This is a genomic window from Goodfellowiella coeruleoviolacea (assembly GCF_024171785.1).
GTDB lineage: Bacteria > Actinomycetota > Actinomycetes > Mycobacteriales > Pseudonocardiaceae > Goodfellowiella > Goodfellowiella coeruleoviolacea.
Map to the genome: position 1 here is coordinate 115,344 of NZ_JAMTCK010000007.1, position 115,343 is coordinate 230,686.

Annotated in this window: 101 protein-coding genes and 1 pseudogene (1 of these 102 only partly in view); 56 read left to right on the plus strand and 46 right to left on the minus strand. The window is 71.3% G+C overall.

Annotated features, from left to right (window positions below; translation table 11 throughout):
- The first annotated feature begins 244 nt into the window (after positions 1–244).
- Positions 245–1,267 carry an LCP family protein gene (locus LX83_RS16505; protein ID WP_253772250.1) on the plus strand — a complete coding sequence of 341 codons (1,023 nt, stop codon included), beginning with the start codon at positions 245–247 and terminating at the stop codon, positions 1,265–1,267.
- A gap of 128 nt (positions 1,268–1,395) precedes the next feature.
- Here the strand turns inward: LX83_RS16505 and LX83_RS16510 are convergent, their stop codons facing one another.
- The gene (locus LX83_RS16510) at positions 1,396–1,536 is read right to left on the minus strand and encodes a hypothetical protein (RefSeq protein ID WP_253772252.1); all 141 of its coding nucleotides are present in this window, start codon (positions 1,534–1,536) and stop codon (positions 1,396–1,398) included.
- Positions 1,537–1,926: 390 nt separating this feature from the next.
- Between LX83_RS16510 and LX83_RS16515 the strand changes: the two genes are divergently transcribed.
- Positions 1,927–2,622 carry a DUF6319 family protein gene (locus tag LX83_RS16515; RefSeq protein WP_253772254.1) on the plus strand — a complete coding sequence of 232 codons (696 nt, stop codon included), beginning with the start codon at positions 1,927–1,929 and terminating at the stop codon, positions 2,620–2,622.
- Between the two features lie 493 nt (positions 2,623–3,115).
- On the opposite strand, the gene LX83_RS16520 is transcribed toward LX83_RS16515, so the two are convergent.
- The gene (locus LX83_RS16520) at positions 3,116–4,753 is read right to left on the minus strand and encodes an alpha/beta fold hydrolase (RefSeq protein ID WP_253772256.1); all 1,638 of its coding nucleotides are present in this window, start codon (positions 4,751–4,753) and stop codon (positions 3,116–3,118) included.
- A 195-nt stretch (positions 4,754–4,948) separates the two neighbouring features.
- Between LX83_RS16520 and LX83_RS16525 the strand changes: the two genes are divergently transcribed.
- Positions 4,949–5,578, plus strand: coding sequence for a helix-turn-helix domain-containing protein (locus tag LX83_RS16525; RefSeq protein ID WP_253772259.1), 630 nt, complete (start codon positions 4,949–4,951; stop codon positions 5,576–5,578).
- Between the two features lie 140 nt (positions 5,579–5,718).
- Positions 5,719–6,624, plus strand: coding sequence for an EamA family transporter (locus LX83_RS16530; protein ID WP_407649593.1), 906 nt, complete (start codon positions 5,719–5,721; stop codon positions 6,622–6,624).
- Between the two features lie 13 nt (positions 6,625–6,637).
- Here the strand turns inward: LX83_RS16530 and LX83_RS16535 are convergent, their stop codons facing one another.
- From LX83_RS16535 to LX83_RS16570, 8 genes are all read right to left on the minus strand, one after another.
- Positions 6,638–7,744: an ATP-dependent DNA ligase gene (locus tag LX83_RS16535; protein ID WP_253772261.1), complete on the minus strand. Its 1,107-nt coding sequence runs from the start codon at positions 7,742–7,744 to the stop codon at positions 6,638–6,640.
- A 74-nt stretch (positions 7,745–7,818) separates the two neighbouring features.
- Entirely contained in the window at positions 7,819–8,427 is a 609-nt protein-coding gene (locus LX83_RS16540) for an alkaline shock response membrane anchor protein AmaP (RefSeq protein ID WP_253772263.1), read from the minus strand.
- Entirely contained in the window at positions 8,424–8,960 is a 537-nt protein-coding gene (locus tag LX83_RS16545; RefSeq protein ID WP_253772265.1) for a DUF6286 domain-containing protein, read from the minus strand. Before LX83_RS16545 ends, LX83_RS16540 begins: the two co-directional genes overlap by 4 nt.
- A gap of 4 nt (positions 8,961–8,964) precedes the next feature.
- A complete protein-coding gene (locus LX83_RS38415; protein WP_253772267.1) occupies positions 8,965–9,567 on the minus strand; it encodes an Asp23/Gls24 family envelope stress response protein in 603 nt (200 codons plus the stop codon).
- Positions 9,564–9,740 carry a hypothetical protein gene (locus LX83_RS16555; RefSeq protein ID WP_253772269.1) on the minus strand — a complete coding sequence of 59 codons (177 nt, stop codon included), beginning with the start codon at positions 9,738–9,740 and terminating at the stop codon, positions 9,564–9,566. Before LX83_RS16555 ends, LX83_RS38415 begins: the two co-directional genes overlap by 4 nt.
- 21 nt (positions 9,741–9,761) lie before the next feature.
- Entirely contained in the window at positions 9,762–10,076 is a 315-nt protein-coding gene (locus LX83_RS16560) for a hypothetical protein (RefSeq protein ID WP_253772271.1), read from the minus strand.
- A gap of 11 nt (positions 10,077–10,087) precedes the next feature.
- Complete coding sequence (locus tag LX83_RS16565) at positions 10,088–10,564, minus strand: Asp23/Gls24 family envelope stress response protein (protein ID WP_407649602.1); 477 nt, start codon at positions 10,562–10,564, stop codon at positions 10,088–10,090.
- A gap of 329 nt (positions 10,565–10,893) precedes the next feature.
- Positions 10,894–11,739 (minus strand): pyrimidine reductase family protein, encoded by an 846-nt coding sequence (locus LX83_RS16570; RefSeq protein ID WP_407649594.1) that lies wholly within the window; start codon positions 11,737–11,739, stop codon positions 10,894–10,896.
- 52 nt (positions 11,740–11,791) lie between these two features.
- Between LX83_RS16570 and zapE the strand changes: the two genes are divergently transcribed.
- The 3 genes from zapE (at position 11,792) to LX83_RS16590 (ending at position 16,569) form a co-directional block, all read left to right on the plus strand.
- A complete protein-coding gene (zapE, locus tag LX83_RS16575; protein WP_253772275.1) occupies positions 11,792–12,847 on the plus strand; it encodes a cell division protein ZapE in 1,056 nt (351 codons plus the stop codon).
- A gap of 101 nt (positions 12,848–12,948) precedes the next feature.
- Positions 12,949–13,770: an SAM-dependent methyltransferase gene (locus tag LX83_RS16580; protein WP_253772277.1), complete on the plus strand. Its 822-nt coding sequence runs from the start codon at positions 12,949–12,951 to the stop codon at positions 13,768–13,770.
- Between the two features lie 675 nt (positions 13,771–14,445).
- Positions 14,446–16,569, plus strand: a complete 2,124-nt coding sequence (locus tag LX83_RS16590; protein ID WP_253772279.1) for a S9 family peptidase — start codon at positions 14,446–14,448, stop codon at positions 16,567–16,569.
- Between the two features lie 421 nt (positions 16,570–16,990).
- Here LX83_RS16590 and LX83_RS16595 read toward each other — a convergent pair whose 3' ends face one another.
- Both LX83_RS16595 and LX83_RS16600 read right to left on the minus strand, forming a co-directional pair.
- Positions 16,991–17,347 carry a histone-like nucleoid-structuring protein Lsr2 gene (locus LX83_RS16595; RefSeq protein WP_253772281.1) on the minus strand — a complete coding sequence of 119 codons (357 nt, stop codon included), beginning with the start codon at positions 17,345–17,347 and terminating at the stop codon, positions 16,991–16,993.
- Positions 17,348–17,653: 306 nt separating this feature from the next.
- Entirely contained in the window at positions 17,654–18,544 is an 891-nt protein-coding gene (locus tag LX83_RS16600) for an alpha/beta fold hydrolase (protein ID WP_253772283.1), read from the minus strand.
- A 112-nt stretch (positions 18,545–18,656) separates the two neighbouring features.
- Here LX83_RS16600 and LX83_RS16605 point away from each other — a divergent pair, with 112 nt between their 5' ends.
- Complete coding sequence (locus tag LX83_RS16605; protein WP_253772285.1) at positions 18,657–18,938, plus strand: metal-sensitive transcriptional regulator; 282 nt, start codon at positions 18,657–18,659, stop codon at positions 18,936–18,938.
- 339 nt (positions 18,939–19,277) lie between these two features.
- A complete protein-coding gene (locus tag LX83_RS16610; protein WP_253772287.1) occupies positions 19,278–20,087 on the plus strand; it encodes a hypothetical protein in 810 nt (269 codons plus the stop codon).
- Positions 20,088–20,111: 24 nt separating this feature from the next.
- On the opposite strand, the gene LX83_RS16615 is transcribed toward LX83_RS16610, so the two are convergent.
- From LX83_RS16615 to LX83_RS16625, 3 genes are all read right to left on the minus strand, one after another.
- Positions 20,112–20,918, minus strand: coding sequence for an SDR family NAD(P)-dependent oxidoreductase (locus LX83_RS16615; RefSeq protein WP_253772289.1), 807 nt, complete (start codon positions 20,916–20,918; stop codon positions 20,112–20,114).
- Between the two features lie 88 nt (positions 20,919–21,006).
- Complete coding sequence (locus tag LX83_RS16620) at positions 21,007–22,470, minus strand: alpha-amylase (protein WP_253772291.1); 1,464 nt, start codon at positions 22,468–22,470, stop codon at positions 21,007–21,009.
- Positions 22,471–22,698: 228 nt separating this feature from the next.
- Positions 22,699–23,484 (minus strand): amidohydrolase family protein, encoded by a 786-nt coding sequence (locus LX83_RS16625; RefSeq protein ID WP_253772293.1) that lies wholly within the window; start codon positions 23,482–23,484, stop codon positions 22,699–22,701.
- Positions 23,485–23,589: 105 nt separating this feature from the next.
- Between LX83_RS16625 and LX83_RS16630 the strand changes: the two genes are divergently transcribed.
- Genes LX83_RS16630 through LX83_RS16640 form a run of 3 tightly spaced genes read left to right on the plus strand, consistent with a single transcriptional unit; the run spans position 23,590 to position 24,623 of the window.
- Positions 23,590–23,991: a MerR family transcriptional regulator gene (locus LX83_RS16630; RefSeq protein ID WP_253772295.1), complete on the plus strand. Its 402-nt coding sequence runs from the start codon at positions 23,590–23,592 to the stop codon at positions 23,989–23,991.
- A 9-nt stretch (positions 23,992–24,000) separates the two neighbouring features.
- Positions 24,001–24,426 (plus strand): phytase, encoded by a 426-nt coding sequence (locus LX83_RS16635; RefSeq protein WP_253772297.1) that lies wholly within the window; start codon positions 24,001–24,003, stop codon positions 24,424–24,426.
- On the plus strand, positions 24,423–24,623 hold the full coding sequence (locus tag LX83_RS16640) for a helix-hairpin-helix domain-containing protein (RefSeq protein ID WP_253772299.1): 201 nt from the start codon (positions 24,423–24,425) through the stop codon (positions 24,621–24,623). The genes LX83_RS16635 and LX83_RS16640 overlap by 4 nt, the downstream gene beginning before the upstream one ends.
- A gap of 13 nt (positions 24,624–24,636) precedes the next feature.
- Here the strand turns inward: LX83_RS16640 and LX83_RS16645 are convergent, their stop codons facing one another.
- Complete coding sequence (locus LX83_RS16645; RefSeq protein ID WP_253772301.1) at positions 24,637–27,666, minus strand: alpha-mannosidase; 3,030 nt, start codon at positions 27,664–27,666, stop codon at positions 24,637–24,639.
- Positions 27,667–27,948: 282 nt separating this feature from the next.
- Here LX83_RS16645 and LX83_RS16650 point away from each other — a divergent pair, with 282 nt between their 5' ends.
- Together LX83_RS16650 and LX83_RS16655 are read left to right on the plus strand one after the other, a co-directional pair.
- Entirely contained in the window at positions 27,949–28,794 is an 846-nt protein-coding gene (locus LX83_RS16650) for a DUF4184 family protein (RefSeq protein ID WP_253772303.1), read from the plus strand.
- 243 nt (positions 28,795–29,037) lie between these two features.
- The gene (locus LX83_RS16655; protein WP_253772305.1) at positions 29,038–29,247 is read left to right on the plus strand and encodes a hypothetical protein; all 210 of its coding nucleotides are present in this window, start codon (positions 29,038–29,040) and stop codon (positions 29,245–29,247) included.
- Between the two features lie 493 nt (positions 29,248–29,740).
- Here LX83_RS16655 and LX83_RS16660 read toward each other — a convergent pair whose 3' ends face one another.
- From LX83_RS16660 to LX83_RS16680, 5 genes are all read right to left on the minus strand, one after another.
- Positions 29,741–30,364 (minus strand): hypothetical protein, encoded by a 624-nt coding sequence (locus LX83_RS16660; protein ID WP_253772307.1) that lies wholly within the window; start codon positions 30,362–30,364, stop codon positions 29,741–29,743.
- Between the two features lie 1,128 nt (positions 30,365–31,492).
- A complete protein-coding gene (locus LX83_RS16665; protein WP_407649595.1) occupies positions 31,493–31,960 on the minus strand; it encodes a carboxymuconolactone decarboxylase family protein in 468 nt (155 codons plus the stop codon).
- Positions 31,961–32,025: 65 nt separating this feature from the next.
- Positions 32,026–32,937 (minus strand): RNA polymerase sigma factor SigJ, encoded by a 912-nt coding sequence (gene sigJ / locus LX83_RS16670; protein WP_253772310.1) that lies wholly within the window; start codon positions 32,935–32,937, stop codon positions 32,026–32,028.
- A 94-nt stretch (positions 32,938–33,031) separates the two neighbouring features.
- A complete protein-coding gene (locus LX83_RS16675; RefSeq protein ID WP_253772312.1) occupies positions 33,032–34,384 on the minus strand; it encodes an MFS transporter in 1,353 nt (450 codons plus the stop codon).
- A gap of 180 nt (positions 34,385–34,564) precedes the next feature.
- Complete coding sequence (locus tag LX83_RS16680) at positions 34,565–35,740, minus strand: alpha/beta hydrolase family protein (protein ID WP_253772314.1); 1,176 nt, start codon at positions 35,738–35,740, stop codon at positions 34,565–34,567.
- A gap of 197 nt (positions 35,741–35,937) precedes the next feature.
- Here LX83_RS16680 and LX83_RS16685 point away from each other — a divergent pair, with 197 nt between their 5' ends.
- The 6 genes from LX83_RS16685 to LX83_RS16710 all read left to right on the plus strand — a co-directional run bounded on the left by LX83_RS16685 (position 35,938) and on the right by LX83_RS16710 (position 42,738).
- On the plus strand, positions 35,938–36,861 hold the full coding sequence (locus tag LX83_RS16685; RefSeq protein ID WP_253772316.1) for a carbohydrate ABC transporter permease: 924 nt from the start codon (positions 35,938–35,940) through the stop codon (positions 36,859–36,861).
- Positions 36,858–37,772, plus strand: coding sequence for a carbohydrate ABC transporter permease (locus LX83_RS16690; protein ID WP_253772318.1), 915 nt, complete (start codon positions 36,858–36,860; stop codon positions 37,770–37,772). Before LX83_RS16685 ends, LX83_RS16690 begins: the two co-directional genes overlap by 4 nt.
- A gap of 27 nt (positions 37,773–37,799) precedes the next feature.
- Entirely contained in the window at positions 37,800–39,011 is a 1,212-nt protein-coding gene (locus tag LX83_RS16695; protein ID WP_253772320.1) for a Gfo/Idh/MocA family protein, read from the plus strand.
- Complete coding sequence (locus LX83_RS16700) at positions 39,008–40,006, plus strand: DUF6807 domain-containing protein (RefSeq protein ID WP_253772322.1); 999 nt, start codon at positions 39,008–39,010, stop codon at positions 40,004–40,006. The genes LX83_RS16695 and LX83_RS16700 overlap by 4 nt, the downstream gene beginning before the upstream one ends.
- Before the next feature lie 214 nt (positions 40,007–40,220).
- On the plus strand, positions 40,221–41,306 hold the full coding sequence (locus LX83_RS16705; RefSeq protein ID WP_253772324.1) for a pectinesterase family protein: 1,086 nt from the start codon (positions 40,221–40,223) through the stop codon (positions 41,304–41,306).
- 76 nt (positions 41,307–41,382) lie between these two features.
- Positions 41,383–42,738 (plus strand): ABC transporter substrate-binding protein, encoded by a 1,356-nt coding sequence (locus tag LX83_RS16710; protein WP_253772326.1) that lies wholly within the window; start codon positions 41,383–41,385, stop codon positions 42,736–42,738.
- A gap of 27 nt (positions 42,739–42,765) precedes the next feature.
- On the opposite strand, the gene LX83_RS38420 is transcribed toward LX83_RS16710, so the two are convergent.
- Positions 42,766–42,918, minus strand: coding sequence for a hypothetical protein (locus LX83_RS38420; RefSeq protein WP_308203990.1), 153 nt, complete (start codon positions 42,916–42,918; stop codon positions 42,766–42,768).
- Positions 42,919–43,025: 107 nt separating this feature from the next.
- Positions 43,026–43,772, minus strand: a complete 747-nt coding sequence (locus LX83_RS16720) for an SGNH/GDSL hydrolase family protein (RefSeq protein ID WP_253772786.1) — start codon at positions 43,770–43,772, stop codon at positions 43,026–43,028.
- Here LX83_RS16720 and LX83_RS16725 point away from each other — a divergent pair.
- Together LX83_RS16725 and LX83_RS16730 are read left to right on the plus strand one after the other, a co-directional pair.
- Complete coding sequence (locus LX83_RS16725) at positions 43,771–44,085, plus strand: hypothetical protein (protein WP_253772327.1); 315 nt, start codon at positions 43,771–43,773, stop codon at positions 44,083–44,085. The genes LX83_RS16720 and LX83_RS16725 overlap by 2 nt on opposite strands.
- Complete coding sequence (locus LX83_RS16730; protein WP_253772328.1) at positions 44,064–44,483, plus strand: hypothetical protein; 420 nt, start codon at positions 44,064–44,066, stop codon at positions 44,481–44,483. The genes LX83_RS16725 and LX83_RS16730 overlap by 22 nt, the downstream gene beginning before the upstream one ends.
- Positions 44,484–44,696: 213 nt before the next feature.
- On the opposite strand, the gene LX83_RS16735 is transcribed toward LX83_RS16730, so the two are convergent.
- Positions 44,697–45,356, minus strand: a complete 660-nt coding sequence (locus LX83_RS16735; protein ID WP_253772329.1) for a hypothetical protein — start codon at positions 45,354–45,356, stop codon at positions 44,697–44,699.
- Positions 45,357–46,267: 911 nt separating this feature from the next.
- Between LX83_RS16735 and LX83_RS16740 the strand changes: the two genes are divergently transcribed.
- The 8 genes from LX83_RS16740 to LX83_RS16765 all read left to right on the plus strand — a co-directional run bounded on the left by LX83_RS16740 (position 46,268) and on the right by LX83_RS16765 (position 61,122).
- On the plus strand, positions 46,268–49,666 hold the full coding sequence (locus LX83_RS16740) for a LamG-like jellyroll fold domain-containing protein (RefSeq protein WP_253772330.1): 3,399 nt from the start codon (positions 46,268–46,270) through the stop codon (positions 49,664–49,666).
- Between the two features lie 93 nt (positions 49,667–49,759).
- Complete coding sequence (locus LX83_RS16745) at positions 49,760–56,614, plus strand: RHS repeat-associated core domain-containing protein (RefSeq protein WP_253772331.1); 6,855 nt, start codon at positions 49,760–49,762, stop codon at positions 56,612–56,614.
- Positions 56,615–56,974: 360 nt separating this feature from the next.
- Positions 56,975–57,217: a TreTu family toxin gene (locus tag LX83_RS38890; RefSeq protein WP_456356011.1), complete on the plus strand. Its 243-nt coding sequence runs from the start codon at positions 56,975–56,977 to the stop codon at positions 57,215–57,217.
- A 592-nt stretch (positions 57,218–57,809) separates the two neighbouring features.
- The gene (locus LX83_RS38695; protein ID WP_407649603.1) at positions 57,810–58,232 is read left to right on the plus strand and encodes a polymorphic toxin type 24 domain-containing protein; all 423 of its coding nucleotides are present in this window, start codon (positions 57,810–57,812) and stop codon (positions 58,230–58,232) included.
- Between the two features lie 9 nt (positions 58,233–58,241).
- The gene (locus LX83_RS16750) at positions 58,242–58,787 is read left to right on the plus strand and encodes a hypothetical protein (RefSeq protein WP_253772332.1); all 546 of its coding nucleotides are present in this window, start codon (positions 58,242–58,244) and stop codon (positions 58,785–58,787) included.
- Positions 58,788–59,041: 254 nt separating this feature from the next.
- Complete coding sequence (locus tag LX83_RS16755) at positions 59,042–59,752, plus strand: polymorphic toxin-type HINT domain-containing protein (RefSeq protein WP_253772334.1); 711 nt, start codon at positions 59,042–59,044, stop codon at positions 59,750–59,752.
- Between the two features lie 9 nt (positions 59,753–59,761).
- A complete protein-coding gene (locus LX83_RS16760; protein ID WP_253772336.1) occupies positions 59,762–60,103 on the plus strand; it encodes a hypothetical protein in 342 nt (113 codons plus the stop codon).
- 170 nt (positions 60,104–60,273) lie between these two features.
- Positions 60,274–61,122 carry a Hint domain-containing protein gene (locus LX83_RS16765; protein WP_253772338.1) on the plus strand — a complete coding sequence of 283 codons (849 nt, stop codon included), beginning with the start codon at positions 60,274–60,276 and terminating at the stop codon, positions 61,120–61,122.
- Between the two features lie 155 nt (positions 61,123–61,277).
- On the opposite strand, the gene LX83_RS16770 is transcribed toward LX83_RS16765, so the two are convergent.
- Both LX83_RS16770 and LX83_RS16775 read right to left on the minus strand, forming a co-directional pair.
- On the minus strand, positions 61,278–62,102 hold the full coding sequence (locus LX83_RS16770) for an NAD(P)H-binding protein (RefSeq protein ID WP_253772340.1): 825 nt from the start codon (positions 62,100–62,102) through the stop codon (positions 61,278–61,280).
- 14 nt (positions 62,103–62,116) lie between these two features.
- The gene (locus LX83_RS16775) at positions 62,117–62,509 is read right to left on the minus strand and encodes a cupin domain-containing protein (protein ID WP_253772342.1); all 393 of its coding nucleotides are present in this window, start codon (positions 62,507–62,509) and stop codon (positions 62,117–62,119) included.
- 116 nt (positions 62,510–62,625) lie between these two features.
- On the opposite strand from LX83_RS16775, the gene LX83_RS16780 reads away from it, so the two are divergent.
- A complete protein-coding gene (locus tag LX83_RS16780; RefSeq protein ID WP_253772344.1) occupies positions 62,626–63,288 on the plus strand; it encodes a TetR/AcrR family transcriptional regulator in 663 nt (220 codons plus the stop codon).
- Positions 63,289–63,300: 12 nt separating this feature from the next.
- On the opposite strand, the gene LX83_RS16785 is transcribed toward LX83_RS16780, so the two are convergent.
- Together LX83_RS16785 and LX83_RS16790 are read right to left on the minus strand one after the other, a co-directional pair.
- Entirely contained in the window at positions 63,301–64,389 is a 1,089-nt protein-coding gene (locus tag LX83_RS16785) for an NAD(P)-binding domain-containing protein (RefSeq protein ID WP_253772346.1), read from the minus strand.
- Between the two features lie 57 nt (positions 64,390–64,446).
- Positions 64,447–65,541, minus strand: a complete 1,095-nt coding sequence (locus LX83_RS16790) for an alpha/beta fold hydrolase (protein ID WP_253772348.1) — start codon at positions 65,539–65,541, stop codon at positions 64,447–64,449.
- 113 nt (positions 65,542–65,654) lie between these two features.
- Here LX83_RS16790 and LX83_RS16795 point away from each other — a divergent pair, with 113 nt between their 5' ends.
- Entirely contained in the window at positions 65,655–66,380 is a 726-nt protein-coding gene (locus tag LX83_RS16795; protein WP_253772350.1) for a TetR/AcrR family transcriptional regulator, read from the plus strand.
- 115 nt (positions 66,381–66,495) lie between these two features.
- Positions 66,496–67,983, plus strand: coding sequence for a nitrosuccinate lyase (locus LX83_RS16800; RefSeq protein WP_253772352.1), 1,488 nt, complete (start codon positions 66,496–66,498; stop codon positions 67,981–67,983).
- 43 nt (positions 67,984–68,026) lie between these two features.
- Here LX83_RS16800 and LX83_RS16805 read toward each other — a convergent pair whose 3' ends face one another.
- On the minus strand, positions 68,027–69,055 hold the full coding sequence (locus tag LX83_RS16805) for an iron-siderophore ABC transporter substrate-binding protein (protein WP_253772354.1): 1,029 nt from the start codon (positions 69,053–69,055) through the stop codon (positions 68,027–68,029).
- 144 nt (positions 69,056–69,199) lie between these two features.
- Between LX83_RS16805 and recD2 the strand changes: the two genes are divergently transcribed.
- Together recD2 and LX83_RS16815 are read left to right on the plus strand one after the other, a co-directional pair.
- On the plus strand, positions 69,200–71,434 hold the full coding sequence (gene recD2 / locus LX83_RS16810) for an SF1B family DNA helicase RecD2 (protein ID WP_253772356.1): 2,235 nt from the start codon (positions 69,200–69,202) through the stop codon (positions 71,432–71,434).
- A 74-nt stretch (positions 71,435–71,508) separates the two neighbouring features.
- Positions 71,509–72,282, plus strand: a complete 774-nt coding sequence (locus tag LX83_RS16815) for a thioesterase II family protein (RefSeq protein ID WP_253772358.1) — start codon at positions 71,509–71,511, stop codon at positions 72,280–72,282.
- A 173-nt stretch (positions 72,283–72,455) separates the two neighbouring features.
- On the opposite strand, the gene LX83_RS16820 is transcribed toward LX83_RS16815, so the two are convergent.
- The 3 genes from LX83_RS16820 to LX83_RS16830 all read right to left on the minus strand — a co-directional run bounded on the left by LX83_RS16820 (position 72,456) and on the right by LX83_RS16830 (position 74,907).
- On the minus strand, positions 72,456–73,022 hold the full coding sequence (locus LX83_RS16820; RefSeq protein ID WP_253772360.1) for a hemerythrin domain-containing protein: 567 nt from the start codon (positions 73,020–73,022) through the stop codon (positions 72,456–72,458).
- 144 nt (positions 73,023–73,166) lie between these two features.
- Positions 73,167–73,571, minus strand: coding sequence for a ChaB family protein (locus LX83_RS16825; RefSeq protein WP_253772362.1), 405 nt, complete (start codon positions 73,569–73,571; stop codon positions 73,167–73,169).
- Between the two features lie 148 nt (positions 73,572–73,719).
- Positions 73,720–74,907, minus strand: a complete 1,188-nt coding sequence (locus LX83_RS16830; protein WP_253772364.1) for a zinc-dependent alcohol dehydrogenase — start codon at positions 74,905–74,907, stop codon at positions 73,720–73,722.
- 158 nt (positions 74,908–75,065) lie between these two features.
- Between LX83_RS16830 and LX83_RS16835 the strand changes: the two genes are divergently transcribed.
- Complete coding sequence (locus LX83_RS16835; RefSeq protein WP_253772366.1) at positions 75,066–75,260, plus strand: DUF2795 domain-containing protein; 195 nt, start codon at positions 75,066–75,068, stop codon at positions 75,258–75,260.
- Positions 75,261–75,342: 82 nt separating this feature from the next.
- On the opposite strand, the gene LX83_RS16840 is transcribed toward LX83_RS16835, so the two are convergent.
- On the minus strand, positions 75,343–75,723 hold the full coding sequence (locus tag LX83_RS16840) for a hypothetical protein (protein ID WP_253772368.1): 381 nt from the start codon (positions 75,721–75,723) through the stop codon (positions 75,343–75,345).
- A 158-nt stretch (positions 75,724–75,881) separates the two neighbouring features.
- Here LX83_RS16840 and LX83_RS16845 point away from each other — a divergent pair, with 158 nt between their 5' ends.
- On the plus strand, positions 75,882–76,898 hold the full coding sequence (locus tag LX83_RS16845) for a DNA topoisomerase IB (protein ID WP_253772370.1): 1,017 nt from the start codon (positions 75,882–75,884) through the stop codon (positions 76,896–76,898).
- A gap of 74 nt (positions 76,899–76,972) precedes the next feature.
- On the opposite strand, the gene LX83_RS16850 is transcribed toward LX83_RS16845, so the two are convergent.
- From LX83_RS16850 to LX83_RS16860, 3 genes are read right to left on the minus strand one after another with little or no spacing between them, the layout of a single operon-like run.
- Entirely contained in the window at positions 76,973–77,428 is a 456-nt protein-coding gene (locus LX83_RS16850) for a hypothetical protein (protein WP_253772372.1), read from the minus strand.
- On the minus strand, positions 77,419–79,842 hold the full coding sequence (locus LX83_RS16855; RefSeq protein WP_253772788.1) for a molybdopterin oxidoreductase family protein: 2,424 nt from the start codon (positions 79,840–79,842) through the stop codon (positions 77,419–77,421). The genes LX83_RS16850 and LX83_RS16855 overlap by 10 nt, the downstream gene beginning before the upstream one ends.
- Before the next feature lie 14 nt (positions 79,843–79,856).
- On the minus strand, positions 79,857–82,376 hold the full coding sequence (locus LX83_RS16860) for an ATP-dependent Clp protease ATP-binding subunit (protein ID WP_253772374.1): 2,520 nt from the start codon (positions 82,374–82,376) through the stop codon (positions 79,857–79,859).
- A gap of 241 nt (positions 82,377–82,617) precedes the next feature.
- Between LX83_RS16860 and LX83_RS16865 the strand changes: the two genes are divergently transcribed.
- A complete protein-coding gene (locus LX83_RS16865; protein ID WP_253772376.1) occupies positions 82,618–84,744 on the plus strand; it encodes a glycoside hydrolase family 43 protein in 2,127 nt (708 codons plus the stop codon).
- A 496-nt stretch (positions 84,745–85,240) separates the two neighbouring features.
- On the plus strand, positions 85,241–85,840 hold the full coding sequence (locus LX83_RS16870; RefSeq protein WP_253772378.1) for a leucine-rich repeat domain-containing protein: 600 nt from the start codon (positions 85,241–85,243) through the stop codon (positions 85,838–85,840).
- 327 nt (positions 85,841–86,167) lie between these two features.
- On the opposite strand, the pseudogene LX83_RS16875 reads toward LX83_RS16870, so the two are convergent.
- Both LX83_RS16875 and LX83_RS16880 read right to left on the minus strand, forming a co-directional pair.
- A pseudogene (locus LX83_RS16875) lies at positions 86,168–86,572 on the minus strand (pentapeptide repeat-containing protein); the annotation flags it as partial.
- A gap of 101 nt (positions 86,573–86,673) precedes the next feature.
- On the minus strand, positions 86,674–86,886 hold the full coding sequence (locus tag LX83_RS16880; RefSeq protein ID WP_253772380.1) for a hypothetical protein: 213 nt from the start codon (positions 86,884–86,886) through the stop codon (positions 86,674–86,676).
- Positions 86,887–87,194: 308 nt separating this feature from the next.
- Between LX83_RS16880 and LX83_RS16885 the strand changes: the two genes are divergently transcribed.
- The 8 genes from LX83_RS16885 to LX83_RS16920 all read left to right on the plus strand — a co-directional run bounded on the left by LX83_RS16885 (position 87,195) and on the right by LX83_RS16920 (position 97,997).
- On the plus strand, positions 87,195–88,115 hold the full coding sequence (locus LX83_RS16885) for an alpha/beta fold hydrolase (RefSeq protein WP_253772383.1): 921 nt from the start codon (positions 87,195–87,197) through the stop codon (positions 88,113–88,115).
- A gap of 168 nt (positions 88,116–88,283) precedes the next feature.
- Positions 88,284–90,440: a glycosyl hydrolase family 95 catalytic domain-containing protein gene (locus LX83_RS16890; protein WP_253772385.1), complete on the plus strand. Its 2,157-nt coding sequence runs from the start codon at positions 88,284–88,286 to the stop codon at positions 90,438–90,440.
- A gap of 103 nt (positions 90,441–90,543) precedes the next feature.
- Positions 90,544–91,101, plus strand: a complete 558-nt coding sequence (locus LX83_RS16895; protein ID WP_253772387.1) for a DUF5946 family protein — start codon at positions 90,544–90,546, stop codon at positions 91,099–91,101.
- The gene (locus LX83_RS16900; protein ID WP_253772389.1) at positions 91,098–91,610 is read left to right on the plus strand and encodes a DUF5946 family protein; all 513 of its coding nucleotides are present in this window, start codon (positions 91,098–91,100) and stop codon (positions 91,608–91,610) included. The genes LX83_RS16895 and LX83_RS16900 overlap by 4 nt, the downstream gene beginning before the upstream one ends.
- 56 nt (positions 91,611–91,666) lie before the next feature.
- Positions 91,667–91,942, plus strand: coding sequence for a muconolactone Delta-isomerase family protein (locus LX83_RS16905; protein ID WP_253772391.1), 276 nt, complete (start codon positions 91,667–91,669; stop codon positions 91,940–91,942).
- Positions 91,943–92,029: 87 nt separating this feature from the next.
- Positions 92,030–95,290 carry an NACHT domain-containing protein gene (locus LX83_RS16910; RefSeq protein ID WP_253772393.1) on the plus strand — a complete coding sequence of 1,087 codons (3,261 nt, stop codon included), beginning with the start codon at positions 92,030–92,032 and terminating at the stop codon, positions 95,288–95,290.
- Positions 95,291–95,393: 103 nt separating this feature from the next.
- Entirely contained in the window at positions 95,394–96,857 is a 1,464-nt protein-coding gene (locus LX83_RS16915; protein ID WP_253772395.1) for an aminotransferase class I/II-fold pyridoxal phosphate-dependent enzyme, read from the plus strand.
- 30 nt (positions 96,858–96,887) lie between these two features.
- On the plus strand, positions 96,888–97,997 hold the full coding sequence (locus tag LX83_RS16920; RefSeq protein WP_253772397.1) for an MSMEG_6728 family protein: 1,110 nt from the start codon (positions 96,888–96,890) through the stop codon (positions 97,995–97,997).
- 91 nt (positions 97,998–98,088) lie between these two features.
- Here LX83_RS16920 and LX83_RS16925 read toward each other — a convergent pair whose 3' ends face one another.
- Complete coding sequence (locus LX83_RS16925; RefSeq protein ID WP_253772399.1) at positions 98,089–98,946, minus strand: manganese catalase; 858 nt, start codon at positions 98,944–98,946, stop codon at positions 98,089–98,091.
- 189 nt (positions 98,947–99,135) lie between these two features.
- Here LX83_RS16925 and LX83_RS16930 point away from each other — a divergent pair, with 189 nt between their 5' ends.
- Positions 99,136–99,825: a response regulator gene (locus tag LX83_RS16930; RefSeq protein ID WP_253772401.1), complete on the plus strand. Its 690-nt coding sequence runs from the start codon at positions 99,136–99,138 to the stop codon at positions 99,823–99,825.
- Positions 99,826–99,906: 81 nt separating this feature from the next.
- Here LX83_RS16930 and LX83_RS16935 read toward each other — a convergent pair whose 3' ends face one another.
- Positions 99,907–100,380, minus strand: coding sequence for a hypothetical protein (locus LX83_RS16935; protein WP_253772403.1), 474 nt, complete (start codon positions 100,378–100,380; stop codon positions 99,907–99,909).
- Positions 100,381–100,505: 125 nt separating this feature from the next.
- Between LX83_RS16935 and LX83_RS16940 the strand changes: the two genes are divergently transcribed.
- Positions 100,506–101,345 carry an MBL fold metallo-hydrolase gene (locus LX83_RS16940; protein WP_253772405.1) on the plus strand — a complete coding sequence of 280 codons (840 nt, stop codon included), beginning with the start codon at positions 100,506–100,508 and terminating at the stop codon, positions 101,343–101,345.
- Between the two features lie 201 nt (positions 101,346–101,546).
- Here LX83_RS16940 and LX83_RS16945 read toward each other — a convergent pair whose 3' ends face one another.
- Positions 101,547–102,695 carry an HNH endonuclease signature motif containing protein gene (locus tag LX83_RS16945; RefSeq protein ID WP_253772407.1) on the minus strand — a complete coding sequence of 383 codons (1,149 nt, stop codon included), beginning with the start codon at positions 102,693–102,695 and terminating at the stop codon, positions 101,547–101,549.
- Positions 102,696–103,122: 427 nt separating this feature from the next.
- Positions 103,123–104,931 (minus strand): 2-isopropylmalate synthase, encoded by a 1,809-nt coding sequence (gene leuA / locus LX83_RS16950; RefSeq protein ID WP_407649596.1) that lies wholly within the window; start codon positions 104,929–104,931, stop codon positions 103,123–103,125.
- Between the two features lie 175 nt (positions 104,932–105,106).
- On the opposite strand from leuA, the gene LX83_RS16955 reads away from it, so the two are divergent.
- From LX83_RS16955 to LX83_RS16970, 4 genes are all read left to right on the plus strand, one after another.
- A complete protein-coding gene (locus tag LX83_RS16955; protein WP_253772409.1) occupies positions 105,107–105,793 on the plus strand; it encodes a FadR/GntR family transcriptional regulator in 687 nt (228 codons plus the stop codon).
- 182 nt (positions 105,794–105,975) lie between these two features.
- Positions 105,976–106,269: a hypothetical protein gene (locus LX83_RS16960; protein ID WP_253772411.1), complete on the plus strand. Its 294-nt coding sequence runs from the start codon at positions 105,976–105,978 to the stop codon at positions 106,267–106,269.
- A gap of 96 nt (positions 106,270–106,365) precedes the next feature.
- Positions 106,366–106,641 (plus strand): hypothetical protein, encoded by a 276-nt coding sequence (locus tag LX83_RS16965; protein ID WP_253772413.1) that lies wholly within the window; start codon positions 106,366–106,368, stop codon positions 106,639–106,641.
- Between the two features lie 229 nt (positions 106,642–106,870).
- Positions 106,871–107,278 carry a DUF4383 domain-containing protein gene (locus tag LX83_RS16970; protein ID WP_301328419.1) on the plus strand — a complete coding sequence of 136 codons (408 nt, stop codon included), beginning with the start codon at positions 106,871–106,873 and terminating at the stop codon, positions 107,276–107,278.
- A gap of 1 nt (position 107,279) precedes the next feature.
- Here LX83_RS16970 and LX83_RS16975 read toward each other — a convergent pair whose 3' ends face one another.
- A complete protein-coding gene (locus tag LX83_RS16975; protein WP_253772415.1) occupies positions 107,280–108,974 on the minus strand; it encodes a DUF885 domain-containing protein in 1,695 nt (564 codons plus the stop codon).
- A gap of 31 nt (positions 108,975–109,005) precedes the next feature.
- Entirely contained in the window at positions 109,006–109,827 is an 822-nt protein-coding gene (locus LX83_RS16980) for a helix-turn-helix transcriptional regulator (protein WP_253772418.1), read from the minus strand.
- 95 nt (positions 109,828–109,922) lie between these two features.
- Between LX83_RS16980 and LX83_RS16985 the strand changes: the two genes are divergently transcribed.
- A complete protein-coding gene (locus LX83_RS16985) occupies positions 109,923–110,633 on the plus strand; it encodes an SDR family oxidoreductase (protein WP_253772420.1) in 711 nt (236 codons plus the stop codon).
- A gap of 8 nt (positions 110,634–110,641) precedes the next feature.
- On the opposite strand, the gene ligD is transcribed toward LX83_RS16985, so the two are convergent.
- On the minus strand, positions 110,642–111,589 hold the full coding sequence (gene ligD, locus LX83_RS16990) for a non-homologous end-joining DNA ligase (protein ID WP_253772794.1): 948 nt from the start codon (positions 111,587–111,589) through the stop codon (positions 110,642–110,644).
- A gap of 328 nt (positions 111,590–111,917) precedes the next feature.
- Between ligD and LX83_RS16995 the strand changes: the two genes are divergently transcribed.
- Positions 111,918–113,198, plus strand: coding sequence for an LVIVD repeat-containing protein (locus LX83_RS16995; RefSeq protein WP_253772423.1), 1,281 nt, complete (start codon positions 111,918–111,920; stop codon positions 113,196–113,198).
- Between the two features lie 372 nt (positions 113,199–113,570).
- Positions 113,571–115,028 (plus strand): acyl-CoA carboxylase subunit beta, encoded by a 1,458-nt coding sequence (locus LX83_RS17000; RefSeq protein WP_253772425.1) that lies wholly within the window; start codon positions 113,571–113,573, stop codon positions 115,026–115,028.
- 31 nt (positions 115,029–115,059) lie between these two features.
- Here the strand turns inward: LX83_RS17000 and LX83_RS17005 are convergent, their stop codons facing one another.
- Positions 115,060–115,343, minus strand: partial view of an EF-hand domain-containing protein gene (locus LX83_RS17005; RefSeq protein WP_253772429.1) — the 3' portion only. 208 nt of this gene lie beyond the right edge of the window; the window shows 284 of its 492 coding nt (coding positions 209–492); its start codon lies off the right edge, out of view — the gene reads right to left on this strand; it ends in the stop codon at positions 115,060–115,062.

The window sequence follows — 115,343 nt, forward strand, 5'->3', positions numbered from 1 at the left end:
GGCGGCACGTCGGAGAGAACCGATAACGTGCGGTCAGCGATCGCGTGCCCGGTGCGACCACGGCGTGGCCGGTGGGCGCGTGGCCGGACGCGGCAACCCCTCCCCCCGGTCACACGTCCTCATGCACAGGGCGGAGCGATCCGCCGACGACCCGTACCGACGAACCTCGTACCGACAACGTCGTGCCGACGACCTGAACGCCCGCTGCGACCGGCGACCGCGCAGCTGATCGGGGGACAACATGGTGAACCGGAGTGGGACCGCCGCGGCTGGGTACCACCAGCAGCCAGCCGGCGCGGGGCCGGCCCGACGACGCAGGCGCTCCCGGGGCAAGGTGGTGCTGACCGTCCTGGTGGTGCTGCTGTTGCTGCTGGTCGGCCTGTGGTTCTACGTCGACTCCTCGCTCAAGCGGGTGACCGCGCTGGCGGACTACCCGGACCGGCCGGCCGCCGGCGCGGGCACCAACTGGCTGCTGGTCGGCTCGGACGCCAGGGATGGGCTGTCCGAGGAGGAGAAGGCGGAGCTGGCCACGGGCAGCGCGGCCGGGCACCGCACCGACACGATCATGATCATGCACATCCCGGACGGTTCGGGAAACCCGATCCTGGTCAGCCTGCCCCGCGACTCCTACGTGTCCATCCCGGGACACGACAAGAACAAGATCAACGCCGCGTTCGCGATCGGCGGGCCGCCCCTGCTGGCCCGGACCGTGGAGCAGGCCACCGGGCTGCGCATGGACCACTACGTCGAGATCGGCTTCGGCGGGTTCGCCAACGTGGTCGACGACGTCGGCGGGGTGGAGATGTGCCTGGACGAGCCGATGAAGGACCCCAAGGCCGGCATCGACCTGCCCGCCGGCTGCCAGGAGCTGAACGGCGCGCAGGCGCTCGGCTTCGTGCGCACCAGGGCGTTCCAGTCCGGTGACCTGGAGCGGGTGCAGAACCAGCGCAAGTTCCTGTCCGCGCTGCTGCACAAGGCCACCAGCGCCGCCGTGCTGGCCAACCCGTTCCGCTCGCTGCCGCTGGCCTTCGACCTGAGCGACGCGATCTCGGTGGGCGACGACGACCACCTGCACAACCTGGCCGGGCTGGCCTTCGCCCTCGGCGGCGGGATGGACACCGCGACCGCGCCGGTGGGCGGGTTCGACCAGGTGTCCGGGGCCGGCTCGGTGGTGGTGTGGAACCAGGCCAAGGCCAAGCAGCTGTTCGGCGCGCTGCGGGACGGCACCCCGGTGCCGGCCGACCTGGTGCAGCAACCGGCCGGCTGAGCCGGGCGGCGGCGGGTGCGCGCCACCCGCCGCGGTCGGGGAAGCGCCGGGAGAACGGAGTGAGGGTGGTCGCCCGATCCGAACGGGATCGGTGCGACCACCCTCAACCAACGTCTGGAGGCTGTCCCTCAGTCCTCGTCGACCAGGTTCGTGTCCGCTGTCGACGATTCGGCCGCCCAGGTGGCCGCCGACGCCTTCGGGTGCTCGAACCCCTCGATGATCTGCTCGAACTCACGAATCAGGTCGTCATAGATCGGGGTCGGTGACATGCGGTTCTCCCCCACGGGTGTGCGACAGGAATCCTTCTGCTGTTAACCAGTGTTCGGTTGTACCTCGCAGCCAGCGCCCCTCCTGGCCGGCCCACAGCGTACCGCCATTCGGGTGATGGCGCGCGGCATATCGGGACGAACACGCCGCAGGGTGGTTTTCACGGCTGGTCCGTCCGTGTGGCCACGTCGGCGTCACCGTCCCGGATCAGTCCTTTGTGGACGACCAGAATGTGTTGCGGGCACGGGGTTTTCCCGCGCGGGCACGTCCGCCAGGATGGGGCGCCACACTGGTGGCGGCCGGCCGAGGCGAGCCGAGGCGCGTCACGCTCTGTCGGTGGCATGCGGCAGGCTGCACCCGCCACAGATGACCATGCCTACCGGGAGGGGCATATGACGCAGGAACAACCACCGCGGCGATCGTCGGCCGCGTTATCCGCGGCCGACCTCGACCACCTGCGGGCGGAACTGGCCGAGGGGCGCACGCCCACCGTGTGGTTCACCGCCAAGGCGGTCGGCATGGAGGCCGGCCGGTCGGCCAAGGTGCTCGGGTTCACCGAGCCGGCCGAGGGCGACTTCATCCAGGTCCGCCCGACCGGCTCGCAGGACGAGCTGTCCTTCTCGCCCGCGGAGATGACACTCACCAAGCCGCCGCGCAAGCCCAAGGCCCCGGCCAAACCGGCCGCCCCGGTCGTCGCCGAGCCCTGGATCCCGCCGGCGCCGCCGGAGCCGGTCAGCAAGCCGCGCGCGGACGCGGCCGGCCCGACCGAGTCGGCGGGCAAGCGGCCGGCGCGCGCCGGTTCCGGTGCCCGTCGGGTCGCCAAGCCCAGCGAGGTGACGGTGACGCTGAGTTCCACCGCCGACGGCGAGTGGACGGTGGACGTGGTGACCGGCAAGAAGCGCACGGTCCGGTCCGCGCCGGTGCCGGCCTCGCACGTGGCCCAGGCCGCCAAGGTGCTGCACCCGGACGTGGCCGAGGCCATCCAGGCCGTGCTGGACGCCGCGCGCGAGCAGCAGCTGGCCCGGGTCGAGCAGCTGCGCGCCGAGCTGGAGGCGGCCCAGCGGGCCCTGGAGGAGCTGCCCAGCTAGCGCTGGGAACGCGCCGCCGGGGTGTCGACGATGCCGGCCCGGCGGCGAACCAGTCCCGACCGGTGATCGGCCCCTGCGGCGGTGGTCGATCGACCGGTGATCGGCGCGCGTGCTGCCCGGCCGCGGTCCCGGCGATGCGGTCGGCCGGCTGGACGAAGCACGCCGGTGGGGCGGGAACGGGCCCGGCCGGGCCGGAATTCACCCGAGGCGAGGCCTGTTCCGGGCCTGGCTGGCGAACGAGTGATGGGGCCGTCCCTCACGTGGCGGTATCACTCGTGCCGGTGCCGGAAATACCGTCTGTAGTTGGTTCCGCTGGTTTTCGTTGCGACCACAGGGGAGGACGACATGACGGCAGAGACAACCGCGTCGACCGAGAACGTTCAGCTGAGCGGCTGCGGCTGCTGTTCGACGTGCACCGGGCCCGGGTGCGGCTGCTGCTCCAGCTGCTGAGGCTGACCAGCCGCCCGGGGCGAGACGATCAGAGGGGACCGACTCACGGGGGGCAGACCGTACCGTCCTCTGGTACCTGACCGTCCACCAGGAACCGTTGCACCAGGGTGGTGGTGCACGAGACGCGTGGGAACGCGCCGTGCCCACCGCCCTGCCAACTCACCAGCACCGCCTGGCTCAGGTGCTGCGCGGCCCGTTCGGTGGCCGCGGCCGGCACGACCGGGTCGGCCGCGGTGCTGAGCACCAGGACCGGCGGCGCCCCGGCCAGGTCGGTGTCCGGCAGCGGCTGGGCCGGGACCGGCCACGGCCCGCACAGCACCAGCTGCTGGGCGAAGAGCACCCCGAACAGCGGGTGCTTGGTCTGCCAGTCCTGCGCCAGCTTGCTCACCTGCTCCGGGGGCAGCCGGGACGCGGTGTCGTTGCACCCGGTCACCAGCTCCCCGTCCAGCAGCGGCGGGTCGTCCTGGCTGCTGTCCAGCACCAGCGGCGCCGCCCACGCGGTCAGCGCGTTCCCGGACCCGGTGCGCGCCGCGGCGATCGCCTCGGCCAGCCGCGACCACGCCGACCGGTCCTCCAGGCCGCGCAGGATCGCCCGCAGCGCCGTGCCCGCGGTGAGCGGGACCGCGTCGACGCCGGCGCCGCCGGGCCGGTCGCCGCCGGGGACCCGCTGGCCGCGCAACTGGTCGAGCAGGTCCCGCACGGCCTGCCTCGGATCAGTCCCCAGTGGACAGTTGTGCGCGACGCAGTCGGCGGCGAACGCGTCGAACGCCTGCTCCGCGCCGATCGCCCGGTTCTCGGCCTGGCCGGTGGCGTCCGCGGTCGGGTCCAGCGCGCCGTCCAGCACCACCCGGCCGACCCGGTTGGGGTAGCGGCTGCCGTAGGTGGTCAGCACCCGGGAGCCCTCGCCTCGGCCGATCGCGTTGAGCCGGGACACGCCCAGTGACTCGCGCAGCGTCTCCAGGTCGGCCGCGGCCCGCCAGGTGTCCAGCGCGGCCAGCCGGTCGTCCAGGTCGAGCACGCACTCCTGGCTGGCCTTGCGCGCGGTTTCCAGCAGGCCGGTCACGTCGGTGCTGCCCGGGTCGTAGCCGATGATCTGGTCGCGCACCTCCGGGGAGACGCACCGGGCCGCCTCGGAGTCGCCCGTGCCCCGGCGGTCCATGCCGATCAGCGAGAACGTCTCGAAGAACTGGGCCGGCAACTGGGTGGCCAGCCGGGCCGCGGCCAGCGTGCCCGGCTCGCCGGCCGCGTCGTTGACCAGCACCAGCGGCACCGCGCCGGTGCCGGCCTTGAGCAGGGAGATCCGCAGGCTGCCCCGGCCCGGCCGGCTGGGCGGGTCCAGCACCGCCTGCATGCGGACGCACTCGAAGGTGAGCGTGGTCGCCGCGCCCGCGTCGCCCAGCCGCTCCCGGGTGCTGTCCGCGCAGTCCGACCAGCCCAGCCGGTCGGCGGGGGCCCGGTCCAGCGGTGGGATCTCCGTGGCGCTGGAGGTCGGGCCACCGGGTGACTCGGCGCCGCCGCCGTCGATGGCCACGGGCGGACGGGTGGAGGGGCCGACGCTGCAGGCCGACACCACGGTGAGCAGCGCGGCGCCCACCAGCCCCAGCGGGCCGGCCAGGCGCCGACGCGTGCGGTCGGACCAGCGGGACCGTCGACGTGACGCGGCTGCTTCTGGTTGTTGCATCAAGCTCTCGCATGGGACGGCTGGGTTCTCGGGAAGCCTCGCACGCCCCAGGTGTGGGCACGGTGAGTGGGCCCGGTCCGACCAGCGGCGCTGAAGGCCGAACAGGCCGGCGGCCGGCAGTCGCCGTAGCCGGTCGTCGTGCCTGGTCGTCGTGCTGGAAGACCCGCGATGTGGTGCTATACGCTACCGGCCGGTGTGATCTACCGACCGCTGGCGATCCCCGGCGGTGCCGACCAGGACGGAGCGCGGGTGCCGGACCAGGAAGCCGTGACCAGGGCCATCGCCGCCAACGTGCGCGCGGCCCGGACCGCGCGCCGGTGGAGCCTGGACACGCTGGCCAGCCGCTCCGGGGTGAGCAAGAGCGTGTTGGTGGCCGTGGAGCAGGGCAAGGGCAACCCGTGCATCGGCACGCTCTGGCGGCTCTCCGACGCGTTCGGCACCACCCTGGCCCGGCTGGTCGAGGTCGTGGACGAGCCGCCGCTGCGGGTGGTCGAGCCGGACGAGGGCGTGGCCCTGTGGCAGGGCGCCGACGGCGGTCGGGGCGTGCTGCTGCTGGGCGACACCACGCCCCCGGCCGAACTGTGGGACTGGCGGCTGCGGCCCGGCGAGGAGCATCACAGCGAGCCGCACGCGCCGGGCACCAGGGAGCTGCTGCACCTCATCGAGGGCGCGGTGGAGCTGCGGGTGGCCGGCAGCGTCGGCATGCTGCGCGCGGGTGGTGCCGCGGTGCTGGCCGGCGACCAGCCGCACGGCTACGTGGCCGTGGGCGACGAGCCCTGCCGGTTCACCATGACCGTGCTGGTGCCGCCGCCCCTGCCCGAGTGACCACCACCGGGTGAAACCCGGTCGCACCGGACCAGGCCGGACGGCCCACCGCGCGGCGCGCGGTCCGATCGCCCGCGGTGTGCGCGGCGATCCCCGTTGATCCGATGACGTTGATCTGGTGAGAGGAGCCCGACGTGGTGATGGCGCACGTCGATCGGATGTCGGACGCCCCGGCCGGTGGGGGCGGCCTGGCGGCGATCGCCGGGCGCACCCTCGGCGCGGTGCCGCCGCCGGCGCTGATCCTGGCCGGCATCGTCACCACGCAGGTGGGCGCGGCCGTGGCCAAGCAGTTGTTCGGCCTGGTGGGCGCGTCCGGCGCGGTGGCGTTGCGGCTGGTGTTCGCGGCCCTGGTGCTGCTGGTGGTGTGGCGCCCCTCGCCGCGGCTGAACCGGCGCACGCTCGCCGTGGTGGCCGGCTACGGCGCCGTGCTCGGCGGCATGAACCTGGTGTTCTACCAGGCGGTGGAGCGCATTCCGCTGGGCGCGGCGGTCACCATCGAGTTCCTCGGGCCGCTGGCGGTGGCCGTGCTCGGCTCGCGGCGCTGGCTGGACGGGCTGTGGGCGCTGCTGGCCGGCGGGGGAGTGGTGCTGCTGGCCGGTGGGGGCGGCAGCGGCGGGCTGAACTGGCTCGGCGTGGTGTTCGCCCTGCTGGCCGGGCTGGGCTGGGCCGGCTACATCCTGCTGTCCGCGGCACTGGGCAGCCAGACCAGTGACGGCCGGGGCCTGGCGCTGGCCATGTCCTTCGCCGGTGTGCTGGTCGCGCCGGTGGGCGTGCTCGACGCGGGAACCGCCCTGTTGCAGCCGACCGTGCTGGTCGCGGGCGTGGCCGTGGCCCTGCTGTCCTCGGTGGTGCCCTACTCGCTGGAACTGGAGGCGCTGCGCCGCATGCCGCCCCGGGTGTTCGGCGTGCTGATGAGCCTGGAACCGGCCGTGGCGGCACTGGCCGGGCTGCTCGTGCTGCACGAGCGGCTGGGCGTGCTCCAGTGGCTGGCCATCTGCTGCGTGGTCGCCGCGTCCGTGGGCGCCACCCGCAGCGCGCGGCGCTGACCGCGCCGGGCGCTCACCGGGAGGGGCGCACCTGGCCGCGCAGCACCGCGGCCAGGTCGTAGCGGGCCGGCTCGTCCAGCTGGTCGTAGCGGCAGGAGCGCACCTCCCGGTCCGGCCGCCAGCGCACGAACTGGGCGGTGTGCCGGAACCGGCCCGGATACCCGCCCTCGGTGTGGTCGTAGGCCACCTCGACCACGCGCTCCAGCCGCAGCGGCATCCAGGGCAGCTCGCCGCTGCGCCAGCGGGTGACCGGACCGGGCAGGCGGCGCCCGTCGCCGGCGTCCGGCCCCAGCCAGGGGTGCCGCTCCGGGGCGTCCTCGACGAGTGCGCCGAACTCGTCGGCCAGCGCCCGGCGGGTGGCGGCGGGGAACGCGCCCACCACGCCCACGTGGTGCAGCACGTCGGCGTGGTCGTACAGGCCCAGCAGCAGCGAGCCCACGGCCGTGCCCGGGGTGGTGCCGGTCTGCCAGCGCACCCCGGCCACCACGCAGTCGGCGGTGCGCGCGTGCTTGACCTTCACCATGGTGCGCCGCCCCGGCGTGTAGCCGCCGTGCGCGGGCTTGCCGACCACCCCGTCCAGGCCGGCGCCCTCGAACAGCTCGAACCAGGACCGGGCCAGGGCGATGTCGGTGGTGGCCGGGGTGAGGTGCACCAGTTCGGTGGGGGTGACCGCGTCGAGCAGCGCCTGCCGGCGCGCGGTGGTCGGCTCGTCCAGCACGGCCTGCTCGGCCGTGGCCAACAGGTCGAAGGCGACGTAGTTGGCCGGGGTCCGCTCGGCCAGCGCGCGCACCCGGCTGGCCGCCGGGTGGATGCGCTCGGACAGCGCGTCGAAGTCCAGCCGGCCCTGCCTGGCCACCACCAGCTCCCCGTCCAGCACCACCCGGTCGGGCAGGGCCGCGGGCAGCGCGGCCAGCACCTCGGGGAAGTAGCGGTTGAGCGGCTTGCCGTTGCGCGACTGCAGGGTGATCTCGGCACCGTCGCGGAACACCAGGCAGCGGAACCCGTCCCACTTCGGTTCGAACACCAGCTCCGCGCCGGAGTCGGCGTCCGCGCGGGTGAACAGGTCCGGCACCGAGGTGGCCAGCATCGGCTGGATCGGTGGGCGCAGTGGCGGCGGCACCCCGCCATGGTGCGCCCGCGCCAGGGTTCGTGCCTGGTCAAACCGGGCTGGTGGCGGTGGAACCGGGCTGGTGGCTAGCGGACCCGCTGCCGGCGGGCCGTGTCCAGTTCCAGCCGCACCGCGGTGGGCAGCTGGTCGACGCCCAGTGCCTGCCGGGCCCGCTCCAGCACCCGCGCGTCCAGGGCGTGCCAGACCCGGCGCAGGTCGGTGCCCTCGCGCAGCCACAGCACCAGCCGCAGGGCCGGCCGGTCGCGGCTGCCGACCACCCGGGCCCTGGCCCTGGCCACGCCGTCCACTCGCTCGGCGTCGGCGCGCACCGCGCCGGCCACGGCGGCGGGGGTGACCCGCAGCCGGTCGGTGGGCGAGCGGTCCAGCACGAACGCGGGATGCCGCTCCGGCCGCACCGCGCGGACCAGCACGGCCAGCCCCAGCACCAGCAGCACCAGCCCGACCAGCACGGCCAGCACCCTGGCCAGCGCGGCGTGCCCGGCCAGCCAGGTCATGGCGAGCGGGTCCAGCACCGGCCGGGCGGCCCGGCCGTGGCCGAGCCAGCCGGCACCCACCACCAGGGCGGCCACCCCGGCCAGCAGCCCGAGCAGGCCGACAACCAGGGTCACCGCGCGTTCGACGGCGATCGGCCGCGCCACCGAGGCGGCCGGGGTGGTTCGCGTCGCGCGGGTCATCGCGGCGTCCTGGCCGAGTCGACCACCACGGCGACCCGCGGCGAGCGCGGCATGGGCAGGTCGGCGACGGCCTGCCCGGCCACCTCCCGCACCCGGGAGCGCAGTTGGTCCTCGGTGTCGAACCGGCTGGCCGCGTGCACCCGGACCGTCCGCGCACCGGCCCGCACCCGGGCCCGGTCCACCCCGCCCTCGGCGCGGACCTGGTCGCCGACCAGTCGGGCCAGCGACCGCCGCGAGGTGGTCACGCTGACCTCCGGCGCCGGGCTGTGCAGCCGGATCCCGCGGTGGCGGGCGGTGAGCGCGGCCAGCACCAGCAGCAGGCCGAGCACGGCCACGGCCGCGGCGAGCAGCCGCACCCCCGGGCTGGCCCAGGACAGCGCGGCCAGCCGCGCGCGCCAGGCCGGCCAGGGCACCACCAGCGGCCCCGCGTCCGGCCGCGCCCACGCCCAGGCGGTCTCGCCGGCCAGCGCCAGCCCGACCCCGGCCACGGCCAGGCCGAGCAGCGCGGCCAGACAACGCACCAACACCCGCATGGCCTCACTCCACTCTCGGTCGGGACCGGGGCAGCAGCGCGGACACGGTGACCGACACCGAGCGCACCCGGTGCCCGGTCAGCCGGCGCACCGCCTGGCGCACCCGCTCACCCACCTCGTCGACGGTGGCGCGGATCGGCGCCGGGTACACCAGGGCGAGTTCCACGGCCACGTCCAGATCGGCGCCGTCATCGTCGGCCCTGCCCTCGGTGCCACGGCCCCCCGTGCCACGGCCCTTGGTGCCACGGCCCTCGGTGCCACGGCCCGAGAGCCGGGCCCTGGCACCCGGCACCGCACGGCCGCCGGCCGCCGCCGACCCGCCGGACAGCGTGCCCGGCACCTGGTCGGCGGTGTGCTCGACGATTCGGCGCAGCACGGTGTGGTCGATGCGCAGAGCGCCCCGGTCGGCCGGGTCGGCCGACTCGGCCGCTGACCCGACCGGTGCCGACTTGGCCGGTGCCGACTGGGCCGGTGCCGGTTCAGCCCGTGCCGGTTCAGCCGGCGCCGGCCGGGGTTCCCCTGGTTGGCCCGGCACCCGCCAGGGGCGGGCCGGCCGCGTCCGGCCGGCGTCGTGGCCACGGGACCGACCGGCGTGCCCGGTGCTCACCGGGCACGCCCCCGCCCGATCAGGTCACCCAGGTCGAGTTTGCCGTCCAGGGCGCGGCCGATGCCGAGGCCGATGAGCCCGACCACCAGGGTGATCAGGAACGCGGCAAACCCGCCCGTGGCGGCGAGACCGAGGATGAGACCGGCGAACAACCCGGTCTGGGTTCCGTTCATGGTCAGGCTCCTCACCGAGATTCACCGAGATCCGCTTCGTGGCCGTGGCACGGACCGCTCCACCAGGTCGGCGATGACCACGTCCACCGGCACCGGGCCGGCCACCTCCCGCACCCGGCGCCGCAACTCATCCACCACCCGGGGCACGGGCTGGCCGAAGTAGAGCACCACGGCGATCTCCACCGGGGTGCCGCCGACTCCGGTGCGCACCCCGACCACCCGCCGACCGGGCTGGTAGGAGGTGACCGTGCCGTAGGCGCCGGTGGTCAGCGCGTGCACGGCCGGGTGTCCCAACACCGCGTCGTGCACGCGCTCCGCCAGGCTGGGCGCGCTCACCGGGCGCGCACTCACCTGACCCTCGGCGCAGGTTCGGCCTGCCCGTCGTCCTCGGGCAGGTGGATGTCGTTGACCGCGATGTTCACCTCGATCACCTCAAGCCCGGTGATCCGCTCCACCGCGGTGATCACGTTGCGCCGCACGGCCCTGGCCAGCTCCACGATGCCCACGCCGTACTCGACCACCAGGTCCAGGTCGACCGCGGCCTGCTTCTCGCCGACCTCCACGGACACCCCGGCGGTGCTGGAGGTGCCGGCCCCGGGGATGCGTTCCCGGATCGCGCCGAACGCGCGCGCCATGCCGGCCCCGCCCAGTTCGTGCACGCCCGAGATCTCCCTGGCGGCGATGGCGGCGACCTTCTGCACCACGGCCGACGAGATGGTGGTGCGGCCCTGCGTGGTCTCGTCGGCCAGCCGCGACTGGCGGCTGTCCCCGGCCCGGGGCGCGGGCGCACCGGCCTGCCCGGGCGGGGTGGGGCGCCCGGGCAGGCCGGGCCCCGCCTCACTGAGTTCGATGCCGCTGGAGCCGCCGGGGCCGGCACCAGCGCCGGGGCCAGGTCTGGACGGACTGCTCGACGTCATGCGACCCACTCCTTCCGGTGGACGGACCTCCGCCGTGACACGCACGACGGCGTTGCGTCGCCCAATCCGGGTGCCCGCGTTCGCCCGATCCAGCGCAAACCACCCCCTGTGGAGCTACCCCGGCCGGTGGCCGGCAGCGAACGCCGGGCGTCAGCGGCGGCCGAGTGCCGCCGGTCCCCGGGCAGTCACCCGGCCGCCGGATGACCGATCACCCGGCGGCCACCGGTGGCCCGGGATCACCGGTCGCGCTGGTAGCGCAGCATCAGCGAGCTGTCCGAGTGCAGCACGGACACCAGTCGCAGCCGGAACGGGTCGTGCGGCAGCGGCCCGAACGCGACGCGTGCGGCGTCCCCACCGGCCAGCAGCGGGGACACGGTCAGGCACAGCTCGTCGACCAGGTCCTGGGCGATCAGTCCGCCGAACAGGGTGGGGCCGCCCTCGCAGCACACCCGGCGCAGCCCGCGCCGGTCCAGTTCGGACATGGCGGCCCGCAGGTCGACCCGGTGCTCGCCGACCACCACCACCTCGGCGCCCGCCTCGGTCAGGGCGTCGCGCAGGTCGGCGGGGGCGGCGGCCGGGGTGATCACCAGGGGCGGCACCGAGGTGTCGGTGATCAGGGGGGAGTCCGGCGGGATCGAGCAGCGGTCGGTCACCACGGCGATCCTGGGCACCGGGGACAGGCCGAGCCGGGCGCGGCGCGTGGCGCGGACCTCGGTCGCCTTGACGCCCCGGTAGCCCTCGACCAGCGCGGTGCCCGCCCCGACCAGGACCACGTCGGCCAGGTCCCGGCCGAGCCGGAACACCTTCTTGTCGGCCGGGCTGGACAGGCCGGCCGACCGGCCGTGGACGGTCACCGCCCCGTCGGCGCTGGCCACGAAGTGCGCCTGGACCCAGGGACGCTCCAGCGGCTCGGGGTAGGCGTAGAGCCGCTCCAGCTCGGCGTCGTCCACGGCCGGGCCGGTCGGTCCGGTCAGCCCGGTGCCGTGGCCGTGAGCCTGGTCACCGACATCATCAGCACTCCCGATCCGGGTGACCTCCTTCGGGGTGTTCTCGCTCTCATCACTGCTGGGTTCCGGGGGCAATGGCCACAACCTGTGCACGTTGACCATCCCAGCACGCGGTTAGGCTGCGGGCATGGTGGCCCTACGCCTGTGCGACCGAAACCCACGCGTCGAGGCGGACGAGTTGATCGCCGCCCTGGTCCCGCCGCCCCGGTTCGACCAGGTGCGGTTCGACACGTACCTGCCCAACCCGGACGAGCCCAGCCAGGCTGCGGCGGTGCAGGCCTGCCAGGCCTTCGCCGAGCGGGTGGCGGCCAGGCGCGGTCAGGGCGGCGGCTGGCTGCGTTCGCTGCTGGGGGGCGGCGGCAGCCAGCCCAGCGGGAAGCCCGGGCTGTACCTGGACGGTGGCTTCGGCGTGGGCAAGACCCACCTGCTCGCCTCGATCTGGCACGCGGTGCCCGAACCCAGGGCCTACGGCACCTTCGTCGAGCTGACCCACCTGGTGGGGGCGTTGGGGTTCACCCAGGCGGTGCGGCTGCTGTCCGGGCACCGACTGTTGGCCATCGACGAGTTCGAACTGGACGACCCCGGCGACACCATGCTGATGACCCGGTTGATCAGCGAGCTGACCGCGGCCGGGGTGTTCGTCGCGGCGACCTCCAACACCCTGCCGGACAAGCTCGGCGAGGGCCGGTTCGCGGCCGACAACTTCCTGCGCGAGATCCAGTCGCTGGCCAGCAAGTTCGCCGTGGTGCGGGTGGACGGTCCGGACTACCGGCACCGGGGGCTGCCCGAGGCACCCGAGCCCATGACCGACCAGGAGCTGGCGGCCAGCGCGGCCGGCATCCCGGACGCCAGCCTGGACGACTTCGACGCCCTGTGCGCCCACCTGGCCAAGGTGCACCCGTCCCAGTACGGGCGACTGGTGGCCGGGGTGAGCGCGGTGCACCTGCGCGGGCTGCACGCGGCCCCGGACCAGGACGTGGCCCTGCGCCTGGTGGCGCTGGGCGACCGGCTCTACGACCGGGCGGTGCCGGTGGCGGTGTCCGGGGAGCGCCTGTCGAGCCTGTTCACCGAGGAAATGCTGCGCGGTGGTTATCGGAAGAAATACCTCCGGGCGATATCCCGACTTGTCGCATTGTCCCGGGATATTCCAGGCCGGGAGAAGCTGGAGACGCCGACCGGTTAGGCCGTTCGGGGGTGGTCGGGTCGACCGTTGGCGTAATTGTTTTCGTCGGTAGGCTGTACCGCGATATGACGGGACTTTCAACGACGTTAACGAGGTGACCAATGGAACAACGACCTGTGTGGGCCCCGGCCACCGTTGACCTCAACACGCCGAGCGCGGCCCGCCTGTACGACTATTACCTCGGTGGGAACTACAACTTCGCGGTGGACCGCCAGCTGGCGAACCGGATCTACCAGGCGCTGCCCGAGATGCCCTACCTGGCCAGGGTCAACCGGTCCTTCCTCGGCCGGGCCGTGCGGTTCTGCGTGTCCCAGGGCGTGCGCCAGTTCCTGGACATCGGCTGTGGCCTGCCCACTCTCGGCAGCGTGCACGAGATCGCCCAGCGCGTGGACCCGCGCTGCCGGGTCGCCTACGTGGACAACGAGCCGGTCGCCGTGGCGCACGGGGAACTGCTGCTGGCCGGTAATCCGAATGCGGGAATCGCGCTCGCTGATGTGCGCGATGTCCACGGCGTGCTGAACTCGAAAACCGTGACCCGGCTACTGGACTTCAACGAACCGGTGGCTGTCCTCATGGTCGCGCTGCTGCACTTCATTCCCGACGCGGATCGCCCGGTCGAGATGATCGCGCGTTACCGGGAAGCCATGGCACCGGGGAGTTATCTGGTGTTGTCCCACGTGAGCGATGACGAGTTGCCGGGTGTCTCGCACGCGGCGGAGTTCTACAAGAACAGCCAGAATCCGGTGACCCTGCGCGGGCGGGCTCAGGTGGAGCGGTTGATGGGCGGGTTCGAACTGGTCGACCCGGGCCTGGTGTTCTGCCCGGACTGGCGGCCGGACACGCCCGAGGACACCGACGAGGCGGCCGCGCACCCGCCGTGCTCGTTCTACGCGGGCGTGGGCCGCCGCACCGAGGCGCCGTGACCGGCGACCCGCGACACCCGTGGTCCCCCGCGCCCTGGTTCCCACACCTTGGTCCACCCTGGTCCCCCTGTCCTGGTCCCCCCTGTCCCGGTCCCTCGCGCCCTGGTTCGCCGTGTCCTGGATTCCCCTGGCTGACTCGCCCCGGCCTAGGCCGTCGGAGGAGGTGCGAGCTGACAGCGCGGCGCCGCGTCGGCCGCACCCGATCGGTGGCGCACGGCTGGTGGCGCGTGGCTGACGGTCCTGCGGCTCGATCGGCGATGTGACGGCTGGCGGTTTGGCACCGCCACGGCCCGGTGACCACCGCGTCCCCGCGGTCGGGTGAACGGGGCCAGGCCGCCAGCCCGGCCGGTTCAGCCCCTGCCAGCCCAACCCGCACCGCGCGGCCAGCCACCCCAGCGGGGCCGCCCACCCCAGCGGGGCCAGCCACCCCGGCTCGGCCAGCTCAACCGTGCCCAGTCCAGCCCCCACCCGTCCCGGGGGGCGAGCCCCGCTCCAGCCTATCGGCGCCCACCCCTGCGGCCCAGGGGCGCGGATCGGGCTGTGGACAACCCCGGGGGCTGTGCACAACCGCGCACCCGATCGTGGGAACCGGGCTGGTGGCCGACGCCGGAGTGGTATGGCGGACGGGGTGGCTGGCTGGCGGTCGGCCGGGATGATCTGCGAGGGTGGCGTCTCGTGGGTACCGACGAGATCTCCTTTCCCAGGCTGCAGGCCAAGACACTCCGGTTCACCCTCGGCGCGCCGAGGACCTTCGCCGTGTCCCCGGACGGCGCCCGGGTGCTGTTCCTCCGCTCGCCGTCGAGCACCAGCCGCGAGCACGGCCTGTGGGCGCTGCGGGTGGCCACCGGCGAGGAGACCCAGCTGGTCGACCCGGGCGCGCTGCTCGGCGGGGGTGATGCCGACGACCTGCCGCCCGAGGAACGGGCCCGGCGGGAGCGCACCCGCGAGCAGGCGTCCGGCATCGTCAGCTACGCCACCGACCGCGAGCACCGGGTGGTCGCGTTCGCGTTGTCCGGTGAGCTGTTCGTGGTCGACCCGGAGACCGGCCGGGTGCGGGAACTGCCGACCGAGGGCAAGGTGCTCGATCCCCGGCCGGACCCGACCGGCCAGCGGGTCGGCTACGTCTGCGGCGGCGCGCTGCGCGTGATCGACCTGGCCGGCGGCGAGGACCGGGTGCTGGCCGAGCCGGACGGCGACGAGGTCACCTGGGGGCTGGCCGAGTTCATCGCGGCCGAGGAGATGGGGCGCACCCGGGGCTACTGGTGGGCGCCGGACGGCCAGCGCCTGATCGCGGCCCGGGTGGACAACGCGCCCGTGGCGCGCTGGTACATCGCGGACCCGGCCAACCCGGACCGGCCGGCCACCGAGGTCGCCTACCCGGCGGCCGGCACGGCCAACGCCGCCGTGAGCGCCGCCGTGATCGGGCTGGACGCCAGCCGCAAGGACATCGCCTGGGACCGGGACGCGTTCCCCTACCTGGTCACCGCGCACTGGTCGGCGGGTGGCCCGCCGCTGCTGGTGGTGCAGTCCAGGGACCAGCGCACGCTGCGCGTGCTCACCGTCGACCCGGCCACCGGGCGGACCGAGGTCCTGTGCGAGGAGATCGACCCGCACTGGGTGGAGATCATGCCCGGGGTGCCGGCGTGGACGCCGGACGGCCGGCTGGTGCGGATCTGCGCGCGGGAGGGCGCCTACCGGCTGCTGGTGGACGAACACGAGCTGACCGACGCCACCACCCAGGTGCGCGCGGTGCTGCACGTGGGCGAGTCCGACGTGCTGTTCACCGCGTCCACCGACGACCCCACCCAGGTGCACGTGTTCCGGGCCGACTACGCCAACGGCCTGGTGCACCAGGTGTCCACTGTGGAGGGTGTGCACAGCGCCGCGCGGGGCGGCACCACCACGGTGCTCGTGTCGGCCGGCCCGGACTGGTTCGGCAGCCGGGCCACCGTGCTGTCCGGCGGGAACACCGCCGACGCGGTGACCGTCCGGTCGCACGCGAGCCGGCCGCCGCTGACCCCGAACCTGACCGCGCTGGTCACCACGCCGCGCCGGCTGCGCTCCGCGCTGCTGCTGCCCACCGGACACCAGCCGGGCTCGGCCCGGCTGCCGGTGCTGCTGGACCCCTACGGCGGGCCGCACGCGCAGCGGGTGCTGGCCGCGCGCAACATGTACCTGGCCTCGCAGTGGCTGGCCGACCAGGGCTTCGCCGTGCTGGTCACCGACGGCAGGGGCAGTCCGGGGCGCGGGCCGGACTGGGACCGGGCGATCGCCTTCGACTTCGCCGAGGCCACCCTCACCGACCAGGTGGACGCCCTGCACGCCGCCGCGGAGCAGCACGCCGACCTGGACCTGAGCCGGGTGGCGATTCGCGGCTGGTCGTTCGGCGGCTACCTGGCCGCGCTCGCGGTGCTGCGCCGGCCCGACGTGTTCCACGCCGGCATCGCCGGGGCCCCGGTCACCGACTGGCGGCTGTACGACACCCACTACACCGAGCGCTACCTGGGCCAGCCCGCCGAGCGGGCCGAGGTCTACGAGCGCAACTCGCTGATCGCGGACGCGCCCGCGCTGTCCCGGCCGCTGATGATCATCCACGGGCTGGCCGACGACAACGTGGTGGCCGCGCACACGCTGCGGCTGTCCTCGGCGCTGCTGGCCGCCGGTCGACCACACACCGTGCTGCCGCTGTCCGGCGTCACCCACATGACGCCACAGGAACAGGTCGCCGAGAACCTGCTGCTGCTCCAGGTCGACTTTCTCAGGCAGGCGCTCAACAGTCCCGGTCAGGCGGTGAGCTGAGCGGCCGGAGAAGTGCGTGGCGACCGGGTCGAGCCGATGCCGCGGAATCGATCAGGGGGATCGGACAACGCGTCGGCCCGGCCGGGTGGCACATTGCCCAACTACGCAAGGTGACGGTCTTCTCGATGGTCACCCGACAGCCCGCCGAAGGACCGGTGGAATTTCCCCACGAGGAAAGGCGGACACGGTCGGTCACGGTTGGTTGTGGCAGATCCGCGGGTGCCGCGACCGGCATGTGAAGATGGCCCCCGAAGTGCGCTCCGGGGGCCATCCACCACGTCTGCTGTCCGGCTGATCGACTTCGCCGTCGATATCCGGTGCTTATCCTCAGTGAGGATACGGTGACTTTCGGTGTCGGTCCGCATCATCGGGGTGACCGGACCGCGGCGGAATTCCCCATCCCGCCGGTAAAGCGATCAGATCAGGAGGCGTTCGCTTCCTTGAACTGCATCATGAGGTTCTGCGGAATGCGGCCGCGGTCGGAGATGGCGTGCCCCTGGCTGCGCGCCCAGTCCCGGACGGCCTGGTTGTACGCCTTGTCCCCGCTGCCGTTGCCACTGGCCTTGACCGGGGTCTTCGCCGCCTTGCGCTGCTGCTTGCGGCCACCGACCCGGCGTGCGTGGTCAACGTACTCGCTGAGAATGCCGCGGAGCTTTTCGGCGTTCTCCCTCGACAGGTCGATCGAGTACTCGACCCCGTCGATCGCGAAGCCAACGGTCTCCTCCGCCTGCCCCCCGTCCAGGTCGTCGATAAGCTCGACGACGGTCTGCTGTGCCACGTTTCCTCCGTACGTCCTTTGTTTAGTGTGCCAGGTCCGCGCCATGTTTGGGCCATCTTCTGACACCCCTGAGTTCTACCCTAGTCCACGGCCGGGAATACCCGGTCAACCGAGGGGGCGTGGCAACACCGTTATTCGCCGGACCGGACAATGCTGCCGGCAGTTCTGGTCGGCGCTTCCGGAGTCGATGTTTGTCGGCGGCCGGGCAACATAACGACCATAGTGCGGATATTGGTCAACTCGGTCGAGATGTGAAGGCCGGACAGCGGGCGAACAGGACCGGCGCGCCGGCCGCACGCGTCCCGCTCACGTGGTGAGAAAGCCGTGCAACTCGGCGGCGAGTTCCTCGGGGACCTCCTCGGCGAGGTGGTGGCCGGGGCACGCCACGGCCCGCCCGCGCAGGTCCTCGGCCCACGCCCGCCAGACCCCGAGCACGTCGCCGTACAGGTCGGGCAGGTCGTCGCCGGTGGACCAGAGCACCAGCGTCGGACACGCCACCCGCCGGCCGGCCCGCCGGTCCGCGTCGTCGTGCTCGCGGTCGATGCCCACCCCGGCCCGGTAGTCCTCGCACATCGCGTGCACGGTGGCCGGGTCGTGGATGGCGCGCTGGAAGTCGGCCCACGCCTCGGCACCCATCCGCTCCGGGCCGCTGCCCAGCCAGGTGGGCGAGCCGTGCCCGTACCAGGCGTCCGGGTCGGCGTTGATCACCCGCTCCGGCAGCGGGGCCGGCCGGGACAGGAAGAACCAGTGCCACCACTTCCGCGCGAAGTCCGCGCCGCACCGGGCCAGTGCCTCGCCGATCGGCACGATGTCCAGCGCCACCAGGTGGGTCACGGCCTCGGGGTGGTCCAGCGCGAGCCGGGTGGCCACGTAACCGCCCCGGTCGTGGCCGACCACGGCGAAGCGCTCGTGGCCGAGCGAGCGCATCAGCGACAGGCAGGCCCTGGCCATGGCGCGCTTGGAGTGGGGCTCGTGGTCCGGGGTGCTCGCCGGCTTGCTGGATTCGCCGTAACCGGGCAGGTCCGGGCAGACCACGGTGTGTCCGGCGGCGACCAGCAGCGGCGCCACCCGGTGCCAGGTCGCGTGGGTGCGGGGGTGGCCGTGCAGCAGCAGCACCGGGCTGCCCTGGCCGCCGTGCCGCACCCGCAGCACGGCCTGGCCGACGTCGATGCGGTCGAGCGCGAAGCCTTCGTACATCAACGAAAACCTACCCGAGCACCCCGGTGCTCGCGCGGTTGTCGACCCGGGCCGCCCACTCGGCCGCCTATCCTGGACGGCGATACCCAGGCACCGTATAGGAGCAGGCAGGATGCGGGGATACACCGCCGACAAGGACGACTACCTCAAGCGGTTGCGCCGCATCGAGGGACAGGTGCGCGGCTTGCAGCGCATGATCGAGAACGACGAGTACTGCATTGACGTGCTGACCCAGATCGCCGCCGCCACCAAGGCGCTGCAGGCGGTCTCGCTGGGGCTGATCGACGAGCACCTCAAGCACTGCGTGGCCCAGGCCGTGGCCGAGGGCGGCCCGGTGGCCGAGGAGAAGCTGCGGGAGGCGAGCGCGGCCATCGGGCGGCTGGTCAAGTCCTAGCGCGTCCGCCGTCGGCCGCGGCCAGCGGGTTCGCCGCGCGGCCACGGGCAGTAGCCGCTCCTCCGGTCGGGCGCCGGCCGTTCGTCGCCGGGGTGGCCGAGCGTGCGAGCCGGGGCCGCGACGCTGACGCGGTGCCCGTCACGGGCAGTGGTGGGCGTTGGGCTGATCAGTGGGGATTGCGCGGCCGGGCAGGTGATAGTCCGGTACGCCCGTTGGGCGTGGCTCAGCGGGCGGGGTTCCCTATGTGTCAGGTCCCCGTGCCGGCGCCGCCGGCACCCGTTGCCGGCCGCTGTCGGGCGGTGCCCGGCCGCGGCGGACGGCCAGATGGTGGAGGTGCGCGTGGCTACCGAGAAGGAGCGGCTGGACGCTGTCGAGCCGACCGTGGCCAGCCTGGTGCAGCAGAGCGCCGGGCTCGCCGAGGAGCTGCGGCGGCTGCGGGCCGAACTGACCATGGTGAAGGCGCGCCTGCTGGGCGCGGGCAGCGGCCAGACCGTGGACATGGACGCGGTGGACGGGGAACTCGAACCGGTGGTGGCGGTGCTCCGGCACGCCTGGCAGGTCGAGCAGGCCGTGCTGGCCGACTCGGTGCGCGACGCGCTGCGCCAGCAGGTCGACGAGCTGGCCGGGTTCCGGGAGCGCAACGAGCAGGTGCGGGCCCAGCTGAACACCGCCAAGCTCAGCCGCACCGACCGCGAGGTGCTCGAACACGAGGTGCACCAGCTCACCTGGCGGATCGGCGCGCGCTCCGACGCGGTGCGCCAGGCCAGCGAGCGGCTGGCCAAGGACGACCGGATCCGGGAGGAGCCGGGCCGGCAGGAGGCCATCGCCGCCGGGGACAAGGCCCGGGTGGAGATCGCCGAGCTGGCCAGGCGGCGGGTGGAGCAGGTGCTGGCCCACGACGTGGGCATCCCGATGTGGTTCCGGGTGGCCATGGGCACGCCGCCCTCGCCCGACCCCAGCCAGTGGCTGGCGGTGGCCGGCCGGCTGCTGGCCTACCGGCTGGAGTACGCGGTCACCGACCTGGTCAACCCGCTGGGGCCGAAGCCGGACGCGGACGCCGACTCGGCCGCGTGGGTGCGCCGGCGCGAGGTGTTCGCCGACCTGTCCCAGCAGCTCTACCAGTTCCACCCGGAGCACCAGGGCAAGTAGCGGCGCGCCGCACGGCGGTCCGGCTCACCAGGACGGGTGCGCGGACACGCCGCCGTCCACCACCAGGTCGTGGCCGGTGATCCAGGCCGCCAGCGGCGAGGCCAGGAACACGCAGGCGTTGCCCACGTCCTCGGGCGTGCCCAGCCGGCCCAGCGGAGCGGCGGCGCGCCACCGGGCCACCCCGTCCGGCCAGTCGGCGGCCAGGCCGGGCCGGTCGACCAGGCCGGGGGACACCGTGTTCACCCGGATGCCGTGCCGCCCGTACTCCAGGGCGGCGGCCCGGGCGTGCATGATCACTCCGGCCTTGGCGGTGCTGTAGTGGGCGTGGCCGAACGCGGGCCGGCTGCCCTCGATCGAGGCGATGGAGATGATCGCGCCGCCACCGCCCTGGTCGATCATCCTCCGCGCGGCGGCGGCGGTGAGCTGCACAGCGGTGTCCAGGTTGCTGGCCAGCACCTCGCGCCACTGCGCGGCGGTGAGGTCGACCAGCGGGGTGACCGGCTGGACGCCGGCGTTGTTCACCAGGACGTCGAGCCGGCCGAACGCGGCCACGGCGGCGCCCACCACCACCTCGGCCGCGCGCTCGGCGCGCAGCTCCGCGGCCACGGCCACGGCCCGGCCACCACCCGAGGTGATCTCCTCGACCAGGGCCGCGGCCCGCTCCGGGCTGGCCCGGTGGTGCACGACCACGGCCGCGCCGGCGGCGGCGAACCGGCGGGCGATGCCGGTGCCGATCCCGCCGGAGGCCCCGGTGACCACGGCGACCCGGCCGGACAGGTCCGGCAGTGGCGACGGTGCTTGTGCTGCTGGCGGTGCTGGCGTGTCGGGCATGCGCGCTCCCTGCTGGCCGGTGACCCGGGAACTGTAGGCCGGGCCGGCGGGGACCGGCGGCGCGCCGCCCCCGCCGGCCCGGCTGGTCTCAGCGGGCGCCCACGTGCAGGGCGACCGCGTCACCGGCGCCCACCGTGGCGGTGAACGTCCCGTCCGCGCCCACCGTGTGGGTGGTGCCGGTGCAGCCGCCGCCGGCCACGGGATCACCGTGCTGCACGTCGCAGTAGGTGCCGGCGGGCAGCGAGGTCTGGAACGTCCGGGTGATCGCGCCACCCTCGTGGTTGATCACCACGTAGCCCCGGTCGCCCCGGCCGAAGGCGATGGCGTTGTTGCCGTTGGACCACCAGTTGGTCACCGGGGTGCCGGCGACCGCGTTGCGGAAGCCCACCATGTTGGCGATCTGCCGCCAGCCGTGCTGGCACTTCCAGCCGTCCTGGTAGCAGGCGTTGACCGTGCCGCCGTTGGGCGGGCCGGCGTCGTTGTCGCCGAACTCGTATCCGGAGTGGACGGTGGGCGAGCCGTACGGCCAGGCCAGCAGGTAGACGTTGGCCAGCGTGTAGGTGTTGCCGTACTTGTGGTTGAGGGTGCTGCCGTTGCGCTCGGTGTCCCAGTTGTCCACGAAGGTCCGGGCCCGGTCGCCGGACAGGTAGCCGGCACCCCAGGCCGTGCCCCAGTTGCTCAGGTAGGCCAGCTTCTCGGTGGTGAAGATCCGCTTGAGGTCGTAGGCGCCCTGGAACACGTCCACGTCACCGATGCCGGTGTACTCGGTGGGCTGGACCGCCTCGCCGGCGCCGTAGATGACCTCCTGTGCCCAGAAGATGTTGGGGTTGCTGAGCTTGGCCTTGATGGCGGCCAGGTCGGCGGCGGCGATGTGCTTGGCCGCGTCGATCCGGAAGCCGTCCACGCCGTAGGAGATCAACTTGTTCAGGTAGGCCGCGATGGTGGTGCGGACGTAGTCGCTGCCGGTGTTCAGGTCGGCCAGCCCGACCAGTTCGCAGTTCTGCACGTTGTCACGGTCGCGGTAGTCGGAGATGTTGCCTCGGCAGGAGTGGAAGTCCCAGTCCTGGTAGTAGCCCGGGTAGGTGTACTTGCTGTACCGGGTGCCGCCCGTGCCGGTGCCCGAGCCGGACGTCATGTGGTTGATCACGGCGTCGGCGATCACCTTCACGCCGGCGCCGTGGCAGGTGGCCACCATGGCGCGGAACGCGGCCTCGTCACCGAGGCGGCCGGCGACGGCGTAGCTGACCGGCTGGTAGGAGGTCCACCACTGGGTGCCCTGGATGGTCTCCTGCGGCGGTGAGGTCTGCACGTACCCGTAGCCCTTGGGGCCCAGGGTCTGCGTGCACTCCCTGGCGATCGAGTCGAACCGCCACTGGAACAGGGCGGCGGTGACGTCCTTGGCGCCGGGCGGGGTGGCGGCGGCCCCGGGCGCGGTGGCCAGGCCACCGCCCAGGCAGGCCGCGGCCAACGCGGCCACGAGCGCGCTGGCCGCGCGGGAGCGTCGGGTGCGGGTGCGGGTGCGGGGGCGGTGAACGGCGAAGGCGAACGGCATGGGTACTCCTTTGTCCGGCCGTGCCCTGCGACGCGGGACCCGACGGAAACCACTGGAAACCGCCGGGTCATCCGCTGGGAACTCTTGCGAAAATTAGTTGACTGGACAACCGGTGGTCAACGGCTGGTGGGACGCATCTCCGCGGGCTTTGGACGCAATCCCGGGTAGTCCGTCGGGCGAGAACCGGTGAAAAGATTTGCAGCGATCCGGGGTGGTACGGCGCCGGTGTCAGGCCAGGCCGAGCAGGGCGGCGAGCGTGCCGCCGAGCACCCGGTCGCGCACCTCGCCCGGCGCGACCACGCGCTCCACCGTCGCCCTGGCCAGCACCGGGTCACCGTAGGGGGCGTCCGAGCCGAACAGCGTCCGCTCGGGGATCTCGGCGACCGCCAGCCTGACCGCGAACACCAGGTAGGCGGTGGACAGCTCCAGGTACGCGCTCGGTGTGTCCCGCACCAGTTCGATGGCCTCCATCCAGTTCAGCCCGCCGAGCTGGCTGATCACCAGCGGTGCCTTCGGGTAGCGGCGGGCCAGCCCGGCGAGCGTGCGCAGGTCCGCCGCCGTGGTGGGCGCGAACCCGTGCACCACAACGGGAAGCCCGCCGTGTTCGTGCGCGGCGCGCAGCACCGGTTCGAGGAGGTCGGCCCGGCCGGGCGGCGGGGTCAGCTCGCCGACGCCGCGCAGACCCTGGCCGACCACGTCCCGGTGCACCGCCTCGGCCACCTCGGCGGCGGGCCGGTCCAGGCGCACCGAGCGGAACCCGAGGAAGCGGTCCGGGTGCGCGGCCAGCGCGTCGGTCAGCTCCCGCCAGGCCCGCTGGTAGCCGTCGGCGTCGCCGCGCCCGGCCAGGGCGCTGTCCAGCGCGCCCAGCTCCCGCCGCAGCGCGGCCAGGTCGGTGGCGCGCTCGGGGTGCGGGCGGGTGGGGAACAGCACGGCGCGGTCCACCCCGGCCTCGTCCAGCAGGGCGATGTGCCGGTCCAGCGGGTCGTGCACGTGGCTGTGCGCGTCGATGATCATCATCACTCCTCGTGGGGTGTTCGGGGCGGGGAATGCCCCCGGTGGGAGCGAGTGTTGAACCCTGACACCGTTGGAGGGTCAAGTCGGGTCCACTCGGGAGGGACGATGCTGATCGGCGAGCTGGCGCGGCGGACCGGGACCAGCGAGCGCCTGCTGCGCTACTACGAGCGCGTCGGCCTGCTCGCCCCGTGGCGGCGCGACAACGGCTACCGCGAGTACGACGCGGACGCCGAGCACGTGGTGCGGCGGGTGCGCGCCCTGCTGGCGGCGGGCCTGCCCACCCGGGTGATCCGCCAGGTGCTGCCGTGCGCGTCCGGCGACGGACAGCTGCGGCCCTGCCCGGGTGTGCTGGACACCCTGCACCGACAACTGTCCGAACTGGACGAACAGGCCAGGCGGCTGGACACGGCGCGGCAGGTGCTGCGCGCGGCGATCCGGACGACCGAGCGCCGGCGCGCGCCCGATGCCGAGGCACCGGATCCCGGGGCGGCGGGCGCGCCGCGCTGAGACGAGTGCGTGGTCGGTGGCGCCGACCCCGGGTTCGGCGGCCGGCACCTGAGCGCCGACGTGGAGGGCCTGACCCTCTGCCGCGGCGGTGCCGACGACGAGGGTTACCTGATCGTGTCCAGCCAGGGCGACAGCACCTACGCGGTGGACGAGCGCGCGGACGACAGTGATTACCTCGGCTCGTTCCGCGTCGGCCCCGGTGCCGGCGGCCTGGACGCCACTCTGACAACACCGACAGCCTGTTCGTCACCAACGTCCCGGTTGGCCGGTCCGACCGGGGGCTGCTCCTGGTGCAGGACGTCGCGAAGGCCTTCGACCCGCCCCTGGACGTCGACACCGACCGGCTTCGACCCGCGCCACGACCACGACCGAGTCGGGTGCCCGGTCGGCGGTGACCCCGGACTGTCGGTGCGGGGTGGGAGCATGGCCGGGTGAGCGAACAGTCGACAACGGGCTTTCCCCGGGGCATCGGCGCGCCGGCCACGCGGGCGTTCGTCGCGGCCGGGTACACCGAGCTGCGCCAGCTGGCGGGTGTGCCGGCCGCGGAGCTGGCGCGGCTGCACGGGGTGGGGCCGAAGGCGCTGCGCGTGGTGCGGCAGGCGCTGGAGGAACAGGGCTTGTCCCTCGGGTGAGCCGGGGCAGCGGTCAGCCGGTGCGCGCCGGGCGCAGCCGCAGGGTGCGGATCTGGAACGGCCGCAGGGTCAGGGTCACGCCGTTGTCGCTGACCGCGTGGGGCGGTGCGGCGGGCAGCGGCCGCTCCAGCAGGTCGGTCTCGGTGGCGGCGGCGAGCGGGAACCCCGTGCTCAACCGGGCCCTGGCCCGGCCGCCGCCGGCCTCGTAGAGCCGCACCACCACGTCCCCGGACCGGTCGTCGGCCAGCTTCACCGACTCCACCACCACGGCGTCGTCGCTGATCCGCACCAGCGGCTCGACCGGGGCGCCGCCCGGTGCGGTGCGCTCAGGCAGGTTGATGAAGTAGCCCTCGCGCACGGCGTCGGCGATGTCCGCGCCCGGCACCAGGGCGTAGCGCAACCGGTGGGTGCCCTGGTCGGTCTCGGGGTCGGGGTAGCGGGGCGCGCGCAGCAGGGACAGCCGGACCGTGGTGGTGGTGCCGCCGTCCGGCCGCACCGTCCGGGACACGTCGTGGCCGTAGGTGGAGTCGTTGACCAGGGCCGCGCCCCAGCCGGGCTCGCCCACGTGCAGGAACCGGTGCGCGCAGACCTCGAACTTGGCCGCCTCCCACGAGGTGTTGGTGTGCGTGGGCCGGGACACGTGGCCGAACTGGATCTGGGCGGTGGCCGACTCGGCGCGCACGTCGAGCGGGAAGGCCACCTTGAGGAACTTCTCCCGCTCGTACCAGTCGACCTCGGTGTCCACGTCCAGCCGCTTGGCGCCGGCCCGCAGGGTGAGCACCTGGCGTGCGGTGGACGCGCCGAACGAGCGGACCACCCGCAGCGCCACCAGTTCCGGGTCGTCCTTGACCACCAGGCTGAGTTCGTCCAGTTCGGTCAGGTCCCGCACGGTGTTGCGGTAGAACGGGTCCACGTCCCAGGCGTCCCAGTTGTTGGGCAGGTCCGGGTGCAGTTGCAGCAGGTTCGCTGCGGCCCCCGGCGCGACGGCCTCGCGCTCGGCGGCGATGTCGTACACCGAGGTGACCAGGCCGCGCGCGTCCACCACCACCCGCAGCAGGCCGTTGTCCAGCACGAAACCGCCGTCCTGCTCGCGCACGGCCACCGGGTCACCGGCCGGGCCGGCCACGAAGCCCGCGCCGCCGGCGGGAACCCCGGACCGGGTGTGCGGGGCCGCGTTGAACACCAGCGTGCCCGCGCCGGGCTCGCCGGCCAGCGCCCGCTGCGCTGAGGCGATCAGCGCGCGCAGCTCCTCGGCCAGCTCGGCGTAGGTCTGCCTGGCCTGCCGGTGCACCCAGGCGATGGACGAGCCGGGCAGGATGTCGTGGAACTGGTGCAGCAGCACGGTCTTCCAGATCCGGTCCAGCTCCTGGTAGGGGTAGGCGAAGCCGGTGCGCAGCGCGGCCGTGGCCGCCCACAGCTCGGCCTCGCGCAGCAGGTGCTCGCTGCGCCGGTTGCCCTGCTTGGTCTTGGCCTGGCTGGTGTAGGTGCCCCGGTGCAGCTCCAGGTACAGCTCACCCACCCACACCGGCGGGTTCGGGTAGTCGGCCTGTGCGCGGGCGAAGAACTCGGCGGGTTTCTCGACGCGCACCCGGGGCGAGCCCTCCAGGTCGGCCAGGCGCGCGGCCCTGGCCAGCATCTCCCTGGTGGGGCCGCCACCGCCGTCGCCGAACCCGAACGGCACCAGCGAGTGCCTGGCCACGCCCTTGTCCTGGAAGTTGCGCACGGCGTGGGCCAGCTCCCGGCCGGTGAACTCGGCGTTGTAGGTGTCCACCGGCGGGAAGTGGGTGAACACCCGGGTGCCGTCCAGGCCCTCCCAGGCGAAGGTGTGGTGCGGGAACTTGTTGAACTGGCTCCAGGAGATCTTCTGGGTGAGGAACCAGGTGGACCCGGACAGCGCGACCAGCTGCGGCAGCGCCGCGGAGTAGCCGAACGAGTCGGGCAGCCACACCTCCCGGGTCTCCAGGCCGAACTCGTCGAGGAAGAACCGCTTGCCGTGGACGAACTGCCTGGCCAGCGCCTCGGCGCCGGGCATGTTGGTGTCCGACTCCACCCACATCCCGCCGACCGGCACGAACTGGCCGGCGGCCACCTTCTCCCGCACCCGGGCGTACACCTCGGGCCGGTGCTCCTTGAGCCAGGCCAGCTGCTGGGCCTGGGACATGGCGAACACGAACTCCGGGTGCTCGTCCATCAGCGCGACCACGTTGGCCGCGGTCCTGGCCACCTTGCGGACGGTCTCGCGCAGCGGCCACAGCCACGCCGAGTCGATGTGCGCGTGCCCGACCGCGGACAGCTGGTGCGCGCTGGCGTGCGCGGGCGCGGCCAGCGCCGGGGCCAGCACGGCGCGCGCTGCCGGCGCGCTGCCGCCGATGTCGTCCAGGTCCAGGGTGTCCAGGCAGCGCTCGATCGCCCGCAGGATCTCCCAGCGGCGCGGCGAGTCCACCGACAGCTCGTGCATGAGCTGGCCGAGCACGTCCAGGTCCTGCACCAGTTCCCACACCGGCTCGTCGAACACGGCAAGGTCCATCCGGGCCAGCCGGTACAGCGGGGCGTCGCCGGCGGTCAGCGGGTCGCCCAGGGCGGTGGTCGGCGGCAGGATCAGCGGGTTGGCCGCGGCCTCCACGTGCAGCAGCACCCGCTCGCCGCCGCGCGCCGGCGCGGCGATCCGCACCCAGGTGTTGCGCGGGTTCAGCCCCTTCACCGCCGTGCCGTCCGGCCGGTAGACCAGGCCCTCCGCGGAGAACCCGGACAGGTCCTGAGTGAAGCCCAGGTCGAGCACGGCCTCCACGGTGCGCCCGGCCCACTCGGGTGGCACCGTGCCGGTGACGCGGAACCAGCTGGTGCCCCAGGCCGGCCCCCACGCGTCACCCACCCGGGCGGGCCGGTAGTCGGCGGCCAGGCCGTCGGCCACCGGGACGGGTTCGCCGGGCGCGTGCCACACCGCCACCTCCAGCGGCACCGACTCGGCGTACACGGCGGGGCGGATCCGCTCCCGCAACACCCGGTCCAACCGCTGCTCCACCAGTGTCCTGTCGTCGTGCATGGGGTGGCCCTCCCTGGTCGGCACGCGCCCGCGCGGGCACGCGGGCGAACTGCGGCGGTGGGGTTGGGGATGTCGGGGCGAACACGGGACAAAGCCTCGTCCACTGTGGAGGGACGCGGCGATCGGAGGTGTATACCTGCTCGTCAAGGCATCATGCCAACCGGGGCGGCGTTTGGAAACATCCGCCGGTGGCCGGTTGTGCCCGCCGGAACTGGATCTTTCACCACCTAGGGTGAGCGCTTCCCGCCGGGACCACCCCAGGAGAAACGCGAGGCCAGCAGCGTGCCGTTCACCTTCGCCCATCCGGCGGCCGTGCTGCCGCTGCGCCGGGTGCTGTGGTTTCCCGGCCTGGTCGCCGGCTCGGTCGCGCCGGACATCGCCTACTACCTGCCGCTGCCCGGCGGCCCGGACACCACCCATTCGGTGGTGGGCCTGGTCGGGGCGGACCTGCTGCTCGGTGCGCTGCTGGTGGTGCTCGGCCGGCTGGTGCTCGCCCCACTGCTGGCCCTGGCACCCGCGGGGTGGGGCGCGCGAACAGCACCGCCCGGTCGGTTCACGCGGATCGGCTGGCGCAGCCAGGCGGGAGCCTCAGCGACACCGCGACTCGGCTGGCTGGTCGGGGCCGGGTCGGTGGTGGTGGGCGCGGCCACGCACGCGGTCTGGGACGCGTTCACCCAGACACACGGGGCGGCCGTGCGGCACTGGCCGCTGCTGCGCGTGTCGGTGGTGGGGCCGCACCGGCTGTACAACGTGATCGGGTACGTGTCCTCGCTGGGCGGCCTGCTGGTGCTCGCCGCGGTGGCCGTGGCCTGGTACCGGCGGGCCCCGCGCGAGCACGGCGAGTCGTGGCGCCGGCTGTCGGGGGCGGTGCGCGGCTGGGCGCTCGGGGCGGTCGCGGTGGGCGCGGCCGCAGGCGCCGGTCTGGGTCTCACCGATCCGGTGAGCCAGGTCAGCGCCTACGACTGGGTGCGCCAGCTGCTGCTCGGCGGAGTGCGGGGCGCCGGGCTGGCCGTGGCGCTGCACGTGCTCGCCTGGTACGCCACGAAGATCGGATTGACGCCCACCGCCACACCTGGAACATCCGGAGCTGACGAGATCGCCAACCTCTCGGCCCGCTCCGACGCGTAGAAGTCATCCACCACTTGAATGACAGATTCCTTTACACCCGGAAAACGATCACCGGTCTCGTGCGACACACATTCCAATCGTGGATCTCACCGCCTGTCATGGTCACGTCTCAAAACCAGCGCGGGTCGCTAGCCGACTCCATCACTGGAGGAGCCGGCTAGATCAGGCCACCTCTCGTAGCACAGGCGTCAATACCGCTTCCAGTTCCTGCGGGTTACACCGGGTTTCCTCGCTAAGGAGCACGTGATCACGACGGGCGCGGTGTGCCCAGTGCCCCGCAACCGGAAGAGTGGTGATGTGGAGTGCGAAGGGAGCCGCACCACGCCCCAGGGAACGCTCAAACTCGTCGACGAAGCGGGAAAGCGCTACTCGTTGTTCATGGCTCTGTCTTTGGAAGTTCTTTATGTGGTCGGCTCTGCGCTGTTCAACCCAGAGCGACGCAGTTTCGATTAGTTCTTCGACCATAGGTCGCAGCGTCGGAGTTGGTGCGGCGTTCAACAGCAGCGTGCGTGGCTCATCTGACGCTACCGGAGGCTCAACGGTCAGTAGTTGGTGAAACCAGACGTTCCAGGCCTGGGTCGTGGCCTCACGCTGTTCCGCTTGGTTGCTGGTGGGAACGTTCGGTACCAGCGGTGGTATGGCGAATGCAGAACCGTCTACGAGGCCGAGGGTGTCGCGGACGTACAGGGCGATCCGAAGATTATCTCCCAGTCCTTCCCTTATCGTCCATCTGCCGCTATGATGCATAATTTCACTCCTTCGGAGGGGTGCATCTTGTGCAGAGTGCTCCACTGTGTTCGTTACGGTATCAGTCATGCTCGTGGGGGCGCCAGGCGAGTCGGCACCCCCACGAGCATGAGTTTCCTCAGGTGATTAATTCATCACGACGCTCGGATTTTCCGAGGAATAAATCTTCCTGCTTGCTTCCATCCTAGAAGGATGGTAGTTAGTAGAGATTGGTATCCTGCCAGGGGCCGCCCGAGTAACAGACCTGACCATTGGCCAGAAGTGCCCATCCGCCCGATACTTTCGCCAACGAATACCCGGTTGGGCCGTGGCTGGTTTCCCAGTATGTTTCCCAGTTCCAGTTGTTCACCGGATAGCCCCATGTGCCCACTCCGGTGCCGATGCTGTCGGTGACTGAGACTTCCCAGTAGAACTCGATGGCGGGTGCAGGCCAGACGTCGAAACCGGTGTAGACGTCAGCCTTGCGGTTCCCCTTCGCTGTGTAGTACAGAAAGGAGACCCCGCAGCTACCCCCGACTACCGGTTCGCCGCCAGCTGCGATGACCTGCGGGTCATCCTGGTAGGGCTTGATGCCGTCCTGCTTGATCGGCTGATCGCTGACCTTGACCGAAGTCTGCTTGCCATCCACCAGGACGATCTTGTAGCCGTGCGCGTTGGCGACCTCGATGTTATAACTCTTGGTCACCAAGGCGGCCTGGACTTTCTTCGACTGATCAGCAGGATCCACGGCATCCGCAGTGGCAGTAGCGCCGCTGGATAGCACCAGGCTTGCGATGATAGTTGGGCCTACCAGCGTTCTATTCTTCCATTTGTCAATGAACACTGAATGCCCTCTTCTTGTCGGCTTGAATCGCTGTGTCCAAAAATAAGAGACCAATTAGATGCGGGGTGAAGTATGTGCCACGACTGACTTTGGCTGTATTCCTCGAATCTCTTAGTTGGCCCCTCGGGTGAGACACTAGGGGAAGATGCCGGCAATTCTGGAGCCCTGTTTCCCACTATCACTTCAATGGGTTAGTGGGTCGTAGCTAAGCGTAAGTCCATTTGAAGGGGAGTTTAAATACTAGACCGATTGGGTGTGATTTGTGTCACGGCCATCTGGAGGGCTTTAATCCACCTGGAGCACCGATCTTAGTTGGCTGAACAATATTTGTTCAATTGCTTCCATCGGTTGCTAGGCTGAGTCACCGTGGGGGGAGATGAACTAGTCGATCGACATGCTCGAAGAGCTGAAGTGGAGTTAGCCGGTGCTGTACGGGATCGCTTCCCCGAACCTGTGCTGGCCCAACTGTGGGCCGCCGAGCAACTGCGTCGCGCTGCCGAGAGGCACGTCGGTGAGCTGCTGGAGCAAGCCCACCGGAACCATCGAGTGGGCAATTACACCTGGGAAGAACTTGGCACCGTACTGGGCATGTCACCACAGGGTGCGCGCCAGCGGATGCTGCGCCACCGCGCTACCCGGGATACCTGAGCGTCGATCGCATGGCAGAGCTACAAGTCTGACGCTGTTGAACTGTGCTGGCGTCGGTCAAGGTGCGGTTAGGGACCGAGCTACCACGAGCTCCCGGCGCCAGCACAGTGAAGTAAGCGGATGTCATCCGCGAGCCGGGTGGTCTTTCCGCAGGCGGTCTGGTCGGGATCTGGTGGATTGGGGGGCGCAGGTGTAGGCCTGCGCCCCCCAACGTCATGGCCGAATCACCCTTCACCTCGGCTGGCTGTTGCTGGCTTTACAGCTGGCGTTGGCGCCGGCTGTCGGGGGCGGTGCGCGGCTGGGCGCTCGGGGCGGTCGCGGTGGGCGCGGCCGCAGGCGCCGGTCTGGGTCTCACCGATCCGGTGAGCCAGGTCAGCGCCTACGACTGGGTGCGCCAGCTGCTGCTCGGCGGAGTGCGGGGCGCCGGGCTGGCCGTGGCGCTGCACGTGCTCGCCTGGTGCGCCACGGCCGGGTGGTGGCTCAGGCGTGCGCGGCGTGCGCCTTCCGCATCGAGCCGGCCACCTTCCGGGTCGGGATGCTGATCCGGTTCCACGCGTTGATCACGGCGATCGCCAGGACCAGGGCGGCCAGCTCGTTCTCGGTGAAGTGCTTGGCCGCCTCGTCCCACACCTCGTCGGACACGCCCTCCGGGCTGAGCCGGGTGGCCGCCTCGGTCAGCGCCAGCGCGGCGCGCTCGGCGTCGGTGAAGAACGGGGCGTCCCGCCACGCGGCCACGGTGAACAGCCGCTCGTCGGTCTCGCCGGCGGCCTTGGCGTCGTGCGAGTGCATGTCCACGCAGAACGAGCAGCCGTTCATCTGGCTGGCCCGCAGCTTGACCAGGTGGTAGAGGCTCTTCGGCAGCGGGCTGCTGGCCATGTACTTCTCCAGGCCGAGCATGGCCCGGTACCCGGCGGGCTCCACCCTGGCGATGTCGAGTCGCTCCTGCACGGTCGTCTCCTTCTCACTGTTCGCGAGTCGTCACTGCTCGCGGGTTGTCGCTGTTCGCTGGGTTGTCACTGGTCGCCGGGCTCGCCCAGCGCGCGGACGCGGGCGAGCTTGTCGGGGTTGAGCACCATGTCCACGGCGGTGATCCGGCCCTCGGCCACGGTGACCGCGATCGCGCCGAAAACGCTGCTGTCGCGGCGCCGCATCAGCAGCCCGGACCAGCCGTTGACCAGCACGGGCTGCAGCTGGAAGCCCGTCTTGTGCTGGACGCCGGCCAGGAACCGGGCCACCTTGTCCGCGCCGAGCACGGCGTTGCGCGCCGCCCGGACCAGGCCGCCGCCGTCGCTGCGCAGCACCACGTCCGGGTCGAGCAGGCGCAGCAGTTCGGTCAGGTCGGCGCCCTGGCAGGCGGCGGCGAACGCCTCGGTCACCTCGCGCTGCCTGGCCGGGTCGGCGTCACTGCGCGGCGCGCGTTCCCGCACGTGCCGGCGGGCCCTGGCGGCGAGCTGGCGCACCGCGGCCGGGGTGCGGCCGACCACCTCGGCGATCTCGGTGAAGGGCAGGCCGAACACCTCGTGCAGCACGAACGCGGTGCGCTCGGCCGGGGTCAGCGTCTCCAGCACCACCAGCATGGCCATGCTGACCGACTCGGCCATGCTCACGGTGTCGGCCGGGTCCGGTGCCGTCCGCTCCGCGCTGACCAGCGGTTCGGGCAGCCACGGGCCGACGTAGTTCTCCCGCCGGTGCCGTGCCGAGCGCACCACGTCAAGGGCCAGCCGGGAGGTGGTCACCACCAGCCACCCGGTGACGTCGTCGATCTCGGCGCTCGTGCGGCCCAGCCGCAGCCACGCCTCCTGCACCACGTCCTCGGCCTCACCGAGGTCGCCGATGATGCCGTAGGCGATGCTCACCAGTCGCTGCCGCGCCTGGTGGAACTCCGCCACGACGTCGTCGTCCTGCTGCGCTGAGCTGGTCTCCACCGCGTTCACGCTACGAGGACGGGGCAGCCGGTCGGGGTGTGACACGGGGACGACCGAGCCCACGGGTGGGCTCGGTCACACCCGGTCGGGTGGGTCAGGTGGTGCTGGTGGACGGCGTGGCCGGGGCGGGCTGAGGGTTGGGGCCGGGCAGCACGCGGCGCAGCCCGGGCACGGCGATCAGACCCAGCGCGGACACCACGATCAGGAACGACAGGCCCACGGCCGGCGAGCCGGTCTGGTCGACCAGCACGGCGATGCCCATCGGGCCGAACCCGCCGCCCAGGTTGCCGACCGCGTTGATCGCGGCGATGCCGGCGGCCGCCGCCGCGCCGGTGAGGAACCGGGGGACCAGCGTCCACATCACCGGCTGGGCCGAGTAGCCGCCGATCGAGGCGATGGACAGGCCCACCATCTGCCACCCCGGCGAGGGCGCCAGCACGGCCAGCACGAACCCGGCCACCGACAGCGCCAGCATGGCGGCCAGCCAGGTGAACGGGGTGCCGCGGCGGTTGGCCAGCCGGGGCACGGCGATCAGGCCGGCGCACACGCACAGGTAGGGCACGGCGGAGATCAGGCCGACCGCGGTGCCGGACAGCTGGCCGAACCCGGCGACGATGGTGGGCAGCCAGAACGACAGGCCGTAGGTGGCCAGCGGGAAGCACAGGAAGAACACGGCCATGGCCAGCACCCGCCGGTCGCGCAGCACCGCGAACGGCCGGTGCGGCTGGTCGCCGGCGGCCGCGGCCTCCCTGGCCAGCTCACCGGTCAGCCAGGAGCGCTCGGCCGGGCTCAGCCAGCTGGCCGAGGCCGGGTCGCGGGGCAGCACCCACAGCACCACCGGGGTCATCAGCACCGCGGGCACGCCGGTCACCACGAAGATCCACTGCCAGCCGTCCAGGCCGGCCACCCCGTGCAGGTCGTTGAGCGCGCCCATCAGCGGGTTGCCGATCAGGAACGAGATCGGGCCGGCCAGCATGAACGTGCCGATGGCCGCGGCCCGCGCCCGGCTGGGGAACCACCGGGACAGGTAGTAGATGACACCGGGGAAGAAGCCGGCCTCGGCCGCGCCGAGCAGGAACCGCACCAGGTAGAACTGCCAGGTGTTGCTGACCAGCATGGTGGCGATGGTGACCAGCCCCCAGGTCAGCATGATCCGGGCGATCCAGCGGTGCGCGCCGACGCGGTGCAGCGCCAGGTTGCTCGGCACCTCCAGCAGCGCGTAGGCCACGAAGAAGAAGACCTGGCCGAGGGTGAACGCCGTGGCGGACAGGCCCAGCTCGTCCTGCAGGGTCAGCTTGGCGAAGCCCACGTTGGACCGGTCCACGTAGGCGATCACGTAGAGCAGGCCCAGCAGCGGCAGCAACCGCCAGGTCAGCTTGCGCAGCACGCCGCCGCCGAGGCTGGCGGCCGTGTCGTCGGCGCGGTGGGGGGATGCGGGACCGGTCAACGACGCCTCCTGTGCGGCATGGCGGCACTGCCTGCGGTGGCGGTGCTGGTCTTGTTCGATATTTCGGCTGCTATTCGCAAGCTCGGACAGAGAGTGTGAATGGGCTCACCACACTCGTCAAGACCAACCGGTCTTCGTCTGAAATGCCGAACCGGTTGCGCCGCTGGGCCGGCCGCCGGCTCAGCGGGCGGTCAGCCCGAGGTGGCGGTCCAGCCAGGCGAAGGCCAGCTCCTGGGTGTCCACGGCGAAGCAGTGCCCGGTGGGCACGAACGCGCCGGTGTAGTGCTCCGGCGCGGCGAGGGCGCGGTAGTGGTGGCTGATCCGCCGGTGGGCCCGGCGCATCCCGGCGAGCGGGAACAGCTCGTCGTGCTCGGCGTAGACCACCAGCAGCGGGGCCGGGGCGCGCGCGGCCACCACGTCGGGCCAGTCGCACCGGGTGGTCAGGCCCGGCGGGTAGAGCAGCCAGGTGTGCGCGTCCACGTGGGCGTCGAGCAGGTCGGCGTAGCCCGACACCATGGCGATCACCGCGGTGGCGGTCACACCCGGGTCCAGCGCGCCGAGCAGCGCGGCCCGGGCGCCCCCGCCGGACAGACCGAGCGCGCCGACGCGGTCGGCCGCCACGTCCGGGCGGGCGCGCAGGTAGCGGGCGGCGGCCAGGTCCTCGGCCGCGACCACGCCGGCGAACGAGGTGCCCAGCAGGCCGCAGTACTTGGCCACCACGTGCTCGTGGAACCGGGCCGCGATGTCGTAGTGCGCCACCTCGTCCAGTGGCCGACCGGCCAGTTCGGCCAGGCGCCGCTGGTCATCGGCGTAGCCGACGACCCGGTCGGGCATGTCGGCCAGGGGGAAGCGCCGGCTGCCCCAGCAGAACACGTCGTGGCACAGCACCACGGCGCCGCGCCTGGCCAGTTCGTTGGCCACGGCCCGGCCGCCGTAGAGCCGCCGGCGCAGCGCGCGCACCTGCTCGGCGGCGGCCGCCGGCCCGTCGGCGATCTTCTCCTTGCCGAACCACTTGGCGCCGGCGTGGCAGTGCAGCGCCAGCACCCCGGGCAGCGGGCCGGTGGCCTCGGCCGGGCGCAGCACGAGGGCGCGGGTGCGCGGGCCGAACCCGACCGACCAGGACACCTCCTCGCCGAGCAGGTCGCCGTCGCGCCAGCGCCGCTCGGTGACCACCGCGCGCGGCGCGTCCAGGTCGAGCACGCCGAGCGCGGCCCTGATCCCGGCGACCAGGTCCGGGCCGGGGGAGACGTCGGGGAACAGGCCGTGCCGCGCCGCGGCCAGGTCGACCAGGGGCGAGAACGCGCCCAGGTGGCGGTAGGTCCGCGCCGCCGGCTGGCCCTGTCCGGATACCGCCATGACCGCCCCCGAACCTACCAGGCAAGCGTTTTCCGGCCGCCCAACGTAACGGCGGGTTTCCGGTGCTGTCAATGCGGGAGGACGACTTCACGTCGTCGTTGACACCCAGGAGTGCCGATGCCTACGGTATCGCGGTAAGCGCTTTCCTAATTGCTGGCGCGGACGAGTGAACCACCGGACACGAAGGAGTGACGGTCGTGGCCATCGCCGTGGCGAGGCGGGAGCGGCGAGGGCGGCGCCGGACCGTGTCCCGCTCCCGCACCCCCTATCTGCTGATCGCGCCGTCCGTGCTGCTGATGGTCGGCTTCCTGGTCTACCCGATCGCCAGCGTCTTCTACTACAGCCTGCGGAACTACAACCTGACCCGGCCGTGGGGCAACGGGTTCGCCGGGCTGGAGAACTTCCGCCGGCTGCTGTTCGAGGACCCGTTGTTCTGGCAGAGCCTGGGCTTCACCGCGCAGTGGGTCGTGGTGGAGATCGTGCTGCAACTGGTGCTCGGGCTGGCGCTGGCGCTGCTGGTGAACGAGACCTTCGTGGGCCGGGCCGTGGCCAGGGCGCTGGTGTTCTCGCCGTGGGCGGTCTCCGGCGTGCTCACCACCAGCATCTGGATGCTGCTCTACAACCCGACCACCGGCGTCTTCCGCTACCTGGCCGACGCGGGCATCGGCGAGCACGGCACCTCGGTGCTGGCCGACACCGGCACGGTGTTCCCCGCCGTGGTGCTGGCCGAGCTGTGGCGCGGGGTGCCGTTCTTCGCCATCCTGCTGCTGGCCGACCTGCAGAGCATCCCCAGGGACCTCTACGAGGCCGCGTCGGTGGACGGCGCCAGCCGGCTGCGCCGGTTCTTCCACATCACCCTGCCGCACCTGCGCGACGCGATCGTGCTGTCCACCCTGCTGCGCGCGGTGTGGGAGTTCAACAACGTGGACCTGCTCTACACGCTCACCGCGGGCGGCCCGGCCAACCACACCACCACCCTGCCGCTGTACGTGGCGAGCAAGGCCATCAACGCCAAGGACTTCGGCTACGGCTCGGCGCTGACCACGGTGGCCTTCGTGATCCTGTTGTTCTGCTCGATCCTGTACCTGCGGCTGAGCAAGTTCGGAGGCGACCGCGCATGAACGAGCCACTGGTGATCAGCCGGCCCGCCGAGGCCGAACCGGCGGTGGCCGCGCCGGCCGCGCGCGAGCAGGGCCGGCGGCGCCGGCGCGGCGTGCAGGCGATGAGCCGGCCCAGCCGCTGGCAGATCTACCTGCCGCTGGGCCTGTACCTGGTGTTCACCCTGGTGCCGTTCTACTGGATGGTGGTGTTCGCGGTCCGGCCCACCGGGTCGGACTCCCTGCTGCCCTGGCCGATCACGCTGGAGCACTTCGACACCGTGTGGAACGGCATGGGCTTCGGCCTGTTCTTCCAGAACAGCCTGATGGTCGGCTTGTTCTCGCTGGTCACCACGTCGGTGATCGCCCTGGCCGGCGGTTACGCCCTGGCCCGCTTCCGGTTCCGGGGCAAGCAGGTGTTCATGGTGGCGCTGCTGTGCACCCAGTTCATCCCCGGCGCCATGATGCTCATCCCGCTGTTCGAGATCTTCCGCGACCTGGGCCTGGTGAACACCATCTGGAGCCTGGTCATCGCCGAAACCGTGTTCCAGCTGCCGCTGTCGCTGATCCTGATCAGCGGCTTCGTCAAGAACATCCCGGTGGAGCTGGAGGAGGCGGCCTGGGTGGACGGGTGCTCCCGGCCGCGCGCCTTCTTCGCCGTGCTGCTGCCGCTGCTGCGGCCGGCGCTGGTGGCGGTGGGCTCGTTCGCGTTCATCCACAGCTGGAACAACTTCCTGTTCGCGCTGATGTTCATCAACGAGCAGAACAAGTTCACCATCCCGGTCGGCCTCAGCTACACGCTCGGCGAGTTCAGCGTGGACTTCGGCGCGCTGGCCGCCGGCGGTGTGGTGGCGGCCGTTCCGGTGGTGCTGGTGTTCGCGGTCATCCAGCGCTACCTGGTCACCGGGCTGAGCGCGGGCGCGGTCAAGGGATAGCGCCAACCGGCGGTGGGAGGTAGACGCGTGGGTGCGGTTTCAGTGGTGCTGGTGGGCGCGCACGGTCATGGCCGGGCGCACCTGCGCAACATCCGGCGGCTGGTGCGGCAGGGCGGTGCGCGCCTGGCGGGTGTGTGCGACCTGGTTGCGGTGCCAGCCGACGACCTCGCCGGGCTGGGCGAGCCGGTGCAGTCCAGCGACCTGGACGAGCTGCTGGAGCGCACCCGGCCGGACGTCGCGGTGATCGCCACCCCCATCCAGACCCACGCCGACCTGGCCGTGCGCGCGCTGTCCGCCGGCGCGCACGTGCTGCTGGAGAAGCCGCCCGCGCCGAGGCTGACCGAGTTCGAGCGGATCAGCGCGGCCGCGGCCGAGACCGGGCGCGCCTGCCAGATCGGCTTCCAGAGCCTGGGGTCGCACGCCGTGCCGGCCGTGCGCGCGCTGCTGGCCGAGGGCGCGGTCGGCCGGGTGCGCGGCATCGGCGTGGCCGGCGCGTGGCCGCGCGACGAGGCGTACTTCCGCCGCTCCGCGTGGTCGGGCCGGCGCCGCATCGGCGAGGTGGACGTGGTCGACGGCGCGCTGACCAACCCGTTCGCGCACGCGGTGGCCACGGCACTGGCCGTGGACGGCAGCGAGCGGCGCGGCGAGGTGGGCCGGATCGAGCTGGAGCTGTTCCACGCCAACCCGATCGAGAGCGACGACACCTCGTGCCTGCGGCTGCGCACCAGCCGGGGCACGGTGCTCACGGTGGCGGTGAGCCTGTGCGCGCCGCACCGGGAGGAGCCCTACCTGGTGGTGCACGGCGACGCGGGCCGGATCACCTTCTGGTACACCCTGGACAAGGTCACCGTGCACCGCGCCGGCGCGGCCGGGCACACCACCACGCACGCCCGCACCGACCTGCTGGAGAACCTGATCGACCACGTGCGCACCGGCCGGGACCTGCTCGTGCCACCGGAGCGCACCGGGGCGTTCATGGAGATCCTCGACGCGGTGCGCACCGCACCGGATCCACTGTCCATTCCAGACAGTGAGCAGCTGGTCGGACCGAGCCGGATCGACGCCTACGGCGCGGCCGATGGCGTGCCGCACCGGGTGCTGCCCGGCATCCACCAGCTGGTGGCGGCCAGCGCCGAGCGGTTGGCGCTGTTCAGCGAACTGGACGTGCCCTGGGCCCGGCCCAACGCCCGGTCCGCCGCGCCGGCCGACCTCTCGACCCGCCCGCAGGAGGCACGATGACCAGCCAGGCCAGTGCCAACCCGGCCAGTGCCAGTCCAGCCAGCGCCAACCCGGCCAGTGCCAGTCCGGCCAGCGCCAACCCCGTCGCCGCGACCACCGTCGAGCTGAGCTGCCAGGGCCGCGTGGTCGCCGACTACCAGGTGAACCAGGGCCTGCCGGCCGACGTCTCGCCGCGCCCGTTCCTGTTCCCGGTGCGCACCCTGGCCGGCACCGAGGTCACCGAGCTGATGCCCCCCGACCACCTGCACCACCTCGGCGTCGGGGTGGCCGTGCCCGACGTGGCCGGCCAGAACTTCTGGGGCGGGCGGACGTTCGTGCGCGGCCAGGGCCCCACCCGGCTGGCCAACCACGGGGTGCAGCAGCACGTCAGCTGGTCCGGGCAGGGCGACGACCACGTCATCCAGACGCTGTCCTGGCGCGGTGCGGACGGCCGGGAGCTGCTGCGCGAGCGACGCGCGATCACCGCGCTGCCGGTGGCCGGCGGCCGGTGCTGGGCGCTGGACCTCGGGTTCACCCTGACCAACCCGACGGGGGCGGCCGTGACGATCGGCAGTCCGGCCACCAACGGCCGGCCCGGCGCCGGCTACGGCGGTTTCTTCTGGCGGGCACCGGGTGCCGCCACCAACCGGGCGGTGTTCAGCCCGACCGCGCGCGGCGAGGACGCCGTGCACGGCAGCCGGGCCGCCTGGGTGGCGCTGGCCGGCACCTCGCCCGGGGACCGGCCGTGGACCCTGGTGTTCCTGCCGGGCAACGAGTTGACCGCGCGGGACCGGTGGTTCGTGCGGGACCGCGAGTACCCGGCGGTGGGCTCGGCGCTGGCCTGGGACCAGCGGCTGGCCATCGCCGCCGGCGCCAGCACCACCCGGCGGGTGGTGACCGTGGTGGCCGACGGCCGACTGGGCGCCGGACAGGTGCGCGTGCTGGTGGGCCAGATCCTGGCCGCGGCCGAGATCCCCAGGCTCACCAGGGACGTCCTCGAACGAGCCGTCGAATAGTCGAATCCGCCGATCGGCCGCGCCGCACCTGCCTCGGGCCGCGCGCGATGCGTTGACACGGCTTCGGGCGTGGGCCTACGGTCTGCGGTACCTCGCCCGGTAAGCGCTTTCCCGGCTGTGGGCAACGCCTGCCGAGTTGGAATCTCACTGACGAGACCACGTGGGCCCGGCTGGCCGTCGGCAACGGCCAGCCGGTGCTGGAAGGGACCGGTCGATGGCCAGGCGATCGAGCAGCACCACACCATCCCGCGGCGGGCGCACGGGCGCGGTGGCCGCCGCCGTGCTGGGTCTGCTGGCCGTCGGCGCCGGCACCGGGGTGGCCGCCGCCGGCTCGGGGCCGGTGTGGTCGGTGGGACCGCCCGGCGTCGCCCGGTTCACCTCGGTGCAGGCCGCGGTCGACGCGGTGCCCCCGGGCAACACCCGACCGGTGACCATCACCGTGGCCCCCGGCCGGTACCGGGAACTGGTCACGGTGCCCGCGGACAAGCCGTACATCACCCTGCGCGGCGCCACCGGCGCCGCCCGGGACGTGGTGATCACCTACGACAACTCGGCCGGCACCCGCAAGCCGGACGGCACCACCTACGGCACCTCGGGCAGCGCGTCCGTGCTGATCGAGGCCAACGACTTCCGCGCGGAGCACGTCACCTTCGAGAACGCCTTCGACGAGCAGGCGCACGCCGGTGAGAGCGGCCACCAGGCCGTGGCCCTGCGGCTGACCGGCGACCGCGCGGTGTTCGTCAACACCCGCTTCCTGGGCAACCAGGACACCCTCTACCTGAACAGCCCGAGCACCGGCCAGATCAGCCGCGCCTACCTGCGGGACTGCTACGTCGAGGGCGACGTGGACTTCATCTTCGGCCGGGGCACCGCCGTGTTCGACGGCGGCGAGATCAGAAGCCTCGACCGGGGCAGCACCAGCAACAACGGGTACGTGACCGCGGCCAGCACCGCACTGGCCAACCCGTACGGATTCCTGTTCCACCGCAGCAGGTTCACCAGTGACGCGCCCGCAGGCACCGTCCACCTGGGCCGGCCGTGGCACGCCGGCGGCGACCCGAACGCGGTCGGCCAGGTGGTGGTCCGGGAGTCCGCCCTGGCCGCGCACATCAGGAGCAGCCCGTGGACGGACATGTCCGGGTGGCCGTGGCGGGACGCGCGGTTCTTCGAGTACCGCAACACCGGCCCGGGCGCCACGCCCGCCAGCGACCGCCCGCAGCTGTCCGACGCCCAGGCGCCGGACTACACCGTGCGGCGCTACCTGGCCGGCTCCGACGGGTGGGCGCCGGTCACCCGGTAGCCCCGACGACCGCGTGGCCGATGGCCGGTTGCCGATGGCCGCACGCGCAACAGCACAGCGAAGAAAGGTGGACACCATGGTGGGACCCCGCGGCCGGGGCGCGCGGAGCAGAGCGCTGCTCGGTGCGGTGTGGACGGTCGTGCTCGTCGGCTGCCTCGCGTTGAGCGGGTGCGGCGGCTTCTTCGGCGGCGGGTCGTCCGCCGGCACCGGCAAGACCACGATCACCTTCTGGGACAACAACGGTGGGCCGGACCGGACCCCGTTGTGGGAGCACGTGATCGCCGAGTTCGAGAAGCAGCAGCCCGACATCCACGTCGAGTACGTGGGCATCCCGATCAGCCAGGTGCAGCAGAAGTACGACACCGCCATCGCCGGCGGCGGCCTGCCCGACGTGGGCGGGGTGTCCACCGCCTACCTGGCCGGCATGACCGCGCAGCAGGCGCTGGAGCCCCTGGACGAGCGGCTGTCCACCAGCGGCCTGAACGGCAAGCTGGTCAAGGGCCTGGTCGACTCGATGCGCGCGGCCGGTGGTGACGACAAGCTCTACGCCGTGCCCACCTCGTCCAACAACGGGGTGTTCTGGTACCGCAAGGACTGGTTCGCCGAGGCCGGGCTGGAGCCGCCGCAGACCTGGGACCAGTTCTACGACGTGGTGGGCAAGCTGACCGACAAGACCCGCAACCGCTACGGCTTCACCATCCGCGGCGGCCCCGGCTCGATCCCGCAGGTGCTGGAGGTGATGTACGGCTACTCCGGCATCAGGAGCATCTTCGACGAGCAGGGCAGGGCCACCGTCAACGACCCGCGCAACGTCGAGGCCGTGCAGAAGCTGGTGAGCCTGTACAACACGGCCACGCCCACCGCGGACGTGAACAACGACTACCCCAAGATGGTGGCGCAGTTCGACGGCGGCTCGGTCGCGATCATGCAGCACAACCTGGGCTCCTACCGGAACCACAAGGACAGCCTCGGCGCGGACAACGTCGTGGGCGCGCCGGTCTTCCCCAGCCCGGTCACCACCACCCGCAACGTGCTGTCCAACCCGGTCGACGGCGTCGGCGTGTTCAGGACCAGCAAGAACAAGGACGCCGCCTGGAAGTTCGTGGAGTTCGCGGCCTCGGCCCCGATGAACAGCTACTGGACCGAGAAGGCCGGGGTGCTGCCGGCCAACACCGACGTGTCCAGTGAGAGCTGGGTGCGCGAGGCGCAGCCGCTGCGCGACGCCACCGCCGTGCTCAACGACCCGGCCACCAACGTGGTCCAGCTGCCCTACTACCTGCCGCAGCTCAACCCGATCCTGAAGACCGACATGGAGCCGGTGTTCCAGAAGGTGATGCTGGGCCAGTTGCCCGCCAAGGACTTCCTCGACCAGTTCGCCCAGAAGCTCAACGACGCCCAGGCCGACTGGACCCAGCACTCCGGCGGCCGATAACCCCCGCGCCCGGCCACGGCCCGCGACTCACGCCTTCGCGGCCGCCAGCGTGGAACTGGCGGCCAGCCGGCGCGGCTCGCGCAACGCGGGCGGGTTGTGGTGCTCGTCCAGCGCCCACAGCACCGGGTGGCCGTCCCGCACGAACAGCCGCCCGCCCGGACGCAGCAGACCCGCCACCACCCGCGCCCACCTGGCGATGACCGGCAGCCCCCGCCGCCAGTGCCTCGGCCACGGCGTACTCCGCCCGGGTGGGGCCGGGGGCGGCCGGCCCCACCCGGGGCGCGATGTCAGTACATCGCCAGGGACAGCGGAGCGAAGTAGCCGTTGCGCTGTCCGGCGGCGGTGGGGTGGAACGCGTCGTCCTGCGGCTGCACCAGCGCGTTGATCCACGGGTCGGCCGAGCACACCCCGTGCCCGGCGAAGGCGGCGCGCACGTCCACGAAGGTGAACCCGGCGGCGGCCACCCGGTCGGCGATGACCTCGTCGAGCAGGTCGGCGGCCTCGTTCAGGACGGTCCGCTTGGCCAGGCTCAGGCCGCCCTCACAGGCGTTCAGCTCGAACAGCCTGGGGTAGCCGGGCACGAACACCCGCGCGGCCGGCGCCGCGTCGCTGATCGCCTGGTAGGTCTCGTCCAGCCGCGCGGGCAGCTCGGTGCGGACGAACTGCTTGCTGGACTCCACCGCGCCGACGCAGTCCTGGTCCGTGCCGAGCAGGCAGGCGCCCACCACCCGGCTGAACCCGGCGTCGTTGCCGCCGATGGAGATGGTCACCAGGTCGGCGTACGCGGGCAGCTGCGCGATCTGGGTGTCCAGCACGTCCTGCGTGGTCGCACCGGAGCAGGCGGCGAAGGTGAACGACTCGACCACCCGGCTGTTCGCCCACAGCGCGGGGTGCGCCAGGTCGCTGCGCTTGCACGCGCCGCTGTCCGGGTCGTAACTGCCGGTGCCCACACCGGCGGAGTAGGAGTCGCCCAGCGCGGCGTAGTGGTACGGCGGCGGGGTCGCCTGGGCCGCGCCGGCGAACGCGACCCCCATGGTCACGGCGGCGACGGCACCGATCAGGGCACGTGTGGCGGAGCGTAACGACACGAATGGCCTCCCAGAAAACGGCGAAGCGGACGTTGCTCCCGCATTCATCCGTGTCGCGGGTGATCTTGTCAACCAGGATCCGACCCACCGGACCGCCGCTGCCCGCCTGATGCGCCCCGACGAGATCGCTGGCCACGGTCAGCAGTTGAACGACGAGGCGCTGCCGTTGCTGGGGCAACTGGCCCAGGAAACCCGCCGCCCTGAGCTATACCCGCAGCCCGCACACTGCTGGAACACGTGCCGGACAAGCTGGAACTGATCGCTGCGCTGCTGCGCCGAGCTGGCGTGCACATCGAGGACTACCTCGCCCGGCAAGGTGGGCTGATGCGCGGAAATCCGGGATTTGCCGGCGGGCGCAGCGCAGCGCCTGGCACACGTTCTTCCTGGCTGGAGCGTGGTCGGACGATCTCTGCGGAGCTGATCGCGGAGGTTCAGTGTGCCGGACACAAGATTTCTCAGGACAGGGTGCTGTTCACCGGACGCGACCACACGGGCCGAACCGTGTGGATGGAGAAGGGTGACGACCGAGCCGGTCTCTGGCATACCCTGCGGTCCACCCGCGTGCGCCAATTCGTCGACGTTCAAGGACGCCTACAACCCCGACGATCCCTTGGGCTCCGGATTCGCCTCCCGCAAAGAGCGGAAGGAACTCGATGAGCGGGGCCGAGCCTTGGCTCGTAAGCTCAGGCAGGAGCTTCCCGACGAGGTCGACGTGCTCGTCCAGTCCCTCACTGCTTATGACGCCGAGAAGATGACCAAGTAGCTCCAGGCTGGCGGCGGGGATCGGCCGCGGCGTGGGCCAGCAAAGCTGGCTTCGTGTTTGCGGACTGGTGAGCGGCGGTGGCGGTGGGGCTGTCCTGTGCCGTGGGCCTACTCGATCGGGCTCAGCGTCCAGTCGCCGTCCGAGCGCACCTGCACCACAGCGTCACCCTCGAACGGCACGGTTCCCTCGTAGCCGCCGACCGTGGCGACCGCCATGTCGGTCCGACCGCCGCGAGTCGGGGCCACTTCCACCGCGAAGAAGCCGCCGTGGCCGCCCCGGTTGGTGATCTTCGCCTTCGACGCCTCGCCTGGCACGTAGAAGACGGCGTCACCGTGCCCGGAGATGGTGGGTTCACCGCTGGGAGTGCTGGCGAGCACAACGAGGTCGTCCACGCTCAACGTCCACGAGCTGTCCGCCTTGACCGTGAGGGTGTGCGTCTTGCTGCCCTCGTGCACGTCCAGCCAGGACCGACCGGAGTAGGCACCCATCGTGCTGACCAGGATGCTCTCGAAGCCGTCCGACTGGACAAAGGTGAACCCACTGCACTTCGGGCACTCGAAGGTCAGCAGCATCGGCCCGACTCGCTGCGGGTCGATGCTCACCACGTCGTCGCCCTTGCCGTTGACGACCTGTGCTGGCTGCGCTGCCGGGGTCGTCGTGGTTGTGGTCGTGGTGGTTCTGCTGGTGGTGGTTGCGGTCCGATCCTGCCTGGCTGGCTGCGGGGCCGTGGTCGCGACCGCTGCTGAGCGTCCGGGGAACGTCGTCACAGCGACAACGAGGACGACCACGCCAGCCAGCAGCAGTCCGACCGCCACTCCGCCGACCGCCCACGGCCACGTCTTCCTCCGCGGAGGCGGCGGAGGCGGTGGCCCGTACTGCGGAAAGCCTGGCGTGAACATCCAACCCCCTGGTGTACGCCCCCTGGGGCGAACTGAAGCCCCGTTACTAGTGCGTGGATCGTGACCGAGGCAGTTCCGTTACACGTGACCGGCCGGCAGCCTCCGGCCAGGGCCACTGGTGGCCGGAGGCTGCGCTGTGCCTGGCAGGTGCTCGTCCCACGCGCGCAAGCCGTCCACCCCGAGGAATTCGTGGCTCGCCCCTGGCTCGGCCTACTCGAAGGCCGCTCGGTTGGCGGTGATCCAGTCGGTGAAGGTGTGGGGTGGTCGGCGTGGGTGAGTGTCCCGGGCCGGTGAGCAGGGGAGCGGGGCTGACCCCGCTCTTGCCGCAGCGGGTACGTGGACGAGACCTCAAGCAAACGTCCAATGGACGTGCTCGTGCATTCACTCGCCATTGCCGATCTCGTCAACGGAGATCCGCGGCCAAGGAACTCGGAATAGGGCCGTACCTCTCCTTCAGGCATGGTGCGGAATGCTGCCGTGCGCATCGGTGAGGACTGGCTGTTCGGGTTTCGCGCAGTCGTCGGTTGCTGTGCGATGAGGTACCTCTGACGCCCAGTAGTTGCGTGGGATAGATCACTGTAACGTTACGTTAGTTTCGAAGCGTAACTAATCGGCAAGTTTAGCCAGGTCAAATCGGTTCGGTCGAGGCCGCGATGTGGCCAGAGCGTCACACTGGGTGACTAACCTGTTTGGATCATCGCACAGCGTGGCCTCGTGGTGCAGAGTCTCCCCTCGGCTCTCGGGCAGCCGAAGTGAATGACAATGATGCAAGGGGCGTAATGCTGCGCGATTTCAGAGAACGAAGACGAAGACTGGGAGCAGGACTGATCGCGTCGGTGTTGGCGGTGACGTCGTCGGCGTTGCTCATGACTACCGGGATTCCCACGGCGGTTGCGGCACCGACCGAACCGTCGCAACAGGACAACGTGACAACTGGCCTGGATGAGGAGGGTGCCGCGTCGACAGCGGCGCGGCAACAGGGTGTTCCGGTACCGGTGGCTTCGCAGACCACAGAGGATTCACAGGTACTGGCGAATCCCGATGGCACGTTCAGCCTGGTGACCAGTGCGCAGCCGGTGCGGGTGAAGCAGGGGGACGGCTGGGTTCCGGTCGACCTGACGTTACGTGAACTCGCTGACGGCTCGGTCGGGCCAGTGGCGGCTCCGGTGGATCTGCGACTGTCTGGTGGCGGTGCCGGACAGCCGTTGGCAGTGGTGGGCAGGGACGGTCGAGAGGTTGGTTTGCAGTGGCAGGGCAGCCTGCCCGAGCCCGTGTTGAACGGGCCGACCGCCACCTACCGCGATGTGTTGTCCGATGTGGACTTGGTGGTGCGGGTCAGCGCCACCGGGTTCAGCGAGGTGCTGGTGGTCAAGTCCGCCAAGGCTGCGGCCAACCCCGAGTTGCAGCGAATCACCTTCGGCTCCCACACCAAGGGCGTCACCGTCACCGCCGCGAACAGCGCCCCGGCCGCTCGGGCGGCAGCCGACGAGCCGACACCGTCGGGCGGCCTTCAGGCGGTTGATGACAAGGGCGTGCTGGTCTTCGGTGGGGACGCCTCCCGGATGTGGGACTCCACCGGCCAGACCAGCGAAACCGACCCGCTGGAAGGCCCTGGCGAGAACGGTCGCGCCGCGGCGATGGGCGTGGAGGTCACCGACGCCGCGGTCGCGGTCATTCCGGACCAGGATTTCCTCACCGACACCAGCACCCGGTACCCGGTCTACATCGACCCGGAGTACTGGTGGGCCGGCGGCAAGAACCACCACGTCGTGGTGCAGGACGTCTACCCCGACCAGCGCAACTACGATGCGACCGGGGGCGACCTCAACGAACTCAAGGCCGGGTACTCGACGGAGAACGGCCGGATCGTGTCCCGGTCGTTCGTCGAGATGAACACCGACTACGTGCGGGGCAAGATCATCCACCGGGCGACCCTGCGCAGCACGGTGATCCACTCCTACTCGTGCTCCGGCGGCCCCACCGAGCTGTGGGCGACCAACCCCATCAGCCCGGACACCACGTGGAGAGCCCAGCCGGACTGGGCTTACGTGTTGGGCACGATCACCAGGGCCAACAACGCCCGTTACTGCCCCAGCAACGGCGGGGCCGACGTGGACGTCACCGCGTTCGCGACTCAAGCCGCCAACAACGGATGGACCGGCCTGACCTTTGGGATGAGAGCGCAGAACGAAGGCGATCTGCAGTCGTGGCGGCGCTTCGATCTCAACCCCACGCTGGAGATCGTCTACAACTCGCGGCCCAACGCGCCCACCGAGCTGGGGATGGAGGGCGGCCTGATCCCGTGTGTGCGGGGCGAGAACCGGCCGTACGTGTTCACGAAGACGCCCAGGCTGCGGGCGCGTCTTTCCGACCCGGACGGTGGCATGCTGGACGCTGGCTTCCGCGTGTTCCGCGGCACGGCGGACAACTACACCTGGGACGGCAACGAAACCCACACCGGTGATGTCCCGTCCGGGTCGTTCGCCGAGGTCACCGTTCCCTCGGGGGTGATTCCCGAGGACGGCACCTACACCTGGCACCTGTGGTCGGGTGACTACGAGACCAGCAGCTGGTCCGAGCTGTGCGAGTTCACGATCGACACCACGCCACCCTTCGCGCCAGCGGTGACCTCCACCGACTACCCCTACGACACGCCCGCCGGGGGCGTTGGCATGACGGGAACGTTCGTGTTCTCGGCGAACGGCTCGTCGGATGTTCAGCACTACCTGTACTCGTTCACCGAGGAGCAGGCCGACGACCCACAGACCCGGGTGGATGCCTCAGGGCTCGGCGGTGAGGCCACGATCCGGTGGACTCCATCCAAGGAAGGGCCACAAACGCTGTTCGTCCGATCCGTGGATCGCGCGGGCAACAAATCGGACATCGTCCAATACCTGGTGCGGATCAGATCCACACCACCTGGACCCGTGGGCTACTGGAAGCTCGACGGGGATGGCGCCGACGCTTCTGGCAAGAGCCACCCGCTGACCGCGGCAGGATCGCCAAACCTGACAGCGGAGGGCTACGACGGTCAAGCCGCCGGGTTCGACAGCGCCGACGACGAGTTGCGTGGCGGAACCCTGCTGGACACGACCAAGGGCTTCACCGTGGCGGCGTGGACCAAGCTGGACCGCACCGGTAGTTTCGCCACCGTTCTCAGCCAGGATGGCCAGCGGGCAGCGGGATTCTTCCTGCAGTACTCGGCTGACGACGACCGCTGGGCGTTCGCGATCCCCGAGGGCGACCGCGATGACTCGTCTTCCGCGCGAGCGTTGTCCGCGGCGGCACCTGAGCTGGGCCAGTGGACCCATCTGGTTGGCAGCTACGACGGGGAGAGCGGCGAACTGGCGCTGTACGTCAACGGCGTGCGCGAGGGTAGCGCCACTGCCCGTTCCTGGACTGCGGCCGGCGACTTCGTGATCGGCCGGGGGAAGTGGAACGGCACGGCAGCGGACCAGTTCCCGGGAACGATTGACGAGGTGCGCGCCTACCAGCGGGTGTTGCCCGCTGATGAGGTCGCTCTGGTGGCCAACCAGGGGGTGCTGCGGGCCCACTACGCGCTCAACGAAGGTACCGGAACGCAGACCACGGACGAGGTGACCGGGCAGGCCGCGCAGCTGCGCGGAAGCGCTACCTGGTCGGTGGACCGGTACACAGCCGTGGAATTCACCGGGGAGTTCGGTGATCAGGGTGGGTACGTCTCCGCGCCACGTCCGGCGTTTCGCACCGACCGTTCCTACACGGTGTCAGCGTGGGTGCGTGCGGACGACGTCACGGCGACGGCGCGCACCGCGGTCAGCATCGGCGACCCACGCTTCTCCCCGTTCTTGCTGCAGTATCGGCCCGAGAACAAGCAGTGGGCGCTGCTGGTCTCCTGCGCCCGCGACGATTCCTGTGGCTGGTACGCCCTGAGCGCGGGCAATGCCCAGGCCGGACAATGGGTGCACCTGACCGGGGTGTACGACGCGGTCAGCCACGAGGCGCGGCTCTACGTCAACGGTCAGTTCATGGGCAGAGCGACCGGAGTGACCGGCTGGAACAACGACGGGGAGTTGTTGATCGGCCGTGCCCAGTTCTCGGATTCGGCAACGGATTTTTGGGATGGCGCGGTCGATGACGTCAAGGTCTTCTCCGGGGCGTTGATCGACAACCAGATCAACCAGCTCGCGATCCACTGAACAGTTCGCGCCAGGTGGCTCGCCCAGGAGGTGGGCGGGTCACCTGGCCCTTGTCTTCTTCCCGTCTCACCTGCCAGGCAATCAGGAGTTGTGATGCGGTTACGCCGCAGATTCAGCCGTGCCGTGGTGGTGTCACTCACCGCGGCACTGTGTATCTCGTCCGTGAGCGCCGTAGCAGCGCCACCAGGCATCGACACCTCGGTCAAGCTGCCTCATTTGCAGGAGGAATCCTCGGTGCCGGGGGAAGCCGTGCCGGTGCGGCCGATACCCTCCAACGAGGCCGACGCCAAGGCGTTGTCCGCCCCACCTGCTGTGGCGTGGCCCGCGCATGCCACAGCGGAAACCGATCTACCCGCCGCAGCGGAGGTCGCACCGCGCGCGCAGGCCGAAGCCGGTGAAACCGGCGATTACCACCAGGTTGGTGACCTTCCGGTGGCGGTGGCACTGGCCGGCGAACCGCAGTTGCGACGTTCAGCCGAGGACGGACAGGCCGAGGACAGTGTTCGGGTACGGGTCGAGACCTTCGACCAGGGCCTGGCGAGCAAGGCCGGGCTGGCCGGCCTGCTGCTGCGCGTCTCGGACGCCGGGGGTGTCGCCGGTGATGCGCTGTCGGTTCGGGTGGACTACGCGAAGTTCGCCAACGCCTACGGTGGCGACTACGGGTCGCGGCTCCGGCTGGTGTCCTATCCGGACTGCGTGCTGACGACACCGGAAAAACCGGAGTGCCGTACCCAGACCCCACTGACCGGTACCAACGACGCCACCCATCAGCAGGTGCACGGAAGCGTCACCCTGCCTGAGCAGACCGCCGCGCTGGATGCCCCCGACGCTGGTGTGGTGCTGGGAGTGGCTGCCGCGGCCGGTGGTTCGGGAGGCACCTACAAGGCCACCTCGCTGGCGCCGTCAGGAAGCTGGTCCGCGGGTAGTTCCAGCGGCGACTTCACCTACTCGATCCCGATGCGCCTGCCACCACCGCCGGGCGGCTCAGCGCCCACCGTGTCGCTGGGCTATTCCTCCGGTGGAATCGACGGACGCACCAGCGCCACCAACAACCAGGCCTCCTGGGTGGGAGATGGCTGGGACCTCAGCGCCAGCGGATACGTGGAGCGGCAGTACAAGGGATGCAGCGAGGACACCGGTAACCAGGGAGGTACCAAGACCGGTGACCTGTGCTGGGCCACTGACAACGCGACGATGGTGCTCAACGGCATCTCCACCGAACTGGTCTACAACGCCAGCACCGGCAAATGGCATCCCAAGCGGGACGACGGCTCGCGGATCGAGCGGTTGACCGGGGCGAGCAACGGCGACAACGACGGCGAGTACTGGAAGGTGACCGCCACCGACGGCACCCAGTACTTCCTCGGCCTGAACCGACTGCCAGGGTGGGCCGACGGCAAGCCGGAAACCCGCTCAGCCTGGACAGTTCCCGTGTTCGGCAACAACACCAACGAACCGTGCAACAAGGCGGCCTACGCCGAGTCGTGGTGTCAACAGGCGTGGCGGTGGAACCTGGACTACGTCGTGGATACCCACGGCAACGTCACCACCTACTACTACGACACCGAAACCAACCACTACGGCCGCAACATGAAGGCCAGCAACGGAACGCCCTACATCCGCGGCGGGTACCTGAACCGGATCGAGTACGGGCTGCGCGACAACGACGTGTTCGCGCCAGCGCCGGCGCGGGTGCGTTTCGAAACGGCTGAGCGGTGCTTACCGGACGGTGCGATCACCTGCGATCCCAATCAACTGTCCAAGGACACGGCCAACGCGTGGCCGGACGTGCCCGCGGAGCAGATCTGCGACGCCAACAAGGAATGCACCGACGTCCTCTACCCGTCGTTCTTCACACGGAAGCGGCTGACCCGGATCGTCACCGACATCCGCCGAGATGACGTCACTGACGGCGCGCAGTGGCGAGACGTCGACTCCTGGACGTTGCGCTACCAGTTCCCGCTCACCGGCGACAACCTGTCCCCGTCGCTGTGGCTCGCCGGGATCACGCACACCGGTCACGTCAACGGCACGGTCAGCGATCCGGAGATGGTGTTCTTCGGCAAAGCCATGCCGAACCGGGTGGACGCGGCTGAGGGGCTTCCCCCGATCACCCGCTACCGGGTTGTCGGCGTGCGCAACGAGGCTGGCGGTTACACGGCGATCCGCTACTCCGAAGCCGACTGCCGGCGGGCCGACCGGATGCCGGCCAATCCGGAAACCAACACGCTGCGCTGCTTCCCGATCTGGTGGACTCCTGACGGGGACCTGAAGCCGAGCCTGGACTGGTTCCACAAGTACGTCGTCCTGCAGGTGACCGAAGACGACCGCACCGGCGGCTCCAGCCTGGTCAAAACGGCCTACGAGTACCTGGGCGACGCGGCGTGGCACTACGACCAGAACGACTTCGCCAAGCCGGAGAACCGCACCTGGTCGGAATGGCGTGGCTACGGCACTGTCCGCACCATCAAGGGTGAACCAGGGCAGACTCAGTCGATCACCGAAACCCTGTACCTGCGGGGCATGGACGGCGATAAGAAGCTGCCCAACGGCGAGACCCGCGACGTGTGGGTAGACGACGGCGACGGCGGCAAGATCGAGGACCACGAGCGGCTGCAGGGCTTTGTCCGCGAGACCCGCCAGTACAACGGCAGCACCGTGGTCTCGGCGTCCATCAACGATCCCTGGTTGAAGGGCCCCACCGCCACGCAGGGCGAGGACAACGCGTTCCTGCAGCAGACCGAGGCCGTTCGCGGCCGGACCTTGCTCGCTGACGGCAGCTGGCGACGCACGCAGATCAAGAACGCGTTCACCGACGACGGTTTCACCATCCAGGTCGACGATGCTGGTGACACGGCCGTCACCGGTGACGAGAAGTGCACCCGCACCACCTACGCCCGCAACGAAAGCACCTGGAACCTGTCGAACGCCGCCCAGGTCCGCACCGTCGCGCTGCCGTGCGACGCTGGGCCCGGTGACAACACCACGTTGGTCAGCGACGTGCGCTCCGCCTACGACAACCAGGACGTCGGCGCACCACCGACCCGGGGAGACATTACCCGGGCCGAGCGCTGGGACGGCACCGCCTACCAGGTTGTCTCCCGCGCCACGCACGACGACTACGGCCGCGCCGTGGAAACCTGCGACGCTGCCGGGAACAGGACCACCACCGGTTACAGCCCCGCCTCGGGTTTCCCCACCAGGACGGTGACCACCACCAACCCCAAGGGGCACGTCACCACCAACATCCTGGAACCCGCGTGGGGCGAACCCATCGCCGATGTCGGCCCCAACGGTGAGCGCACCGATCTGGAGTACGACCCACTGGGGCGCCTGGTCAAGGCCTGGGACCTGGACCGTTCCAAGGCTGGCGGCCAGACGCCCACCAAGGAGTACTCCTACGCGCTGTCCACGGACGCCCCGGCGGTGGTGACCACCAGGTCGCTGCGTGAGGACGGCAAGTACAGCACGTCCTACACCCTCTACGACGGCTTGTTCCGCGAACGCCAAACCCAGATTCCCGCCATTGCCGGTGGCCGCGTGCTCACCGACACCTGGTACGACTCGCGCGGGCTGGCGTGGAAGACCAACGCCGCCTACTACAACGCCGCCGATCCCGCGCCGAGTCTGCACGGGGTGCTCGACAATGCGGTTCCCAACCAGACGGTGACCCAGTTCGACGCCCTACAACGCCCCACCGTGGTGACCTACCGCAAGCTGGCCGTGGCGCAGTGGGAGACAACCACCAGCTACGAGGGCGATCGCAGCAACGTCACCCCACCAGCGGGTGGCACCCCCACCACGGTCATCACCGACGCCCAGGGCCAGATCGTGGAGCGCCGCCAGTACCGGGGCAAGACCACCAGCGGTGACTACGACGCCACCCGCTACACCTACACGCCCAACGGCGCGTTGGCCACGATGACCGACAGCGTGGGTAACACCTGGCGCTACGAGTACGACGTCCTCGGCCGCAAGGTCAAGGACACCGACCCGGACAAGGGCGTCACCACCTACACCTACAACAACCTCGACCAACTCACCTCCAGCACCGATGCCCGGGGCAACACCCTGGCCTACAGCTACGACGAACTGGGCCGCAAAACCGGCGAGTACCAGGGCTCGACCACCGGAACCAAGCTGGCCGAGTGGACCTACGACAAGCTGAAGAAGGGGCTGTCCGACGCCGCGACCCGGTTCGTGGACGGACAGGCGTACACCAGGAAGGTCACCTACTACGACAACGCCAACCGGGCGTTGGAAACGCAGGTGGTCATTCCCAGGGTGGAAGGCAAGCTCGGTGGCACCTACATCTTCACCAGCGAGTACAGCCAGAACACCGGTCTGCTCACCCGAACCGTCTCACCGGCGGCGGGCGGACTACCGGCCGAGGGCATCATCCACACGTACAACGAGTTGGGCACCCCGACCAAGACCTACGGCATCGACACCTACGCCAAGGACCACCTGTACTCGAAGTACGGCGAGACGCTGCGGCTGACCCTCGGTGAGGGCAAGGGGTGGTTGACCAACTACTACCAGGAAGGCACCCGGCGGCTGGACCAGTCACTGGTCGACACCGACGCGGTGAACTACCGCCCCGCCGACCGCAGCTACACCTACGACCCGGCGGGCAACATCACCCGGATCGCGGACTCGCCCAAGGGCAGCCCCACCGACGTCCAGTGCTTCAACTACGACTACCTGCGTCGAGTCACCTCGGCGTTCACGCCGGCGTCGGGTGACTGCGCGGCAACCTTGTCAGTGTCCACACTGGGCGGTCCAGCGCCGTACTGGACGGAGTTCACCTACGACCCGACCGGCAACCGGACCTCGGAGGTGAAGCACACCCGGGAGGGCGACACCACCAGGACCTACACTTACCCGGAGCCGGGCAGCCCGCAACCACACACGCTGCGCGGCGTGTCCACCTCCGGCCCCAAGGGCACCTCCCTGGACACGTTCGACTACGACCAGACCGGGAACACGACCAGTCGGACCGTGTCCGGAACGACACAAACCCTGGAATGGGACATCGCCGGCAGGCTGGCCAAGACCACCGAGGCGGATGGAACGTCCTCGTCGAACGTCTACGACGCCGACGGCGGCCTGTTGCTGCGCAAGGATTCCAAGTCCACCACCCTGTACCTGGGCGACATGGAGCTGTACCTCGCCGCCTCCGGTACCCAGGTGACGGGCAAGCGGTACTACTCCCACGCCGGCACCCTTGTCGCGGTGCGCGGATCGGTGTCCGGGCTGACCTTCATGGTCGCCGACCACCAGGGCACCATGTCGCTCACCGTCAACCCGGAAGACTTCTCGTCGCAGCGCCGCTACTTCGACCCGTTCGGCAACCCACGCGGTGCCGCGGCCGAGGCCTGGCCGGATGACAAGGGGTTCGTGGGTGGTATCCAGGAGGCGTCCGGGCTGACCCGACTGGGCGCGCGGAGCTACGACTCGGCAACGGGCCGGTTCCTGTCGGTCGACCCGGTGATCGACACGGCCGACCCGCAGCAGATCAATGGCTTCGCCTACAGCGGCAACAGCCCGGTGACCTTCTCCGACCCGAGCGGGATGTTCGCTGACTGTGGCCCGGATCTGATCCTGTGCGGCGGTTTCCCCCAGGTGCAGCCGCCCAACGAGAAGGACCGCCAGCAGGCGAAGGACTCGTACCGGAGATACCACGACACCGTGGTGGTTCCTTCCCGGCACAATCAGGCGAAGCAGGCGCAGAAGGACTACGAGAACAAGCAGAAGTCGATGGGGCGCGCCATCGAGCAGAGCGGGATGAGTGAGGAGGAGTACAAGAAGGCCCAGCAGATCGCGTCGTCGAAGAAGACGTGGTGGGACGTTCTCAAGGAGAACGCCGGCGACATCATCGGTGACCTCATCGGCTTGAACGACGTGCGTGACTGCTTCACCAAGCTGGATCTGTGGGCCTGTGTTGGGTTGATTCCGTGGGGCAAGGTCTTCAAGCTGGCCAAGAGTGCGTATCGGATCTTCGAAGCGGTGCGGGTGGCGAACAGGTGGGTGGATGAGGTTGCTGAGGCGCGGTCCGCGGTCAACAAGGTGGAAGAGATCGCGACGAGGATCGCGCGTGAGGGTGATGCGTGTCCGAACAGTTTTGTGCCGGGGACGCGAGTGTTGTTGGCGGATGGGTCGAGTAAACCGATCGAGCAAGTGGTTGTTGGTGATGAGGTGTGGGCGTCTGATCCGGTGACGGGTGAGTCGGGGCCGCAGGCGGTGGTGGGCACCATCGTGGGTGGTGGGGTCAAGCACCTGGTGGAGATCACCGTGGATGTGGATGGTGACGCGGGTGGTGTGACCGCGTCGGTGACGGCGACGGAGGGGCATCCGTTCTGGTTGCCGGAGTCGCGTCGGTGGGTGAGTGCGGGTGAGTTGCGGGTGGGCAGCCTGCTGCAGACCTCGGCCGGCACCTGGGTGCAGGTCGTTCAGGTCCAGCAGCGCACCGCCACCCAACGCGCCCACAACCTCACCATCAACACCCTCCACACCTACCATGTCCTCACCGGTGCAACACCAGTCCTCGTCCACAACTGTGGTGATGCCGATGACGACTTGCTTGATTTCGCAGATGAGGCATTGAGCATGAGCCCAGATGTGCGTCCCAATGTTGCTACCAAGGTTACATCTGCTGACGGAGAGCATGTGGCGTTCTCCTACGCGACCGACACGCGTGCGGGCGTGATGCCTCCTCAGACAGCGAGGGCTGTGGCCAATTCTGGGCATCACGGCGGGTGTGGCGAAGTTGGGTGCGCTATCCAATTCGAATCAGCCGGAATTCCTCTAGAGGGAGCTGTGTTTCAGTCAGTTATGATCGGTGGTGGTGCGCGTGGTAACTCTTTCTCTCTCGAAAACCATGGTGGCCTGATTGGACCGTGTCCGGCCTGCCAGCGGTTCCTGCCCCTCATTGGTGGACGTGGGTGAGTTTCGTGCCTATCTCGCCTGAACTAAGTGCCGCACTGCGGAGATTGCGAGAGGTTCGCAGAAAGAAGCCTCAAGGGGATTCTAGCTCAGAGGATTTTGCTGCGTGGCGTGAGAGTATTGCAGATGCGCTGGACTCGTTAGCTATCTTGTTGTTTTACGAAGAAGATCGACGGAGGGCGTCTGAAGAGTCGAAGCTGGCGCGCGCTGAAGCGGCAAAAATTCGCGAGAGATTAAATGAAACGGGTTAACACCTGAATCTATGTGGAACAGATTCCCATTTGTGATGGCATGAATTAGTTGTTCGTTGGGTGATGCAGGCGCCCCTATTGAAGTTGCTCCGAAAGGTTCAACTGGGCAGTGATGGAGTCGCTACTTACGTCGCGCATCCTGCGAACGCAACTGCATGCGCGGCAAGCTCGTCCAGGCTCCCGGTACGTAGAATTTGACGTCCCCTGCTCATGTTTGAAACCTGGTGGCGCTCCTGGCTGGGCTCTAATTCCCGGGCCAAACCATAAGATATTCGGGCCATTAGCGGTGCGTCGAGGTGAACCGCTTCCGCGGATGCCCGAGGCTAGAAATATTGAATGGGTGACCAGTAAGTGACCAGTAACCTTCTGGAACTCCTCCAACTGTGGTGTCTTGAGCATCGGCCACGTTTGGTCAGGACTGGCATCTCTCTCGAATTTGATCCATCTTCGAATCGGTGGCCTAAAAATTGTTCTAACGTGTATTTGGAGAAGGGGGATCGGGGAGGGCTGTTGATATTGTGGGAGACCGGAGAGAGTCAGGTCCAAAGAGTCGACTACGGTTCTGGCTCAGACCCGCATGAAATTTATGTCGAGATTGGCTCTGCGGGTGATCTAGAGGAAGTGATGAGCAGTTTGGTAGCGTGGGTTTCCGGAGAATGATCAGCTCCCTGTAATTTGGTCTAAGTTTGTTTGTTGGCAATATGATTTCCGGGCCCTGCTGAACGCTCGCAGGGTCCGGAATTCTAGGAAAGATGAGGCTGACGATGTACAGCCAGCGATCGAGCGGGTTGCTGTTGGCGACTGATCCGATGACAGGTGAGTCGGGCCCGTAGGCGGATGATCACGGCGAGGGAGGGCGTTCGTTCTGGTTGCCGGAGTCGCGTCGCTGGGCGAGTGCGGGTGAGTTGCGGGTGGGCAGCCTGCTGCAGATCTCGGCAGGCACCTGGGTGCAGGTCGTTCAGGTCCAGCCACGCACCGCGACCCAACGCGCCCACAACCTCACCATCAACACCCTCCACACCTACCACGTACTGGCCTCAGCTAGCGCGGTTCTGGTACACAACTGCCCAGTTAGTGCCGGCGGAGAGAAAGCCGCAAAGCGTGGGAGAGCAGAAGACCTTCAACCACACGCAGAAGCCACAGGTAGTCATACCGTTTTCGAGCGAGACGCCGAGGGCAAGGTTATTCGTTACCAGACTTGGGAGATGAATGAACGGGCTCCAAGTGGCTGGCAGAAGGGGCCGCGGTTCCGAGGAACCGGTGGGCTGCACTCAAATATCGAACCGCCGATCTACTATCCTACAGGTGGTGGTAAGGCAGTTGCAGGTGCGGAGGTCCCGGAGAATATCCCACCAGGATACCTCCCGTAAGGAGTTTCGGTGAGTCAAGGTGTGACTGTCGATCGTATATTGCGCGAATCGTTTCCGCACATTGAGGCCGGCGATCCTGTTTCGTACTTTACTGAAGTTGGAGACGCTGTCCAGGCTCTGATGTATTCCTGGCTATTTTGGCCCAAGCTTTTGGAGATTCATGGAGCAGTATTCCTGGCGCTCCATGGTAATGATGAATCTGACATCAGAGAGCGCCTGTACACCCCTCTGGGGGATATGCATCCAGAGTGGCCGCCATTGTCATGGAACGAGGCTGTGGATAGTTTTAACGTCTTCGAGATTCCGCACCTCTTCCGTCAGGTTAGAGGGCCGATTGAGCTCTTTTCTGCTTCTCATTGGGAGCTGGGCAAGGTATTGGTTCAGATATGGGGAGCTCGGCTTTCTGTTGGTTTCCCCAATCGTCGGTTCTCGGTATGTTTGATCGATGCTGACGATTCGATGGATCTGAGAATTCAAGTATCTCAAGCGTCTCCCGACTTGGTGATTCCTGCCGGATGGGATAATCGACGGCGGAGTATTATTACCAATAAATGATATACCCTTGCCTGAGCTGATGTGCTGCATCGCTCGTTGCTCGCGCTATCGGGTGATGGGCGATGCAGCCTTGAATCTCACTGGTTAATATCGACTGTTAAATATGGTCGATACACCGCGCGTAGAATCTCGTGTCTCATCACAGGATGTTTCAGTTCCCGGCAGAGGTTACCTGGCGCTACCTCTTGATACTGCTGGCGATGGAAGCTGGTCCCAACGCTAGCTGATTACTTGTTTGCTTGACACCGTGTCTGGTGGAGTCCGGGGCGCAGGTAGTGGTCCGCACCATTGTTGGTGGTGGGGTCAAGCACCTGGTGGAGATCACCGTGGATGTGGACGGTGACGCGGGTGGTGCGACCGCGTCGGTGACGGCGACGGAGGGGCATCCGTTCTGGTTGCCGGAGTCGCGTCGCTGGGTGAGCGCGGGTGAGTTGCGGGTGGGCAGCCTGCTGCAGACCTCGGCCGGCACCTGGGTGCAGGTCGTTCAGGTCGCCAAGCGCACCGCCACCCAACGCGCCCACAACCTCACCGTCAACGCCCTCCACACCTACCATGTCCTCACCGGTGCAACGCCAGTACTCGTCCACAACTGTGGCGGGACGGCGACTGTTCGTTGGGACACGGATATGCAGCATGCGACTATCAAAGTAGAGGCCAATGGTATGTCGCTTGAAACTGAGCAGGTCATCCCTGGATGGGATGGTAGGGGTAATCCGAATGGGCTGCACACGACGGCGGATGGTGCTGAGCCGCTGGGAACTAATGTGATCGAGCGATCTTTCGATCTTCCTGACGCGGGTGCAGCAATGAGGGCCCAGCAAGCGTCTATCGGGGCGAATCTCGGTATATATGACGGGCTCCACAACAGTTGTGTCACCTACTGTGTAGGGATTTTACGGGCCGGAGGAGTGGATATACCCCCAGGTGTTCGGGGAGTGGTTGCGCTTAAGAGAACGCTGGGTTAGGTGGTTGCGTTGACTGAGGAGGAACACCACGATGCTGTTCTGGCTGAGATTATTCTGTCGAAAAAGGTTGGAACAGAACATTTTCGACTCGTTGGCGACCTGATCTCCGCTAGAGCACAACTGAGTATGGGTATCCTGGCCAGAGGTGGCCTCTCGCTTGATGAGCTTGCAGATGCCGCTGAAACGGTAATTGAGTTGGAGGATGCTTACAAGGAGGCATGGGCGGATGTGGATTCAGTTTCTGGATTCAATAACGTGACTCCGAAGCTTCCAAGGCTCACGGAGACGCTGGAAAATGCGGTTCGTGGCATACATAAAATCGCCAAGAAATATGGAATCCGCATAGAGTGAAAGCTTTAAGTCTCAGTGACTGTGTAAAGTGGGGATCCGTGTAACTGCGTAACTGGATCGGTGACTGAACACAGTTGGGAGATTTTCTGTAGGGATCGTGCCGAGGCCCCTCCTGAAATCTGCGGGAGGGGCCTCGTGTTGTTGGTGTGGTGTGGGTGGCGAACAGGTGGGTGGATGAGGTTGCCGAGGCGCGGTCCGCGGTCAACAAGGTGGAAGAGATCGCGACGAGGATCGCGCGTGAGGGTGATGCGTGTCCGAACAGTTTTGTGCCGGGGACGCGGGTGTTGTTGGCGGATGGGTCGAGTAAACCGATCGAGCAGGTCGTTGTTGGTGATGAGGTGTGGGCGTCTGATCCGCTGACGGGTGAGTCGGGGCCGCAGGCGGTGGTGGGCACCATCGTGGGTGGCGGGGTCAAGCACCTGGTGGAGATCACCGTGGATGTGGATGGCGACGCGGGTGGTGCGACCGCGTCGGTCACGGCGACGGAGGGGCATCCGTTCTGGTTGCCGGAGTTGCGCCGCTGGGTCACTGCGGACGAGTCGGATTTGTTGATGCTGACGCGGTTTGGCTGGAACGGTTGGATGAAAATCTTTGGGACCGAGGGAGAGATTGGTATGGACATGGCGAATTTGGGGCTTGTGTTGCTCAGGTCCGTGGGGGTTCGAACTGCTTCTGCTGGTCAAGTGATTGAAATCAACCGGATTGCCAAGCAAAACGGGTGGGGAGCTTCCTTCCAAGAATCAGAGTTGTTGCTCAGGCTTGATCCTCGTGACGGTCACGTCCTTGTTCCCCTGAAGGAGGTTGGAGCGTCAAAGGCTGTCCTGAAGGGCTACCGCTGCTACCTCTGGTTCAAAGAGGCGGCAAGCGCCACGCGCACACTGGTCCTGCTGGATGCTGACGTGTCCGAGTTTGCCAAGCTTGACCGTGTTTCTGGATACATGGCTGACAAGCTCATTTTTATGTTGCTTGGGCACGTTCCGTTGGTGTCGATGTCGGAAAGCGCTCCCGGGTTGACGTAGTTCAGCCTGGTTTCAGACCTGTTGCGCAGCCACGACCAGCAGAAGCAGTGGGTTGTTGGCCTGTCAGCGGGAAACGGAACATGGCCGCCGCGACCCGAACCCCGGCAGGGGGCGTGGTCGCGGCGGTGGACACCATGGTCTGTCTGTTGGTCGGCCTACTCGAACGCCGCTCGGTGGGTGCTGACCCAGTCGGTGAAGGTGTGCGGTGGTCGGCCGGTGATCGTGGCGACGGCGGGGGAGATCTCGGCGGGGTGGTTGACGGCGTTGGCGTGGTAGTCGAGCAGGCCGTCGGCCACCAGGGGTGGCACGCCCGCGTCGAGCATGTGCTGTCTGGCGACCTCCGGCGGTAGTTCCTCGAAGCGCACCGGGCGGCCGAGCACGTCGCCGATCAGCCGGGCCTGGTCGGCCTGGGTCAACGGTTCCGGGCCGGTGAGCAGGGGTGCGGCGTTGACCAGTGCGTCCGAGTCGTCGCACAGGGCGCGCACGGCCACGGCGGCGATGTCGCGCTCGTCGATGGGCGCGTGGCTGGCCTGGCCGTACGCCGCGCGTACCACGCCCTCGGCGCGGATCTGGTCGGCCCACTCCAGTGCGTTGGCGGCGAACACGCCGGCGCGCAGCAGTGTCCACTGTAGACCCGTCGACCGCACCTGTTGTTCCAGGGCCAGGTGGTGGGCGCCGATGGGATTTTCCTCGCACAGCACCGAGGACGAGGACAGCAGCACGACCCGGCGGACCCCGTGCGCGGCGGCCCGGGTGAGCAGGGTGGCCGGGCCGTGCGGGAGTGCGGCGGGGTTGAGGAACACCGCGCTGACGCCGGCCAGTGGGTAGGTGTCCGGTTCGGCGCGGACCACGTCCACGCCGGCGGGCAGGCCCGCGGACGCGGGGTCGCGGGTGGTGGCGCGCACGGCGTGGCCGGCGTCGAGCAGGCCCTGGACCACGTGTCGGCCTACCGTGCCGGTGGCTCCGGTTACCAGGATCATCGTCTGGTCTCCCGTCACGCCGACGCGCGGGCTTCGAGGCGGGTGCCACGCCGCACGCCGATGGACATCAGGTCGCTGGGGGCGTCCAGTTCGAGCCGGTGCCAGCGGCCCCGGGGCACCACGAACGCCTCGCCCGCGCCCAGCCGGGTCTCCTGCTCAGGCTCGTCGGCGTGGTCGGGGCGCAGGTACACGCGCACGGCGCCGGCCAGCACGGCCACCACCTCCTCGGTGTTCGGGTGCATCTCCCAGTGGTCGGCGTGCACGTCGGCGTCGGTTTCCACGTGGAAGGCCGCGACCATCCAGTCGTTGGTCTCGTCGCCGGACATCCGGCGCGCTTCGACGTGGACCTGGTTGTCCCGGCGCAGGCGCAGCGCCGAGGCGAACAGGTCAACGGGAGTGAGGGACATGGGTGACTCCTGTCGGCGAGGGTTTCTATACGCGTATAAAAACTTAGCCCGTGCGGTGTCCCGTGTCGATCCCGGGTGGTCGGTCGGGCCGGCGGCGGGTGGCCGATGATGGGGTGGTGCCACCCCCACCCCAGCGCCGCGCCACCGGCCGCCCGCCGCGGATCTCCCGCGCCGACATCGTGGCGGCGGCGCACCGGATCGTCGACGCCGAGGGCGTGGCGCGGCTGACCATGCGCCGGCTGGCCGCGGAGGTCGGCAGCACGCCCATGGCGCTCTACCACCACGTGCGCGACCGCGACGAGCTGCTGGTGCTGCTGCTGGAGGACTACGCGCGCCGGATTCCCCGGCCGGAACTGCCCGAGCAGCCCCGCGAGCGGATCGTGGCCGCCGCGCTGGTGCTGCACGACGTGCTCGCCGAGCGGCCGTGGCTGGTGACCGCGCTGGCCACCGACGACCTGATGGGCGCGACCGCGCTGTGGATCGTGGAGGTCATGGTGGACGCCGCCATGGCGGCCGGGCTCAGCGCGGAGCGGGCCGTGCACGCCTACCGGGCCATCTGGTACTACACGGTCGGCGAGATCACCGTGCGCTCGGCCGCCGGCCGGCAGCGGGCCAGCCGCGACCGACCGTCCTATCGGGACGAGGTGTTCGCCTCGCTCGACCCGGCGGAGCTGCCCCGGTTGGCCGCGCTCGCCGACCGGTGGACCGCACTGACCACAGTGGACACCTACGCGGCCGGCCTGCGCGCCCTGGTGGACGGGCTGCTGCCGGGGAGCTGAGCCGGACGGCGCTCAGGCGGCCCGCGGCGGCGCGCCGGCCAACAGCTCCCGGATCTCGCGCACCGCCACCCGGCCGGCCCGGTTCGCGCCGATCGTGCTGGCCGACGGGCCGTAGCCGACCAGGTGCAGCCGGGGCTCGGCCACCGCGCGGGTGCCGTCCACCCGGATGCCGCCGCCCGGCTCGCGCAGGCCCAGCGGGGCCAGGTGCGCCAGGGCCGGCCGGAACCCGGTCGCCCACAGGATCGCGTCCGCCCGGATCCGCCGGCCGTCCGCCCAGGCCACGCCGGTCGGGGTGATCCGGTCGAACATGGGCAGCCGGCGCGCCACGGCCGCGCGCACCTGCGGGGTGAGGGGCAGGCCGGTGGCGCTGACCACGCTGCCCGGCGGCAGCCCGGCCCGCACCCGCTGGTCCACCACGGCGACCGCGGCGCGGCCCTCCTCCGGGGTGAACCGCTCCCGCAGCCGGGGTGGCCGCCTGGTGACCCAGGTCGTGGTCGCCACCTCGGCGATCTCGCTGAGCAGCTGCACGGCCGAGCTGCCGCCGCCGACCACGACCACGTGCTGGCCGGCGAACTCGGCGTTGCCCCGGTAGTCGGCGGTGTGCAGCTGCCGCCCGGTGAACTCGGCCTGGCCGGGGTAGCGCGGCCAGAACGGCTGGTCCCAGGTGCCGGTGGCGTTGATCACCGCGCGGGCCGCCCAGGTGCCCGCCGAGGTCTGCACCAGCAGTCGGTCGGCCGGGTCGCGCCGCACCGCGCGCACCCGCACCGGCCGGCGCACCGGCAGGTGGAAGTGCTGTTCGTAGGCGGCGAAGTAGGCCGGCACCGCCTCGGCGGCCGGGGTGTCCGGGTCGACCGGGTCCATGGCCAGGCCGGGCAGCGCGTGCACGCCGTGCACGGTGCGCATCCGCAGTGACGGCCACCGGTGCCGCCACGCCCCGCCCGGCCCGTCCTCGTGGTCGAGCACCAGGTAGCCGGTGTGCGGGGCGAAGCCGGCCCGGCCCAGGAAGTGGGCGCTGGACAGGCCGGCCTGGCCAGCGCCGATCACCACCACGTCGATGTCCACGCCCGCGCCAGTCGTGCCCACCTCAGCCGCGTCAGTCACGCCCGGTACAACCACGCCGGCGCGCACCGGCTTCCCCGGCGGACCGCGTGCCGCGCCTCACACCGAGCGGAGGAAGCCCAGCAGCGCCTCGGTGACCTCGGTTGGCCGCTCCTGCTGGGTCCAGTGCCCGGCGCCGGGCAGCAGCACGGCCCGCCGCAGGTTGGGCACGGACGCCGTGGGGCCGGCCAACAGCTGCTGGGCCTGGGGCGAGGACGCGATCCCGTCCCGGTCGCCGACCACGTACAGCGCGGGCGGCCGGACCGGGCTGTCCCGCCACGGGGCGGTCAGCAGCCAGTTGCGGTCGAAGTTGCGGTACCAGTTCAGGCCGCCGGTGAAGCCGGAGTGGCGGAACTGCGCGGTGTAGGTGTCGACGTCGTGCTGGGTGTACCAGGCCGGCAGCGCGGTCGGCTCGGCCAGCACGTCGAGGATGCGCCCGCTGGACGGGATCATCGCGTTCCAGCCGGGGCCGTCGCCGGAGCCGGTGTAGAGCATCCGGCGGAACAGGGTGCGCGGGTCGCTCGCGAGGTCCACATCGGACAGACCGGGTCGCTGGAAGTAGACGATGTAGAAGTGGTCGCCGTAGGTGGCGCGCAGCGACTCGACCGGCAGCAGCGAGCCCGCCGGTTCCGCCCAGCGGTGCGGGACGCTGAGCGCGGCCACCGCGCGCACCCGCTCGGGGCGCAGCAGCGCGGTGTGCCAGGCGACGATGGCGCCCCAGTCGTGGCCCACCACGTACGCCTGTCGCTCGCCCAGCACGTCGATGAGCCCGGTGATGTCGTCGACCAGGTGCTCGATGTCGTAGTCGGTGACCGCACCCGGCCGGTCGGTCCAGCCGTAGCCGCGCTGGTCGGGCACGACCACCCGGAATCCGGCCCGTGCCAGCGCCGGGATCTGGTGCCGCCACGAGTACCAGGTCTCCGGCCACCCGTGCAGCAGCAGCACCAGCGGGCCGGTCCCGGCCTCGACAACGTGCACGCGGATGTTGTTCACCCGGAGGAACCGGTGGCGGGCTGGGGCAGCGGCCGCCGGGCTGGCGGCGCTCGCGGTGGGACTGGCCGTGGTGGCGCCGGCGGCGAGCAGGGCGCCCAGGCTCACGCCGCCCAGCCCGCGCAGGAAACCGCGGCGGGCCAGGCCGGGGCGTGGTGAATCCATGCCAACTCCAGGGATGTGTGGGGAGAGCGGCTTGAGCTGCACCGCGTTTGGGAACTATACGGCGTGAAGTTACGACACGGGGGACGGTACTGCAACGCTGTAAAGTGTCCGGGGTGGGAGACCAGCAGCTGAGCCGCCGGGCCCGCCTGCGGGCGGAGACCTCGGCCGAGATCAAGGCCATCGCGCTCAAACTCATGGCCACGGGTGGGCCGGACGCGATCTCGCTGCGGGCCATCGCCCGGGAGATGGGCATGACGGCCAACGCCATCTACGGCTACTACGCCACCCGCGACGAGCTGGTCACCGTGCTGATCTCCGACGTGTACACCGACCTGGTCAGCGCGGTGGAGGCGGCCCGCGACGCGCTGCCCGACAGCGACGCGGCCGGCCGGCTGCTGGCCTGGGCGCAGACCTTCCGGGAGTGGTCGCTGGCCAACCCCGAGGGCTTCCGGCTCATCTACGGCGACGCCGTGCCCGGCTACCAGCCGCCCCCGGGCGGACCGGCGGCCGACGCCGCGCACCGGGCCTGCGCCGGGCTCACCGGCCTGGTCGCCGCGGCCTGGCCGAGGGCGAGGACCCGCCAGCCGCACGACGGCTACGCGTGGCACGACTTCGATCCCGGCCTGGTCAGCCTGGTCCGCGCGGAGTTCCCGGACCTGCCGCCCGCCGCGGTCGCGCTGGCGCTGCGCGTCTGGGGCCGGCTGCACGGGCTGGTGTCCCTGGAGATCTACGGCCACCTGCGCGGTCAGTACCACGACCCGGCCAGGCTCTACCGGGTCGAGGTGCTCGACCTGATCCACTCGCTGGGCCTCACCCCACCGGAGGCCGCCCGCGCCTGACCGCCCGGCACGGCGGCCGGGGTGAACCCGGGCCCGCCCCGCTGACCGGGTGCGGGTCCGGCGACCGCCGTATCGTGACCGGCCGAGCCCCCAGTCAGCCTCCGCGGAGCGCCCCATGAACGAGACCACCCCGGCCGCACCCGGCCCGACCCGGTCCAGCCGGAACCAGACCGCAGCTGGCCAGTCCGGTGCCGCCGGCACGGACGCCGGCCTGCTCGCGCCGGCCTGGGCGGGCACCCCGGTGGAGCCGGACGTGTCCGACGAGGCGGTGCTGGCCGCCCTGGTGGACGTGGAGATCGCGCTGGCCAGGGCGCAGGCGCGGCTGGGGCTGATCCCGGAGCGGGTGGCCGACAGCATCGCCGCGGCCGTGCTGGCCCGGCCGCTGGACCTGGTCGACCTGGCCCGCCGGGCCCGCGACGGCGCCAACCCGGTGGTGGCCTTCGTCCGGGCGCTCACCGACGCGGTCGCCGCACAGGACCCGGCCGCCGCCGAGTACGTGCACCGCGGCTCGACCAGCCAGGACATCCTCGACTCGGCCATCATGCTGGTCGCCGAGCGGGTGCTGACCCGGCTGGTGGACGACCTGAGCCGGGTCGCGCACGCCCTGGCCCGGCTCGCCGAGCAGCACCGGGACACCGTGCTGGCCGGCCGCACGCTCACCCAGCACGCCGTGCCCACCACCCTGGGGCTCAAGGCGGCCGGCTGGCTGCACCTGGTGCTGGACGCGTTGGCGCGCACCCAGCAGGTGCTGGCCACGGGACTGCCCGCCCAGCTGGGCGGCGCCGCCGGCACGCTGGCCGGCTACGCCGAGTACGCGGCCATCGACCGCGGTCCCGGCGACGGGGAGCTGCCCGAGCACGGCGTCGAGCTGATCGCCCCGTTCGCCGACGCGCTCGGCCTGGCCGAACCCGTGCTGCCCTGGCACACCCTGCGCACCCCCGTCGCCGAGCTGGGCTCGGTGCTCACCCTGGTCACCGGCGCGCTGGGCAAGTTCGCGCTGGACGTGCAGACCATGTCCAGGACCGAGCTGGGCGAGGTGGCCGAGCCGACCGCGGCCGGCCGGGGCGCGTCCTCGGCCATGCCGCAGAAGCGCAACCCGGTGCTGGCCACCCTGGTGGTGACCGCGGCCAGGCAGGTGCCCGCGCACGCCCTGGTGCTGGCGCAGAGCATGCTGGCCGAGGACGAGCGCTCCGCCGGCGCGTGGCACGCCGAGTGGCAGCCGCTGCGCGAGGCCCTGCGGCTGGCCGGTGGGGCCGCGCACACCGCCGCCGAGCTGGCCGAGGGCCTCCAGGTCCACCCGGAGCGGATGCGGGCCAACCTGGCGCTGACCCACGGCGCGATCGTGGCCGAGCGGCTGACCGTGGCGCTGGCCCCGGTGCTGGGCAAGGCCAGGGCCAAGCAGCTGCTCGGCGAGGTCACCTCGGCGGTGGCCCGGTCCGGGGGCGAGCTGGCCGAGGCACTGGGCGGCCACCCGCTGGTGGCCGCGCACCTGTCCGCCGACGCCCTGGCCGACCTGCTCGACCCCGCCCGCTACCTGGGCGCGGCCGGTGAGCTGGTGGACCGGGAACTGCGCCGCTACCGGCAGGCGTTCGGCGCGGCGTGAGCCGGTGGGCCGGCGCCGCCGCGTGTGCCGGTGGCTGGCGCGCTCAGGCCCCGCCCACGGCGGCCAGGCCGGGACGCAGCCGGTCCAGCGCCCACGGGATGCCCAGCACCGAGGGGTAGCGCAGCTGGCTGATGGTCTGCGCGTCCACCACCAGGTACCGGCCCTCGCGCACCGCGGCCAGCCCGCTGACCAGCGGGTTGCTCTCCACGGCCCGGCGCAGCTCGGGCGTGGTGAACGCGATGATCACCAGGTCGGCGTCGAGCTTGTCGTACTGCTCCGGGCTGAGCGAGCCGGTCGGGCTGCCCGCCACCCGGGCCGCGTCGGCCACGCTCGGGCTCAGCCGCAGGCCCAGCTGTTCGATCAGCTTGACCGCGAAGTCGTCCGGGGAGACCAGGGTGAACAGCTGGTTGGGGGTGTTGCCCACGGACGCGGTGAAGGTGCGGCCGGCCAGGCCCGGGTAGGCGTCGCGCACTTCGGTGATCCGCCGCTCGGTGTCGGCGATGAGCTGTTCGGCCTGGGTCGGGCGGCCCAGCGCGGCACCGACCACGCGCACGTGCTGCTGCCAGGTCTGCGCGCCCCACTCGGTCTCGTAGCCGATGGTGGTGGCCAGCTCGGCCAGGTGGGCGTACTCCTCGTCGAGGCCGTGGTCGCCGGTGGCCAGGATGAGGTCGGGCTCCAGCAGGGCGACCTGCTCCACGTCCAGCCCGCTCGTCGCGTTGATCACGCGCATCCCGCTCAGGTCGAACCGGTCGGCCAGCCACGGGAAGTGGCCGTCGGGTGTGCCGCTGTCCTTGGTGACGAACCCGACCGGGACGACGCCCAGACCGAGCACGGCGTCCAGGTCGTCGGCGGAGACACCGACGACCACCACCCGCTGGGGTGCGCGCTCGATGACCGCCTGGCCGAACCGGTGCTCGATGGTGACCGGGAAGCCACCGCTGGTCGCGCTGGTCGCGCTGGTCGGCGTGGGTTCGGCCGGGCGGTCCGGCGCGGGAGCGCAGCCGCCCAGCCCGACCGCGAGCGCTCCCGCCACCAGCCCGACCACCAGCCGCGTCACCTGTCGTCCGAACACGGGCGCCCCTCCCACCAGGAACAAAGGATTGCCTTACCTTACAAGTCGGGCCGGCTGGCCGTGCGTTACCGACCTGCTGTCGGTGACCTGTGATAAGCGTGTGCGCAGCGGTCGGGTCGGTCGCGGACGGGAGACAGGCACCAGATGACCCAGCGGGAGGGGACAGCGCAGCGGGAGCCGTTCCGGCACGCCGTGCTGGAGGCCGTGCTGGAGCGGATCACCTTCGCCAACGAGGAGACCGGCTACACCGTGGCCAAGGTGGACGCCGGCCGGGGCAGCAACGACCTGGTCACCGTGGTCGGCGCGCTGCTGGGCGCGCAGCCGGGCGAGTCGCTGCGGATGCGCGGCCGGTGGGGGTCGCACCCGCAGTACGGCAAGCAGTTCCACGTCGAGGACTACACCACCGTGCTGCCCGCCACGGTCCAGGGCATCCGCCGCTACCTGGGCTCCGGCCTGATCAAGGGCATCGGCCCCCGGCTGGCCGACCGGATCGTGGAGCACTTCGGCGTGGCCGCGCTGGAGGTCATCGAGACCACGCCGGAACGCCTCATCGAAGTGCCCAAGCTGGGGCCCAAGCGCACCAAGCTGATCGCCGCCGCCTGGGAGGAGCAGAAGGCGATCAAGGAGGTGATGGTCTTCCTGCAGGGCGTCGGCGTGTCCACCTCGCTGGCCGTGCGCATCTACAAGCAGTACGGCGACGCCGCCATCGACGTGGTGCGCACCGAGCCGTACCGGCTGGCCGCCGACGTGTGGGGGATCGGCTTCCGCACCGCCGACACCATCGCCAAGGCCGTGGGCATCCCGCACGACAGCCCGCAGCGGATCAAGGCCGGCCTGCAGTTCACCCTGTCCGAGGCCACCGGCGACGGCAACTGCTTCCTGCCCGAGCAGCGGCTGATCGCCGACGCCATCAAGATCCTCCAGGTCGACGCGGGCGCGGTGATCGAGTGCCTGGCCGAGCTGGTCGAGGAGGAGGGCGTGGTCCGCGAGGAGGTGCCCGACCCCGACGGGGACGAGCCGCTGGTGGCGATCTACCTGGTGCCGTTCCACCGCGCCGAGATCTCCGTGGCCAACCAGCTGCTCCGGCTGCTGCACACCGACAGCGACCGGATGCCGGCCTTCGCCGACGTGGACTGGGACCGGGCACTGGCCTGGCTGCGCGGCCGGACGCACGCCGAGCTGGCCCCGGCCCAGGAGGAGGCGGTCAAGCTGGCGCTGACCAGCAAGGTGGCCGTGCTGACCGGCGGCCCCGGGTGCGGCAAGAGCTTCACCGTCCGCTCGATCGTGACGCTGGCGCTGGCCAAACGGGCCAAGGTGGTGCTGGCCGCGCCCACCGGCCGGGCGGCCAAGCGGCTGACCGAGCTGACCGGGCACGAGGCGTCCACCGTGCACCGGCTGCTGGAGCTGCGGCCCGGCGGCGACGCCGCCTACGACCGGGACCGGCCGCTGGACGCCGACCTGGTGGTGGTGGACGAGGCGTCCATGGTGGACCTGCTGCTGGCCAACAAGCTGGTCAAGGCGATCGCGCCGGGCGCGCACCTGCTGCTGGTCGGCGACGTGGACCAGCTGCCCTCGGTGGGCGCCGGCGAGGTGCTGCGCGACCTGCTGGCCAAGGACACGCCCATCCCGCACGTGCGGCTGACCCACGTGTTCCGCCAGGCCCAGGAGTCCGGCGTGGTCAGCAACGCGCACCGGATCAACCAGGGGGAGTACCCGCTGGTCCAGGGCCTGTCCGACTTCTTCCTGTTCGCCGTCGACGACGCCGAGCAGGCCGCGCAGCTCACCGTGGACGTGGTGGCCAGGCGGATCCCGGCGAAGTTCGGCTACGACCCGAGACGCGACGTGCAGGTGCTGGCCCCGATGCACCGGGGCCCGGCCGGCGCGGGCGCGCTCAACGCGCTGCTGCAGGAGGCGCTCACCCCGTCCCGGCCGGACGTGCCGGAACGCCGGTTCGGCGGTCGGGTCTTCCGGGTGGGCGACAAGGTGACCCAGGTCCGCAACAACTACGACAAGGGCGCCAACGGCGTGTTCAACGGCACCCTGGGCGTGGTCACCGCGCTCAACCTGGAGGAGCAGAAGCTGACCGTGCGCACCGACGAGGACGAGGACGTCGACTACGAGTTCAGCGAACTCGACGAACTCACCCACGCCTACGCGGTGACCATCCACCGCTCGCAGGGTAGCGAGTACCCGGTCGTGGTCGTGCCGGTCACCACCAGCGCCTGGATGATGTTGCAGCGCAACCTGCTCTACACGGCCGTGACCAGGGCGAAGAAGCTGGTGGTGCTGGTCGGCTCTAAGCGCGCGATCGGCCAGGCGGTGCGCACGGTCAGCGGGGGACGCCGCTACACGGCACTCGACCACCGGCTCCGCGCGTGATAGCCATGATCGGTGCGGTCGGGCCGCGACCCGCGGCGAGCCGACGAGACGTGCGCGAAGGGTAGGACGGACACATGCCAGCAACACCCGACGACCCGTGGATCCGACGCTTCCACCCGGCCCCGGACAGCGACGTCCGCCTGGTCTGCTTCCCCCACGCCGGCGGCTCGGCCAGCTTCTTCTTCCCGGTGTCCCGGCAGCTGTCGCCCCGGTTGGACGTGCTGGCCCTGCAGTACCCGGGCCGGCAGGACCGGCGCAACGAGCCGCCCATCGACAGCATCGCCGAGCTGGCCGACCAGGCGGCCGAGGCGCTGCGGTCGTGGACGGACAAGCCGCTGGCGTTCTTCGGCCACAGCATGGGCGCGGTGCTGGCCTACGAGGTGGGGCTGCGGCTCCAGCGGAGTGGCACCGACCTGGTCGAGCTGTTCGCCTCCGGCCGGCGCGCCCCGTCGACCGTGCGGGACGAGCGCGTGCACACCCAGCCCGACGAGGGGCTGATCGACGAGATCAAGTCGTTGAGCGGCACGGACGCCAGCCTGCTCGGCAACGAGGAGATCCTGCGGATGATCCTGCCGGCCATCCGCAGCGACTACCGGGCCGTGGAGACCTACGTCCACCAGCCGGGGCAGCGGCTGTCCGCGCCGATCACCGTGCTGGTGGGCGACGCCGACCCCAAGGTCACCCTGGACGAGGCCAGGAAGTGGCAGGAGCACACCACCGGCGCGTTCGACATGAAGGTCTTCGCCGGCGGCCACTTCTACCTGACGCCGCACGCGGCCGAGGTGATCCGGCTGATCGCCGACCGGCTGGACGGCCGGCGCGTGCTGCAGGACACCGGCCGGTCCTGACCGACCGGCGGCTCACCCGGCTGTTCCGCCGGACAGCGGTGTTCGGCGGAACAGGCTCCGGGGGCGGGGGGCCGGAGCCTGTTCCGCCGGGGTGGGTCCGCGCGCAGGCCACCCAGCACTGGCCTGGCGGACCCTGGTCCGGTGCGGCTGGTTCCCGCGGTCCGGTCAGTGGATCAGTGGGCCCGGTGGCTGAGCGCGTCGCGCAGCCGGTCGATCAGGCCGGTGCCGGGGCCGAGGATGAGGTTGGCCGGTGGCCGGTCCGGTGCGCCGGGGTGCGGCCGGGTGGGGGCCATCTTCTTGGCCCGCAACACCTTCTGGCCCAGCTCCTGCAACTCGCTCGGCCCGCACGCGGCGGCCAGCTTGGGCAGCAGGTCGGTCTCCTCGTCCTTGACGTGGTGCCGGATGTCCTTGATCAGCTTGCCCAGCAGGTCGTTGAACCGGGGGTCGGTGGCGTCCAGGCCCTCCAGGTCCTTCATCACCCGCTCGGCCTCGGCGTGCTCGGCGATCTCGTGGTCGGCGATCTCGTCGCCGTTGGGCAGTGCCTTGCGGGCCGCCGGGTACATGTACTGCTCCTCGGCGACCGAGTGCTGGACCAGTTCGGTGATGACGTGGTCGGCCAGGTCGCGCCGGTACTGGGGGTCGCCGCGCCCGCTCTCCAGTTCGGTGAACACCTGCTCCACGTGGCGGTGGTCGGCGGTGATCACGCTGATCAGGTCCTGCTTGTCCGCGGTAGCCGACATGTCGTTCTCCTGACTCGCTGGGTTGGCTGGCTGGTTCTCGGCGTCCGAGCCGTCGCGTGCCCCCGCCGGTTCGGCTCCCACCGAGGTCGGGCTGGGCCGGTCAGACGCCGACCTGTTCGGCCGACGCCCGACCGGAGGTCCTGCTCATCGGGACCGGCTCCGGGCTGTCTGCCGCTTGTTGGCCTTGTCGATGGCCTTGACCAGTTCGTCCTTGGTCATGGCCGACCGCTTGGGGATGTCCAGCTTCTTGGCCACCTCGTAGAGGTGCGCCTTGCTGGCGTTGGCGTCCACGCCCGAGGCGGTGGGGCCGCCGCGGCGGCTGCCCGCGCCCCGCGCGGCCTGCGCGTCGGACGGGCCCCGCTTGCTCTTGGGCTCCCAGTGGTCGCCCACCTTCTCGAAGCTGTGCTTGAGCGCGGCGAAGGCCACCCGGTGCGACCGCTGGCCCTCGCCGTAGGTCTCGACCGCCGAGTCGTGTGCCTTCACCCAGGTGCGCTGCGCCTTCTCCGGGGACCTGCGCAGAGTGGACGGCAGAACTTCCCGACCGGGCATGCTGATCACCTCCAGTCCACTCGGAACACTTCGGTCACTGGTCGCTCACCCGTTGGGGTGCCCGCGCACCCGGAGCTGAAACCCGCCTGGCGGAATCCGTTCCGCGAGCACCGCGCGCGGCCGGATTCGCGGACCCGCCGGACGCCGCTCAGCCGCCGGGCCTGAGCAGGATCTTGACGGCGCCGTCCTGCTTCTTCTGGAAGATCTCGTAGCCGTGCGGGGCCTCGGCCAGCGGCAGCTGGTGGGTGGCGAAGTCCTCGGTGCCCAGCGGGTCGCCGTCGGTGAGCAGCGGCAGGATCTCCGGCACCCAGTGCTTGACGTTGGCCTGCCCCATGCGCAGCTGGATCTGCTTGTCGAACAGCACCATCATCGGCAGCGGGTCGAGCATGCCCCCGTACACGCCGCTCAACGAGATGGTGCCGCCGCGCCGCACCGTGTCCACGGCCGCGTGCAGCACGGCCAGCCGGTCGACGCCGGCCTTCTCGATGAGCTTGGCCGAGACCTGGTGCGGCAGCAGCCCGGCCATCTGCTGGGCGAGCTTGCCGAAGATGTCGCCGTGCGCCTCCATGCCGACCGCGTCGATCACCGCGTCGGTGCCCCGACCGGAGGTGGCGTCCCGGATGGCCGCTGGCACGTCCTGGTGCTCGCGCAGGTCGAAGGTTTCCACGCCGTAGCGGCGGGCCATCGCCAGCCGCTCGTCCACCAGGTCCACGCCGAACACCCGGCCGGCGCCCAGGTGCCTGGCCACCCGGCAGCACATCTGGCCGATCGGGCCGAGCCCGTACACGGTCACCGACCCGTCGGGCGGGATCGCCGCGTAGCGCACCGCCTGCCAGGCCGTGGGCAGCACGTCGGACAGGTAGACGAACCGCTCGTCCGGCGGCCCCTCGGGCACGACGATGGGGCCGAAGTGCGCCTGGGGCACCCGCAGGTACTCGGCCTGCCCGCCGGGCACCTGGCCGTAGAGCTTGGTGTAGCCGAACAGGGCCGCGCCCTTGTCGTGCTCGCGCACCTGGGTGGTCTCGCACTGCGTGTACAGGCCCTGGTCGCAGTAGTAGCAGTGGCCGCAGGAGATGGGGAAGGGCACCACCACCCGGTCACCGGGCTTGATGTTGTCGACCTGGCTGCCGACCTCCTCCACCACGCCCATGGGTTCGTGGCCGAGGATGTCGCCCTCGTCCAGGAACGGCCCCAGCACCTCGTAGAGGTGCAGGTCCGAGCCGCAGATGCCGGACGAGGTGACGCGCACGATCGCGTCGGTGGGTTCGCGGATGATCGGATCGGGGACGGTGTCCACCCGCACGTCTCGTCGGCCGTGGTAGGTGACTGCCTTCATGGGCGCCAAGCTCCCCTCGCTGGTCGCCGGGCCCACGGCCCGGGACGCCAATGGGTTCCTGCCCCCAGCGTTCCCGGCGGGTGAGCCGGGGAAACCGGGCCGCCCGGGTTAGTCCGGACGCGGCACCGGGTACGCCCAGCCGTAGGAGGTGAGACCACATGGCCGACAAGCCGAACCCGATCCAGGTGCAGAAGTTTCTCTCCGACGTGGACTACCCGGCCAGCCGCGACCAGCTGGTGGAGACCGCCAAGAAGCACGGCGCGGACGAGCCGGTGCTGGAGAACCTGCGCAAGATCCCGGACCGGCAGTACGACGGACCCAACGCGGTCAGCCAGGAGTTCGCCAGGGCGTGACACCCCTTCGATGCTCAGGACATGGATCGGGGCCACCGGGAATCCCGGCGGCCCCGACCGTTCGGTCAGCTACCGACCCCGACTACTCGGCCCTGCCCGCAGGCACCCCGACATGGGCGGACAACGCCTCGCGCAGCACCGGGGCCGCCACGTCCGGGCCCAGACAGGCAAGCCCGAGATCGTGACAGGCAGCGAGCACGGCGGCCTGCTCAGGCGAGCACAGGCCGTCCAACACATCCTCGTCCGCGACCACGCACACGAGGTTCTGGTGGGGAGCGGTGGCGATGCGCAGCCCGCGCTCACCCAACCGGTCCCGGAGCATGACCAGTGCCGGGGAATCACCGACGAACAGCGCCGCCGGTGCGTTCTTGGTGTCCCCGACACCGGTCAGCTCCATCGGGCCGCCCGGTGCCTCGCCGCCCTGCTCGGCGAGGTGTGGGTCGGCCATAGTCTCAACGAACACCGCGGCCCCTCTCGGACGAGTAGTACCGCTCTGTTACCCGGGGGCCGGCGGATCAAACCAGCGGCGCCGGTGTGGTGTGCGTCACTGTCCGGGTTCGTGGGTGGGGCCGTCGGGTAGGTGGTCGCCACGACGGTTGCGCCGACACGGGCTGGAGTGCGATGCGGCTGATCCGAAGCGACACCGCCACCCCGGGCATCCGCCGGCTGCGCAAGGGACGGGGATTCCACTACCTGAACCCCGACGGCACACCGGTGAGCGATCCCGAGGTGCTGGACCGCGTCCGCCAGCTGGCCATCCCGCCGGCCTGGCGCCGGGTGTGGATCAGCCCGGACGAGCGCGGCCACATCCAGGCGGTCGGCCGCGACGACGCCGGCCGGCGCCAGTACATCTACCACGAGCAGTGGCGCCGCTCCCGCGACGAGGAGAAGTACGACCGGGTGGTGCGGCTGGCCGCCCGGCTGCCCGAGGTGCGCGCCCAGATCGACGCCGACCTGGGCCGCGCCGGCCTCGGCTGCGTGCGCGTGCTCGCCGCCGGCATCCGCATGCTGGACCGGGGGGTGTTCCGGGTCGGCGGCGAGGAGTACGCCGAGGAGCACGGCACCCGAGGCGCGGCCACGCTGTTGCGCGAACACGTGTCCGTGCGCCGGGGCGAGCTGTTCTTCCGGTACCCGGCCAAGGGCGGCATCGAGCGGTCGCTGCGGCTGCGCGACCCGAGGCTGGCCGCGGTGGTGGGGGCGCTGCGCCGGGCCCGCACCGGCAGTGACCGGCTGCTGGTGTACCGCACCCAGGACGGCTGGCGCGAGGTGCGGGCCGAGGACATCAACGCCCGGTTCAAGGAACTGGCCGGCGCCGAGTACAGCGCCAAGGACCTGCGCACGTGGAACGCCACGGTGCTGGCGGCGGTGGCCTTCGCCGGCCACGACACGCCCAGCAGCAAGCGGGGGCTGGCCCGGGTGGAGCGCGAGGTGGTCAGCGAGGTCGCCGACCAGTTGGGCAACACCCCCGCGGTGGCCCGCAGGTCCTATGTGGACCCACGGGTGCTCAGGGCGTTCGCCGCAGGGCGGACCATCCGGCGCACCCTGGCCAGGGCCGGCGAGGAGGGCCTGGCCGGTGAGGAGTCGCGGACCCTGATCGAGCGGGCCGTGGTGCGCCTGCTGTCCCGGCCCACGGGCTGATCGTGCCAGTGCTGGTCGCGCCAGTGCTGGTCGCGCCAGTGCTGGTCGCGCCAGTGCTGGTCGCGCCGGCCCGGTCAGCTGGCGATCAGCGCCTGGGGCGCGGCCTCGGCCAGTCGGGTGCGCAGCCAGGCCAGCTGCTCGTCGGTCTGCGCCTGGCACCAGTCCACCGCGTGCAGGATCTCCGCGTCGTGGATGGTCTGGCCGGCCTGGCGGAGCAGGGTCCAGGTGATCGCCACGAAACTGGCCAGCAGGTACAGGTCCTGCAGGTCGCGGACCAGACCCAGCGGGCCGGAGCGCACCCCGGACAGCGCGGCCAGCGGCGGCCGCTCCGGCTCGTCGGTGGGCTGCTCGCGGTAGCGCCGCACCAGCGGAGCCAGTTCGGCCAGGTGGTCGCAGCACTGGTCGGCGAGCAGGTCGGCCAGCGCGGCCAGGTCCGCCTCGGCGCGGTGGCCGCGGGCGACCTGGCGGAACGACTCCGCCAGGCGCTGCTCGGCGTCGTGCAGCAGACGCAGACAGGTGTTCAGGTACACGGCCGGTCCCCTCCCGCGGCCGTGGCACCGGGCGGACCCACCACCACCCGGCGCGCCGCGCCCAACTCCGGTGCGGGCGCCGGACCCGTGCCGGCCCCGACCCGCCGCACCCGCACCCCGCACACCTTCACCACCGGCTGCTTGGACACCGGGTCCCACCCGGTCGGGACGAGTTCGTTGGCGGCGTGCGTGCGACCACCGTCCAGTGTGGACTCGCTCGCGCGCTGGCCGTAGTGGAACGGCACGAACACGGTGCCCGGCTCGGCCCGCACCACCCTGGCCGGCAGCTCCACCGAGCCCTGCGGCGTGGTCAGCCGCACCACGTCGCCCTCGACCACCCCCAGCCGCCGGGCGTCCACGTCGGACAGCTCCACCCACGGGGCCGGCGCCGCCTCGGCCAGCTGCGGCGCCCGCCCGGTCTTGGTGCGGGTGTGGAAGTGGTAGACGGTGCGGCCGGTGGTCAGCCGCAGCGGGTAGTCCGCGTTCGGGCCGTGCGGCGGCTCGGTGTGGTGCGCGGCGCGCAGCAGGGCGCGGCCGCCCGGGGCCGTGGCCCGGTGCTGCTGCTCGGTGCGCGCGGCGCCGGTGAGCAGTTCGTGGCCGAAGTCCTCGCAGTAGTCGGTGTCGGTGTTGAACACCCCGTCCACGTACAGCCGTTCCGTCCCCTGTGGACGGTCCGGGGTGCACGGCCACTGGATGCCGTGTCGTTCCCGCAGCGCCTGGTAGCTCATGCCGGTGTAGTCGCACGGCCGGCCGGCCGAGCAGCGCTGCCACTCGGCGAACGCCTCGGCCGGCGTGGACCACCAGGGCAGCGGCCGGCCCGAGCGGGTGCGAAAGCCCATCCGCCGCGCGTAGTCCAGCCAGGTGTCCAGGTCGCCGCGGGCCTGCCCGGGCGGGGGCACGGCCTGCTCGGCCAGGTGCACGGTGCGGTCGGTGTTGGTGAACGTGCCGGTCTTCTCGCCCCACAGCGCCGAGGGCAGCACCACGTCGGCCAGTTCGGCGGTCTCGGTGAGGTAGGCGTCGGAGACCACCACGAACACCGTGTCACCGCCCAGGATCCGGCGCACCCGGTCGAGGTCGGGCAGGGACACGGCCGGGTTGGTCCCGGCGATCCACAGCAGCCGCACCGAGCCCTGCTCGGCGTAGCGGAAGATCTGCATGGCGTGGGTGGGCGGCCCGGTGTGCGGGATGGTCTCCTCGGCCACGTCCCACAGCTCGGCCAGTTCGCGCACGTGCCGCGGGTTGGCCCAGTTGCGAAACCCCGGCAGGTCGCCGTTGGCCCCGCACTCCCGGGTGTTCTGGGCGGTGGGCTGGCCGTTCATCTGCAGCACGCCGCAGCCGGGCCGGCCCAGCATGCCGCGCAGCAGGTGCAGGTTGTTCACCTGGCAGGCCGAGGCGGTGGCCTGGTGGGACTGGTAGACGCCCTGCAGCACGGTGGACAGCACGCGCTGGCCGGTGCCGAACACCTCGGCGGCGGCCAGCACGTCCCGCGCGGACACCCCGCAGATGTCGGCGACCCGCCCGGCCGGGTAGTCCGCGACGACCCGGGCCAACTCGTCCAGGCCGAGGGTGTGCGCGGCCACCCAGTCGTGGTCCACCCAGCCCCGGTGCAGCACCTCGCGCAGCAGCCCGTTGAGCAGCGCCAGGTTCGTGCCCGGCCGCACCGGCAGGTGCACGTCGGCGTGCCTGGCCACCTCGGTGCGCCTCGGGTCCACGCACACCAGCCGCGGCCGGTCCGGGCCGGCCAGCCGGTCCAGCACCCGCGCCCACAGCACGGTCTGCGTCTCGGCGGCGTTGTGGCCGTGCAGCACCAGCGTGTCGCAGTGGTCCACGTCCGCGTAGCAGGCGGGTTGGCCGTCGGTGCCGAAGCTCTCCTTGAGCGCGGCGTCCGCGGTGGCCGTGCACAGCCGGGTGTTGCCGTCCATGTGCGGGGTGCCCAACCCGGCCTTGCCGATCACCGAGAGCGTGTAGTACTCCTCCAGCAGCAGCTGGCCCGAGGTGTAGAAGGCGTGCGACAGCGGCCCCCACCGGTCCAGCAGCTCCCGGGAGCGCGCCACCACCCGGTTCATGGCCGTGTCCCAGTCGCACGCCACCAGCTCGCCGCCCTCGGCGCGCACCAGCGGTGTGGTCAGCCGGTCGCGCTGCTGGCCCTGCCAGCCGTACAGCCCCTTGGGGCCCAGTCGACCCCGGTTGACCCGGTCGCCGGCCTGGCCGCGCACGCCCACCACCCGGCCGTCGGCCACGCCGATCCGCAGACCGCACCCGTTGCTGCACAGCACGCACGCCGAGGTCACCCACTGCCGCACCTGGTCGGCGGACACCCCGGCCACCAGGTGCTCGTCCACCCGCGTCGGCCAGTTCCCGCCCGCCGGATACGGGGTGCGCCGGCCCCACGGGTCGGCGACGCGGTCAGGCACCACCGGCTGCTCGCTCACGCGTCCACCCGCGCCCGCACGTCGAAGGTCAACCGGTTCTCGGCCACGTCCACCCGCACGTGCTGGCCGGGCAGCAGCTGGTCCCGCATCAGCAACTGGGCCAGGTGGTTGTCCACCTCGCGCTGGATCACCCGGCGCAGCGGCCGGGCGCCGAACTCCGGCTGGTAGCCGTTCCTGGCGATCCAGTCCACCGCGGCCGGGGTGAACTCCAGGGTGATGCCCTGGTTGTGCAGGCGGCGCCGGCTGCGCTCCAGCAGCAGCTCGGTGATCTGGCGCAGCTGCTGCTCGGAGAGCTTGCGGAACACGATGATCTCGTCGATGCGGTTGAGGAACTCCGGGCGGAACGCCTCCCGCAGCTTCGGCATGATCTTGTCGCGCAGCGGTTTGGTCTCCGCCGACTCCCGGCTGGGGCTGAAGCCGAGCGTGCCACCGCCGGTGATCAGCTCCGAGCCCAGGTTGCTTGTCATGATCAGCACGGTGTTCTTGAAGTCGACGGTGCGGCCCTGGCCGTCGGTGAGCCGGCCGTCGTCGAGCACCTGGAGCAGGGTGTTGAACACGTCCGGGTGGGCCTTCTCCATCTCGTCGAGCAGCAGCACCGAGTACGGGCGGCGGCGCACCGCCTCGGTGAGTTCCCCGGCCTCGCCGTAGCCGACGTAGCCGGGCGGCGCGCCCACCAGCCGGCTCACCGTGTGCCGCTCCTGGAACTCGCTCATGTCCAGCCGCACCATGTGCGTCTCGTCGCCGAACAGCGCCTCGGCCAGCGCCCTGGCCAGTTCGGTCTTGCCCACCCCGGTGGGGCCCAGGAACAGGAAGCTGCCCACCGGCCGGTTCGGGTCACCCAGTCCGGAGCGGGCCCGGCGCACCGCCTCGGCGATCGCGCTGACCGCCTCGTCCTGCCCGATGACCCGCTGGTGCAGGTGCTCCTCCAGGCGCAGCAGGCGGTTCTTCTCCTCCTCGGTGAGCTGGCGCACCGGGATGCCGGTGGCGCGGGAGACCACCTCGGCGATGTCCTCGGCGGTCACCTCCAGCACCTCGCCGTGGTCGTCGTGCCCGCGCCGCGCCCGCTCCAGCCGCTCGCGCAGCTGCGCCGCCCGGTCCCGCAGCTGCGAGGCCCGCTCGTACTGCTCGTCGGCCACGGCCTGGTCCTTGTCCCGGCACAGCTGCTCCAGCTCCTCCTCCAGGCCGAGGATGTCCGCGGCGGGCGCGCGGGTGCGCAGCCGCACCCGGGCACCGGCCTGGTCGATCAGGTCGATGGCCTTGTCCGGCAGGAACCGGTCGGTGAGGTAGCGGTCGGACAGCTCGGCGGCGGCCACCACCGCCTCGTCGGTGAACCGCACCTGGTGGTGCGCCTCGTAGCGGTCGCGCAGGCCGCGCAGGATGGCGATGGTGTCGGGCACGGACGGCTCGGCCACGAACACCGACTGGAACCGGCGGGCCAGTGCCGCGTCCTTCTCGATGTTCTTGCGGAACTCGTCCAGCGTGGTCGCGCCGATCACGTGCAGCTCGCCGCGGGCCAGCGACGGCTTGAGCATGTTGCCGGCGTCCATGCCGCCCTCGGTGCTGCTGCCCGCGCCGACCACGGTGTGCATCTCGTCGATGAACAGGATCAGCTCGTCGCGGTGCTTGCGCACCTCGTCGATGACCTTGCGCATGCGCTCCTCGAAGTCACCCCGGTAGCGCGTGCCCGCCACCAGCGCGGACAGGTCCAGCTGCACCACCCGCTTGTCGGCGAGGGTGTCCGGCACGTCGTGGTCGACGATGCGCTGCGCGATGCCCTCGACCACGGCCGTCTTGCCGACCCCGGCCTCGCCGATCAGCACCGGGTTGTTCTTGGTGCGCCGGGACAGCACCTCCACGGTCTGCTCGATCTCGTCCTCCCGGCCGATCACCGGGTCGAGCTTGCCCTCACTGGCCAGCTGGGTCATGTCCTGGCCGTACTCGTCCAGGGTGGGCGTGGTGCTGGCGCGCTCCGGCCCGGGGCCGGCCGAGGTGCCCCGGCTGACGCCCATGGCGCGCTGCAGGACCTGCGGGGTGACCCGCTCGCCCGCCAGCAGCCGGCCGGCCGGTGACTCCTGGTTGGCCGCCAGCGCCAGCAGCACGTGGTCCGGTCCGATGTAGGTGGTGCCCATGGCGCGGGAGATCTGGTGCGCCTCCAGCAGGGCGCGCTTGGCCACCGGGGTCAGCGTGGGCGGCCCCTGGTGCTCACCGTGCCCGGCCCGCTCGCTGATCCGGCCGGCCAGTGCCTCCGGGTCGGCGCCGGCCCTGGTCAGCAGCTGCCTGGTCGGCTCGGTCTGGGTGGCCGCCCACAGCAGCTGCTCGTCGTCCAGGTCGGCGCGGCCCAGCTCGGCGGTGCGGGTCGCGGCGGTCTCGACCAGCTCGCGGGCCTGGTCGCTCATCAGGCGGGTGATGTCCACCCGCTGCACCGGCTGTCTCGGCTCACCCGCGCCGAAGAACCGAGCGAGGAACTCGTCGAACGGACTCGACCCGAACTGACCTGGGCCGAAGTAGCCGGTCATGGTCACCCTCCTCGTGCCGCGGCTCGGGTTCGACACGCCCACGGCCGGTGCCGAACGCTCACCGCCGCTGGGTTTCCCTGGCGCCCACGTGCACAAACCTGACGCGACCTGCGTGGCCCGGGGTGACTTGACACCGCTGTCGGCGGCGGAGAAGGTCACTGTGTCAACAACCGGGGACAGACGGTAACCGGTTCGGTGGGGCTGGCAGTGCGGCCAGCGGTGCCCGAGGAGGGTTCGGCCCATGCAGACACGCGTCCTCGCGATCCTGGGCACGCTGATCGCGCTCGTCGCCGTCCTGGCACCACCGGCCGCGGCGCAGCCCCGGCCCGGCGGCCCGGTGGGCAGCACCGCGACCTACCACAACAACGCGGCCACCCCGGGCGCTGACCCGTACGTGCGCTACGACGCGGCCAGCGGCTACTACTACGCCTACTCCACCGAGGGCGCCGACCCCGGTTTCCACTTCGCCATCTACCGCTCGCCGGACCTGGCCACCTGGCAACGCCTGCCGGGCGGTGCGCTGCGCGCCGACGACGGCACCCAGTGGGGCCACGACTGGTTCTGGGCGCCGGAGGTCTACCACAACCCGGACACCGGCCTGTACTTCCTGTTCTACGCGGCCAGGATGAACACCAACGTGGCCGAGCACTTCGGGTACGCCGACTTCGAGGAGCCGTGCAAGATCGGCGTGGCCGTGGCCACCTCGCCCGCCGGCCCGTTCACCAACATCGTGAACCAGCCGATCGACTACTTCCCGTACGACCCGGCGTACCACGACGTGAACCTGATCATGGACGCCACCCAGAAGAAGCCACCGGCCACCCTGGCGGAGGGCCAGACCGCGCCGCTGGGCACCTACCTGCCCACCATCGACCCGAACGTGTTCTTCGCCGGCGACGGCCGCGTCTACCTGTACTTCTCCCGCAACGCCTACCGCAACTGGGTGTGGGACCACGAGTTGGGCAAGTACGTCGAGGAGTCCAACATCTACGCGGTCGAACTGACCACGGCGTGGTGGCACGACCCGACCGGCACCACCATGCCGACCATCGCACCGGCCTATGTGGACGCCAACCGCGTCGCGGGTGACGACCACCCGGTGCGGCGCGACGGGTTCACCCCGATCCTCAGCTACGGCGCCGACCCGCAGGACTGGGAGAACGCCCACGTCGACGACTACGCCCGGACCAACGGCGCGAACAAGGACCGGCGGTGGGCGGAGGGCTCCAGCGTCATCGAGTCGACCCGGGTGGTGGGCGGCCGGCGCCAGCCCGTCTACTACCTGACCTACTCGGCCAACAACTACGAGAACGCCTACTACGGCGTGGGCTACGCGGTGGCCGACAGTCCACTCGGGCCGTGGCGCAAGAGCCCGGCCAACCCGATCCTCGCGCAGGACAGCGCCATCGGCATGTACTCCACCGGCCACGGCTCGATCGTGGCCACGCCGGACGGCTCCCAGCTGTACTACGTGCACCACGGCCGGTCCAGCACCACCACCGGCCGCGCCCTGTACACCGAGCGGATGCGGCTGGACGCCGAACACCCCGACCCGTGGGGCAACCCCGCCCTGGTCATCGACCAGTCCACCGCGGACGAACCCGTGCCGGCCGGCGTCGCGCCCTACACCCTGTCCACCGACACCGCCCTGCTGAACGTGGGCGCCTCGGCCGGTGCCACCCTCGGCTGGCGGGTGACCAGCGCCTCCGGCGCCGCCCACGACCTGGCCAACCCGCTCAACCGGGTGGACGCCGTGCTCGACCCGGCGGGCGCGGCCCGGATCGACCGGACCGCCGACGGCGCCGTGCTGCGCGCGGCCGGGCCGCGCGCCGGAGTGGCCGCGCTGACCCTCACCTACCAGCGCCAGTCCGCCAGCGGGCAGTACGGGACCGTGGCCAACCTGACCGCTGCCGGCCGCGATCCGGTGTCGGTCACCCTCCCGGTGGCCGCCTGCACCACCGTGCTCACCGGGCAGCGCCCCGGACCGCTCACCCTCACCTCGGGCGTGACCTGCCTGACCGGCGCCGCGGTCGGCGGCCCGGTGCGGGTCGGCCGCGGCGCCGCCCTGGTGGCCGTGGACAGCGTGATCGCCGGCCCGGTGCACGCCGACCGCGGCCAGGCGCTGTGGCTGTCCGGCGGCCGGGTGGCCGGTGGCGTGGACGTGTCCGGCGCGACCGGCCCGGTGCGGCTGGACCGGGTCAGCGTGGCCGGTCCGGTCAGCGTGTCCGGCGCCACCGGTGGCGTGGTGATCGAGCGCAGCACCCTGCGCGGTCCGCTGGCGTGCACCGGCAACACCCCGCCGCCCACCGACAACGGCCGCCCCAACCAGGTGCGCGGCCCGGCCACCGGCCAGTGCCGGGGCTGGTGAGCCTGGCGGACCCGCTGGATCGGGTCCGCCACCATGACGAACAACCTGGCGGCGGTAGCACGTGACCTGGCTCGGCTGCTGCTGACCGAGCCCAGCGCCGGGTGGACCACCGCGACCCTGCAACTGGAGTTCCGGCGGCGCTCACTGTCCCTGAAGGCGCACACGGACGCGGTCGGCCGGCACGAACTCGCGCTCCGCGACCACCGGGTGCACCGGCTCCGGGTACGACGCGGAGACCGGGCTGCTCGGTCCGTACCGCCACCGTCCACTGGAGATGGTCGTCCAGGACTACCTCGACGGCGCCGCACCTGGCTCGCTCGGCTGGGACGACGGCCCGTTCGACGACGGCGTCGTCTTCGACAGCCACCCGCCGGGCCACGGCTGACCCAGGTCGTCCAGGCCCTGCGCGACGACGACTACGACGAGGAGTACTCGGGCGGCGGCTACCTCGGCGCGTACGTTCGGTTTCCCCGAGGGGGGCGACCTCGGCGAGGTGGTGCTGCACGACTTCGGGGACCGGGACCTGGCGGCCACCGTGGCGGGGCGGGACGACCACCCGTGGATCCGGCGGCTGTACCTCAACGACGCCGTCCACCTGGATCTCACCGCGTTGGCCCCGTTGCGGAACCTGCGGGAACTCAGCGTCAACCGCGCGAAGTCCGTGCTGCCCCGCCTGGCCGACCAGCCGGCACTGGAGTCGGTGTCGATCGACGCGGACCAGGTTGACCTCGACCTGCTCGCCGGTCGGCCGAGCCTGTGGGCGCTCAGGCTCAGCGGCGTCACCGGCCCGGTCAGCACCGGTCCACTTCGGACACTGCCGGCACTGACCAGGCTGGAACTGGCCGGACTGGACGTGGTGGACATCGAACAGGTGGCCGAGCTGCCGGCGCTGCGGGTGCTGGCGCTGGACTGGGACCAGTGGCAGCGGCTGCGCGCCGCGAACGCGGTCCCGCCGGGACTCGCCGCCGCGAGGCTGGACGGGAACACCTCGCTCGCCACCGCGGTCGACTGGGCCACGTGGTTGTCCCAGGCCTGTTCGGCTCGCCCGCCCCAGCTGTCCGCGCTGACCGGGACGGTGTACGCGGACCGGGGCTGACGACTCCACCGCACCGGCGGCCACCGGCGGGACCAGCACGCGGCCGGCCCGGCTCGACCTCGGCCGGACGCCCGCACGCCGATGCCCCCGGTGACCTCGGGCGTGGTGGCCGCCGCGAGCACCGGTCAGCGGACCGTCAGCCCGAGCGCGCGCGACGGCCACGGCCTGGTCCGCGCTGATGACCGCGCCGGCCAGGTCGACGGTGAGCGGGTCGAACGCGGACAGGTCGCTGCCGCGCAGGTCGGCCCGCCCGTACTTGCCGCTGTGCGTCTGCGCGCCGGACAGGTCCACGTCGGCGAAGACGCAGTCCGCGCAGTTGGTGCCGGTGAGGTCGGCTTCGCGCATGCGCACCGCCTGGAAGCTGCTGCCGCGCAGGTCGGCACCGGGCAGCCCGGCGAACGACCAGTCGCCGCCCAGCACCCGCAGCGGACGCAGCGTGCACTGCTGGAACTGGCTGCCCACCAGCTTGCACCCGGTGAACGCGGCGTCGAAGAGGTTGCAGCGCCTGAACACGCAGCCGACGAACGCCGAGTCGGTGTGCCGGGAGGCGTTGAGCCGCACGTTGGTGAAGACGCAGTCGGTGAACACCGCGCCCCGGCTGGTCGCCTCGGTCAGGTCGACGTCCACGAAGGAGCACCGGGTGTAGGCCCGGCCGACGAGTTCCTCCGCGTACCAGTCGACGTGCCGGTACTCCTCGTCCTCGATGGGTGCGTGCTCCCTCGGCGCTGTCACGGACCGAGGCTAGCCGGGCACCCCGACAGGACCGGGCCGCCGACCCGCCGGACCCGCAGCACGGCACCCCGCCAGCACCCGTGACCCCGACGCGGTCCTGGCTAACCGCGCACCGGCCCGGCGCCGTCCCCGCTGCCCGCACCGGTGTTGCCCGCACCGGTGTTGCCCGCACCGGTGGTGTCCGCGCCGGCCCGGTCCGCGTGCCGGCGGGGGCGGACCACCACGAGATCGGCTGGCGCGATCACCCGCCAGATCCCGTTGTCCAGCCGCACCGGCACCCCGTAGCGGTCCGCGAGCGCCGGATCATGCGGCATGACAACACCGATCCGGCCACTGGCCGTGCGCACGTAAGCGCCCGGCTCCATGCTTCCGCGCTTTCCGAGCCGCAGGCCGGGAAGGGGTGCGCTGGGACGCGCGGTGGCGGGTCGGAGCGGGTGCGGTTGCCACGTCCATCGCGCCACCTTCCGCCTGAGGCCAGAACCACCCAGCGGGTACCGGGATACCGTTGATACATCGGCATCCCCGTTGCGTTAACCAACCCCCTGACCGGCGGACGTGCCACCGAGGGCACGCGCGCCCGCGTCGGCGAAAAACGCGTTGACACCGCGCCGAGACTGGCGGGGTGAACGACCAGGTGGTGGTGGATCCGGCCCGGTTGGGGCAGACGGTGTTGGTGGACGGCCGGCGGCTGGCGTGGGCCGAGTGGGGGCCCGGCGACGGCAGGCCGGTGCTGTTCTGCCCGGGCGCGGCGACCAGCCGCTGGCTGGGCTTCGCCGGTGACGTGCTCGACGCGCTGGGCGTGCGGCTGATCTCGGTGGACCGGCCGGGTCTCGGCGGCTCCGATCCGCTGCCCGGCCGGAGCCTGCTGGACTGGGCCGCCGACGTGCGCCAGCTCGCCGAGTCGCGGGAGCTGACCGGACTGGCCGCGGTCGGGCTGTCCCAGGGCGCGCCGTTCGCGCTGGCGTGCGCGGCCACGGGAGTGGTGACCGGGGCCGCGGTGGTGTCCGGCACCGACGAGCTGGCCAACCCCGGCTTCGGCGACGCGCTCCACCCGGACGTGCGCGGCATGGTCGCGGCGGCAGCGGCCGACCCGGTGGCCGCCGAGGCGTCCTTCGCCGCCTTCGGCAGCGCCGAGGTCATGTGGGACCTGATCGTGCGGCACAGCCACGACGTGGACCGGCGGGTGTACACCGAACCGGTGTTCGCGGCGGCCTACCGCCGCGCGCTGGCCGAGGGCTTCGCCCAGGGCCCGGCCGGGTACGCCAGGGACACCCTGCTCGCCAACAGCCCGTGGCCGTTCGACCCGGCCGACATCACCGTCGCGGTCGACCTCTGGTACGGCGCACTGGACACCAGCCTCAGCCACTCGCCCGACCACGGCGGGTTGCTGGCCGCCCGGCTGCCGGACGCCCGCCGGCACGTGCTGCCCGAGGCCGGCGGCGCGCTGCTGTGGACGCACGGCGAGCAGGTCCTGCGCGACCTGCTGTCGGGAGTCGCGAAGGGACGGTCGGCGACCGGGGGAACCGCGTCGGCCGCTCGGTGACCGGATGCGGTCAGTTGGTTGACCTGGCGGGCAGATGGCCCAGGATTGGGCCACAGGTCCGATGAACACCGGCCCACCGTGGTCGGCGGAGTGTGGGCCAGGCCGCCAGGGCGGGGAAGCCCGCCAGGTCCGGCTGCTCGTGACCAGGGTGCGGAAGGGCGGCGTGTCATGGTGATCAACCGCAGGGGATTCCTGGCCGGCACCGCGGGTGGCCTGGCAACCACCGGACTGCTCGCCACGCCGGCACTGGCCGGCCCCGCGGCGTCCTCGGCCCCGGCGGGCGGCGGCCGGATCGACCGCAGGGCCGTGGTGTCCCGGCACGACGTGGTCCGCACGGCCAGCGACCCCCAGGTGCCGGTCCAGGTCGGCAACGGCGGGTTCGCCTTCGGCGCCGACATCACCGGTCTGCAGACGTTCGTCCCGTTCGCCACCATGTCCGACTGGGGCTGGCACAGTGACGCGCTGCCCCCTGGCGAGCGGCCGGAGAACTTCACCGGGGTGGAGTGGGAGACGCACGGGCGGATGGTCCGCTATCCCATGGAGGACCCCGCCCACCCCGAGCTGTCCTCGTGGCTGCGGGCCAACCCGCACCGGATCAACCTCGGCCGCGTCGGCCTGTTGCTGCGCCGCGCGGACGGCAGTGCGGTGACCGAGGCCGACCTGACCGACCGGCACCAGCGGCTCGACCTGTGGACCGGAACGCTGCACAGCGAGTTCACAGTGGACGGTGCACGGGTGAGCGTGCGCACCTGCGTGCACCCGGAACTGGACGCGCTGGCCGTGCGGATCGCCTCCCCGCTGGTGGCCGACGGCCGGCTCGGCGTGTTCCTGGACTTCCCGTACGCCAACGGCAAGGACAAGTTCTCCGCGCCGTACGTGGGGATCTGGGACCAGCCGGAGGCGCACAGCACCGAGCTGCACCGGCGCGGCGAGCACGCCGCCACCATCACCCACCGGCTCGACGACACCGGCTACGCGGTCGGGCTCGCCTGGCGCGCCGACGCCGACGTGTCGCCTGTGGACGGTCAGCCGCACCGGTACCTGGTCACCGCCGGGCGCGGCCAAATCCTCGACCTGACCTGCCTGTTCACCCCCGCGCGGGTGGACGGCGTGCCGTCGGCCGAGCAGGTCGCCGAGGCCAGCGCCCGGCAGTGGCCCCGGTTCTGGAACTCCGGCGGGGTGATCGACCTGTCCGACAGCCGCGACCCGCGCTGGCGCGAACTGGAGCGGCGGATCGTGCTCGGCCAGTACACGATGCTGGTCAACGAGACCGGCGACACCCCGCCGCAGGAGTCCGGCCTGGCCAACAACGGCTGGTACGGCAAGTTCCACCTGGAGATGCTCTTCTGGCACGCGGCGCACCACGCGCTGTGGGACCGGTGGCCCCTGGTCAACCCCATGCTCGACAGCTACCGCCAGCTGCTGCCCTCGGCGCGGGAAACCGCGCGGCAGCAGGGTTACGCGGGCGCGCGCTGGCCCAAGATGATCGACCCGAGTGGACGGACCTCGCCCGGGGAGATCAACGCGCTGCTGATCTGGCAGCAGCCGCACCCGGTCTTCTTCGCCGAACTGGACTACCGCGCGCACCCGACCCGGGCCACCCTGCTGAAGTGGCGGGACGTCATCACCGCCACCGCCGACTTCATGGCCTCCTACGCGTTCGACGAGGGCGGCCGGTACGTGCTCGGCCCGCCGCTGCACGTGGTGTCGGAGAACACCGAACCGAGGACCACGGTCAACCCGGCGTTCGAGCTGTCGTACTGGCGGTTCGGGCTGCGCGTGGCCCAGCAGTGGCGCACCCGGCTGGGCATGGGCCGGGACCGGCGCTGGGACGCGGTGCTGCGCGGCCTGGCGCCGCTGCCCGTGCAGGACGGCCGGTACGTGCTGTACGAGGGCGTGGAGAACATGTGGACCGACTACAACTTCGAGCACCCCGCCCTGTCCGGGCTGTACGGGTGGCTGCCCGGTGACGGTGTCGACCTGCCCACCGTGCGCGCCACCGCCGACAAGATCCACCAGGTGTGGCGCTTCGCCGAGGGCTGGGGCTGGGACTTCCCCATGCTGGCGATGAACGCCGCCCGCCTCGGCGACGGCGAGCGGGCCATCGAGTACCTGCTGCACGAGCAGTTCGAGTTCAAGGACACCGGCCTGCCCACCGGCGGCGCCAAGGTGCCCCTGCCGTACTTCCCGGGCACCGGTGGCCTGCTCTACGCGGTCGCGGCCATGTGCGCCGGGTGGGGCACCGGCGGCCCCGGCCACGCGCCCGGGTTCCCCGCCAACGGCCGCTGGACCGTCCGCTGGGAAGGTCTGCGCCCCGCCATCTGACCCGCCCGGGCCGTTCCCGTCACCCGAGGGGGTTGACCCTCCAGCCGCTGGAAGCCCTAGTGTCGCGACCACCGGCCAGACCGCGCGACCAGTGAGGAACACCATGAGCACCCCGCACGAGGTGGCGGCCAGCACGGCCACCGTGCCGTGCACCGGCTGCGGCGCACAGGTGCCCGACGTCGACGGCCCCACGCACGCCTACCTGTCCGCCTCGCCCGGATGCTGGCAGCGGTACGGCGAAGTCGCCACCAGCCTGCTCGCCGGCGCGGGCGACACCGCGGCGCGCTGGTGCCATGTGGACTGCTACGCCGCCCAACACCCGGGCGGCGCCGAGCACGACCGGAGACAACGCCAGTCGGTCGCGGTCCACCTGACCGCGCTGTGCCTGCTGGTGCACCACGGCGTGCCGGCGAACCGGGTGGCCGCGCTGCGCGGACGGCTCAGCCAGACGGTGCTGCCGCGCCTCGGCCTGGCCGACTGGCCCTACCTGACGCCCCCGACGACACCCGGCACCGTGACCGTGGCGGAGGTCCACGCCGCCCACCAGGACGACCGCGTGGCCGTTGGTGAGCGGTGGCTCGGCGCGGTGTGGTCCGCGTGGAGCGCGCACCACCGGACGGTCCAGGAATGGGCTCAGGCCGCGTTGGGCGGACGTGGATGAGCAGGGCCACCGTCAGCACCTGCCCGGGCTGCGGCCTGTCGCGTCCCGACGCCGGGGGAGTCGGGCCCACCGAGCGCACCGCGTCGGCCGCCTGCGCCGAGCGCTACGGCGAACTGCTCGCCCGTTCCTACGGCATTGCCGAGTACCGGCCGGTGCACCAGATCGTGGTGGACGCCTACGCGGCCCAGCACCCGGGTGGCACCAGCCGGCGGGAGATCCAGCGCGTGGCGCTGTGCCTGATGACGCTGTGCCTGTTCATCGAGGACGGTGCCGATCCGAGGGACGGTCCGGTGCTGCACAAGCGGATGGTGGCGACGCGCCCGGACTTCCACCGGCTGGACCCGCCGGCGCACCGCGGCCGGCTGACCGTGGCGGACGTGCTCGCCGCCGACAGCGCGGCCGAGCACACGCGGCTGGTCTGGGCCTGGGGGCGTGACGTGTGGCAGGCGTGGGCCCCGCACCACGCCACCATCCGCGCCTGGAACAGACTGGCCCTGGGCGCCGGATGACCTCGCGGACGACTGCTGAACGGACCACCTGGTTGTAGTCTCAACAGGTGCAGTTCATGGTCATTACCCACCGGTACAGCGATCGGTTCACCGACGAGGACTACGCGGCCGTCCTGCCCGAGGAGACCGACACGGTCCGCCAGCTCTTCGCCACCGGCGCGGTCCGGCAGATCTGGTCGCGCGGCGACATCAAGGGCGCCTGTTTCCTGGTCGAGGCCGACTCGCCGGCCGACGCCGAAGCCGTGGTGGCCACCCTCCCGCTGGCACAGAAGAAGATGTCCAACTTCCAGATCATCCCGTTGCACCCGTACGTCGGTTTCGGGCCAGCCTGACCGGCGTTTGCTTGATCCCGGCCCGTCAGGGCCGGGCCGCACGGCAGGATGAGCGTGCCCCTGTCGTCGCGGAAGGACCGATGCGCGGTGAGCACGTTCAGCTACGCCGAAGCCGTGAAACTGCTCGGCGCCCGGGAGAGCAAGCTCGTCAACGCCCTGGACAAGATCCTGAGCGGCGCGCTGCTCGGCGGGTCCGCGCTCGACCTGTTCGGCCTGATCGGCTGGTTCGACGCCAAGTCCGACTTCATCCGGCTGTGCCACGAGTTCGTGACCAAGGCGGCGGAGAAGCGCACTGGTCTGTCCCGCTACGACCGCACCCAGCGGCTGCACGCCGCGCACGCCGTCATCGTGCTCACCGCGTTCTTCGAGGCGTTCGACGAACTGGACATCCCGGTCAACTCAAGGGAACTGGAGCTGACCAGGGAACGGCAGGTGGTGCTGGCCAAGGCCGGCCCCTGGCTGTCCGGTCTGGCGAACCTGTCCCTGCCACTGGCGATCCCGGAGCGCTCGCACGAGGAGAACCTGAAGTTCGTCAGGTCCTACTACCAGCGGCTGGCTGAAGAACTGGCCGACCTGGTCAGGGGGCTGGCCGTCTGGGACCGGTTGACCGAGACCGAGCAGGGCCGGCTCGCCGCGGCGTTGGGCGAGACCCTGGCCGAGGTGGCCGGCCGCCGCTACCAGGAACTGCTGGGGCGACTCGCGGTCGACTGCCCCGAGTTCGGCTTCTGGTTGTCGCTGCGGGACGGTCAGGCGACGCGTGGCGCGGTCCGCGAGGTGGACAAGGCCCTGGCGGAGGTGGAGCGGTTACTCGGCTCGCTCGCGCTCGGCAACACCCCGCAGGAGTACCGCGCCGAACTCGCCCGCACCTACCGCGCGGTGCTCAACCACCCGATCATCAACCCGGACGAGGTCCCCGACGGCCTGACCATCCCGCTGCTCGCCGACTGCTACATCGACCCGCGCTTCCAGGCGTGCGAGGTGGACGCGACCTGCACGCCGGCCCAGACTTCCTGGTGGGACAACACTGATGCGCGCGACGACGTGCACCGATTCCTCACCGGGTACCTGACCTCCCCGAAGGCGGTCCGCAAACCCCTGCTCGTGCTGGGTGATCCCGGCTCGGGCAAGTCCGTGCTGACCAAGGTGCTGGCGGCCCGGCTGCCGGCGACCGACTTCATGGTCGTGCGGGTGGAACTGCGCACGGTCCCCACCGAGGCGGACCTGGTCGAGCAGATCGAGCACGGCCTGCGGGCCGCCCTGCACGAGCAGGTTTCCTGGGGTCGGTTGGCCAGAACCGCCCCGCCGGCACTGCCCGTGGTGCTGCTCGACGGGTTCGACGAACTGCTCCAGGCGACGGGTGTCAGCCAGACCGGTTACCTGACCAGGATCGCGCAGTTCCAACGGGAGAGCGTCGACCGGGGGCACCCGGTGGCCGTCGTGGTGACCAGCCGGATCAGCGTGGCCGACCGCGCGACCATCCCGGACGACGCGACCGTGATGCGGCTGCTGCCGTTCGACGAGCAGCAGGTGGCCCGCTGGCTGGAGGCGTGGAACGCGGCGAACGGGAGTTTCTTCGCCGCCAACGGTTTGTCGTCGCTGAGCGTGGAAACCGCCATGACTTATCCCGCCCTGGCGGAACAACCCCTGCTGCTGCTGATGCTCGCGCTCTACGACGCGGACGGCAACGCGTTGCAGCGCAATCGGGACACCATTGGCGAGGCTGAGCTGTACGAGCGCCTGCTCACCAGGTTCGCCCGGCGGGAGGTGGTCAAGGACCAGGTGGACCGCACCGAGGACGCCCTGCGCGAGGACATCAAGGACGAGCTGGAACGGTTGTCCGTGGTGGCGTTCGCGATGTTCAACCGGGGCACCCAGTGGGTCACCGAACACGACCTCGACCAGGACCTGGGCGCGCTGTTGAACGTCCAGCCGGACCGCACCGGCACCCGCACCCCGCTCGGCGCGGGCGAGGCGGTGCTCGGCCGGTTCTTCTTCATCCAGCGCGCCGAAGCGGTGCGGGACGAGAAAACCCTGCGCACGTACGAGTTCCTGCACGCCACGTTCGGCGAGTTCCTGGTGGCCAGGCACATCTGGCGGATCCTGGGCGACATCCTCCAGGTGGAACAGTCAAAGCCACGACGAATGCGAGTTGAAGCACCTGACGACAGCGAACTGCGCGCCCTGCTCTCCTTCGCGCCGCTGTGTTCCCGCACTCCCGTGGTCACGTTCCTGCAGGAGCTGGCGAACGCGACCGCGCCCGAGCGGCGAGACGCCCTCGGTTCACTGGTCGGGCAGCTGTTCCAGCTCGCGGAGCAGCCCCGGCACGAGGACAGGTTCACGCGGTACGAGCCGGTTGAGTTGACACCGTCCACCCGGTCTGCGACCTACCGGGTCAACCTGGTGCTGCTCGCCGTTGTCGTCCGGGGCGAACTGCTGGGCAGCGAGTTGTTCGGCGACGAGTTGTTCGGTGACGCGGATGACGTGGTGGACAGGTGGCGTCGGGAAGCCCTGCACTGGAAGTCGCGGATCGCGCACTGGTGGACCCTGGTGAATCTGCTGCACCTGGAACGCCTGTGGCACGAGGGGCAACGGGACATCCGCCTGCGCATCACCTCCGCGCCGGAGCCGGTGCCGCCGGTCGACGTCGTCTGGGCGACCGGTTTGCACCGCGAGAAGTGGCCTCGCGGGGAACGCATCCACCTGATCACCAGCGACCGGGAGCTGCATTTTCTGTGTGATCGCCACGCTGACCTGCTGCGGCACGAGGTTGAGCCGTTGAGCGATCGGATGCGTGCCGTTGTCCAGGTCGCCGAGGGCAACTGGGTGACGGACAACCATGTGGTTTCTCGGCTGCTGGCCGCCGCGGACGCCGACGAGCGGAGGAGTTGGTACCCGGGAGCGGTGGCGCAGTTGGCGGCGATTCTGGAGTACTGGAACGGCCCGGCTAAGCGGCTGGCGACGTTCGTGGCCGACCTCGTCTGCACTGATCCGGCGGTGGACGAGGGGTTGCTCGAAGAACTGATGACCGGAGCGGGGAGCCTGGTGTGGGCCGGTGTCTGCCGGCGGCTGGGGCTCGGCGGTGATGACATCGTGTTGCTGGACATCCTGGCGCGGCACTGGGACGTGGAACGGGCGCTGGAGTCCATTCCGGACGTGGTGGTGGACGCGTGGCTGCGACTGCACGAACGCGGGCACGTCTTCGCCCCCGCGGCCGGTTGCCCCGACCTGGCTGACGTAATTCGTGGAGTCGATCTGCTCGCACTTGCCGCCACCCGGCCGGATCTGATCAAGCGGGCGCGCACGGCCATGTCGGAACTCGACCAGGAACAGCTGATCTCCTGGCCGTGATCCCGTAGTGCGGTGATCAACCAAGCGGGTGGGGCGTCACCGGTCACGGGTGGGTTTGCCCGTGCGGGGGAGTGGGCAACATGCCGGGAAAGGAGGTGTGGACGTGGACCACTCACGGGCGCCGGTACTGGAGGCGATTCAGCGCTACCGCGAACGCGGACACCTGTCGTTCCTGCCACCCGGCCACAAGCAGGGGCGGGGCACCGATCCACGGGTGCTCGACATCGTCGGCAGGGACGTGTTCGCCTCGGACATCATCCTGATGAACGGCCTGGACGACCGGCAGATGAGCAACGGTGTGCTGGCTGAGGCCGAGGAGCTGATGGCCGACGCCGTGCACGCGGACGAGGCGTTCTTCTCCACCTGCGGTAGCTCACTGTCGGTCAAGAGCGCCATGCTGGCCGTGGCCGGGCCGGGGGAGAAGCTGCTGGTGTCGCGCAACGCGCACAAGTCGGTGGTGTCCGCGCTGATCCTGAGCGGTGTGCAGCCCGTGTGGGTGCACCCGCGCTGGGACGAGCGCCACCACCTGGCCCACCCGCCCGGCCCCGACCAGGTGCGGCAAGCGTTCGCCGACGCGCCCGACGCCAAGGGCATGCTGCTGATCACGCCCACCGACTACGGCGGGTGCGCGGCCATCCGGACCACCGCCGACCTGTGCCACGAGCACGACCGCCCGCTGATCGTGGACGAGGCGTGGGGCGCGCACCTGCCGTTCCACCCCGAACTGCCGACCTGGGCGATGAACGCCGGCGCGGACCTGTGCGTGACCAGCGTGCACAAGATGGGCTGTGGCCTTGAGCAGGGGTCGGTGTTCCACCTGCGGGGCGACCGGGTGGACAGCAAGGTGCTCCAGGCCAGGGCGGCCCTGCTGGACACCACCAGCCCCTCGGCGCTGATGTTCGCCGGGCTGGACGGGTGGCGCCGGCAGATGGTGGAGCACGGCAAGGAACTGCTGGACCGGGCGATCCACCTGGCCGACCAGGTGCGCGACGAGTTGCACGGCGTTGCCGGGCTGCGGGTGATCCCCCGGGACGGGCTGGTCGGGCCGACGCTGGCCGACGACCAGGACCCGCTCAAGGTCATGGTCGATCTCACCGACCTCGGGCGGTCCGGCTACGACGCCAACGAGTGGCTGCGCGAGCACCAGCGTGTGGACATGGGACTGTCCGACCACCGCAGGATGGCCGCGCAGATCACCGTGGCCGACGACGACCAGACCACCGGCCGGCTGGTGGGCGCGCTGCGCGCCCTGGTGGAGCACATCGAGGAGCTGCCGCCGGCCAAGCCGATCGCGCTGCCCGCGCCGGGTGAGCTGGAACTGGAGCAGGTCATGCTGCCCAGGGACGCGTTCTTCGGCCCGGCCGAGCAGGTTCCGGCCGAGCGGGCCGTTGGCCGGATCGCGGCCGAGACGATCAGCCCGTACCCGCCGGGCGTGCCCGCGGTGCTGCCCGGTGAGGTGATCACCGAGGCGGTCGTGGACTACCTGCGCACGGGCAAGGCCGCCGGCATGTTCATCCCGGACGCGGCCGACCCCGAGCTGGCCTCGTTCCGCGTGGTCGCCAGGTAGCCGCCCACCGCACCCCAGCAGGGGTTTCCCGTGCAGACGTTCCTGCCAGCACCCCACTTCGCCGAGTCGGCGCGACTGCTGGACTCGCGCCGGCTCGGCAAGCAGCGCGTCGAGGTGGCCCAGATCCTGCGGGCCGTGGTGTGGCCGAGGTACGGCTGGAAGCACCACCCCGCGGTGAGGATGTGGCGGGGGTTCGTGCCCGCACTGGTCAGCTACGGGGTGGCCGTGTGCGACGAGTGGCGGGCCCGCGGCCACGCCGACGCCATGCGCGGTCAGCTGCTGGACTACACCGGCGGCGTCGAACCCCGGTGGGTGGACTGCCTGCGGGAGGGTCTGCTGCCGCCGTGGCTGGGCAGTCCCGCCCTGCACACCAGCCACCGCTCCGCGTTGCTGCGCAAGCAACCCGAGCACTACCGGCCGCTGTTCGGCGACCTGCCCGACGACCTGCCCTACGTGTGGCCGCGACCGGTGTACCCGTCCTGGCCGCTCCGCCGGCCAGTGCCCGGGCAGGCACTGGAACCAGAGCAGGCCGCGCGACTGGCCGGGGTGGACTCGCTCACCGACCGGGAGTGGGCGGTCGTGCACGACCTGCACGCCGGCCGGGACGCGACCCTGTCCGTGCGCGGCCTGGCCGAGGACCGCAGGACCACCTCACCCGGCCACGCCGTGGCCAGGCAACCGGTCGGCACGGACCCGGTGTCCGCGGCCGCCCTGGCGCGGGACAGCGCGACCGGTGTGGACACAGTGGACGGTTCTGCGCACGATCCGGCCGAGGCGGACAGCGAGCACACCGACATCGACCTGGTGGTCCTGGTGGCGGGGTGGAGCACCCCGGGGCTCACCGCCTGGCGCGGTGGCGCGCCCCGGCTGCCAGCGGAGAGCACCAGTCTGGCCGAGCCCGTTGCCGCCCGGCGCATCGGGCAGCGGGCCGGCACGGTGAGCCGGTCGGTGGCCAGGCCACCCAGCCCGGAGGATCTCGCGGCCATGCGGGCGGAAGCGGATCTGCCGGCGGAGTTCCGGTTCTTCCGGTCTGGGCAGCCGCTGCCCCGTCCGGTGGACCGGTTCGGCCTGGTGGTGCTCGACCGGGTGGCCACCGGCCGTCGCCCCGCGGTGGCCGCCCCGGTGCTCACCATCACCTGACTCACCTGGCTCGTCTGGACAGGTGTGCGGGCCGCCGGCGCGGCGTGCGCCAACGACCCGCTCGTCCCCCTCAACCAGGTCACCGGGCGGCTCAGACCGTGGAGTGCGCGCCGGTGGTCGCGGTCTGGGGCGGGGTGCCGTACAGGCGGGGGTCGCCCGGTGGCAGGACCGGCCGTTCGCCGTGCGCCTCTGGCCGGTCCGCCAGCTCGAACCGCGTGCGCCCGTCCGCGGCCTGACCGGACGCCCACCTGCCCTCGCCAATGGCGTTGCCGTCACTGAACTTGATGACCTTGTTGGCGTACTCCTGGTGCTGCTCCTCCACGGGGAACGCCTCGGGCACCGGGATGCCGCCCAGCCCGTCGGACTCCAGTTCCTCGACCGCGGCCAGCCACTGCATCTGGTGCAGGTGGTCCCTGGCGAGCAGGAACTTCAGCAGGTCCTTCACGCCCCGGTCGTCGGTCATGTTGTACAGCCGCGCCACCTGGAGCCGGCCCTGCATCTCGGCCGTGGCGTTGAGGTGGAAGTCCGCGAGCAGGTTGCCGCTGGAGGTGATGAACGCGGCGCTCCACGGCACCCCGTTGCTGTCGTAGGGGTAGCCCCCGCCCCCGTTGACGATGCTGTGCTGCGGGTTGGAACCGCCGAAGACCGCGGCGAGCATGGGGTTGTCCTGCTGCGCCGCCTCCTGCGCCGACAGCGGCGCCGACTCCAACAGGCGCGCGATCATCGTGCACAGCATCTCGACGTGCGCGAGTTCCTCCGTACCGGTGGACAGCAGCAGGTCCTTGTACTTGCCGGGCAGCCGGCAGTTCCACCCCTGGTAGAGGTACTGCATGGCCACGGTCATCTCGCCCCACTTGCCGCCGAGCACCTCCTGCAGGCGGTTGGCGTACTCGGCGTCCGGGGCTTCCGGCTTGGCTTCGAACTGCAAGTCCTGGGTGTGAACGAACATCAAGACCTCCTGTCGGTGTCGGGCGCGGGGAGTGCGCGCACCCTCACCAGTAGGCGACGACGCGCTGGCCCGGGCGGGCCAGGCTCGGCCCGGACGGGCCGCGGTGACCGGGTTTGACCGTCGAACGCCCGGGTCGGCCGGGTGAACTCCGCGATAACTCCACCGAAGCCGGGTACCAGGAGTGGTGCCGTGGGCCAGACCAGTGCCGAGGGACGGAGTAACCCGCTCATGTCCGACATCCGCCTTGCCGTGGTGGACGCCCAGCCGATCTTCGTGCGGGGGCTGTCCGCGCTGCTGTCCTCGATGAGCCAGGCGCGGGTGCGGGTGATCGCCAGCGCCGACCAGGCCGGTGCCGCCGCCGGGCTGGTGCGCCGCTGCCGGCCCGATCTGGCCCTGGTCGACCTGGGGCTGCCAGCGCCCGGTGGGTTGCGGGCCATCGCCGCCATCCACCGCACCAGCCCGTGCCTGCCCATCGCGGCGATGAGCGCGGACAACGGCACCGACCTCGCGCTGGCGGCGATGTCGGCCGGGGCGAGCGGAATCCTGGTGAAGAGCGCTGCACCCGAGGATCTGCTGCGACCGCTGCTGGCCATGGCCGACGGGTGGGCGGTGGTTCCCCGGCCGGCACTGCACCGGCTGGCCAGCCGCGCCGCGAGTGGCCACGACAGCCGGGTGGCCGGGCTCAGCGACGAGGACCGGCAGCTGTGGCGGCTGCTGGCCCAGGGGCGCAGCACCGCTCAGGTGGCCGCAGCGCTGCACGTGTCCGAGCGGACGGCCAAGCGGCTCACCGCCACCCTGCTGCGCCGGCTGCGGGTGGCCACCAAGGCGGAGGCCGCGGCGCTGGCCGGGCAGGCCGGGCTGCTCGATGAGACGGCGTGAGGGACTGGCGTGCCGCCTCGGGGGTGCGGCCCGTGCCGCCTCGGGGGTGCGGCCGGTGCCGCAGCCGGTGCCGCAGCCGGTTCAGTGGCGGCGGCGCGGCGGGCCGAGCGCGTAGGACGCCGCGGTCACCAGGCCGAAAGCCAGGTGCGGCAGCACGTCGCTGACCCAGTCGGACACGCTCCACGACCTCGGGTCGCTGACGCCGAGCGCGGCCATCGGGGCCGCTGAACCCGCCATGGCCACTCCGGTGGTGACCAGAGCGGCGGTGCGCACCGAGGGGTGCCAGCCCAGCCCGCGGGCGGCCCCGTAGGCCGCGCCCACCGCGACACCGGTCCACAGGCCCATGAGCGCTCCCAGTCCGCTGACCCGGTTGTCCCGCTGCTCCCCGCTGCCGGGCACGGGGATGCCGAACCGCTCGGACAGCCGTTCCACACTGGTGTTGGGGGACGAGCTGGCCGGCCGACCGCGCACGGCCATGTCCAGGTAGGTGACGGCGTTGAGGGCGGTGGTGCCGGCCGCCCCGGCCACGGCCCCGCGGATCAGCGAACGCAGCATGGGCTTGGGGTGCCCCCGGCCGGCGGCGCGAAACCGCGAAACCCGGCGCGGAGTGCTGACCGGTCCAGCCGGACAGGGCGTGACAGCGGGCGAATGGCACCGGGCCGGTCGGGTACCCGGTGGGCATGGCCGGTAGTGCAGCACTCTGCTCGCTCTCGTTCATCGGCACGGCGACCGTGCTGATGCGGCTGGGCGAGTTCACCGTGCTGACCGACCCGAACTTCGTCCGCCAGGGACAGTGGGTCTACCTGGGCAAGGGGCTGTTCTCCCGGCGGCGCACCGATCCCGCGATCGGCATCAGCCAGCTGCCCGAGCTGGACGCGGTGGTGCTCTCGCACCTGCACGGCGACCACTTCGACCGGATGTCCCGCCGGCACCTCGAACCGGACACACCGATCTTCACCACGCCGGAGGCGGCCGAGAAACTGCGGTCCGGTGGGTTCACCGAGGCCGTGCCCATGACCACGTGGAGCGAGCAGCGGCTGACCAGCGGGTCGGCCAGCCTCCGGCTCACCTCGCTGCCTGGTCAGCACGGCTTCGGCCTGGTCGGTCGACTGCTGCCGCCGGTGATGGGCACCCTGGTGGAGTACCAGGCCGGGCCGGGGCTGCGGCCACTGCGGATCTACCTCACCGGCGACACCCTGGTGTACGACGAGCTGGCCGAGATCGGCCGGCGGTTCCCCGAGATCGATCTGGCCGTGGTGCACCTGGGCGGCACCAGGGTGTTCGGTGCACTGGTCACAATGGACGGTCGGCAGGGCGTTGACCTGCTGCACCTGCTGCGACCCCGGCGTGCGGTGCCGGTGCACTACGACGACTACGGGGTGTTCCGCTCGCCACTGTCCAACTTCGAGTACGAGCTGCGCCGCCGGCCCCCGGCAACACACGTGCGCTACCTGTGGCGCGGGGACACGGTCGACCTACCGGTGTGCTCGGTCAGCGACTCGGGCGAGACCTCCACCTGACGGCACACCCGCTCCGGCGGCGCGGCGTGCGAGGGTGAGCGGTGGCGACGCGGACACCGGTTCGTGGGTGGTCGGCTTGGGAAAAATGATTGAGTAGTGTGGTCCGGTTGGCTGCTGTTCCGACCGCATCCCAGACTTGCCGGCGTTGGCCGCCGGTTGCGTAGTCGCGCACCCTTCTGCCGTCATTTCGCAGAGATTTACTTAGAGGGGTGGGGGAGAATCGTTGGCGGCTACCGGTTGACTGCCGATAATGCGTTCGGGTTCCCGGGAATACTGGCGGCCACTCGGACTGGTCCAGATCACCGTGCCGTCGTCGCGGCGCTTCGACTGCCACCGGCCGCTGTGCTTGACCCGATGATGGTGCCGACACAACGTGGTCAGGTTGTGCGCTGAGGTGTCGCCGTGCGGGAACGGCACGTGGTGGTCGAGGTCTGACTTGTTGGCCGGGCGAAGACAGCCGGGGAACCGGCAGGTCTTGTCCCGGGCCCGGACGAAGTCGGCCAACGCGGCGGGTGGCCGGTAGGTGCGGCGGCCGTAGTCGAGCAGGGTGTCCTTGACCGGGTCGGTGAGCAGGCGCCGCCAGGTGCCCTCCGCGGCGATCTGGCGTGCCACGCTGGCGGGGATGGGCCCGTACCCGGCCAACTCCCCGGGCTGGTTGTCCACGCCGAGCAGGGTGCTGGCCGCCACGGTCACCTGGATCTGTGCCTGGTAGCCGGCCTCGCCCAGGCACAGGTCCACGAACGCGTCGGCGCGTCGCTGGTCGGCGGTGCGCTGGTCGTCGGGCGTGCGGGCCTGGCAGGCGGCGGTGGTGATCCGGTCGTAGACGGCCAAGGCGAGGTGGGCGGGCAGGTAGGCGGACAGTTCGGCCATGCCGTTGTCGCAGGTCCGCAACTGGACAGTGCGGTCCTGGGCACAGTGGCGGTGCCGCCGCTCCGCGCCCTCAGGGTCGATGCGCTGGACGGCTTCGCGGGTGCGGCGGCGCAGGGTGGCGCTGTTCTGCTCGGCCGCCCTGGCCAGGATCTCGGCTTCCACCTGCCGGGCCTGTTCGAGGTCCAGTGGCAGGGTGAGTTCGGAGATCACCCTGGCCTTGTAGGTGTCGATGGTCCCGGCCTGCAATGCCGCCAGGGTGGCCGGCAACCGCGTGGCCAGGTCCGTCGCCAAGGACAACTGCGCGTTGGCGTGGTGTTGGGTCCAGCGTGCGGCCACGGCGAGTTCCGCGGCGGCGAATTCCGGCTGTTCGTGGGTGCGTTTGTATTCGGCGAGGGCCTGTATGCGTAGGCCCTCGATGATGTTGATCATTTTGGTGTACTCGACGATGGTGTCGAGCAGCCCCCCGGTTTCCCCCTGCATATGTCCAGGTTAGGCAGCCCACCCACCCTTTTCATCACTCGAACGGGTGTTCTATCCCTGCGACTTGACGGCAGAAGGGCAACCAGGGATCGACCGGACCTGCATATGCGGAAGTCTTGGCTGCAGTCGGAACAGCAGCCAACGGGACCACACTTATCAATCATTTCCCAACGCGACCCACCCATCCGCCGGCGGCCGACAACGGCAACGGCAACAGCAACAGCAGCGGCAACAGCAACAGCAACAGCAACAGCAACGGAACCTGGTGGTGACGGCCGGGGGCGTGCCCCGGGAACGCCGACGAGCGCCCCGGGGCCACAGTGCCCGTTAGGTCATCGGGCCCGCTGGGCCATCAGGCCTGTTACGGCATGAGTCCTGTTGAGGCCTGTTACGGCATCGGGCCCGTTGCGTCCTCGGGACCGGTAGCTCAGCCGACCCGGTTGACGGCGGACAGCACGGCGTGCACCGACGCGGTCAGCACCGAGGTGTCCTGGCCGGCTCCCCAGCGGACCACCTCGCCCACCCGGCATTCCGCGTAGGCCACTGCCGGGCTGTCCAGGCCACTGCCGGTGGCGTGCTCGGTGTAGTCCAGGATGTCCACGGCGATGCCCGCTCCGGCCAGGGCGGCCACGAACGCGGCCAGCGGGCCGTTGCCCGTGCCCTGCTGGTGCCGAACCACCTCGCCGACCCGCAACTCGCAGCTGAACCGGTGCTCGCCAGGACCGACCTGCTCGGTGGTCCACGCGTCCAGCGACACCCGGCCCTCGCCCAGGCCGGGCGCCAGGTAGGTGGCGCGGAACAGCTCCCACAGGTCCTTGGCGGTGAGTTCCTGGCCGCTGTCGTCGGTGGCGGCCTGCACCACCCGGGAGAAGTCCACGCGCAGCCGACCTGGCAGGTCCAGCCCGTGCTGGGTGCGCAGCAGGTGGGCGATGCCGCCCTTGCCGGACTGGCTGTTCACCCGGATCACCGCCTCGTAACCGCGCCCGACGTCGGCCGGGTCGATCGGCAGGTAGGGCACCGCCCACGGGGCCTGCCCGGCCGGCACGCCCAACCGCGCCGCCTCGCGGTCGTGGTGGGCCATGCCCTTGCTGATCGCGTCCTGGTGCGTGCCGGAGAACGCGGTGTAGACCAGTTCGCCGCCGTAGGGGTGGCGGGGGTGCACCGGCAGCCGGTTGCAGTGCGCCACGGTGTCCCGGACCACGTCGATGTCGGAGAAGTCCACCATCGGGTTCACGCCCTGCGCGTACAGGTTCAGCGCCAGGGTGACCAGGTCAACGTTGCCGGTGCGCTCGCCGTTGCCGAACAGACAGCCCTCCACGCGCTGCGCGCCCGCCAGCACGGCCAGCTCCGCGCAGGCCACCCCGGTGCCCCGGTCGTTGTGCGGGTGCACGGACAGGATCACCGAGTCGCGCCGGGCCAGGTGGCGGTCCATGTACTCGATCTGGTCGGCGTACACGTTGGGCGTGGCGATCTCCACGGTGGCCGGCAGGTTGTGGATCACCGGCCGGTCCGGGCTGGCCTCCCACAGCTCGGTGAGCCCGTCGCAGATCTCCAGCACGAAGTCCGGCTCGGTCTGGTTGAAGACCTCCGGGGAGAACTGGAACCGGATGTCCGCGTCCGGGCGGGCGCTGGCCAACCGGTCCATCCGGGCGGCCGCGTCCCGGATCAGCGCGTGCACCTCGGCGCGGTCGCGGCCCAGCACCACGTCCCGCCACACCGGCGCGGTCGCCGTGTAGAGGTGCACCACGGTGCGCGGCAGGCCGGCGATGGCCGCGAAGGTCCGGTCGATCAGGTCGGCGCGCGCCGGGGTGAACACCACCGTGGTCACGTCGTCGGGCACGGCGTCGCTCTCGGCCAGGTGCCGCACGAAGTCGAAGTCGGTCTGGCTGGCCGACGGGTAGCCGACCTCGATCTCCTTGAAGCCCATGGTCACCAGCAGGTCGAACAGCAGCCGCTTGCGGGGCGTGTCCATGGGCTCGGCCAGTGCCTGGTTGCCGTCCCGCAGGTCCACCGGCACCCACAGCGGGGCCCGCTCGATGCGGCGGGACGGCCAGGTGCGGTCGGTCAGCGGGATCGCCACCCGCTCGTGGGCCGACCGGTAGCGGTGGTGCGGCATGGCGCTGGGGCGCTGCGGGTTCCAGGCGGGGGCGGTCGCCGGCACGGGCGCGTCCGGTGTGCGCAGGGTGGGGAAGCGGTGCCTGGTCACGGCGACCTGGTCGCCGGTGGGGGTGGACATGAGTGGGAGTTCCTCTGCTCGGTCTGCAACGGCGACCGGCAGCACGGCACCCCGCAGCGGGGTGCCGGTCGGATCAGGCCCCGCCGCGGCAGCCGAGGAGCAGGAGTCGGCGCGGCGACATGCGGGGTACGGTAGCCGCGACCAACTCCTCAGACAAGCTGAGAGGTGAAACCGGATGCCGCTGGACGCGCTCCGCCCCAGCCCCCTGGTCGAACAGGCCACCGAGCGCCTGCGGGCCGAGATCACCGAGGGCCACTGGCCGGTCGGCGGCAAGATCCCCGGGGAGACCAGCCTGGCCAAGACCCTCGGCGTGGGCCGGTCCACCGTGCGCGAAGCCGTGCGCGCCCTGGTCGGTGCCGGCCTGCTGCAGTCCCGCCAGGGCGCCGGCGTGTTCGTCATCGCCACCGAACCCACCGAGGACTGGCCCACCCGGTTGCGCCGCGCCGCCATCACCGACGTCTACGAGGTGCGCGCGCTCGTCGAGGTGCAGGCCGCCCGGCTGGCCGCGCGGCGCCGCACCCCGGACGACATCACCGCGATGCAGGCGGCCCTGGCCGCGCGCCGCGCCGCCGACACCGACGACGCCGCCTTCGTCGACGCGGACATCGCCCTGCACGCCGCCGTGGTCGCGGCCGCGCACAACCCGGTGCTCACCGACCTGTTCACCGAGTTCGTCCCGGCCCTGCGCGAGGGCCTGATCGCCCTGGTGGACCTGCTCGACCTGCGCGCCGAGCACCCCCAGCACGGCGATGCGGCGCACGCCGACCTGGTGGCGGCCGTGGCACGCGGGGACGCCGACGCGGCCAGCGACATCCTCGCCGCCGAACTGGACCGCACCCTGGCCCGGCTGACCGCCAGCTGAACCAGCGCCCCGGCCGAACCAGCGACGGCTGCACCAGTGACGGCTGCACCAGCCGGTGGTCACCCGGGTTCTCGTGTGGCCTGGCGGTCACCGGGTACCCGATGTCCACGTCGCCCCCGGCCGGGACCGCCGTGCCGGGGGCGGGGAGCGGGGAAGGGAGACCCGAGAAGGGAGAGCACGCCATGGTGTTCAGGCAGCCGGGCATGAACCGACCCACGGTGCGGACGGCCGGACTGGACTACGACCGCGCGGACGTGGCCTACGTGCTCGGGCTGGGCCCGTGGACCGGCTGGGGCGAGCTGTTGGGCTGGCTGCGCGGTGACGGGGTCAGCGACCCCCGGCTCACCCCGGACCGGCTGCGCCGGCTGTGGCAGGACGCCGAGGCCGCGTGCGGGCAGGGCATGGCCCTGCCGGACGACCCCGACCGGTTGTGGTCGGAGCTGCGCCAGGCCAGGACCAGGCGTGAGCGGTCGTGACAGCAGCGCGACGGACATGACAGGCGCGACGGGCGCCGCGGACAGGGCGGCGCGAGCAACGACAACCTCCGACGACCCGATGAGGGGAGACAACCGGTGAGCACACCTGGTGACCTGGACAGGGGCTGGAACGACGAGGTGGACCGCGAGGAGACCACCACCACGGTGGTGACCGACCTCGGCGAGGAGACCCCGGCCGGTGACGCACTGGACCAGCACCGACCCGCCGACCCCGGCGAAGCCGTCGAACAGGGCGAACTCGGCGGGGCCGGCCGGCGGGCGGCCGTGCCGGAGATGCCGATCGAGGCCAACCCGGCCGACGTGGTCGAACAACTGCGCGCGGTGCCCGAGGACGAGTACGAGCGGGACTGACGGCGGTCCCGCCGGCGCCTCCCTCGGGCGAGTGAGCGGCGCGGTGGGCGTCCCGTACCGGCCGACGGGTCACGGCACTGCGCCGTTTGGGGGTATCGCGCCGGGGTAGTCGGGGAGCGGCGGGTGGTCCGCCGCGCGGCCCGCGTGCCGGGCCCTCGCTCCGGGGAAGGGACGGACAGCAGTGACCGAACACACCCACGGCCGGGTCTACCGGCCCACCGACGGCGGTCTGGTGCGGCCGGCGGCCCTCGCGATCAGCGTGGTCTTCCTGGTGGTCGGGATCCTCGGGTTCATCCCCGGCATCACCACCCACTACGACCTGCTGCGCTTCGCCGGCCACCACTCCGGGGCCATGCTGTTCGGGCTGTTCGAGGTGTCGGTGCTGCACAACATCGTGCACCTGCTGTTCGGGCTGGTCGGCCTGGCCCTGGCCAGGACGGTGACCGGGGCCAGGGCCTTCCTGATCGTCGGCGGGCTGATCTACCTGGTGCTGTGGCTGTACGGGCTGGTCATCGGCAAGGGCACCGCCGCCAACTTCGTGCCGCTCAACACCGCGGACGACTGGCTGCACTTCGTGCTGGGTGTGGTGATGATCCTGCTCGGCTGGCTGGGCGCGACCAGGCACGCCACCACCTGAGTCAGCGGTCCCCGGCCGCGCCCCTGGTCGTGGCCACCCAGTCGCGCACCACGTCGGCGAGCACGGACAGCGGCAGCGGCCCGCCGCCGAGCACCACGTCGTGGAAGTCGCGGAGGTCGAACGCCGAGCCCAGCTCCGCCTCGGCCTGGCCGCGCAGCCGCTGGATCTCCAGCCGGCCCACCATGTACGACAGGGCCTGGCCGGGGCACTCGATGTAGCGGTCGGTCTCGGACTGCACCTCGACCTCGCTCAGCACGGTGTTCGCCCGCAGGTAGTCCACGCACTGCTGGCGGGTCCAGCCCAGCGCGTGCAGCCCGGTGTCCACCACCAGCCGCGCCGCCCGCACCGAGTCCTCGGCCAGCATGCCCAGCCGCATCACGTCGTCGGAGTACAGGCCCATCTCGTCGGCCAGCCGCTCGGTGTACAGCGCCCACCCCTCCTGGTAGGAGGTGACCGGGGCGAGGGTGCGCAGCAGGGGCAGACCGGTCAGCTCCTGGGCGGTGGCGATCTGGAAGTGGTGGCCGGGCACGGCCTCGTGGAAGGCCACCGCCTCGGCGATGAACCGGGTGCGGGTGGTGACCTCGTGGGTGTTGGTGAAGAAGATGCCTGGCCGGCTGCCGTCGGGTGCCGGGTCGATGTAGTAGGCGGGCGCGGCCACCGGCGCGTCCGCGTCCGGCACCGGCCGCACCTCGCAGGCGGCCAGGGGAAGCCGGCGGAACCAGGCGGGCGCGGCGGCGCTCGCCCTGGCCACGGCCGCCCGCGCGACGGCGAGCATCTCCTCGGCGTCCCGCCACAGCAGGGCCGGGTCGGTGCGCAGCCGGTGCCGCACCTGCTCGGCGGTGTCCAGCCCGAACGCCCGGCCGCCGACCTCCCGGTACTCCGCGTCCAGCGCGGCGATCAGGTCCAGGCCGATCCGGTGCAGCTGCTCGGGGGTGTGGTCGGTGGTGGTGTGCTGGCGGGCCAGCGCGGCGTAGTGCGCGGCACCGTCCGGCAGCCAGCACAGGCCGGGCTGCTCGTCCGGGCGGCCCCGGCCGAGCACCTCCTCGGCCAGCACGTCCCGGTAGCCGGCCAGCGCCGGCAGCACCCGCTCGGCCACCAGCCGGGCCCGCTGTTCGGCGCGGTCACCGGTCAGCGGGTGGTGGAGCAGCGGGTTGGGGTCCTGGGCGAGGAACCGGTCCACGTAGGCGATGGCGTTGCGGGCCATCCGGTCCACCGGCAGCCGGCCGGCCGCCAGCCCCGTGCGGTGCCGTTCCGCCAGCGCCGCGTAGTAGTCGGGCACGGCCGCCAGCCTGGTCAGGTGGTCGGTCTCGGCCCGCTGGCCGGTCGGGGTGAGCTGCGGCAGCATCGCCAGCGGGTTGGTTCCGCCCGACTCGAACGCGTCGGCCAGCACGAACTCCACGGTGCGCGCGTCCAGCCGGGCCAGCATCGACTCGGCCTGCTGGCGGACCACCCCCACGGTGACCCGGTCGGGGTCGGCGCAGGCGGCGGCCTGGTCGGCGATGCGCGCGGCCCGCTCCCGCAGCCGGGCCACACCCGCCTCGGACAGGTCGGGCAGTTCGTGGTCGTGGCCGGGGATGCCCACGAACGTGGCGTCCACCGGGCGTTCCACCGCGATGGCGTCGAGCAGGTCGTCGGCGAGTTCGGCGGCACTGGGAGCGGTGGCGCTGGGAGCGGCGGCGCGTGCGGCATCGGTCACCTCCCGCATTGTGGTCCGCCCGGCCCGGCCTTCAAACGGAATTAGCCGAGGTGTCGCCGGTGTGGGCCAACCGGCGCAGCGCCCGCGCGGCGGAACTGCCCGGATCGGCGGTGACGAACACGACCTGCTGGTCGTCCTCGGGGATGACGAGCACGTCGCAGTTGACCCGAACCGGGCCAACCTCGGGATGGGTCAGCGTCTTGACCCGGTGGCCGGGGGCGTGCACCGGGTCGACGTCCCAGAGCGCGACGAACTCCTCGCTGGCGGCCCGCAGTTTGGTCAGCAGCCGGGCCAGTCGCTCGTCCCGGGGGTAGCGCGCGGCGGCGGCCCGCAGCCGGGCCACCACGATCGCGCCGGCCTCGGCGAAGTCGGTGCTGGCCGGCCAGTCGCCGGCCAGGAAGCGCCGCCGGGCCAGGTTCGGTTCGGTCCGCAGGTCGCCCAGCAGGGCCTCGGCCAACGGGTTCCAGGCGATCACCTGGTAGCTGGCGTCGGTGACGATGGCGGCGGTGTCCGGCATCCGGCGCAGCAGGCCGGCCACGTGCGGGCGGACCCGGCGCACCAGCCGCGGCGGTGCGGTCGGGGACGCGCCGGCCAACCGGAACAGGTGGCCGCGCTCGGCCGGGGCCAGCCGCAGCGCGGCCGCGATGGCGTCCAGCACGCGCGGTGACGGGTGCGGGCCCCGGGACTGTTCGAGCCGGGCGTAGTAGTCCACGGACACGGCGGCCAACTGGGCCACCTCCTCGCGGCGCAGCCCAGGCGTGCGGCGTCGTGGACCCGCTGGCAGGCCCACGTCGGCAGGGCGCAGGCGCTCCCGCCGGTCGCGCAGAAACCGGGCCAGCTCCTGTCTGGCCATCGTGTCCACCTCCGGTCGGAGCGTTGCCTGGCGGCGCACAGCCAGGGATCGGTTGTCCCTGGATCGGCCGAGCCGCCGCCGCGAGAGTCGCTGCCGTGAACGATTTCATCGCACTGGTCACCGGCGCCAACAAGGGCATCGGCAAGGAGATCGCCCGTCAGCTCGCGGACGCCGGGTGCACCGTCCACGTCGGGTCCCGCGACCCCGAACGGGGCCGGCGGGCCGCCGCGGAGATCGGCGGCCGCGCCCGGCCGCTGGTGCTCGACGTCACCGACCCCGCCAGCATCGCGGCCGCCGCCCAGCAGGTGGAGCGGCTGGACATCCTGGTCAACAACGCCGGCATCCTGGTCGACGATCGGCCACCGACCGAGGCGGACGTGGACAGCTTCCGCCGCACCTACGAGACGAACCTGTTCGGTGTCATCGCGGTCACCAACGCGTTCCTGCCGGCGCTGCGGGCCTCCCGCAGGCCCCGCGTTGTCAACATCTCCAGCGGAACCGGGTCGTTGGCCTGGAGCACCCGCGGTGAGCATCGGGGGTTCACCGGCACGAGTGCCGCCTACCGCTCGTCCAAAACCGCGCTCAACGCGGTGAGCGTGTACTACGCCCAGGCACTCGCCGAGGACGGTGTCAAGGTGAACGCGCTCGCGCCCGGCCTGCGCCACACCGACCTCAACCCGCGCGCGGCCGCCAGCGACGGCGACCCGGCCGAGGCCGCGGCGGGCGCGGTCCGGCTGGCCCTGCTGCCCGACGACGGGCCGACCGGCGGGTTCTTCTCCTGGGACGGGACCGAGGTGCCGTGGTGATGCGCGGGTCAGGCCGGCTCGGGCAGCCTGACCTCGTCGGGGGTCTTGTCCGGGCGCAGCCCGCGCCAGGCCGAGTGGCGCAGCCGACCCTCGGCGGTGAGCGTGCGGTACTCCACCTCGCCCACCAGCACCGGGTCCACCCAGTGCGCGTAGCGCGCGTGCTCCCTGGGCACCGGCGTGTCGAACGGGCTGCCCGGCCGCTCCAGTTCCCGCAGCCGGGTGCGCAGGTCGCGCAGCACCCGGTCGCTGAACCCGGTGCCCACGTGGCCGACGTAGACCAGCCGACCCGCCTGGTCGTGCGCGCCCAGCAGCAGTGAACCGATGGTGCCGGCGCGGCGGCCCTCGCCCGGCTTCCAGCCGCCCACCACCACCTCCTGGGTGCGCATCAGCGCGGTCTTCACCCAGGCCGCCGAGCGCCGGCCCGGCTCGTAGCGGGAGGCCAGCCGCTTGGCCACCACTCCCTCCAGCCCGTGTTCCCCGGCCACCTCCAGCAGTTGCGCGCCGGAGATGTCCGCGTAGTACTGGGGAACCCAGATCCGGGGTGTGGCGCCGCGCGGCACGAGTTCGTCCAACCGCGCGCGGCGCCGCTGGTAGGGCTGGTCCACCAGGGTCTGACCGTCCAGCCACAGCAGGTCGAACAGGTAGTAGGTGACCGCGACCCGGGTGAGCAGCACCCCGCTGGGCCGCTGCACGTGCATGCGCTGCTGCAACAGGCTGAACCACGGTCGGCCGTCCGGGCCGAGCGCGACGATCTCACCGTCGAGCACGGCCCGGTGGCCGGCGAGCAGGTCACCCAGCACGGCCAGTTCCGGGTAGGAGTGGGTGACGTCGTTGCCGTTGCGGCTGGCCACCCGCACCTCGCCGCCGCCGACCGCGGTCACCGCGCGCACCCCGTCCCACTTGAACTCGAACGCCCAGCCCGCCCCGGTCGGCGTCGGCCCGGCCACGGCCAGCATGGGCAGCACGACCTCGGGCGGCCCAGGGTCGCGTCCGTCATGCCCCACGTCGTCTCCCGCGCTCGTCCCGGCGGTGCACCCGTCCATGCTGGGCGACGCCGTCGGTTCCCGCCGGTCGGGCGTGGACCGCGCGGGTGGGTCGGGCAGGGCGCTGGCGGTGCCCCGATCGTGGGCCGAGTGGACCACGGCGGCGCTCGCCCGAACGGGCGCAGCGGCGGGCACTTCCCTCAGCGTCGGCCAAAAGGTACCCCCGAATGGTTGACCTCCGCCCCGGCCGGTCCCACGATCACCTGGCCCGCCCGGTCCCGCACCGGCCGGGTGGACCGCGGTGGGTTCTCCGACGGAGGTGGCGAGCGTGCTGGTGGCTGTCCGAGCCAGATCAACCGGGTGGATCGCACTGCTGGCGGTGCTCGGCGTGCTGCTCGCCGGCCTGGTGGCCGGTGCCGGGCCGGCCGCCGCCGCAGCGGCGTTCCCGCGCATTGACGCGTCCACAGTGGACTCCTACCGGCTCACCCCTGGGTCGGTGGCCGACACCTACGGCAAGCGGATCGCCGCGCTGGAGCGCAACGCCCAGCTGGCCCCGCGCGGCGTGGCCGACGTGCTCGCCTCGGCCAACCGCACGGCCCGCCCGCTGTGCCACGCCACCTACCTGGCCAGCGCGCTCAACCCCAAGGGGTTCTGCTGGCAGGACGGCGAGGACGACGACGAGAACGTCTGGATCCCGCAGGGCGTCAGCGGCTCCGGCGACGCCAACCCGGCCACCGGCACGGTGGGTGGCCGGCGCGTCGTGGTGGCCGACTGGCACGACGGCAACGACGACTTCATCCGGGTGTCCTTCGTGGACATCACCGACCCGAACCGGATGACCTACCGGCACGTGCTGCTGGTGGAACCCTCCTCGGACACCACTTTCAAGGCGGTCGCCGGGCACGGCCACGGCCTGGCCTGGTCGGGCAACCTGCTGTTCGTGGCCACCAGCGGCAGCCTGATCCGGGTGTTCGACGTGCGCCACCTGTGGGCCGTGGACACCAGCACCGCCCAGGTGGGGCTCGGCTCGGACGGCAAGTACCACGCCCGCTACCACGCCTTTGCCCTGCCGCAGGTCAACGCCTACTGGTACCCGGGTGGGGTCGGCTGCGCCAGCCTCACCGGCGCCCACCCGTGCCTGTCCAGCCTGGCCGTGGACCACACCGGCGACGGCTCGCTGATCACCGTCGAGCACAGCGCCAAGGGCGGCGGCCGGGTCGTGCGCTGGCCGATGGACCCGGGCACCGGGCTGCTCAAGGTCAGTTCCGACCAGTTGGTGCACGCCGTGGAGGGGTTCACCTCGCCGGTGTGGGGGATGCAGGGCGCGGTGGCCCGCGACGGGTACTTCGTGATCACCGGGGTGTGTCCGGAGTACGCGGGGCAGACCGGCGTGGACCGGCCCTCCTGCCTGCACGGCGGGGTCGGCGGGGTGTCCACCTTCCGGCTGGCCGGCCAGGCACCGGTCAACAGCCAGAACCTGTCCTACTGGCCGGCCACCGGCGAGCTGTGGTTGATCAGCGAGCAGCTGCGGGAGCGGGTGACCGTGCGCGTCCCGTTCAACACCCTCACCGGAACGGCCTGAGTTCGCGTTTCGCGTCGGTTCTCCGGTGGTTCTGGGGAAGTTCGGGAAGCGCTGCTGTGGTATATGTCGGCGAGTGATTTCCGGATAACGCGGCGGGTGCCGGTGAATCCGGGAAGTCGTGGCCTGACGTGGTGTACTCCCAGGTAACCAGTGCCGCTGTGGTCGACTCGCAGTAATCGGATTGGTTCGGTTCGGTGAACCGGAGGAAAATTCCTGTCGATTAGGGGACGGGCAGGGGTGAACTAGGGGTTGGTTTCGGGGTGCGCTGATCACTATTATTCATCCCGACCCTGTCGAATTCAGGAATTGTGTCCTCGTGGTCGCGATGTTCGTTTCCCACTGAATGGGAACTCCCGTGAGGGGTAGAGAAGCATGACGGTGTTGACCGCCCAGCCGCACGTCGGCCCCGGTGACAGCGGGCAGGACCACCGGGCCCCCGTGGTCCGGCTGGGGCAGCTGCTGGACCTCAACTCGATCCGGCCGCTCAACCCGGCCGAGGACACCGAGTCCTGGAGCGCCGGTGGGGTGCGGATCGTGCGCGGGCGGATCAACGGCAACGAGGTGATCGCCTACTGCACGGACGGCAGCAGGATGGGCGGCGCGCTCGGCGCCGCCGAGGCGGACCTGATCATCGAGGCCATTGACGCGGCCGTGCGGCACGACTGCCCGGTGATCGGCCTGTGGCACTCCGGTGGGGCGAAGCTGGCCGACGGCGTCGAGTCGATGGACGGGGTCGGCCGGATGTTCGCGGCCATGACCAGGGCCTCGGGCCGGGTGCCGCAGATCTCGGTGGTGCTCGGCCCGGCCGCCGGTGCCGCGGCCTACGGCCCGGCCCTGACCGACCTGGTGATCATGTGCGAGGCCGGCCGGCTGTTCGTGACCGGCCCGGACGTGGTGCGCACGGTCACCGGCGAGCAGATCGACATGGAGGGGCTCGGCGGAACCGACGCGCACGGGCGGCGCTCCGGCGTGGCCCACGTGACCGTGGGCTCCGAGGCCGAGGCCTACCAGCACGCCCGGCGCGTCGTGGACCTGCTGGCCCGGCCCGGCGCGTTCGACCCGGCCGCGGTTGGCACCGGCCGCAACCCCAGGGAGCTGCTGCCCGACTCGCCCAAGCGGGCCTACGACGTGCGCCCACTGGTGCGCGAGCTGGTGGACGGCGACGAGAACGGCGGCGGGTTCGAGGAGATCCAGGCCAGGTGGGCGCCCAACATGGTGGTGGGCTTCGGCCGGCTGGCCGGCCGCAGCATCGGCGTGCTGGCCAACAACCCGCTGCGCAAGGGCGGCTGCCTGGACTCGCTGTCCGCGGAGAAGGCCGCGCGGTTCGTCCGGCTGTGCGACGCGTTCGGGGTGCCGCTGCTGGTCGTGGTGGACGTGCCGGGCTATTTGCCCGGGGTCGGCCAGGAGTGGGGTGGCGTGGTGCGGCGCGGCGCCAAGCTGCTGCACGCCTTCGCCGAGTCGGTGGTGCCCAGGGTCACCCTGGTGACCCGCAAGTCCTACGGCGGCGCCTACATCGCGATGAACTCCCGCTCGCTCGGCGCGACCAAGGTCTACGCCTGGCCGGGAGCGGAGGTCGCGGTGATGGGCGCGGAGGCGGCGGTGAACGTGCTGCACCGCAAGGCGCTGGCGGCAGCGGCCGACCACGAGCGGGACGCGCTGCGCCAGCGGCTGATCGAGGAGCACGAGCGGCAGTCCGGCGGGGTGGGCCGGGCGCTGGCCATGGGCGTGGTCGACGAGGTGATCGACCCGGCGCACACCCGGCAGCGGCTGGCCGAGGCGTTCGCCTCGGCCCCGGCCAACCGGGGCCGGCACGGCAACATCCCGCTGTGACGCGCCGCCCTGGCCCCGGCCGGGGCAGTGGTCAGGCCTGGAAGTAGTCCACGGCGGCGTCGGCGTACTCGCTCTTGGTGATGTAGCCGTCGCCGTCGGCGTCCAGGGTGCCGAACGCCTCCACCGACTCGGCGTCGGAACTGCCGAGGCAGCGTTGCAGCAGGGTGAACTCCTGCCGGTCGAGCCGGCCGTCGCCGTCGTGGTCGGCCAGGTCGAAGATGGTCATGGCGGCGGGCGCGGCCGAGGACAGCACGAACTCCGGGTCGCGCGCGGCGGTCACCCACTCGCGCCGGCTCACGCCCTGGTTGCCGTCGG

Bases quoted from the DNA above. Each gene is read 5' to 3' on its own strand.
- recD2 (WP_253772356.1), top strand. From the start codon at position 69,200: ATGACCCAGCGGGAGGGGACAGCGCAGCGGGAGCCGTTCCGGCACGCC.
- LX83_RS16830 (WP_253772364.1), bottom strand. From the start codon at position 74,907: ATGAAGGCAGTCACCTACCACGGCCGACGAGACGTGCGGGTGGACACC.
- LX83_RS16615 (WP_253772289.1), bottom strand. From the start codon at position 20,918: ATGCCCGACACGCCAGCACCGCCAGCAGCACAAGCACCGTCGCCACTG.
- LX83_RS16960 (WP_253772411.1), top strand. From the start codon at position 105,976: ATGGTGTTCAGGCAGCCGGGCATGAACCGACCCACGGTGCGGACGGCC.
- LX83_RS16825 (WP_253772362.1), bottom strand. From the start codon at position 73,571: ATGCCCGGTCGGGAAGTTCTGCCGTCCACTCTGCGCAGGTCCCCGGAG.
- LX83_RS17000 (WP_253772425.1), top strand. From the start codon at position 113,571: ATGACGGTGTTGACCGCCCAGCCGCACGTCGGCCCCGGTGACAGCGGG.
- LX83_RS16540 (WP_253772263.1), bottom strand. From the start codon at position 8,427: ATGACCCGCGCGACGCGAACCACCCCGGCCGCCTCGGTGGCGCGGCCG.
- LX83_RS16530 (WP_407649593.1), top strand. From the start codon at position 5,719: ATGGCGCACGTCGATCGGATGTCGGACGCCCCGGCCGGTGGGGGCGGC.
- LX83_RS16510 (WP_253772252.1), bottom strand. From the start codon at position 1,536: ATGTCACCGACCCCGATCTATGACGACCTGATTCGTGAGTTCGAGCAG.
- LX83_RS16980 (WP_253772418.1), bottom strand. From the start codon at position 109,827: ATGGCCAGACAGGAGCTGGCCCGGTTTCTGCGCGACCGGCGGGAGCGC.
- LX83_RS16900 (WP_253772389.1), top strand. From the start codon at position 91,098: ATGAGCAGGGCCACCGTCAGCACCTGCCCGGGCTGCGGCCTGTCGCGT.
- LX83_RS38890 (WP_456356011.1), top strand. From the start codon at position 56,975: ATGGAGTCGCTACTTACGTCGCGCATCCTGCGAACGCAACTGCATGCG.
- LX83_RS16860 (WP_253772374.1), bottom strand. From the start codon at position 82,376: ATGACCGGCTACTTCGGCCCAGGTCAGTTCGGGTCGAGTCCGTTCGAC.
- LX83_RS16880 (WP_253772380.1), bottom strand. From the start codon at position 86,886: ATGCCGCATGATCCGGCGCTCGCGGACCGCTACGGGGTGCCGGTGCGG.
- LX83_RS16925 (WP_253772399.1), bottom strand. From the start codon at position 98,946: ATGTTCGTTCACACCCAGGACTTGCAGTTCGAAGCCAAGCCGGAAGCC.
- LX83_RS16890 (WP_253772385.1), top strand. From the start codon at position 88,284: ATGGTGATCAACCGCAGGGGATTCCTGGCCGGCACCGCGGGTGGCCTG.
- LX83_RS16935 (WP_253772403.1), bottom strand. From the start codon at position 100,380: ATGCTGCGTTCGCTGATCCGCGGGGCCGTGGCCGGGGCGGCCGGCACC.
- LX83_RS16545 (WP_253772265.1), bottom strand. From the start codon at position 8,960: ATGCGGGTGTTGGTGCGTTGTCTGGCCGCGCTGCTCGGCCTGGCCGTG.
- LX83_RS16620 (WP_253772291.1), bottom strand. From the start codon at position 22,470: ATGCCGTTCGCCTTCGCCGTTCACCGCCCCCGCACCCGCACCCGCACC.
- LX83_RS16705 (WP_253772324.1), top strand. From the start codon at position 40,221: ATGGCCAGGCGATCGAGCAGCACCACACCATCCCGCGGCGGGCGCACG.
- LX83_RS16865 (WP_253772376.1), top strand. From the start codon at position 82,618: ATGCAGACACGCGTCCTCGCGATCCTGGGCACGCTGATCGCGCTCGTC.
- LX83_RS16790 (WP_253772348.1), bottom strand. From the start codon at position 65,541: ATGGATTCACCACGCCCCGGCCTGGCCCGCCGCGGTTTCCTGCGCGGG.
- LX83_RS16605 (WP_253772285.1), top strand. From the start codon at position 18,657: ATGCGGGGATACACCGCCGACAAGGACGACTACCTCAAGCGGTTGCGC.
- LX83_RS16690 (WP_253772318.1), top strand. From the start codon at position 36,858: ATGAACGAGCCACTGGTGATCAGCCGGCCCGCCGAGGCCGAACCGGCG.
- LX83_RS16820 (WP_253772360.1), bottom strand. From the start codon at position 73,022: ATGTCGGCTACCGCGGACAAGCAGGACCTGATCAGCGTGATCACCGCC.
- LX83_RS16770 (WP_253772340.1), bottom strand. From the start codon at position 62,102: ATGATCCTGGTAACCGGAGCCACCGGCACGGTAGGCCGACACGTGGTC.
- LX83_RS16555 (WP_253772269.1), bottom strand. From the start codon at position 9,740: ATGAACGGAACCCAGACCGGGTTGTTCGCCGGTCTCATCCTCGGTCTC.
- LX83_RS16600 (WP_253772283.1), bottom strand. From the start codon at position 18,544: ATGTACGAAGGCTTCGCGCTCGACCGCATCGACGTCGGCCAGGCCGTG.
- LX83_RS16845 (WP_253772370.1), top strand. From the start codon at position 75,882: ATGCGGCTGATCCGAAGCGACACCGCCACCCCGGGCATCCGCCGGCTG.
- LX83_RS16720 (WP_253772786.1), bottom strand. From the start codon at position 43,772: ATGGGGGTCGCGTTCGCCGGCGCGGCCCAGGCGACCCCGCCGCCGTAC.
- LX83_RS16955 (WP_253772409.1), top strand. From the start codon at position 105,107: ATGCCGCTGGACGCGCTCCGCCCCAGCCCCCTGGTCGAACAGGCCACC.
- zapE (WP_253772275.1), top strand. From the start codon at position 11,792: ATGGTGGCCCTACGCCTGTGCGACCGAAACCCACGCGTCGAGGCGGAC.
- LX83_RS16645 (WP_253772301.1), bottom strand. From the start codon at position 27,666: ATGCACGACGACAGGACACTGGTGGAGCAGCGGTTGGACCGGGTGTTG.
- LX83_RS16515 (WP_253772254.1), top strand. From the start codon at position 1,927: ATGACGCAGGAACAACCACCGCGGCGATCGTCGGCCGCGTTATCCGCG.
- LX83_RS16725 (WP_253772327.1), top strand. From the start codon at position 43,771: ATGGTCACGGCGGCGACGGCACCGATCAGGGCACGTGTGGCGGAGCGT.
- LX83_RS16815 (WP_253772358.1), top strand. From the start codon at position 71,509: ATGCCAGCAACACCCGACGACCCGTGGATCCGACGCTTCCACCCGGCC.
- ligD (WP_253772794.1), bottom strand. From the start codon at position 111,589: ATGCTGGCCGTGGCCGGGCCGACGCCGACCGGGGCGGGCTGGGCGTTC.
- LX83_RS16940 (WP_253772405.1), top strand. From the start codon at position 100,506: ATGGCCGGTAGTGCAGCACTCTGCTCGCTCTCGTTCATCGGCACGGCG.
- LX83_RS16800 (WP_253772352.1), top strand. From the start codon at position 66,496: ATGAACGAGACCACCCCGGCCGCACCCGGCCCGACCCGGTCCAGCCGG.
- LX83_RS16740 (WP_253772330.1), top strand. From the start codon at position 46,268: ATGCTGCGCGATTTCAGAGAACGAAGACGAAGACTGGGAGCAGGACTG.
- LX83_RS16625 (WP_253772293.1), bottom strand. From the start codon at position 23,484: ATGATCATCGACGCGCACAGCCACGTGCACGACCCGCTGGACCGGCAC.
- LX83_RS16905 (WP_253772391.1), top strand. From the start codon at position 91,667: ATGGTCATTACCCACCGGTACAGCGATCGGTTCACCGACGAGGACTAC.
- LX83_RS16680 (WP_253772314.1), bottom strand. From the start codon at position 35,740: ATGGCGGTATCCGGACAGGGCCAGCCGGCGGCGCGGACCTACCGCCAC.
- LX83_RS16895 (WP_253772387.1), top strand. From the start codon at position 90,544: ATGAGCACCCCGCACGAGGTGGCGGCCAGCACGGCCACCGTGCCGTGC.
- LX83_RS16630 (WP_253772295.1), top strand. From the start codon at position 23,590: ATGCTGATCGGCGAGCTGGCGCGGCGGACCGGGACCAGCGAGCGCCTG.
- LX83_RS16520 (WP_253772256.1), bottom strand. From the start codon at position 4,753: ATGCAACAACCAGAAGCAGCCGCGTCACGTCGACGGTCCCGCTGGTCC.
- LX83_RS16945 (WP_253772407.1), bottom strand. From the start codon at position 102,695: ATGCAGGGGGAAACCGGGGGGCTGCTCGACACCATCGTCGAGTACACC.
- LX83_RS16710 (WP_253772326.1), top strand. From the start codon at position 41,383: ATGGTGGGACCCCGCGGCCGGGGCGCGCGGAGCAGAGCGCTGCTCGGT.
- LX83_RS16835 (WP_253772366.1), top strand. From the start codon at position 75,066: ATGGCCGACAAGCCGAACCCGATCCAGGTGCAGAAGTTTCTCTCCGAC.
- LX83_RS16580 (WP_253772277.1), top strand. From the start codon at position 12,949: ATGGAACAACGACCTGTGTGGGCCCCGGCCACCGTTGACCTCAACACG.
- leuA (WP_407649596.1), bottom strand. From the start codon at position 104,931: ATGTCCACCCCCACCGGCGACCAGGTCGCCGTGACCAGGCACCGCTTC.
- LX83_RS16775 (WP_253772342.1), bottom strand. From the start codon at position 62,509: ATGTCCCTCACTCCCGTTGACCTGTTCGCCTCGGCGCTGCGCCTGCGC.
- LX83_RS16745 (WP_253772331.1), top strand. From the start codon at position 49,760: ATGCGGTTACGCCGCAGATTCAGCCGTGCCGTGGTGGTGTCACTCACC.
- LX83_RS16700 (WP_253772322.1), top strand. From the start codon at position 39,008: ATGACCAGCCAGGCCAGTGCCAACCCGGCCAGTGCCAGTCCAGCCAGC.